This is a genomic window from Streptomyces sp. NPDC027962 (assembly GCF_055566095.1).
This window is the reverse complement of the sequence record NZ_JBVHTA010000003.1, coordinates 1-110,919: the sequence shown is the minus strand read 5'-3', so window position 1 is coordinate 110,919 and position 110,919 is coordinate 1. Positions and strand designations below refer to the sequence as shown.

The following is a 110,919-nucleotide window of genomic DNA, read 5'->3' as shown; positions in this document are numbered from 1 at the left end:
TGCCCATGGCCGCTGTCCAGCGCCTCCCGCCGCGGGCGGCTACGGCGAGCGCGCTGTCCCAGTCGGCGAGCGAGACCTCGTCGTCGGGCGTGTACGGCCCGTTCCAGATCTCCACTGCATCGGCGTCCCCGAAGCCGAACTTCCAGTTGCAGCCGATGCAGGTGGCGTGCGGATGCGCCGGTACGACAAGGCCGCCGGCGCGCCGGATCTGGCGGGCGTAGTGCCCGAAGCGGTTGTCGCGCGCCCGGTAGCGCCAGTCGACGAACGTCCCCGGGTCGGTACCCAGCGCCACCACATGCCCATTGCGGGTGGTGACCTCCTCGCCGAGCAGAATCAGCAGATCACCGCCCGCCTGATCGGCCCAATGGGCGTGCGCGGAGTGGGTGTTGTGCTCGGACGAGTTGATGAAGTCGAGCCCGGCGGTCCGCGCGAGGGCGGCGATCTCCGCGGGGGTGCGCCTGCCGTCCGAGTGCCAGGAGTGGATGTGGCAGTCGCCCCGGTACCAGGCGCGCCCGCGCCCCTTTGCGCGTTCCGCGGGATAAACCGGCTGCCGGCCCTCCGGCGTGCGCCCGTACTCGAGCGTGACGGTGACCTCGTAGGCGAGGCCCTGCGGCGCGACGGTGTACGGCCCGAGGGCGATGTACCAGGTGCCGGGGCGGACCGGGCCGGGGATGTACCCGGGAGTGGCGTCGTCCGCCCGGACGAAGAACTCGGACCGAGCCCCGCCCGACCACCCCCGGAAGCCTTCGCCTCCCGGCTTGGTGCCGCGCTCGTCGAAGAGGCCGATGTCGAGGGCGTTGCCGGCCGTGCCGGCGGGGACGGCCGGCTTCTCGTACGTGTACGAGACACGGATCTCCCGTACGCCGCGCGGCACTTCGACCGGCAGGTAGACGTAGTCGGGCGAGCCGGGCGGCAGCGTGCCGCGCACGACCTCGGTCTGCGTGCCGCCGTCGCGCGGCGCCGCGCCTGCGCCTGCGCTGGGGCTCGCGCTCGCGAAGCTCATGGGCGTCAGCGTAAGGGCGGCCGCGGCCCCCGTCGCGAGCAGTCCGCGCCGAGCCATCGCGTGTCCTGCGTGGCCGGTGTGTCCTGCGTGTTCTTCCTCGTTGCACATGCCGTCGGCTCCCCAGGGTGTCGAGAGGGACAGGAGTGATGCAGCCTGCAGTCGAACCCTGGTATTGAGCCGTTAACGTGCGGCCAAGGGAAGGGATTTGACGAACGGCGCCGTCATGACCGGCGACGAGCGATCCCCCTGAGGCATACGTTGGGCGTATGCGGATCTCGACCACCATCTTCCTGACCGACGAGACGATCAGCCCGGTGCGGCTGGCCCGGGAGCTGGAGCAGCGGGGCTTCGCCGGCCTGTACGTCCCGGAACACACCCACATTCCGGTGGAGCGCACCACCGGCTACCCGGCGGGCGGCGAACTGCCGAGCGAGTACGGCCGCACCCTCGACCCGTTCGTGGCCCTGGCGCAGGCGGCGGCCGTGACGTCGAGGCTGACTCTCGGCACCGGCATCACCCTGGTCGCCCAGCACGACCCGATCGACCTGGCGAAGCAGATCGCCACGCTGGACCACGTCTCCGGCGGCCGTTTCACGCTGGGCGTCGGCTTCGGCTGGAACAAGGAGGAGGCGGCGGACCACGGGGTCGAGTGGCCGACGCGCCGTGAGCTCGTGCTGGACCGGATGCGGCTGATGCGAGCCCTGTGGGCGCCGGAACCCACCGCGTACAAGGGGGAGTTCGGATCGGTCCGCCCGTCCTCGGCCTTCCCCAAGCCGGCCGGGGGAGCCCCCCGCATCCTGGTCGGCGGCGCGGCGGGCCCGAAGCTGTTCTCCCACATCACGGAGTACGCGGACGGCTGGCTTCCGATCGGCGGCCGGGGCCTCACGGAGACGGTGCCCCAGCTGCGTGCCGCGTGGGAGTCGGCGGGCCGCGACCCGAAGACCCTCCAGATCGTCCCGTACGCGGTCCTCCCGTCGCCGGGCAAGCTGGCGCACTACGCGGAGTTGGACGTGGAGGAGGTCGTCCTGCAACTGCCCCCGGAGGGCGAGCCGGAGGTCCTGCGAGTGCTGGACGAGTACGCGCAGTATCTGTGACACCGCCGGAATCGGGGGGCTCGGTCAGTGCACTCTGCCCACGTGCAGGACGACAACCGTCACGACGTGGTCGCTGATCTCGTACAGCACCCGGTATCGGCCGACGTGCAGACGCATGAGATCGGGGGAGCCGTACTCGACGGCGCCCGCCGGTCGCGGTTCGTCCGCGAGTAGGTCGACCGAGGCGAACAGTTGCCGAAGGCCCTCGGGGTCGTCCTTGAGGAAGCCTGCTGCGGCATCGGTGGCCTGAAGCCGCCAGATGATCTGATAGCTCACTCGGAATCCAGGCCGAGTCGGGCTCGAACCTCTTCGTGCGGGACGCCTTCGAAAGTCCCGGCCACCTTCTCGACCCGGTATTCCGCGACGGCCAGAGCATCTTCGAGCTCGGCCAGCTCCTTGGGATTGATCAGTACCGCGGCGGGCTGACCATGATCGGTGATCGTGATGCGTTCCCGGGCGTACGAAGCGCGGCGGACGAGCGCGCCGAACTGGGCGCGGGCTTCGGTGATCGGCAACATCTCACTCATGGGCAAAACTGTACACTTTTGTAGCTCGGCGAGCAGGGCTTCCGCATTCATTGAGCTTTCCTCTTTCTTGTTCCGGGCCGATGGCGAGGCGCGTCGTTGTTCGAGATCAAGCGGCGGTCGTGGAGGTGGGCGCCCCCTCACAGCCACCGCACAGTCCAGGCTCCGGCGCGCGGAACGCGAGGTCGCACGCGTCGCAGGTCTGGAACGGGTCCGGGCGCGGCGCGGCCGGAGCTGCGGCCGGGAGCGGAGGTGGCAGCAGCTCCGTCAGCCGGTACCGGAGCAACGCAGCCGGGTGGTGCAGCTGCCCGGCGGGCAGCGCGGCCGTCAGCGTCCGCCGCACGGCGTCGGGCGCGACGCCGCGCGCCAGCCAGGCGTCGACGGCCGGCGCGAGGTGGGCGACGTCCCGCTGGGAGAGGATCAGCCGGGGATCGTGACGGCGCAGGCCCGCGAGGAGCACGGCGGGGACGGGAGCGGCCTGTGCCGTGGGCGTGGGCTTCGGCGCCTCGGGTTCGGGATCGGGATCGGGGCATCGTGGGGGCGGCGGCACGGGCTGTGCCGTCGGCCCGGGTGGTGGAGCCTCCGGCACGGGCCGGACCGTCGCCTCCTGCCGCACACGGTCGCGCAGCGCGGGCGGGTTGTTGAACGATTCCGTCGTCGTGATCAGCTGCCCCGAGGGCAGCCGCACCCGCGTACGCCGCAGATACCCGTGCTTTTCAAGCTCGTTGAGCGCGTCCGTGATGCGGTCCTCGCCCTCGGGAAACCGCTCGGCGAGCTTCTTGATCGAGATCCTGGTGCCCGCGCGGAGCGACTGGATGTGGACGGACAGCCCGATCGCCGTCAGCGACAGGCCGCTGTGCTGGGCGAGATGGTTGCCGACCACGACGAAGCGGTCGTTGTGCGGCAGGTTGATGTGCCGGATACCGACCGCGGGAACGGGCGGCGACGCGCACACGGGCGCGTTAAGCTGCGCTACAGCCATGGGGAAGGCCTATCTCTTCCTTGTTGGTGAGGCCCTCGATCGGGATGCCAGTCCCGGCCGGGGGCCGCCGCATTTCTGCGGTTGCTGTGGCTGAGCTTGCACGGCGTAGCGGCATATGCGCCAGTTGAGTTGGGGTGGATCACCCGTCCGAGTGAGTGGGGGTGAGGTGGGGTTGGGAGGGTTCCTTCCCTGGTTCTTCAAGCTTTTTGAAGCGGGGGCTTCGAGGTCCGGGCGAACCGGGACCGGGGAATCCCCGATCCGGCCTTAACGAGATAAATCGCCCTGGCGTGAGCGTGTGGGGCGGGCCACCTGTGGGTGCTAGCGGACGCGTGCGGCGCGCGCGTCCGCGACGAAGTCACCCCAGGCGGCGGCCGCTTAGGGCCGCGACGGCGAGCCGGGGCCCGGCCAGGTCCTTGGAGTCGCGGACGTGCACGGTCGCCGGTTCCGTCGCGACCTCGACGCAGGAGCCTCCCTCGCCGCCAGTGACTGCTCTTGAACCAGTGGAGCCGCTGCTCGGTGTTCATCGCTCCCCCGGCATCTTCTCGACCAGGGCCAGGGACTCCCGGGCGGTTCAGGGCTTGAGACCGAAGAATGCCGTAGCGAGCGGTGATGAGACGGACCTGCTCCGCATCGGTGATCAGCCGTGGATAGCCCTGTACCTCCGTGTAGGCCGGCTGTTGGCGAGCCTCAGCCGTGAGCAGGGTGAACACCCCGTCCACGACGTTGGGATGTTCCTCCCGATCCGTCGGCAGCATGATCTGGAGCTCCACGGTCCGCATACGCCCCACGCGCAGGAGCTGACGCAGCTGATCCTCGTGTACGGCTCGGCCGCCGATCGGCCGCTGCAGCGCAGCCTCCTCCACGATGAAGCTGCACGTAGGCGCCGGTCATCGCTGTCCGGCGCCCTGCGCATCGAGATCTCCGACACCCGTGCCGAACACCTACCGTCCCCCGCCCGCGTCGACTGCCACCGATGCCGAATCCGGCCGCGGCCTGCACCTGGTGGACGCGCCGTCCGACTGTTGTCCGCAGAGCGGACCGGGCACACGCCCAAGAGCGGACCGGGCACCCGCCCACGGGTGGTCCGCCGGAGCGGGAACCTCAGTCGACGAGGTACTTGACCGCGTCGACCAGGTGCGGGCCGTAGCCGAAGGATGTGCCGAGGCGTTCGCACCGCTCGTACACCGCCGGGGACAGCCTCACGGAGTAGGTGCTGGCGGCGCAGATCATGAACCGGAAGGCCAGTTCGGCGCAGACCGTCTCGGCGCACCGCTCCAATGCGTCCTGTGTGGCGCCGAGCGGTGTGTCCCGCCTCCGTTCCGGGCCGAGCAGCCCGATCAGGGCCACCACCTCCGGCGTCCGCCGGAGGTGGTCGACCGCCGCCGGTGTCGTGCCGTGAGGTACGCACGCCGGATACGACGTGCAGGACTCGGCCGCCGCTCCGCGCGACCGCGCGAGCGGGACGACCAGCGACAGTACGTGGTCGACTGAGGCGCGCTCCTCGCCGCCGATCCCCGGGACACCCAGTGCCACGTCCGTGGCCAGCCACAGCAGGTCGAGCTCCGGGCCGTCGAGGCCGGAGTCCCGGAGGCGCAGCAGGTCCTCGATCAGCAGGAGGACAGGGCCCGGATCGCCCTCCCTTCCGTACCACTGGACGATGTGATCCGCCGCCGTTGCGGCGTCGAGAGGCCAGTCGTTGTGGAAGGATCCGCCAAGCGCGGTCACGCCGAAGTCGAAGTGGAGATCGTCCCGCTGCGCCACCGGATCGTGCATTCTTCTGCTCCTCTTACAGCGGGTAGGCGGTCAGCACGTAGAAGCCGCCGGGCTTGTGGCCCTTTTTGGCGGCCAGGATCACGACGTACTCGTTGCTTGTGGTCGGACTGTGTTTGCCGAGGTGGTCCATGCTGTCACCGAGCGAGCCGGTGCCGTACTTGCCCTTGAGCGTGAGCTGCTGCGGCTTGCCCTGCTTGCCCGCGTCCTGCACGAACTTTGTGATGCGGTCCTTGTTCCGGTCGACCAGCTGGTTGACCGCCTTCTGGGCGAGATCGGCGCTCGACCAGCGCGAGTTGGGTGTCGGGATGTCCCGGTTCTTCTTCGTCTTCTTCTTGGCCAGGGCCTCCATCTGCTGCAGGGTGACGTTGACGTGCTCGTCCAGCGTGTGGGCCACGCCCGGGAACATCCGCTCGGCACGCGCCAGGTCGGTGCAGTTGTGGACCAGGACGTCCTGGGCGCCGACCCGCACGTAGTAGCTGTCGATGCCGCTGACGTCGAGGTCGTAGGTGGCCTGCCGGACGGCGGACCGTTCGGTCGCGGTGACAGTGGCCTCGGTGCCCTCGGCGGTGTGCAGGCGGTCGCCCGCGCGCAGCTCGCCCGCCGGGACCCACGCCTGCCGGTCCGCCAGCCAGTAGCGGTGCTGCTCGGTCGACGTGAGGCCGGAGATGTCACCGTCCGCGTCGGCGACCGACAGTCGGACGAACGTCTTGTCGGTGTACTCGGAGGTGTACGGCGTCGACATCACCGGGCGCGGCCGGGTCAGCTCGGCGAACTCGCCGCCCGGGTCGGTCGCGAGGACCTCGTCGCCCGGCCGGATGTCCTCGATCCGCTTGTGCGTGCCATTCGCGAGGAGCACGGGGGTGCCGGCCGGGAAACTGTTGCACTCGAAGACAACATCGGTCTTGCGGGCCTTGGTGATGTCGTCCGGGATGAGCTTGCCACCCAGCTTCAGCCACCGCAGCACGGCGAGGGAACCCAGGGCCCGGTCGAAGCCGTCGACGTGCTCGCCGGTCATCATGTCCTTGCCGGTGATCGCCTCCACGATGCCCTTGCCGTCACCGATGCCCGGCATCAGGCCGAGGATGACGGACATCCGGCGCTGCTGCTCCTCACTGTCCAGGCCGGAGGAGCCGTCGCTCCAGGTCTTGCCGACGTTCGAGAAATCGAACTCGAAGGCCGGGACCTCGCGGAGCTTCTCCGCGGCCTTCTTGATACCGGGGACAACCTTGTTCATGTCGTCGACGGCCTTGTTCGCCTGGCCGACGCCCTCGTTGAGGGTGTCCATGCCCTTGTTGGCCTTGCTGACGGCCTGGTTCAGCTCGCCCAGCGAGGTGTTGATGTCGTCGACGGCATCGTTCATGTCGCCCAGGGCGCGGTTCATCTTCGCGAACCCCGCGTTCATCTGGTCGAGCGCCTTCCCGATCCCGTCGAGACTGTCCTTGACGCCATTGACCGCAGCCTGGAACTTCGGGTCACCGACCAACTGCGCGAGTCCGATGGTCAGCCGGATCAGCAACAGCGTCATCTCGATGATCACGAGGATCGTCTCGATGGTCTCGAGGACGTCCTTGATCAGCTTGTCGATGTCCTTCTGCGCGCCGGCGGCGGCCGCGCGGATCCGCTCCTCGACCTGCTTGCGGTACTCCGGGTCCGCGATCTTGGTCGGGTCCTCCTTGAAGGCCTCCCTCAGTTTCTGGAGGCCCGCGGCTTCCTTCTTCACCGTGCCGAAGTGCTCGACGGTGTCCTTGTGGAGGTAGTGGACGCCGTACGCGAACATGCCCACGCCGGCGCCTACTTTGAGGGCTTTCTGCGCGAAGTCGCGATAGCAGGCCGGCTTCTCCAGCAACGACAGCTTGTCGCAGCCGGAGATTTTGGCGGTGCCCTTGACGATGGCGGCCAGGCGGTCGGTGTCGAGTCTCGCCTCGGCGGCCTCGAGCTGCGCCTCGGCGCGGGTCAGCTTGACGCTCTGTGCGGCGAGCGCGCCGTCCTGCCCCATGCCCAGCGTCAAGAAGACGGCCAGGACGGTGAGCAGGGTGATCGTTCTGAGTGTGAAACGTTGGTACATGTGACGTCCCGTGCCGGAGGCACGGCGTGTGACCGGATGGTCCGTCCGGTGTCGCCGACCTCGATTCCCCCAGGGATCCGAGCAGTGGCGGCCCCTGATTACTGATCAGTAGTCTATGGGGCGAGATGCCGGGCGGAGCGGGCCAGGTCCCCCCGCGAGGCGCCCGCTGGAGGAAGAGCCAGGTCGGATCCGAGGCGACGTCAGTACCACGGCATGGCACGGCCTTACGATGCCTGCACTCCCTCGCCGGCCAGCGGCTGGCCGGCCAGGGGCCGGGACACCAGCTCTTCGACCAGCCGATCACCCACCGCCTTCGACGGGCTCGGGCTCAGCCGGCTCGTCGGCCTCGGTCACGTCTCACTGGTCATCGGTGCATCGTGGTTGAGCGAAAATCGCACCGAGCGATCAACGGTTCCGCGCCCCGGAACGCAGGGTATTCGGCGAGAATGTCGGCAAGCTGGCGCATCTGCCGCCACCGGTGCGGGCTTTGCCGCCCCGTCACCGCCCCGGCCTCGGCCCCAGTGCCGGCGCGTCGATGCCCGCCGTGACGTCGCTCGTCAGCGTCGAGTCCGTCGTCTCCCGCGACGGGTCGTAGGTGCACTCGGCGTGCGCGCCGCCATGGAAGCGGCCGCCGTCCTCGTACCAGTCGAAGACCATGCGGCCTTCGCCTTCGCGCTGCGTGCGCAGCGTCCAGCTGTCGCCGGAGTTGGAGGGGTCGAAGGACACGATCTCCCAGCCCTTGGACTTCAGGTGGTCGCGCAGGCCGCGCAGCGCCGGGAGGGCGTCCGCCTTCGGGACGTCGACGAGTTGCCACTCGTGGTTCAGGCTGTACGCGCCCTCCATCGCGGTGTCGGCCACGCTTTCCAGGCCGTCCGGGTAGCAGGCCGACGCCGAGATCGAGTTGAACTCGCCCGGTTCCACAGTTGCGTCGAAGCCTAGGGCGTCGTAGGCGTCCTGGGAGTTGAACGATTCCGTCGTCGTGATCAGCTGCCCCGAGGGCAGCCGCACCCGCGTACGCCGCAGATACCCGTGCTGTTCAAGCTTGTTGAGCGCGTCCGTGATGCGGTCCTCGCCCTCGGGAAACCGCTCGGCGAGCTTCTTGATCGAGATCCTGGTGCCCGCGCGGAGCGACTGGATGTGGACGGACAGCCCGATCGCCGTCAGCGACAGGCCGCTGTGGTGGGCGAGATGGTTGCCGATCACGACGAAGCGGTCGTTGTGCGGCAGGTTGATGTGCCGGATACCGACCGCGGGAACGGGCGGCGACGCGCACACGGGCGCGTTAAGCTGCGCTACAGCCATGGGGAAGGCCTATCTCTTCCTTGTTGGTGAGGCCCTCGATCGGGATGCCCGTCCCGGCCGGGGGCCGCCGCATTTCTGCGGTTGCTGTGGCTGAGCTTGCACCGCGTCATGGCATATGCGCCAGTTGGGTTGGGGTGCGTCACCCGTCCGAGTGAGCGGAGGGTGGGTGGGGTTGGGCTGTTTCTTTCCCTGGTTCTCAAAGCCTTTTGAAGCGGGGAACTCGGGGACTGGGAAACCCCGATCCGGCCCAACTGTGACAAATCGCTACCATGCGGGCACGCTTGCCCGCCCTGTGAGACCACGTGTGCGCCTCAGCGAGTGGACACGGCCCGCGCGTACGCGACGAAGTCGCCCCAGGCGCCGGACGCGACGGCGAGCCGGGGCCCCGCCAGGTCCTTGGAGTCGCGAACGTGCACGGTCGCCGGTTCCGTCGCGACCTCGACGCAGTCGCCACCCTCGCCGCTGCTGTAGCTGGACTTGAACCAGTGGAGCTGCTCGGCGTTCATCCTTCTCCCAGCATCTTCTCGATCAGGGCAAGGGACTCCCGTGGGGTGAGAGCCCGCGCTCGGATAATCCCATAGCGTTCGGAAAACACCCTGACCTCCTGCGGGTCGGTGATCAGTCGCGGATAGCCGTAGCTCTCGAGATAGGCCACCTGCTGACGTCGCTTCGGGTTGATCAGGTTGAACGAGCCGTCCAGGCTCGGGTGTTCCTCGATCCTGGTCGGTAGCACTTGGAGCTCTACGTTCCGCAGCTCCGCGACGTCGAGCACCCGTCGCAGTTGCTGCCGGAAGACGGCGAGACCTCCGATCGGGCGCTTGAGGACGGCCTCCTCCAACACGTAGCTGAATGTCGGCGCCGGCCAGCGCTCGAAGATCTGCTGTCGGTCGAGCCGGTCCGTCACTCGCTTCTCGATGGTCGTCGTCTCCAGCAATGGCCAGCGTTGCGAGAACAGTGCCCGTGCGTAGTCCTCGGTCTGGAGGAGGCCGTGGATCGCCTCCGTGCTGTACACATGGATCGAGTCCGCCTCGGCTTCGACAGCGGCGTAGTCGCGGAACCAATCCGGATGCCGAGTGCGAGCCTTCGCCTGTGCCTCCCGTACGTCCGGCACCGCCGCCCTCAGCACGCCCCGCGCGTCCAGCAGCTCGTCCGCGCGCTCGAGGAACTCGGGCTGCGGCGTGCGGACGCCGCGTTCCATCGCCGAAATCAGCGCCTCGCCGCAGTGCGTAGCCGCTCCCAGCTCCTTCTGGCTCAGCCCGGCAGCCTCGCGCAGCACCTTGATCTGCTTGCCGAGCGCGCGGAACAGGTGTGTGGTCCCGTCCACCTCGGCCGGCCGCTCCGGCCGCTCGTCGCGTTCCGCGTCCGCCATGCCCCGACCTGCCTCTCGCTCACCGCCCGCACGGGTCACGCCGACGACCCGCACACCGCGACACGCGCACTCGCACAACTACGCTCCGTCGGCCGACAACCCCTGGTCAGGGTAGGCAGAGCCGGACACGCTCGGTGATGTGAATACGGAAACGACCACCTGCAAGGCTGAGTTCGCCCAGCGCTTCACCGCCACCCGTCGCGGCGCACGCCTCGCCCGCCGCCTGGCGGTTCATCAACTCGACGCCTGGGGCTACGGCTACGCCACGGAGACGTCCGAGTCGATGGCCCACATCGTCGCGGAACTGGTGACGAACGCGATCACCCACGGCCGCGTACCGGGCCGCGATTTCGAACTGCGCCTGCTGCTGTGGGAATCGGGCACTTTGCGCATCGAGGTCTCCGACACGCGCGCCGAACGCCTCCCGCCCCTGCCCGAGCCGACCCCCGACACGGAGTCGGGGCGCGGCCTGTTCCTGGTCGCGGCGCTGGCGGACGCATGGGGTGTCACGCCCCGGCAGGTCGGCAAGACTGTCTGGGCGGAGCTGATCCCCTGAATGGGGAATGATGGTGGTGCCGAGTCCGAGGCCGCTGCAAGGTCAGCTGACGCTCATCCCACGATCGGGCCATTGCGCTGTCTCGTCGTAGATGGCGTTGATCTTGCGAGATGCTTTCAGGAACGCATGGTTGATCTTTCCGTCTACGGGTCGCGATCGACGACTCTTCGTGTCCATGGAAAGCCTGTGAGGCACCTCCGTCGTATCGGGGTCAAATGTGTACACGATTGAATCTCTAGATTCGGCCACCTTTGAAAGTGGGCAAAGGAGACCACTTCCTATCCCCTGACTATGGCTTCTTCTCGCCCTCTCCTGGTTCGGGAAGTTCCCCGGTTCTGGCGAGTTCTTGATGCCAGGACTGAAATTCATTCCGGCCGTGCAAATATTCCCCCGGAGCTGTCATCAGGTCACATCCGGCCAAACGGTCCAACGCTCGCCAAATATCGAGCGCTTGAAGCTCGGGGTTGTCTCCTTCCATGGCGAGCAGCGCCCATTCCGACACGTCCTCGCGGGCTTCGTTTCCCTGGCTCAGCGCAAGCATTTTTTGCTCAATTTCACGACGAAGTGTCATAGTTAAAACTTTCCAGTGTAATTTCCGGACTCGTCGAACATGTAGTGGACCTTCTTTCCGCCTGTTACGGATACGTCTGGCCTGACAATCCGCACATTCCCATGCGCGTCCAAGGTTTCATGCCATATTCGCGTCGAATCGGTAGCCGGGTCCCATTCGCGGACAAGACGACGTCCGATCATTTCCCCGGGATTGCGGGCGTGCGATATCTCGCCGTAGAAGCGTATCCTCCCGTCCTCGAGCTCACGATATCCGTCCTTACCGTACTTCTGTAGTTGCTCGTAGAAGCGCTTCTGGCGAGCGTGATCCGCAGCGTTCCCTGCTCCGTGATCTCCTGTTTGCGGGCATCCCTCCAAAGGTGCCAGTCCAAGTGGATCTGTCCAAGCGTAAGGGTTTTCGACGTAGGTGACGGGATTAGGGGCGGGAGTTATGCCAAGTAAGTCAACTGTGAGATAGCGGCCCGTTTCCGGGTCGTAGTGGCGAAAGAAATTATAGTGGAGGCCAGTTTCTGGATCGTGGTATTGCCCGGGGAAACGAAGCGGCACGTGTGCCCGGCTGGTCCTGGCCCAAGTGGTGGTGCCCCAGAGGGTGGTACGGGTGCGCCAGGCAAGGCTCCCAGATTCGTCTATCAATTCGCTTGGGGTTCCTACCAGGTCGGTGACGATGGCGAAGAAGCGCTCGTCGATCGCCGTCTGAGGAATCTCCGCTGCGAGAATCCGTTCGGTCTGGGCCAATGCTCGCCAGTCTTGGTGGTCCCACGTGAGAGCGACGTGGTTCGGCAGTGCCGCCGACGTCGTCAACTGCTCACAGAGAACGGCGCCATCCCATGTGAAGCGGGTCTCCTCTGCGGCGTCACCATCCTTGGCTAGGCGTTGTTTCGAAGTTCGGCGGCCGAGAGCGTCGTATTCGTAGCGCCAGACCGTTCCGTCGGGGGTGGTGACGGAGCGCAGGCGGTTTTCGGTGTCCCATTCGTAGCGCCAGGTGTCGGGTTTGCGGGAGAGGCGGGTTTTCTGGCGGAGGGTGATGCGGCCCAGCGCGTCGTGTTCGTAGCGGATGTTGCCGGCGCGGGTGATGGTGGTGCCGGTGTATTCGCGGGTGCCGACGGCTTCTTGACCGGGGTGGCTCTTGGGCCAGGAGGCTTCGGTCTGGTTGCCTGCTTCGTCGTAGGCGTAGCGCTCGGTCCAGCCTGCGGCGTGTACGGCGGTGACGCGTCCGGCCGGGTCGAGGTCGAAGGTGCGGGTGCCGGTGAGCTGGTCGGTGAGGGCGATCAGGTTGCCGTCGGCGCGGTAGGTGTAGTCGCGGCGCTGGATGCTGCGACCCGCTGTGCCCGTGACGTGTTGGCTGGTGAGGCGGCCGAGTGGGTCGTACTGGTTGGTGAAGGAGACGGTGTCGCCGATGTGGCGGGCGATCTCCTGGCCGGCCGCGTCGTGCTCGAAGGCGATCGTGCGGCCCGAGGTGGTGAGAGAGGTGCGCCGGCCCGCCGCGTCGTAGGTCCAGGAGCTGACGGCGCCGGTGGGGGTGGTGCGGCCGGTGCGGCGGCCGAGGGCGTCGTATGTGTACGACATGGTGCGGCCGTTGACCGTCTCGGAGACGAGGCGGCCGTACCGGTCGCGGAGATAGGTGATGGTGGCGTCCGCGTTGACCGCTTCGGCGAGTTGGTCGGAGAAGTCGTAGGCGAAGGTCGTGATCGCTCCGGCCGCGTCCTTGCGGGTGATGCGGTCCAGTTCGTCCCGCTCGTAGCGGATGGTCTGGCCGAGAGCGTCGGTGCGGGCGACGAGGCGGCCTGCGGCGTCCCGTTCGTAGGCGAGTGGGCGGTTGTCGAAGTCGGTCTCGGATATGAGGTGTCCGGCCGGATCGTACGCGTAGTCCCAGGTCAGGCCCTGCGGGTTGAGTACCTGGGTGAGGCGTAGTTCGTGGTCGTGGGTGAATTCGTAGCGCACGCCGTCCGGGCCGGTGCGGGCGCTGAGCAGGTCGAAGTGGGTGTACTCGAAGTGGGAGACCTGCCCGAGAGCGTCGGTGTGGGTAGTGCAGTTGCCTTCGCCGTCATAGGTCCAGGACTGCTGTGTGCCGTCGGCCTCGGTACGGCGGGCGAGCTTGCCCTCCGGGGTCCATACGAGCCGGGTGGTTGCCCCGAGGGGGTCGGTGAGGGTGACGGGGCGGCCGAACGGGTCGCGTTCGATGCGTGTCACCGCGCCGAGCGGATCGGCGATTTCGACGGGAAGACCCACCGTATTGCTGCGGATACGGCTGGTGTTTCCGAGTGCGTCGGTGACCGAGGTGACGTGGCCGGCTTCGTCGTAGGTGTAGCGGGTGACGGCCCCGGAGGGCGCGGTCACCGAGATCCGGTTGCCCCGCTCGTCGTAGTCCTGGCGGACCGTCGTGCGGTCCGCATTGGTCACGCGGACGGCCAGTCCGAGCTCGTTGTACTGCGCCGACATCTCGCGCCCGTCGGGGCGGACGATCACGGTGGGACGCCCGGCCTCGTCGTACGCGAAGCGCGTGGTGCGGCCGAGCGGGTCGGTACGGCTCAGGAGCCGGTTGTAGCGGTCGCGTTCGTAGCGCGTGACCGCCCCGAGCGGGTCGATTTCCTTGACGACCTGGTGGGCGTCGTTGATGACGAACCGGCTCACGGCACCCGCGGCGGTGGTGGTCGTCGTGACGCGCAGGCCGGTCTCCTCGTCGACACCGTCGTAGTCGAGGCGCAGGGCCATGTGGCCGTCGGCGCCGGATTCGGCGATGCACCGGTCCTGATCGTCGTAGACGTAGTCGTAGCGACTGCCGTTGGTGTCCGTCCAGGAAGTGATGCGGGCGCGCTCGTCGTAGCCGAAACGCAGCGGCAGCCCTGAGGAGTTGGTGACGGTGGTGAGGTTCCCGTCGGTGTAGCCGTAGCGGAGGATCTCCTGGTCGCCGCCGTCCACAGCTCCGCCGGCCAGGGACAAGGCCCTGACCCGCCCCTCGTCCGTGGCGAGCTTCAGGTGGTAGCCACCGCTGTGCACGATCGACGTCGGAGCACCGGCGTCGTCGTACTCGAAAGTGATCCAGTTGCCGTTGCGGTCGTCGATCTGGACGAGCAGCGCCAGGTCGTCGTGACGGGTTGCGAAGTGCCGGACGCGGCCGGTGTCCGGCTCGGTGATCGTGTAGTCGCCGTCGGGGGCGCGGTCGAGCGGCCATCGCGGTCCATGGGTCGGCATGACGGGCACACCCGGAGCCGGGTGGGGATAGGACAGCAGCAGGCCGTCCTCACACACGAACACGACACCCTCGGAGTCGATCTCGAGGCGCTGATCGGCGGTGGAGGCCCAGGAAGGGCCGAACCATCGTCCTGCCCGGTAGCCGGAAGCAACCCGGCGGCGGAAGACGAGCGGCAGTGTGCCGGGCAGGACGATGTCCGTCTGGGGCAGGTACATCGACCCCGTGGCAAGGTCCACCGGGTCGGTGCCCTTGTGCTCCACGGCATCCGGCGTCCGGGCGGGCTTCGCCGCATCCTCCACGCCTTCTCGTGCAGCCGTCTTCGCCCCGGCGGTGACGGCGTCGTTGGCCCCGGCGCGCAGGACGGTCCTCAACGCGCCCGTACCCTTGGTGCCGAGGATTTCGGGGACGAGTCGGCCGAGGAATTCGGAGGGGTCGCCCTTGGCGGCTTCCCAGGCGTTCTTCAGTGCGCGGTCGGGGTTGGCGGCGGTGGAGGCCAGGCCGGCGAGCGTCGTGTTGACGCCCTTCCAGTACTCGGCCGGGTGCGTCAGGTTGTACATGTCGATCGGGGCGATGGAGCGGACGAAGTTGACGATGCCGGCGGTGCCCTTGACGATGCCGCCGCCGAAGTGCGCCAGCTCGATGCCCTGCCCCACGCCCCAGTCCGCGAGTTCCAGCACGGCCTTCTCCCGGCCGGTGGGCTCCTTCGGGGCGTGAGCCAGTGCGGCGTGGACGGCGGTTTTCGCGCTCTCGCCCGCCTCATTACGGGCCGCACGGGCATCGGCGAGGATCTCCTGGGCGCGCTGCCGCTTGGCCGTGCCCGGGTCGGAGAACTCACCGGGATGCGGTAGCGGATTGTCGCCGGTGCGCGCGGCGTTGTAGGCGTCGACCTTCTTGTTGAACGCGTCAACGGCCGTCTTCGAGTCCTTGTTGCCCTCCTTGTACAGGGCGATCGCCTCTTCGGCTTTGCCCTGCGCGCTCACCACCGCCTTGGAAAAGGTCTCCAGCGCCTTCGCTGCGTCCTCGAACGCGTCCGCCGCCCGCAGCCAGTCCGTGGGCAGGGTCTCGAACTTCTCCCTAAACGCCTCGGCGGCCTCGCCCTTCCAGTCACCGGAGTCCAGCCGCTTCATCCCGGCACCGACAAGGCCGAACGCCTTCTGGAAATCGCGCAGGTTCTTCACCGTCGCGGCGATTTCCGCCGGGCGGCCGTGGATCAGCTCGTTGGCCTCCTCACTCTGCCCGAGCTGCTGCTCACCGACCTCGGCCCCGAGCGAGGACGCGGTCTCGTCCCCCCAGTCCTCGACCACCTCAGCCAGTCCGTCATGACCGTAGTGCCGCAAGCCTTCCCCGGCCTTGTCGGTCACATAGTCGACACCCTCACCGACAAGCTCCTTGCCCTTGTCGACGCCGTCGCTGAACTTGTCGACTGCCTTGTCGGCCAACCCTCCCCAGTCCACCATCAGCGACTCTCCCCCCACCGCGGCTCTTCAGCCTGCGCGACGATCTCCTCGGACGGATCGAACAAGTCCCGGTACTGCTCGTCCATCCGCTCCCGCATCGCAGGGTCCAGCAGACCCGAGCGCTCCATCGAATCCATCTGCGCGTCCATCACGTCATAACCGGTGTCCTTCCACGTCTGCTTGACCTCGGCATGCGCCTGGGAAAACGACTCCTTGCTCCAGTCCGCGTTGTCCCACGCATGCTGGTCACGGATCGTGTCCCACCGCATCTGCTTGACCTCGTCCTCCGACAGATGCGGATTCCCGTTCACCGAGTTCACGCCGATCTTGATCGTGTCCTTGATGTACTGCTCCTGCTCCGCGAACGACCCCGCCGACAGGCCCACCCCCTGCGCGAAAGCGTTCCCGCGCAGCGTCAGCGCCCGCACCCCCCACTCCCAGCGGTTGCAGAACGTCTCGAACTCCGCCGTCAAACCGCCATGCCCCAACTCCAGCCCCGACAAGGCGAGATCCGAAAACCCCCGCCCTACGGACGCCTCACCGATCATGCCGAGCTCCTTCAGCTCCGCATGCGCAAGGTTGATCCCCGCCGCGATCGCCGCCAACGCCACCGGCGGCGCCGCCAGATCAGCATCCTCCCCGCTCACTGCATCCCCCCGAGATCAACCGCCACCGCATCCGGCACCACACCCACAACCGGCGGAAACACCATGCCCTCGTCACTGCCCGCATCCAGCGCCACACCCGCCGGAGAAGGCAGCATCGGCACCATCACGTCCAACAACCGCGCACCCAAAACAGTGCGGTACTCCCACTCCCGCCCCGCATCCCCCTGCGCCCGCGCGAACCGGGCCAACGCCTCCTCGTCAGAGAACGCACAGATCCACCGCACCCCGTTGAAATCCGCCGTCCACAGACTCCCCAGCGCATCGAACGGCACCAGCACCGCCGCACGCCGGAATTCCCCCAGCAACACCGCAAACCGACGCCGCGCAACAGCAACCTCATCCACCGGCCCAGCACTGGAAGCAGCAGGCGCAGACGCAGCCGGCTCTGCCGGAGGCTGCTCCGTCGCGGGCCAATCGGCCAACTCCGCAAGCCTCGTGAGGCGTTCAGGCCTCGATATGTCGTCCCCGTTGTCACTCACCCGGAGATGCTTTCACGATCACTTTCTCGCCAGCAACGATCAAATCTGGGCAAGTTGGCGCATCTGTCGCCACCGGTGCGGGCTTTGCCGCCCCGTCACCGCCCCGACCTCGGCCCCAGCGTCGGCGCGTCGATGCCCGCCGTGACGTCGCTCGTCAGCGTCGAGTCCGTCGTCTCCCGCGACGGGTCGTAGGTGCACTCGGCGTGCGCGCCGCCATAGAAGCGGCCGCCGTCCTCGTACCAGTCGAAGACCATGCGGCCTTCGCCTTCGCGCTGCGTGCGCAGCGTCCAGCTGTCGCCGGAAGGGGAGGGGTCGAAGGACACGATCTCCCAGCCCTTGGACTTCAGGTGGTCGCGCAGGCCGCGCAGCGCCGGGAGGGCGTCCGCCTTCGGGACGTCGACGAGTTGCCACTCGTGGTTCAGGCTGTACGCGCCCTCCACCGCGGTGTCGGCCACGCTTTCCAGGCCGTCCGGGTAGCAGGCCGACGCCGAGATCGAGTTGAACTCGCCCGGTTCCACAGTTGCGTCGAAGCCTAGGGCGTCGTAGGCGTCCTGGGAGTGGGCGGTGGTGCGGGCCGCCATCTCTTCCGGGGAGACGTGCGGGTAGTCCTCCGGCGTCGCTCGCTGGACGCCGTACGTCACCATCAGGCCGAGCACGAACAGCACAGGGATCCCGATCAGCGCGGCAACGGTCAGGCCGAGGGCTTTGGCCACGGAGGCACCGGTGCCGCCGCCGGGCGGGGTCAGGGTCGGGGACTGCTTGAGATCGTCGGTCACGGAGGTGACGTTACGAGGGCGGCAGGTCCGCCACATCGGGTGCCGGGCTCAGGGACGGTAGGCGCACGTACTCAGCCGCGGGCCGGCCGAAGCCCGTCCGCGGGTGAGCCGGTCCCGGCCACCGCCCCGGCCCGGTTGTCCGCGGGCGCTCGTATGCTCGACGCATGACCGATCACCAGGGCGGACAGCACGCAGCACGGCCCACCGAGAACGCCATGCGGCGCGCGCTCAAGCGGGCGAGGGACGGGGTCGCCCTCGACGTGGCCGAAGCCGCCGTGTTGTTGCAGGCCAGGGGCGGCGACCTGGAGGACCTGGCCGCGTCCGCCGGCCGCGTGCGGGACGCGGGGCTCGAGGCCGCCGGGCGGGCCGGGATCATCACGTACTCGAAGAGCGTCTTCATTCCGCTCACCCGCCTGTGCCGCGACAAGTGCCACTACTGCACCTTCGCCACCGTGCCCGGCAAGCTGCGCCGTGCGCGGGCTACGGAGGGGGCACCTCCCGCCTCGAAGAGTGCGGGGGCGTTCATGTCGCCGGACGAGGTCCTGGAGATCGCGCGGCGCGGCGCGGAAAGGGGCTGCAAGGAAGCGCTGATCACGCTCGGGGACAAGCCGGAGGACCGCTGGCCGGAGGCCCGGGAGTGGCTCGACGCCCACGGGTACGACGACACGATCGCGTACGTGCGGGCCATGGCGATCCGGATCCTGGAGGAGACCGGGCTGCTGCCCCACCTCAATCCCGGGGTCATGTCGTGGACCGACTTCCAGCGGCTCAAGCCCGTCGCGCCGTCCATGGGCATGATGCTGGAGACGACGGCGACCCGGCTGTGGAGCGAGCCGGGCGGGCCGCACCACGGTTCGCCCGACAAGGAGCCGGCCGTCCGGCTGCGGGTGCTGGAGGACGCCGGGCGGACGAACGTGCCGTTCACCAGCGGGCTGCTGATCGGGATCGGGGAGACGTACGAGGAGCGGGCCGAGTCGCTGTTCGCGCTGCGCCGCATCTCCCGTGCGTACCACGGCATCCAGGAGCTGATCCTGCAGAACTTCCGCGCCAAGCCGGACACGGCCATGCGCGGAATGCCGGACGCCGAGCTGGACGAGCTCGTCGCGACCGTTGCCGTCGCCCGGCACATCATGGGGCCCGCCGCCTGTCTCCAGGCCCCGCCGAACCTGGTGGACGCCGAGTACGCGCGGCTCATCCGCGCCGGTATCGACGACTGGGGCGGGGTGTCCCCCCTGACGCCCGACCACGTCAACCCCGAGCGGCCCTGGCCGCAGATCGACGAGCTTGCGGAGAAGTCGGCGGCGGAGGGCTTCGAGCTGCGTGAACGGCTCTGCGTGTACCCGGAGTTCGTGCAGCGCGGTGAGCCGTGGCTCGACCCGCGGCTGCTGCCGCACGTACGGGCGCTGGCCGACCCGGAGACCGGCCTCGCCGACACGGACGCGCTCCCCGCGGGGTTGCCGTGGCAGGAGCCCGACGAGGGGTTTACCGCCACCGGGCGGACCGACCTGCACCGGACCATCGACACCGAGGGCCGCACGCACGACCGCCGTGACGACTTCGACGCCGTCTACGGCGACTGGGACGCGCTGCGCGAGGCCGCAGCGCCCGGCATGGTGCCGCAGCGCATCGACACGGACGTGCGGCAGGCGCTCGGGCAGGCCGCCGACGACCCGACGAAGCTCACCGACGACGAGGCCCTCGCCCTCCTGCACGCCGACGGTCCCGCCCTCGACGCCCTCACCCGCATCGCCGACGAGCTCCGCCGGTCGGTCGTCGGTGACGATGTCACGTACATCGTCACGCGGAACATCAACTTCACCAACGTCTGCTATACCGGCTGCCGGTTCTGCGCCTTCGCCCAGCGGCGCACGGACGCCGACGCGTACACGCTGTCGCTGAGCCAGGTCGCGGACCGTGCCGAGCAGGCGTGGGACGTCGGTGCCGTCGAGGTGTGCATGCAGGGCGGCATCCACCCCGACCTGCCCGGCACCGCGTACTTCGACATCGCCCGGGCCGTCAAGGAACGCGTCCCCGGCATGCACGTGCACGCCTTCTCGCCGATGGAGGTCGTCAACGGGGCCAGCCGCACCGGCATGTCGATCCGGGAGTGGCTGACGGCGGCGAAGGAGGCGGGACTCGACTCGATCCCCGGCACCGCCGCCGAGATCCTCGACGACGAGGTCCGCTGGGTCCTCACCAAGGGCAAGCTGCCCACGGCGACGTGGATCGAGGTCGTGAAGACGGCGCACGAGCTCGGCATCCGCTCGTCGTCCACGATGATGTACGGGCATGTGGACCAGCCCCGGCACTGGCTCGGCCACTTCCGCACGCTCGCCCGGATCCAGCAGGAGACCGGTGGTTTCACCGAGTTCGTGACACTGCCGTTCATCCACACCAACGCACCGGTGTATCTGGCGGGGATCGCCCGGCCCGGGCCGACGACCCGCGACAACAGGGCCGTCACGGCGATGGCCCGCGTCCTGCTCCATCCGCACATCGCCAATATCCAGACAAGCTGGGTCAAGCTGGGCGCGGAGGGTGCGGCGGAGATGCTCCGCTCCGGGGCCAACGACCTCGGCGGCACGCTGATGGAGGAGACCATTTCACGTATGGCGGGCTCGAGTTACGGCTCGTACCGCTCCGTGCGCGATCTGACCGCCATCGCGGAGGCCGCCGGCCGTCCGTCCAGGCCGCGCACGACCCTGTACGGGGAGGTCCCGGCGGAACGGCAACAGACGGCGAGCGCTTCCGACGGACATCTGCCGGAGTTGCTCCCGCTGCTGCCGGACTGAGCGGTGGGAGGGGCCGGTCGGTAGGTGTCAGCTTTCGGAGTCGGCTGCGCTGATGTCCGAAGTCGCCTGCTCACGATCATGAGTTGATTGAGCAGTCATTTCGGCATGGCGTCCTTGCCGTCCTGGGCGCAGGGCTTCCAGGAGCCGGCCGGGAGGCGGCATCCGAGGGTTCCTGCTCGCTGAGGCGTTCGATGGTGACGGCGATCGCGACGCGTGCACCCGTCGGCGGCAGCTCAGTCGGCCCGGGATGAGCGACACCGTCGTGATCGAGGACACCTACTGGCGCGCCAGTCCGTGGCGGTCGGCCCAGGCGTTGATCGCCGCGGCCAGCTCCTCGGGGCGGTCCTCCGGGGAGTGGTGGCCGGCCAGGCCGTGGCGGGAGACCTCCAGGCCCGTGATGTTCTCCTCGCACCAGGCCACGGCCCTTCGGTCGGTCATCGCGCCCGGGCCCGGCTCGAACGCAACGAGCAGCTTGGGGACTTCGGGGCTGGCGTCCAGCCAGGCGTCGTAGCGCTCGACGCGGGCGACGACGTCGGCGGGCTCGCCGTCCAGGGGCATCATGCGCGCCCATGCCAGGATCGGGCGGCGGCTCTCGGGGGTCGGGTAGGGGTGGCGGTAGGTGTCGAGGTCGGCGGGGTCGATCGCAGTGGCGACGGTGGCCGGGAACCCCTCGATGAAGAACGACTTCTCAAGGATCAGCTCCTCTCCCAGCCCAGGCGTCTTCAGCTGGGTGAACAGCTCCCGCCCCGCCGCCGGGAACTCGTCCCCGACGAGCGGCTTGACGATCGTCTCCGTGAAGGCCAGCCCGAGGACGCGGCCCGGGAGGCGGGCGGCACGGTCGAAGGCGAGCGCGCCGCCCCAGTCGTGGCCGATGAGGACGGCCTCGTCGAGGCCGAGGGCGTCGAACCAGGCATCGAGGTAGCGGGCGTGGTCGTCGAAGGAGTAGACGAGGTCGGGCTTGCCGGAGTCGCCCATGCCGATGAGGTCGGGGGCCAGCAGGCGGCGGCCGGGCGCGGCGATGCCAGGGAGGACGTTCCGCCACAGGTGGGAGGAGGTGGGGTTGCCGTGGAGGAAGACGAACGGCAGCCCGTCGGGGTCGCCGGACTCGCGGTAGTGAAGGGTGGACTTCAGGACGGGGAGGGTGGGCATCGCGGTGTCACTTCGCTTTCAGTACGGGGGGATTCAGAGGTTGAGGTTCAGGACGCGGTCGACGGCGATCTCGACGACGACCAGGTCCGGCAGGGCGGGCGGGGCCGCGCGGTAGCGGACGGTGTAGCGGCGGACCGCCTCGGCCAGGCGCGATGGGTCGTCGGTGACGGCGGCCCTGCCTTCGAGGGTGACCCAGCGGAAGCCGTCCGCCTGGCAGAGCGCGACGCGGGCCGCCGGGCCGCCCGCCGCCACGTTCCGGGCCTTGCGGGCTCCCGCCCGGGTAGTCACACGGGCCAGGCCGGTGGTCGCGTCGAAGGTGAAGCGGACGGGGGTGACGTGCGGGGTGCCGTCGGGGCGAAGGGTGGTGAAGGCAGCCGTGTGGGGGCGAGTGAAGAACGCCTGGGTGGTAGCCGGGAGTCCGGCGGTCGCCCGGCTCACTTCTTCTTCACGCCCTCGTTCCAGATCAGCTTGGCGATGTTCGGTTTCACGGCCGTGGTGATGACGCCCATGGCCGTACGGACGTACCGCCGCTCCTCCAATTCGCGCAACATGCTCGCGGCGAGGTCCACGCGGGCGGTGAAGACGCCGTCGGCGCTGGTCTCGGCGGTGTGGTAATCCGTGACGACGGGGTGGTCGAAGAGGCCCGAGGGCCGGACGAGGGTCCAGTCAAGGCCCGTCTGACGGATCACGGCCTCCATGCGGCGCATGTCCTCGTGGAGGGTGCGGCCGAGGCGCCGGTTCACCAGCGGGTCGAGCACATGGTTGAAGAAGTGCGCGCCGGTGGGGCGCCAGTTGGGGTCGGCGATGCTGGAGCTGACGGCGAGCAGCCGCGTGATGCCGTGGCGGGCCATGGCTCCGGTGATGACGGTGGCGCTCGCCGAGTACGTGGTGATGGTCTCGTTGCTGAAACGCGCGCCCAGCGCGGACAGGACGGCGTCACTCCCGCCGATCGCCGCGTCGACGGCCGCCGGGTCGGTGGCGTCGGCGACGGCCACGGTGAGGCCGGGCCGTGCGAGGAGGGAGCCGGGGCGGCGGGTCACGGCGACGACCTCGTGGCCGGTTGCGAGGGCTTGTCCGGTGAGGTGGCGGCCGGTCGGTCCATTGGCGCCGAAGACTGCGATACGCATGGTGTCGGGGCATCCCTTCGTGTGGTTCCGGGAACGCCCTTGACTGTGCCGATCACGAAACGCAGGCTCAACGCTGATGAATAACGCCGTCCCTGCCCCTGTGCGCACCCGAGGCCGCCCCCGCGGCAACCCGCCGACCCGCGAGTCGATTGTCTCGGCGGCCCGTGCGCTGTTCCTGGAGCGCGGCTACCGGCGCACCACCCTGCGCGCGGTGGCCGGGGCCGCCGGGGTCGACCCGGCGCTGATCGCGTACCACTTCGGCTCGAAGAAGGGCCTGTTCGCAGACGTGATGCAGTTCCAGTGCGCCAATGCACTGGCGGTGGACGACGTCCTCGGCGGCGACCCGGCCACCCTCCCCGACCGCCTGATCGACGCGGTGACGGACCTGTGGGAGGACGCCGACTTCCTCCAGCTCACCACCCAGGGCGAACAGGCCGCCAAGGTGATCCGCGAATACCTGGAACATGAGCTGCTGGCCCGGCTTGCTGAATTTCTCGGCGGCCGGGACGCGACCGCCCGCGCCACGGCCGTGGTGACGATCCTCGGCGGCCTCATCTACACCCGCTACCTCAACCCCCTCCCCACCCCCGCCGCCCTCACCCCGTCCGAGACCCGCCACATCCTCACCCCGGCGCTGCGCGCGGCGCTGACCTCGAGGCCGCGCACCGCGGCAACCGCCACAGCAGGCCGTCGGGGCTCGCCGACCTCCGGCGAGCACTGCGGAACGCCAACCGGAAACTGAACGAGGACAACGAACGGCTCGCAACGAACTCGCCATGGCCTCGGACAGCTCCGCGACCTCCGCCGAGACATCCCCGCCTCACGCGGCCAGGTACTGTCCGGCCGATCATGACGGCCCGACCGCCAGACGGCCTGACGGGCATAGGGGATCATGCCCTGCGCCGCTCCCCTACGGCTCGTCCTGGCGGTTCCCGGATTCGAAGGCCGTGATCGACCGGACATCCCCCAGTGTCCGGCCTCGGGGCGCGGCCCGACGTCGGCGAACCGGCGGATCCGGTCCTGTTCGTTGGTCTCGTCGGAGGCGTCGAGGTGTCCAGCGGCCTTTCCGCGAACCTCAGCGGCACCCCGGGTCGGTGTGCCGGCCGACCATGATCAATCTCGGCGGCACTTTCTGTACCGCAACCACTCACACCGGGTACGGGCGGCCCCGTGGGGTCGGTCGTGCGGCCAAAAGCGGCGTCCGGCGGCTTTGGCCACATACCGCGCGAACCCTACGTGCCCCCTGAACCGGCCGCTCCCGTTCGATTACAGTGCTGCGCCGGGCAGGGTTCGTTCGACGACGTCGGGGGAGGAGCGCGGTGAGCGCAGCAGCCACGGCCGTGTGGGGCCGTGCCGAGCAGCAGGACTTCCGTGCCAGGGTGCGCGGTGCCCTGCTCGGCGGCGCCATCGGTGACGCGCTCGGCGCCGGTGTCGGAGGGCTCACCCTCGAGGAGATCCGTACCGTCCACGGTCCCGACGGGCTGATGGACCTCACGCCCGTCAACGGTCGCCGCGGAGCCGTCACGGCCGCCACCCAGCTGACGCTCTTCACCGTCGACGGACTGATACGGGCCCAGGTGCGCCGCGACACCGGCGCCTGGCATCCGCCGACCGACGTGCACCGCGCCTATCTGAGGTGGGCGGCCACCCAGCGCGACTGGGGCCCCGACGAGCGCCGCAAGGACAACGGCTGGCTCGCCCGCGAGGAGTGGCTCTACAGCCGCCGCAACCCGCCCCGCGACACTGTCACCGGTCTCGGTGACGAGAGCATGGGCACCGTTCAGGCTCCTAAGAACCCCACGGCCCGCGACGCGGGTGCGCTCGTCCGGTCGGCACCGTTCGGGCTGCTCGTCGGCTGGGAGCCGCAGCTGGTGTGCCAGCTCGCCGTCGAGTGCGCGGCGCTGACCCACGGGCACCCGACCGCCTATCTCTCGGCGGGCGCGTTCGCGGTCATCGTGCACGGCCTGGCCCGCGGCGAGACGCTGGACGGCTCGGTGCAGCGCGCCCTCGCGCAACTGGCGTCCCGGCCCGGCCACCAGCCCGTCACCGACGCGCTCAAGCAGGCGCTGGGGACCGTTCGCCAGGGGATCCCGAGCGCCGCGCGGGTCGCCGCCATCGGAGAGGCCCACCTCGCGGAGGACGCTCTCGCGATCGCCGTCTACTGCGCGCTCGTCGGTGAGGACATCCGGCACGGGCTGCGTCTCGCCGTCAACCACGACGGCCCCTCCGAGGTGACCGGCGCCGTCTGCGGCGCGCTGCTGGGTGCGCTCCACGGGGAGACGGCGCTGCCGCCGGCCTGGCTGTGCGAGCTGGAGGGACGCCCGACGCTGCTGGAGATCGCGGACGACTTCGCCATGGAGATGACCCAGGGCCCGGCGTTGCACAGCCCGACGGCGACCGCGCCGGGCTGGGTGCAGCGCTACCCGCGGGCGGCGGCCGAACTGACCTGACGGCCGCGCGCGCGGCCGGAGCGCTCGGCGGGTGCGCCCGACCGGCCCGGCCGGTGAGCTCGCCCGCCACGCCGACGCGCCCGGCGGGCCCGCGCTGCGGGACGGTCGGGCGCATCCCATGGTCATCGTGTGCGAGAAGAAGCCGACGACGACCGGGCCGAGCAGGCCGTGCGGCAGCAGCTGCTCCGCCATCAGCGCACAGCTGCCGCAGGGCTTGTCGGTCTCGATGAGCAGCGGCGCGCCCACATGGGGAAGAAACAGCACCGCCGGCCGGACCCGCCACAGCGGCCGGATCGCGGAAGCCGGCGTGTGGCAGTCGACTCGCGGCGGCCGACTCGCGGGAAGCGGCGACCGCTAGCGCATCAACTCGCCCGCATTGACGAGCAGCGACTGACCCGTGATCGACCTGGCCCGGTCGGAGGCGAGGAAGGCGGCCGCCAGCGCGACGTCCTGATCCGTCGCCAGCTCGGGCAGCGCCATCCGCTCGGTGAGCCGCTCGAGCACCTCGCTCTCCGGCGCCCCTTCGGCGTGTGCCGTGAACTGGACGTACGCCTGCACCGGCGGGCCCCACATCCAGCCGGGCAGGACCGTGTTCACCCGGATCCGGTGCGGGCCCAACTCCCGTGCCAGCGAGTACATCGCGGACGTGAGCGCCCCCTTGGACGCCGCGTACGCCGCCTGCCGCACCTGTGACGGCGCGGCCACCGCCGACTGCGTGCCGATGATCACGACTGAGCCGCCCCGCTCCTTGAGCCCCGGCAGGCACGCCCGGGTCATCCGGAGCGTGCCGAGCAGATTCACATCCAGAACGCCCTGCCAGGTCGTGAAGTCCGCGTCCTCGAGGCCGCCGAAACAGCTGTCCCACGCGGCGACGTGCACGACCGCGTCGATCCGCCCGAAGCGCTTCACTGCGAGGGCCGCCAGCGCCTCGCACTGCGCCTCGTCGGTGATGTCGGTGACCTGGTGCGCGGTCCGTGTGCCAAAGGGGTCGATCTCGCCGGCGGTCTTGGCGAGGTTCGCCTCCGTGCGCGCGCCCAGGACTGCGTTGCCCCCGTCCTCGACGACGGCCGCCGCGACCTGGTGCCCCAGTCCGGCGCCGACGCCGGACACGATGACGGTCTTGTCCCGAAGCAGCATCCCGGCGCCTCCCGAGGCTGGCGGATTATCTGACGGGGCGTCAGAGTAGGTCCGTCCGCCGGAGGAGGGAAGGGGAACGCCATGAGCGAGGACACACGCGGCGAGGACACGCGCAGCGAGGTGTACGCCGAGCTGGCCGCCGTCGGCCCGTACGGGGTCCGCCCTGGCCACGCGCTGATCACCATGGTCGAACCGCATCCCGGCCACGAGTACGCGTACAACCGCTGGTACGAGGACGACCACTACTACGCGGGCGCGACGGCGATGCCCTGGATCTTCGCCGGCCGCCGCTGGGTGGCGACCAGGGATCTCCAACTGCTGCGCTACCCCGAGAAGTCAGCCGTGGCGCAGCCCGTGACCGCCGGGTGCTACGTCTCGACGTACTGGATCACCGACGGCCGCTACGCCGACCACATGAAGTGGACCGTCGCCATCAACAAGCGCCTCAACCGCGACGGGCGCGTGCATCAGCAGCGTACGCACGTCTTCACGGCCTTCCAGGACCACGAGGCCACGGTCTACCGCGACGGAGCCGCCGGCCCGCGCGACCGGCACGCCCTGGACCACCCTTACGCCGGTCTTGTGGTGCAGGTCGTCGACGCGGAGGGGCCCGGGCAACGGGCGGAGCTGCTGGAGTGGCTCCGCGCGAAGCACCTGCCGAGGAGGCTCGCGGGCTCGTGCGCCGCGATGGTGACCGTCTTCAGGCCGACCCCGCTGCCGGGTGACCGGATGACATACGTGAAGCAGGTGGAGGGCGTGGACTGTCGGCTGACGCTGCTCTGGTTCCTCGAGGCGGACCCTCGCGAGCGATGGGACGCGGAGTTCACCGGGCTCGACGTGGCGGTCGCCGAGTCGGGGCTGGGGAGGGTCGAGCTGGTGGCGCCGTTCGTACCGACCGTTCCCGGGACCGACCGCTACGTCGACCGGCTGCGCTGAACCGGGCCGGCGCCAAGCCCCGCGGTGGGGAAACGTCCCGGCATGGCCGAGCCCCCTCGGCCGGGACGGCGAACCAGTCGAGAGGGCCCTCGGTGCTGACTGTTGCTCGTTGTGCTCGTCGGTTGTTGCCGGCTGGTTGCTGGTTGCTGCGTGTCGTTGCTGCGTGTCGTTCGTGTGCAGCGGGTCCCGACGCGCTCAGCCGAGCCCGAACGCGCCCTCGCCCACTTCGTTCACGAACGCATTCCACGACTCGGGCACGAAGGTGATCGTCGGGCCTGCGGTGACTTTCGAGTCCCGCACGGAAATCTCCTGCACGACAGGGGATTTGACCTCTACGCATGCGCCGTTTCCGGTGGAGTACGAGGACTTCGTCCAGGTCTCCGTGGCGCCCTGAAGGATTGCCATGTTCGCTCCGCTTCCGGCAAGTGGGGTGATCTGAGCCAACGTTCTTGCTGGCGTGATCGACGCTACTCGCCGAGCCGGGTGCGTGAGACGGGCGTTCACTCGACCGGATGGCATATTCCATGCGGCTCTTCCGTCGCACGGGAGCTCTGGTGTACCGTGCCGCCCCTCGCTCAGGCAGGGTCACCCTGGGCGTACATCTTGGCGATGTCGGCGATGAACTGCCGCGTCTGTTCCACGTTGAGGGCCTGCGCACGCAGATGCTCGTACATGACGCTGTACTTCTGCACGTCGTTGGCCTTCTCCAGATACAGGTCGCTGGTCACACCCTCGATGTAGACCACGCTCGAGTCCGAGGCGTCCGGGAACTCGAGGATCGCGTACTGACCGTTGATGCCCGGATGCGCGCCCATCTCGAACGGCAACACCTGCACCGTGACGTGCGGCTCCTGTGACAGCTCCACCAGATGCTCGAGCTGCTCACGCATCAGCTGCTTGCCACCGACCTGCCGGCGCAGCGCCGCCTCGTCGATCACCACCCACAGACGCAGGGGGTGCTCGGTGTCCCTGATGCGCTCCTGTCGGCGCAGACGGACGCTGACGCGCTTCTCGACATCGGTCGTTCCGCTCTCGGGCAGCGCTCCGGCGATGAGCGCCTCCGCGTACTGCCGCGTCTGCAGCAGGCCGGGGACGACCTGCGGCTCGTACACGCGCAGACTGGCCGCGTCGGTCTCCAGACCGATGTACACGCTGTACGGGATGTCGCCGAAGGCGTGCCACCAGCCCTGCTGGCGGGAGTCCTTGGCCATCTGCATCAACGAGTCGACGATCCGGTGGTCCTCGACCTCGTACACCCCGCACAGGTCGCGGACGTCGCGCTGGCTGATCGAGCGGCGGCCGTTCTCGAGACGGCTGATCTTCGACTGGGAGACCAGCAGACGCTCCGCCACCTCCTCGGCCGTCATACCCTTCAACTCGCGGAGCCGGCGCAGCTCCTGCCCCAATCGGCGTCTCCTGACGGTGGGATTGACGTTGGACGCCACGGAAACTGCACCTCCGGCTTGCGTAGCTGTGCGTATCTACTGCTGAGCAGATTGCCACCAATGGTGGTCGCTGCGCTGCCAAATGGCTACACACGTGAACGCTGCCGCTGCACATGCGAACGCGCGGGGCAGCGGCGTGGCTGCCCCGCGCGTTCGACCTGCGGCTCCCGAACCGGCCTTGGGGACGACGGTGCGGTGGTCGTGCGATGGGGTGTTCTGTCGTGCGGTGCTGCTGTGGTGCGGTGACGCGCTCAGTGCGCGACGACGCGCGCGGCCATGCTGCCGCGGCGTGGTTGCATGGGTACGGGCCCTGGCTGGCGGCCCCCGGGGGCCGCCGCCTGGTTGCGGCGAGGTTGTGCGGCCACACCGTTCTGAACGTCCATCACCGCGTGCGCGACGAGGCCGCCCATGGGGTCGTGCCTGATGAGGTCCCGCAGACGGGACCGCGAGGAACGCCCTTCGTTACCCGGGTACAGGTGCTTGCCGAGACCGACCGCGTGGGCCAGGGCGGCGAGCGCCGCGGTCCGCGGGTCCGGCGGTACGCCGGTGCGGATCGCATTGTCCAGCCGGGCCCTGATGTCCCGGCTGATGGCCGTGTCCGTCGCCTGGTAGCGAGTCGTCGGCAGCACTCCGCACATCTGGCCCGCCACGGCATGCACCATGCCGCACCGCTCCAGATGCGAGAGGTAAATCTGGCGCAGCCCCAGCCGGGGCCCGCCGATCCAGTGGACCGCGCGCACCGGGCTGCCGCGTCTGCGCAGCAGTTCCAGTGCGGAGTCCAGAGTCGGATCTCCTGTCGGCCGTGGCATCACCACGGCGATACGATCCCCGTCTGGGGCTATCCGTCCTGCCAGAGCCAGCTCTACTAGCTGTGCCCCGGCCAGGCCGAGGTCGAGCGACTGCGGCTGCGCTGTGGTACCCGTTGCCGGGTCCAGAGCGAGCAGCAGAAGCTCCTCCGGAAGTGTTCTGCGGCTCCTGCCCATCCATGCCTCCCCGCGTGGATGAATGACAGGGTGACCCCTCTCACATTGGTCTGTCGAGAGCGCCGGGGTGCTTTGTTAGGGAACCGATAGGTATGTCGTTCTCGTCTAGCACGGGAGCCAAGCGCTCACACAGGACACTGGTAGATGGTTCGGACACCTCGAGCCGGCGGCGGACCGCCGGCTCCGGGTGCCTGTGAAGACATACGCATGGCGCATGGCACATGACTCATGGAGGAGGCACGGTGGCGGGCGAGTCCCCCGACAAGTCGGAGCAGCGGAAGTCGTCGGGGGAGACGACTCAGGAGGAGTGCGACCCGCGCATCGCCGTGTTCCGTCAGGCCTCCCCGGAGCGCGGCGCCGCGTCCGCGCAGGGAAGTGCGCCGCAAGGAGACGCAGCCGCGCAGGGGAGTGGCGCCATGCAGGAGAGTGGCTCCGGCCATGACGCCTCCCTGACGGAAGATTCCGCGGAGCGCCCGGCGCCCGTGGACCAGCCGACGGCGGTCTTCAGGTCCCCGGCGGTGGATGACGCGGGTGAGCGGGACGCCGCCCCCGAGGGCAATGACGCACGCCTGCGGGCGGCGGTTGCGGCGTGGGTGGCGACGGCCGATGAGCCGGACGCCGCACACAAGACGCGGGACGCGGCCGGAGAGGCGGCGGAGGAGGCTCCACAGGCCCCGGCAGAGGCCGAGGGGCCGGAGGCGGGCCGGGCACCGGTCGGGACGGCCAGGGAGGCCGGTGAGGAGGCTCCCACGGCATCGGGCGCCGCTCCCGAGGCCGACGGCGTGACCGACGCCCCGACCGGCGAGCCGACCGACGGCGCGGACGGGGGGACCGCGCCGGAGGGCGCGGCTTCGACCGAGGCGGAGACGCCCGCCGACCGCGCGCCCGAGGCTGCGGATGCCGAGGCGGCGTCAAATGCCCCTATTGCGGATGAATCTGACGAATTTGACGAGTCGCCGGCGTCGGCTGAGGCGGCCGAGTCCGACGAGCGCGCGCCCGGGGTGCCGGGCGGCACGGTGCCCGCCGAGGCGGCTCGCGAAGCCGAGGTCGCCTCCTCCTCCAGTGACGCCCCCAGTGACGCCTCCGGCGACGCCCCGTCCGACGATGCCCCGTCTGACGATGCCCCGTCCGACGATGCCCCGTCCGGAGATGCCGCCGGTGACGTGTCCGGCGGCGAGGACGCGAGCGTGCAGAAAGCCTCCCCGGTCCCCGCCTCCACCTCCTCGGGCAGTGCGGAAGCAAAGAGTGAAGGCAGTGCTCCGGCCGAGTCTGCGGACGGCGCCGTCGATCAGCCGACCACGGTGTTCAAGGCGCTGCGTCGTCCTCCCGTCGACCAGCCCACCACCGCGCTGAAGGTGCCCCCGCTTCCCGAGCCCGAGCCCGAGCCCGAGCCCAAGCCCGAGCCGGCGGCCGAGCCCAAGGCGCAGCCCGAGCCCGCGCCCGCAGCGGACCCCGAGCCGGAGACCGACGCCGAGCGCACCAGCACCTTCGTGCCGCTGCGCCGCGACGACGTGCGGCCGGCGGCGCCCGCCCGGCCCGCACTGCCCACGCCCCCCGCGGCCTCCACGAGCCGCAAGCCCAAGGCGCCGGCCGCGGCCGCCGCCCAGGCGCTTCCCTCCGCGCAGCCCCCCGCCTCTCTCGGCGAGACCGAGCGGACCAGGCAGCAGCCCATGCCTCCGCTGCCGCCGCTCGATCTGCTGGCGGAGCTGACGAACACCCCGCCGCCGCCGGAGACCCCGGTCCGCACGGTCGTGCGGCGCGTCAAGATCTGGACGCCACTGGTCCTGCTGCTCCTGATCGTCTTTGCAGTCGTGCAGCTGGTGCGCCCGCTTCCGGAGCCGTCGTTGACCCTTTCGGCGAAGGAGACGTACACCTTCGAGGGCGGCCCGCTCGAGCTGCCGTGGCCCGCCGAGGGCCAGGGGGCCGCAGAGGTCGTCGGCGTCGGCAGCCTCGGTCAGTACGGCGCCCAGAAGCCCGCCCCCATCGCGAGCGTCGCGAAGACCATGACGGCGTACGTGATCCTCAGGGACCACCCGATCAAGGGCGAGGAGGTCGGCCCGAAGATCACCGTCGACAAGAAGGCCGAGGAGGAGTCGAAGGCGAAGAGCGAGTCGACGGCTCCGATCAAGGAGGGTCAGCAGTTCACGGAGAAGCAGATGCTCCAGCTGCTGATGATCCCGTCGGGGAACAACGCGGCCCGTCTGCTCGCCCGCTGGGACGCCGGTTCCGAGGAGGCGTTCGTCAAGAAGATGAACGACGCCGCCAAGGACCTCGGGATGACGAACAGCACCTACACCGACCCGAGCGGTCTCAAGTCCAGCACCGTCTCCACCCCGCTGGACCAGCTCAAACTGGGCGCGGCGGTCATGGAGAACGACGTGTTCCGCAAGATCGTCAACATGACGCAGGCCGAGATCCCGGGCATCGACGGAAAGATCCGCAACAACAACGACCGCGCCCTCCTCATGGACGGCGTCGGCGGCATCAAGACCGGATCCTCCACTCCGGCCGGCGGCAATCTGCTCTGGTCCGCCAACGCCGTCGTCGACGGCGAGGTCCGCCTCATCATCGGGATAGTGATGGGTGCGCAGGACGCTCCTCTGCTGTGGCAGAAGCTGGAGAAGGCGATCGACTACAGCGTCGCGCTGATCCCGCCGGCCCAGGAGGCCGTCACCTCCGCCACGGTCGTCAAGAAGGGCGATGTCGTCGGCCACGTCGACGACGGTCTCGGCGGCCGTACGCCGGTCGTCGCCACCAAGGACCTCAAGGCCGTCGGTTGGGCAGGTCTGGACGTGAAGATCGAGATCGCCGACAGGGGCAGCTCGATCCCGCACGCGGCGAAGGCGGGGACGACCATCGGCCAGGTCTCCGTCGGCGAGGGCGCCGGCAAGGTCAGCGCCCCGGTTGCCCTCCAGGAGGACCTCGAGGAGCCCGGCTTCGGCGCCAAGCTGACCCGTCTCGGCTGACCGGGTCGGGTCGGCGAACGAGAACGCGTAGCGCCACGTAGAGGAGGGGGAGCCCGATCAGGGCTCCCCCTCCGCCAGTGCTGGTGCAGGCCGGGCCCGTCCGACCGCCGCCGGTGCTCATCTCGGCCCGCGCCGGAGGCCCTTGTGCGTCGCCCAGTAATGTGGTTGGCCTCCATCGCACCCGCAGAAACGCCGCTCCACTCGGCGAGCACGCCCCCGATCCGCCCGCAGACACGCCCCTTCACAGGAGTCCGTCATCACCACCACGCTGAACGCCTCTCCGGCCGTTGCCGCGGAACGTGCTGGGTGGACGAGCCGGACCGCCACCGCCCTGATTCCCCTGACGGTGGCGCTCGTCCTCGGGCTGTGGGGCATCCGTCGCGACGGTGGCGTCTGGCGGGACGAGGTCGTCACGTACGACATGGCGCACCGGACCCTGCCCGAGTTGTTCCAGACGCTGCAGAACGCCGACGCCGTCCATGGGCTGTACTACGTCCTGATGCACGGGCTGTTCGCCGTGTTCGGAGGGGACCTCGTCACTCTCCGGCTGCCGTCCGTGCTGGCGACGGCCGCGGCCGCCGCGGGAATCGGGCTGCTCGGCCGTCGCCTCGCCGGACCGAGGGCGGGCCTCTTCGCCGGGCTGGTCTTTCCGGTGATCCCCGCTGTGCAGGAGTACGCGCAGGAGGGCCGTTCCTACGCGGTCGTGTGCGCGCTGGTCGCCTGGGCCACCTACCTCCTGGTGAGCGCCATGTCCCGGCCCACGAAAGGCCGGTGGGCCGCCTACGCGGTCGTGGCTCTGGTCGCCTGTCTGCTGCACGAGTTCGCCGTGCTGATGCTGACGGCGCACGGCGCGACGGTCCTGCTCTCGGGTGTGCCGCGTCCGGTCAAGCGGGCCTGGAGCCGGGCGGCCGCCGGCGTCGTCGTGGGTCTCGCCCCGCTCGCGGTGTTCAGCATGAGCCAGTCGGAGCAGGTCGGCTGGATCCTCTGGCCCGACCCCGTGCAACTGCTGACCTTCGCGGCCATGGCGGTTGTGGGCCTGCGGTGTGCCCGTACGCCCGTGCGGGCGCGAGGACCGGTCCGGCTGCGCACGCTCGCGGTCCCGCTGCTGACGCTGCCCACCATCGCCCTGTTGCTGGTCTCCCAGTTGAAGCCAATGTACGTCGACCGCTATGTCCTCTATTACGTCATAGGGTTCGCGCTGCTGCTGGGGGCCGCGCTCGACCGGGCGTTCGTGCCGCACGACGGGCCGGGCCGGATGCCGCGGCGGAAGTGGATCGTGTCCCTCGCGGTGGCGGCGGTGCTCGCGGCCTTGGTGCCCGTGGCCGTGCATCTACGCAGCCCGGAGAGCCGGGTGGACGACGCGACGGCCGTGGCCTCGGCGGTGGCGGAGGCCGCGGAGCCCGGCGACGGCGTCGTGTTCTCCCCGGCCAGGCGGCGGGTCTGGACCCTGGCCCGTCCGGAGGAGTTCCGGGGGCTTCGCGACGTTGCCCTGGCGCAGAAGGTGACCTCGTCCGACTCCCTGTACGGCGAGGAGATATCGCCCGAGCGGACGCGCGCGGGCATGCTCGCCATGGACCGCATCGTCGTGTTGGGCGACCCCGAGGGGAGCCCCCTCGATGTGGACGAGCAGGAGATCGCCAAGCGGACGACGCTCCGTGACCACTTCGAGCAGTGCAGCAGCAAGGAAGTCACCGGCGCGCGGATCATGGTCTACGCGCGCCCGGGGCACTGTGCCACGCGCTGACGCCGCTGTCCGCCGGTGGGCGTCCCACCTGACGTCGCCGACGCGCCAATTCGCTTCATTCTTACCCGCGTTAACACTTATGCGCCTGCTGCCGCTGATGCATAGTGGTCGCGCATTGACATACCCATCAGTCGGTCTACGGGTTCGGGTGCGACATGGCGTGTGAGCGATGCGGCGGCGACGACGACGTCCGCGGCACGGGGATGCTGCCGGGTGAATGCGGCAGATCCGAAGGATTCTGCGGGTGCGCCCGCCCGCTTCTCGGATCCGTAAGGGCTCTGCTGACAGCGGCGCTTGCGCTGACGGTGCTCCTGCCCGCGCTCGTCGCCTGCGACCCGTCGGGAAGCGGCTCGCAACGGGCCGGCGGGCCGGCGCCCGGAGCCGCGGGCGACCCGGGCGACCTCGGGGGTGCACCTGAGCGGATCGCCCCCACGGAGGCGCCGGAAACCACGCCACCGCCTGCCCGCGCCAGGCCCAAGCCCCCGTCGACGCCAAAGGAGCCGAACGAGCGGTCCGGCCCTTCGTACTCGGCCTGGGCAGGGCCCGGTTGCACCGGAGGCGGCCGCTACCGTGAGGAGGGCCGCTTCAGCGACGGCGACGACGGTTGGTACACCGTCAGCTCCGGCGGTCACCGCGGTGACGGCTGCGACGGCAGCTTCACGGCGCTCCCGATGTCCGGCAGCCGCACCCAGGACGGCGGAGGTTCCGCGACGTGGTCCTGGTACGTCGGCAGCGGCTACCCCACCTGCTCGATCGCCGTCGTCGTACCGGACAGCGGCCGCGACCGCGACGCCGCGGGGGAGCCGACCACGTACAACGTGCTGAAGGACCCCGAGGACTCGGGCAGCACCGTGAAGACGTTCGAGATCGACCAGACGAAGCTGCGCGGCCGAGGACTGGTGATCGAGAAGGTCCCGGTCCACGACCAGCAGCTGACGGTCCAACTGGTCGACCGCGGCCAGGACCGGGGCGACGACGGCCTTGACGGGGCCCACCACGGAGCGGCGCAAATGCGGGCGGAATGCCGCGCTTGAACCCGATTCCGCAACGTTGCCACCCCGCGCCTCCCAGGGCGTATGGCGGTGCTGCATAGTGTCCGACATGGTTTGCGAGGGATGCAGACGCACGGGACGCACGTGCGAGGAGTGCACGGTGCCCACCACCCACATACCGGGCCGTCACCGTGCCCCGGCACGCCCCAAAGCGCTGCTCGGCATTTGTGCAGCCCTCGCGGCGGGCGCACTGCTCACGGGTGCCGTGCTGCTGATCGGCGGCGGCAACGGCGAAGCCGTGAGCGATCCGGTCGCCCCAGTGGCCGACATCGAGGTCGGCGGCCGGCCCAACCTGATCACGCCGACGGACGCCCTCCCCGCGCCGAGTGCCACGCCCTCGACCTCTGAGCCCGCAGCCCCCGTCGCCACCACCACCCGAACGGCACCGACCGCGTCTCCTTCGACTCCGGGCCCCCGCCCCTCACCCCCACCGCCCGCATCCCAGAGTCCTACGGCCCCCAGTCCCATCACGACTCCGTCCGAGGACTGGTCGGACCGAGACAACTGCCGCGAGGACTGGGACGACGACTGGGACCACGACCACCGGGGCGGCAACGGCCGCCGGGGCCACGACGGCTGCTGGTGACCCCGTCGTGTCCGGCTGGGCCGGAGATCTCGTGTCGTCACCGGCCCGGGGACGGCCGGCCCAGCGCCAACCGTGCCACGCGCGGCCAGTTTGCCGCCCCGCCGCTGACACGCGGTGCGTGGGGACGACGGCGTGGCACGCGGACCCGGAGTGCCCCGGGCGTGCTGCGGCACACCACGGGAGAGGGCAGAACGACGTGTTCTCCGTCGATGCCGACCGGAAGCGTGTCCGTGTCGGCTTCGACGACGACTTCCTCGGCGCTCAGCCGGATGAGTCCCCCGGAGCGCGGACCGCGCACCATGCGTGCCGCCTGCGCGGTGTTGCCGACCCGCACGCACACCACGCCGAGGAGTCCCGAGTCCAGCCGCTCCCTGCGCCCCGGACGGGCGGCGTCGACGGCACGTCCGTAGGGGTTGTTGCTGACGAGCAGCGCCTGAAGGCCGTCGATGTGCGTCCGGTCGGTCCGCGCCCTCAGCCTGGGTGCGTCCTCGCCGGTGAGGAGGCCGGGGAGGGTTCGCAGGGTCGTGCGGGCTTTGGCATCCCGGTACGAGGGGTCGACGACGACGGACGCGTACGTTCCGAATGAGGCGTTGTTGACGAAGACCCGGTCCGCGGCGTACCCGAGGTCGATGCGGAGTTCGACGCCGTGTGTCAGGGCTGCCAGGGCCGCCACCGGGTCGTCGCGGTCCAGGCCGAGATCGAGGGCGAAGTGATTGCGGGTACCGGCGGGAATCACCACGAACGGCAGGTCGTGGCGCGCCGCGATGTCGGCCACCAGCGCCTGGGTGCCGTCGCCGCCCGCCACCGCCAGCAGATCGGCCCCCTCGGTGACGGCCTGCCGGGCCAGCTCTGCGATGTCCTGGCCCGCGTCGAGCAGCTGCACCCGGCAGCCCGCGGCCCGGGCCTTCTCCACGAGATGGAAACGGCCCACCTTGCCGCCGCCGGAGCGCGGATTCATGAGCACCCACGGGGCGTGGGGCGCTTGGGCGAGAGCCTGCTCGGGTGCGGGGTGACCAGCCGTCAGGGCCGTACGCGCCGCCGTTACGGCCAGGAGCCACAGGGCCAGGGACAGCAAGGCCGGCCCCAGCATGCCGAACGTGGCGTACACGGCGAGGACCGCGACCGGCGCGGTCACCGACAAGGCCGTCCCAAGGACACGCAGCGCGCCGGTGTGCGCCAGGGCCCACCACAGCCCGACGGCGGCGAGCGCCAGTCCGGCGACGCCGATCAGCGCCCACAACACGCTCCGCAGACCGGCGGCGACGAGCGGCACCAGGACGCTCCCCAGCAGGGCGAGCACGGCGAGGCGAGCCCGTCCGGGACTGCCCTCGCGTATCGGTGCGGCCCCTGCCTCACCCGAAGTCCTCGTATGCCCGCCGTGTCGTGGCACCTGTCAGGTCCTTCTCCTCGCGATCCCTCGTCCGCCCCCGCCTTGCCCTCCGGGCCGTCCGCTCGGTGCCGGTGCAGGCTCACATGCTGCGTGGTGAGCGCTCCCCGGACAGATCGAAGAGGTCGCCGTCGCTCTGGAGCACGCACAGGGCCCAGATGATGAAGCCCGAAATCGTGATCATCACGATCGACCACACCGGGTAGTACGGCATGGAGAGGAAGTTGGCGATGATGACGAGTCCGGCGATGGCCACGCCGGTGATGCGCGCCCATACCGCAGTCCGGAGCAGCCCGATGCTGACGGTCACGGCGATCGCGCCCAGCACGAGGTGGATCCAGCCCCAGCCGGTCAGGTTGAGCTCGAACACGTAGTTGGGCGTCGTGACGAAGATGTCGTCCTCGGCGATGGCCATGATGCCCCGGAAGATGTCGAGCAGGCCGACGAGGAAGAGCATCACGGCCGCGAAGGCGGTCAGGCCGTTTGCCCATTCCTGCCTCGTCGTTTGTGCCGGGGGGGTGCGGTTCGCGGTCATCCTGCGCCTCGATTCGTGTTGTCCGGATGCTCAGCGACCGGTGGTGCCGGGGGTCGTGTCGGTCTGCTCCGCCGGGCCGTGGCCGGTCAGGACCAGTTCCTTGGCCCTGCGGAACTCCTCGTCCGTGATGTCGCCGCGGGCGCGGATCTCGGACAGCTTGGCGAGTTCGTCGGCGCTGCTGGGCCGGCCCTTCGCGCCTGCCGCCTCCCTGATGTGGGCGTCGAAGGCTTCTTGCTGTGCTCGAGCCTGCGCCATCTCCCGGCGGCCCATGTTCTTGCCGCGGGCGATCACGTAGACGAAGACCCCGAGGAAGGGCAGCAGGATGGTGAACACCAGCCAGCCGGCCTTCGCCCACCCGCTCAGCGCATCGTCACGGAAGATGTCGGTGATGATGCGGAAGAGCAGGATGAACCACATGATCCACAAGAAGAACAGGAGCATGCTCCAGAAGACGCTCAGCAGGGGATAGTCGTACGCCAGGTATGTCTGCGCGCTCATATCTCTTCTCCGTCCACGGGCTCTCGTCCGGCCGTCGTTGCGTGCTGTCTTCAGCGTGGGCACGACCAGGACCGGGTGACCTCACCCGGCGCGGGTGAGCTTGCGGGCGGCCGACGACAGGCGGGACAGCAGCCGGGCCGTGGTCCCCGACCACGGGCCCGCCGCGACGCGCGCGGGCCTGTGCCAGTGGGACGCGCGCCCGAGGCCGGGTTTCCGGCTGTGACTCACGGGGCCCCCGGTCGCCAGGTCCGGCGGCCTCTGGGACCGCCAGGACGATCAGGACGGCCACGGCCATGGCTGCTCCTTTCCGTGGGTGCGCCGCCCCGGTCGCGACGGTTGCCGCTCGGAATGACGGAGGGAAGGGCGACAGCACCGGCCCGGTGTGTCCGCACCCGCCCCGCCGGAGCGGCGGGGCGGGTGCGGTGTCAGGCGGGTTTGGCGGGGGCGTGCGGCCCCGTGGTGTGCGTCTTTCGGAGCGCGCTCCGCCACGCGAGGGCGACCACCGCCTCGGCCAGGCCGAGCAGGACGAGCCACAGGCCGAGCAGCCGGGTCAGGGCGCGGGCCGACTCCGCCGGCAGGGCGAGCACCACGATGCCCGCGACGATGCCGAGCACCGCGGCGCCCAGGACGACACCGCGGTGCGGCAGGTCCTTGGCGGCGAGGGCCGTGTAGAGGGTGAGGATGCCGGACACGAGCCAGACGACGCCGACGATCAGCGAGAGTGCGGCGATGGTCTGCAACGGGTTCCGCAGGCACAGCACCCCGGCCAGGACGTACAGCACGGCCAGGAGCAGTTCTGGGAGCCGTTCACCGTGCTCCTTCCGGCCGAAGACGGCCACGAACCGGAACGCGCCGGTCACCAGCAGGTACAGGCCGATGAGGACTGCCAGGACGTGCAGGGTTCCCTCTGGCCACACGAGTACCAGGACGCCGGGCACCAGCGTGGTGACCGCCGAGCCCAGGAGCCAGGTCCATGAACGGCCGAGCCGCGCGAGCACGTAGGCGGTGTCACCCGTCGGAACGGGGGCCGCCTCATCAGGTTCCTGCCCGGCGCGCGATGCCGGATCAGGCGACATGGCCATGACTCCTCCTCGCATGATCGAGTCCCGCTTCGGGACCGCCGGCGGGGCGGTGTGTGAGGGGACGTGCGATGCACCTCGACCACTCCAGGGTCACGCCTGTCACCCCGTCCCGAGGTCACCCACCACGGGTGATCCGTCGATGCCGCCAAGGCGGTGAGGTGGGGTCTCCAGCCGCCCGTCCCATCGGTCTTCCAGCCGGATGGAACGAAGAGACACGAGATGAGCGACCGAGCGCGGCCCGGACCGACCGCACCGGGTCCGGGCCGGACGTGCGCAGCCGGCCTCGTCGGCGGACGGGGAAGCCGTGCGCCGTACCGCCGAGGCGAGGGCGCGGGCCCGCACGCGTACTCAGCTCCGGGCCTTCGCGAAGCTCACCCGCGTCACGGCCGAGGGCCGCCGCATCGCGCCGAGGCGCTGGAAGCCGCCCGCCGCTCCGGCCGGAGCGGGGCGGAGCGGCTCTGAGCAGAGGTACGGCCTCCGGAGGGCGATCTGCTGTGCGGCTCTTCAGAGGCCGATCCGGTGTCGGACACCGCCCGGTCCCGTCACTCCGGCAGCTGCCGCATCTCCACGACACGCAGCCCCAGTGACTGGCAGCGCGCCAGCAGCCCGTACAGGTGCGCCTCGTCCACGACGGGACCGAACAGGACGGTCTGGCCGGAGATCACCACATGGCCCAGCTCCGGGAAGGCTTTGGCCAGCGTTTCCGACAGGTGTCCCTCGATTCGGATCTCGTAGTGCACGAGCTTGTCCTCCCACGGACTGCCTGGGACAGGTGGACGCGCCGTTCCCTGCCATCCTCCGCCTCCGTGCTCCTTCGGGCCTCACTCGGAACAGGTGACCGGCCGACGGCGACGCACGCCATGGATCAATGCGTCAGAACGAATTTGAAGGAGATGATCAACAGGCCGAGCAACAGGTTGACCGTTGCGGTGGTGACCACAAGCCGCCACGAAGCTCCGGCGCGGCGTGCCGCGGCCACGGACCAGCCCACCTGGCCGGCCACGGCGACGGCGAGAGCCAGCCAGAAGGCACCGTTCATCTCCAGGCCCAGGAGCGGGCTGACGGCCACGGCGGCGGCCGGCGGGACGGCGGCCTTGACGATCGGCCATTCGGCACGGCACACGTGCAGCACGACCCGGCGGTCGAGAGCCTGTTGAGCCAGGCGTGCCCCGAACAGCTGGGCATGTACATGGGCGATCCAGAACACCATGCCGGTGAGCAACAGGAGCAGCACCATCTCGAGGTGCGGGAAGGAGCCCAGCGCGCCGGCGCCGATCACCACGGAGGCCGCGAGCATGGATCCGTAGACGCCGCCGGTGTAGTCCGCCTGTGCCCGGCGCTCGGCACGGCGCATCCGGCGCGCCGTGGCCGGGTCGTTTCTGGTCCTGGTCACCGGTGGCTCCCTCCGGACTCAGCACGTCGATTCGGTTCCTCCGGCCGGAGTGTCGGGGTCCGGCCGCCGCGGACGGCTCTCCCGGGCGGTTGGCAGGTGTGGTGTGACGAGGAAACTGGCCAGAGCGATGCCGCCGGTGGCCAGGATCGCCGCCTTCAGGCCGTCCAGCTGCGCGGAGGCGTAGGAGTCCGCGACGGCGCCGACCTCGGACGGCGGCAACCCGGCACGCTCGGCCGCCGAGCGCACCTGATCGGTGGAGACGAAGGTGACCCCGGCCTGGAGTGCCACACCGACCTGCTCGCGGGTCTCTTCGGACAGCCGAGGGTTGTCCGCCACCTGTGTGGTGAAGGCGTGGGCCAGCGCACCGATGAGGATCGACCCGATGAGAGCGGTGCCCAGCGCCGAGCCCAGATTCTGTGCCGTGAACTGGAGCCCTCCGGCCTCACTGCGTTCCTCCTCGCCGACGCCGGACTGGACGACGTTGCCCAGTTGCGAGGCGAGCAGGCCGACGCCCACGCCCAGCAGGGCCATGGCTCCGGCGAACTGCGCGTCGTCGATGACGGGGTCGATGGTGGCCAGTAGCCACACAATGGCCGCCGCCAGGATTGTCAGGGCCAGCCGGACCACCCGGCGCGGCCCCATCATCCGCCCCAGCGAGGACCCGCACAGGGAGGTCACCAGCATGGTGACGGACACCGGGAGCAGACGCAGCCCCGTCTGGAAGGCGTCGAAGCCCTGAACCACCTGCAAGTACAGCGGGATGGTGAAGAACAGCCCCAGCAGGATCAGGTTCTGGCTCAGCAGCGTCATCAGGCCGGACCGCAGCACGGGCCTGCCCAGCAGGGACAAGTGGACGAGGGGGTCGGCGCCCGCGTCGTCCCGCCGCCGCTCCCAGTACCGGAAGACGGCCAGGAGGGCCACCCCGGCGCCGACGACGAACAGCGTCGGCGCGAAGCCAAGGACCGTGAAGGGCGGATTGCGGGGCTGTACCCATCCCCAGGTGCTGCTCTGCAGCACCCCGAGCACGCCCAGCCCCAGTCCGGCCGCCGAGAGCACCGCACCGACCCCGTCCAGTCGGGGGCGCCGGCCGGCCGGGGCGGGCGTTGCGATCACCCGGTGGCAAAGCAGCATCGCCACGACGATCACGACCTCGCCGGCGAAGACGAGCCGCCAGCTCAGGTACGTCGTCACCCAGCCGCCCAGCAGCGGGCCGACCGCGATCCCGGCGCCGGCGAGCCCGCCGATGACCGCGTAGGCGATGGCCCGGTCCGGCCCGCGGTACGACTCCGCGACGAGTGCCGCCATGGCCGGCAGCACCATGGCGGCTCCGAGCCCCTCGATGACGGACCAGCCCAGTGTGAGGACCCACAGCGTGGGGGCCGCGGCGGTCAGGGCCGACCCCACGCCATAGACGACCAGCCCCAGAAGGAACATGCGGCGACGCCCCAGAATGTCCCCGAACCTGCCGCCGATGATCATGAAAGCGGCCATGACCAGCGCATACAGAGTGATGACGGCCTGAATGGCGGTGACCTCTGTGTCGAAGTCCTCGACCAGCCGGCTGATGGACACGTTCATGACGGAGGTGTCCAGAACCATCAGGAACTGGGCCGTACCGAGGACGATCAGAGCCCGCCAGTGCTTCAAGCTGTCCACCTCGCCGAGTCGACCCGATGCGGCGGCGGAGTCAGCCGGGCCGGGCAGTGGGTCCGAGCACGCCTCGCCGCACCTCCCATCGCATCCGAGGAACGCGTCCCGTGCCTCACCCGCCACGGGGGAAGCCCGTGTCTCGCCCTGCCATGAGGGAAAGGCTGCGCCCTGTGATGTCCGGCGGGCGGGGAGGGCGGGCGCCGCCCCTTTTCACCGGCGCGCGTTCACACGCGTTCACAGCAGCCGAAGTTCGCGCGCGCGGCGCACCGCCTCGTTGCGCCGGCTCACCGCCAGCTTCCGGTAGACGCTCTTGAGGTGGGTCTTCACCGTGTTCACCGACACGTAGAGGTCGGCGGCGATCTCCTCGGTCGACATCATCCGGGCCAGCCGCTCCAGGACGTCGTGCTCGCGCCCGGTCAGCTCCGCCGCGACGAGCGGTGCGGGCAGCGACTCCCGCCGGAGCAGCTCGCCGCGTCGGGACGGATCGGGGGTCAGCCAGCCCGCTGCCAGCTCCTGGAGAGGCGCCGCGGCAAGGAAAGGCCGGATCCAGGCTCCGGCATCAAGGAACGGTCGCCGCAGCCGCTCCCGCCGGGCGTCGAGGAGCGCCTGCGCCACGAGCTTGCGGGCGGTGGCGGTGTCTCCCGTCCCCGCAGCGACCTGAGCCCTCACCAGCGCTGCCCTCACGGTCACCCCCGGACCGTTACGGCCCTCGGCGCGGATGTTGTCGAGCAGGTCGACGGCCGCCCCGGGACGCCCTGCGGCGAGCTGGATCGCGGCGGCCTCCACGGCACACACCGGCTGGTCGCCGGACACCGCCCGGAGCACCTCGGCGGCTCTGTCCGGCTGTCCTTCGGCCAGGTGGGCGGCGGAGGTGACGAGCACTTCATGGCTCGCCGCCCAGGGTGAGGCCACGGCCGCGGAGACGGCCGGGCCCGCCGCCTCGACGGCGGCTCGTGCCCTGCCTTTGGCCAGCAGGAGGCGAGCTGTGGCGAGGGCGCGCCCCGCCGCCATCACCGGATCACGCGTTGCCGAGGGCAGCTGGGCCGTCTCGTCGAGGAGGGCTTGGGCCCGGCCCAGTTCATCGCGGTCGACAGCAACGGCGGCCAGGACCAGCCATCCGATGCCGGAGCCGGACGGCTGGGGCAGGCCGGCCCGCTCCGCCTCGGACACCGCTGCCAGTGCCTTGCGCTCCGCCCGGCCGAGCCAGCCGTTCAGATGGTCGAGCAGGGCCAGGTGCCCCATCGACTCCTCCCGGGGCAGCGCGGTGGGAGCTCCGCCGGGAGCACCGGCCACGGTGGTCAGGACAGTGCGTGCGTCCTCGAAACGCCCGGCCCACAGGCGTGCCGAGCCCAGGTGGGTCAGCAGGAGAGCGGTGAGTTCGGGATGTTTGGCCAGCAGGTGCGCCGGGACTTCCTGCCGCAGTTCATCGGCTGCTTCTGCGGCCCTTTCGGCCCGTACGGGACACCCGCTCAGCCGAGCCGCCAGTGCCTCGAGCAGTGCACAGCTCAGCTGGGCGGCCGCCAGGCCGGGGGCATCGCCGGCCAGCCGCTCCTCGGCGTGGCGCAGGTGTGCCAGACCACGATCGAGGTCGTACCGGGACAGGTCGTGTGCCGCGCGCACGAGATCCGTTGCGGGACTCCTGGCGTCGGGCCCCATGCGGGAGAACAACTGGGCCAGGTCGTCCGAGCGCAGGCCGGTGAAGAGCTGGCCGATCGCCAAGTCGTCCACGAGGGCACCGGCGGCGAGATCCCAGTCGCCCGCGACGGCGCTGTGGGTGAGCGTCTCCGACAGGAATCCGGAACGACGCAGCCACCGCGCGGCCCGTTGGTGGAGTTCCGGCTCCAGCCCGGGCAGGCGCACGCGCAGATGGGCCCGGAGTATCTCCCCGAACAGCGGGTGGAGCTCGTACCACGAGTGCCCGAGACTCTCGACGAACGCGTTCTCGCGGTGCAGCGCGGCGAGAACGGGCTCGGCACCGGTCCGGAGGGTCAGTGCGTCGGCCAGATCGGGACAGAAACGCTCCAGGACGCTGACGTGCAGCAGGAGGTCCTGTGCCTCCTGCGTCTGCCTCTTGAGAACCTCGGCCAGCAGGAAGTCCGCGACCGTACTGCGGTCCGCCTCGAACTCCTTCAGGTAGAGCTCGGGGTCGGCGCTTCCCCGAGCGGCCAGCGCGGACAGGCCCAGGCCGGCGGCCCAGCCCCGGGTGCGGTCCACCAGGGCCCGCGCGGCGTGGACCGGAAGGCTCAGACCGTGCAGTTCCAGCAGTACGACGGCCTCCTCGGCGGTGAAGGCCAGTTCGGCGGCGCGGATCTCCGTCAGTTCGTCGGCCGCCCGGTAACGATGCAACGGAAGCAGTGGTTCGGTGCGGGTGACGAGGACGAGGTGCAGGCCCCGCCCGGCGTGGTGCAGGACGAACGCCAGTTGCTCCGCGATCTCCGGCGCGGGCACGCGATCGTACTCGTCGAGCACGAGGACCACGGGCCTGTCGCGGTCGTTCAGCTCGGCGGCGAGCGCTGCCAGCAGCCTCCGGTCCACTCTGGAAGCATCCGCCGGGGCCCCGACCGCGTCGGGTACCGGTGCACCGCAGCCGCGCAGGGTCTGAAGGACGTACGCCCAGAACACCCCGGGACGCCGGTCCCCCACTTCGACGGTGAGCCAGGCGACCGGCGTCCGCAGTCCGGCGGCCCAGTCGGCGGCCAGCAGGGTCTTGCCGGCTCCGGCCGCACCGTTGATCAGCGTCAACGGCGTCCCGAGAGCCTGGTCGAGGTGGTCGACGAGCCGCTGCCGCCGCAGGAACGTGACGGGCCTCGCGGGGACGGCGAACCGGGAGCGCAGAAACGGGTCTCCCAGCGGATCGGCGCACGGAACGTCCGGAGCGACGGGAACGGTCGCTCCTGGAGCGCTTTCGTGGGTCTCCGGCACGGCGCTCACCATCCCAGTCCGTCAGGGTCACGTCATAAGCACTCCCTCCCACCATCCCAGTCTTCCTGCTCAGGCGCGCGACGCACCGAGCCATCGGGCCGTTCACCAGCCTCTGTACGTGCTGCTCAGCTCGGGCCGCGCCGCGGAGGTCGCCGGAAGCCGTGGAGCACGTCATGGCCCGGCTGGAGGTGCCGCAACTGTTTCTCCGGGACTTCGCTCCAGGCACCGAGGAGGCCCCGGCGGCCCGCACCGCCCGGCTGGAGCCGGGTCCGACGCCTTGCTGGCCGGGTACTGCCACTGACTGCCGCACCGCCGGTTCCGGCGGGGACGTGGCGCGATGCGGCGTCGCGGACGAGGCCCCTCGGCCGGTGCCGACCGAGGGCCCTCGCTACGGCTCTCACCTGTGGGTTTCGCTGTGCCTGGCAGGATTCGAACCTGCGACACCCGCTCTAAAAGGAAGGCGGGGCAATCTGCCGGTGACCTGCAGATTCACTGGCCGAGCCAACAGGTGGGGATGCGCCCGCTGGCTACCCTGGTTGACCGCAGCTGACCCCTGCATCTGGCACGGCTGTGGCACGCGACCTCTTGGCCGTGTCCTATGGGTCGGGGAGCTCTCGCCTGGGTCGTCTTCGAGTTGCCTCCGCAACGTCAGCTCTCAGGTCCCTCAATTGAGGGCAGAAAGAAGGTGACCACAACCGCGACGGCAAGCCACGTCACCATGCCCGCCAGAAGTGCCACGAAGACGGTCGCACCGCGCCCTGCGGCCAGCAATCCGGCGAGTGTGACTCCGTTGAGCAGACCGGCTGCTGTACCGACCGCGCTCTGCCACGGCGCCCGGCGGACCACAGACTCGACGACACGCCGCAGTGCTGCGGCAATGAGGGACAGCAGTGGGCAAACGAGCACGACGGCCAATAGTGCCGTCCACCACGGCGATGGGGGCCAGAAGAGCAGAAATCCTGCCGTGAGCACCGCACACAGCATTGCCATACCGATGGGGAGTTCATCGGCGTTGCCCTCGCCCGCACCACTGTCGGGAGGAGCCCATATATACGCATCCAGTCCTACTGCTATGAAAGCCAGTGCGCACACTGCGGATATCCAGAAAGGAGACCAACTGGTCAGAACGCTGAACTGGGCGTAGACGCAGCCAGCAGCGAGTAGGCCGCTCCAGGCACTTGTCCGACCAGTCATCGGAGCCGTTCGTACGGCCGCAGCTCTGGAGGAATCCTGCTCGGTTACTGGAGCCGTTCTTCGCAAGGGTGCCGACTCCGGTGCACGAGTGGCATCGGCCGTAGGCGCCTGGGATAATTCCCATGCGTCGAGGAGAGGGCGGCCAAGTTCGTACCGCACACCGATCAGTCGATCGATTACCTCTTGGGCATCGGCCGGGCGCTGGTGCGGATCCTTTTCCAAAAGGTGCAGGATGAGTCGGTCGAGGTCATCCGGTACATCAGGGCGCAAGGCGCGGACTGGATCCGGTTGGCGGTTGATGTGTTGGGCCAGCACCGACCACCCAGCCCCCTCGAATGGAGGGGCTCCGGACAGGAGCTCATAGAGAAGGCAACCCAGCGAGTACAAGTCACTGCGCCCGTCGATGCTGCGGTCGCCACGGGCCTGCTCAGGGGACATATACGCCGGGGTGCCGATCGTTGCGCCGGTCCCTGTCAGTCCGGGCCCGGACTCCTCTACCAGCCGGGCGATACCGAAGTCACAGATTTTGACATCGAGTTCCCCTTCGCCGCATACCATGATGTTGGCTGGTTTGATGTCACGATGAACGACACCAGCACGATGGGCCGCCGCGAGACCTTCGCAGATCTGGATGCCCCACTCAACCACCGCATCGACAGCAGGCTCTCCCGTGGTTGAGAACGCGGACATAGGACGGCCTTGCACGAGCTCCATTACCAGGAACAGGAGTGGATGACCATCGGCCTCGGCCTCGCCGTGGTCGTGGACTGTCACGATGCGTGAGTGGGCCAGGCGAGCCGCACTACGGGCCTCCTTGCGGAAGCGCGCGGCTAACTGTCCATCCTCGTGAGGACCTTGGGCGATGACCTTGACAGCCACCTCTCGGTCGAGCCGCGTATCGACTCCCCTCCAGACCTCCCCCATCCCGCCCGCCCCGAGACGCTGCACCAGCCGATAGCGGCCTTCCAGTACCGCTCCGCGCACCCTGAACCTCCATCCCCGTTTCGGTACCACCCGTGATGCGTGTGGGCACAGTTCTGCCCGGACCCGCCGTCGAATGGCAGCCTACGGATCCCTCGCCTCCTCCGGCCTGGCCGCTTCACCATGATTCCCCGCTGCTCCCCGCCTTGTCTGGTGCGCTTGTGGTGCGGCCCGCCCGGCACACGGCTCTGACGGACTGACCGTACGTGCAAACGCGTTGGCAGGCGCATCAGAGATGCAGCTTGGACGCTCTGACCAGTCGACTGATGTCGTCGCGGTTCTTCACCCTGCGCTGGTCCAGTTCGGTCCTGCTGTCCGTTTTGGGCAGGGCTGTGACGTCCGCAAGTGCAGCTTCTGCCGCCTCGCTCAAGGCGTCGTCATCGGTGAGCATCTGCACCCGGAAGAGGGCTTCTTGGGCGTTGGAACGCAGGTCGTATGCGCGGACTCGCACCACGCCGGGGTCCTCGTGTGGTGGCTGTTCGTGTTCGCAGAACCAGAGATGTACCAGGCAGCGGCGGTAGTTGATGAGTGCGCCGGCGTAGGCGGAGTAAGCATCGAGCCGCTCCTGCCGGAGCCTCTCATGGCGGGTGAACTGATGCCCCTTGTCGGTGGTGCGCTGCTGAAACGCCAGGGTGAGCCCCGAGCCGAGCAGGGTTCCCAGAACGGCTATGGCACTGGCGATGATGGTCTCCACGCCCCAAGCTGATCACGTATCGCTGACCGGGCGCAGTAGACGCCCTGCTCTGAGGCCAACACGATTTCCAACTGTGTTGGTGGGGTAATGGGTACGTTCGCGGTGGAGCATACGAACACTCCGGGGACGACGCTCGTGGTCATCACCGATCAGCCGCATCCGAGCAACTGGGTCGGCCGTGAGGCTGAGCCTGTACTGCCGTCCGGTGTCGCCGCGGCTGTTCGGCTTGCCTTGCGTGAGGGTTGGACTCCGACGGCTCCGGGCTCCTCGTTCCACCTCGACCAGTCCACTGGCTTCACGTCCTTGTCCTGTGCGGTGTAGAGCGTGAGCGCTGCTTCAGGAGTTCGATCCCGGCCCGAAGTGCTTGCGGCCCCCTATGCGCACGGGCGCCGCATGTGGTTGTCGGCAGCCACCGCGGTCCGTGGTCGTTGATGTCAACGTTGGATGTCAGCGGAGCAGTTCCGGCACCGGGCAGACTTGCTGTGGCTCTCCCGGTCGGTCGGCCCAGCGTCACCGGACATGCCGACCGGCACACATCCACAGCGAGCGACAGGTCGGCGAAGGTGCGCCGGCGACAGTCTGCTTGGATGCCGGAGATGACAACGAGTTCTCCTGTTCCCCGCGCAGACGACGCCGATTCCGACCGCCTGAAGGCCCTGCTGGAACGCGCCGCCACGGGCCGGGACAGTCAGGCCTGGAGCGCCCTCTGGACGGAGCTCTACCACAACGGCTCTCTGGATGTCGCCCAGCCGCTCGTGCTGCACACACTGGCCGACATGGCGGATGCCGACAAAGCGGGCGTGGCAGTTTCGGCCCTCCACCTGGCTGGTGCCCTTCTCGTCCAGTCCGACCAGCGGTACGAGACCCGAAACCTGCGGCACCAGTACGCGCCGGAAGTCGCACGCCTACTGGGTGCCGCAAACCGGTGGCGGCAGGTCACCGCCGACCGGAACGACTACTGCTGTCTGGTTGAGGCGGTCCTGAACCTGGAGGGCGAGATCCACTGGGCAGAAGGTTTGGTCTGGGGCGTCGTCAGCGAGGAGTACGAACTCGAGTGCCCCGATGCCGGCGGGTGTGCGTCGCTGTGGGTGATTCTCGGAGAGCGAGGCTTCTTCAGCGTCGCGGAGGACTACGCCCTCTCCGACGATGTCGAGACCTTTCCTCTCCATCCGGCCGATCCTCGCGCCCTGGAAGGTCTCGGCCGACGCCTCCACGGCCTTGCCCTGGCCGACGGCCATGAGGAAGTCGCGCGCGCCCTGACTTATGCGTTCGGTGAGGCGACCTGCCCGGAGTGTCAGCAGCGCTTCTCCGTCATCGGGCAGGTCGCCACCTCTTCCAGCTGAGACCGTGTCGGGGTGACGGGTTCGCACCCACGACCTCTTCGTCCCGAAGCAACTCGGGTGGGAGCTCTGCCTTGGGTCGGTGGGTCTCTCACCTGCGCTGATGGTCCGCAGACGTTCGCGCTTGTCCGCCGCTGTTCGTCGGCGCTGTCACGCAGTTAGACACTCACCGTTCAACGGCCGGCCATGCACAGGCTTGTTGTCAGTGCCGGCCTCTATGGTCTCAAGCGCGCGGTCGGCTTCCGGGGGTTCCAGCTCTGAAGAGAATGGTTGCATCCCCGGCCTGTCTGGGGCGGCCCAGAGAGTCGTCCCGGGACCCAACCGACGGTCGGGCTTCGTCGATGGCCAGGAGATGACCTGCCAGCGCTGGCCGCGCACCATCCCTTGCTTGGGCAAAAAGATAGGGGCACCCCGAAAGTCAGGCGTCGGCGTCTGTATCCCCCGATTCGCGCTCTTCCTGGCGCTGGGTGGGGCTGGGCAGGGGGAGTGAGAACCACACGGCTTTGCCCCCCTGGGTGAGCAGAGCACCCCAGGAGGAGGCCAGTTGGTCGAGGAGGTTCAGGCCGCGGCCCGACTCCTCATCGGGGCGCGCGGTCCGGGCGTGCGGCAGAAGGGGGCTGCCGTCGCTGACTTCTATGTGGAGTTCGTCTCTGGTTCGGCGTAGCCGTAGCCGCAGTGGGTCGCAGGCGTGGCGTACCGAGTTGGACAGGAGCTCGGAGGCCAGTAGACACGCGGTGTCGGTGACGTTTTCGCAGTCCCAGTCCTGCAGGGTGCGGCGTAGAAAGCGGCGCCCGTCGCCCACGCTCTTGGGTTGAGCCGGCAGGCGCGCGGTGGCGGCGGTCACCGGAGCGGGAGGGACGCGGGCGAGCAGCAGTGTCACATCGTCGGCGTAGTCCTGGAGGCCGGGCAGCAGATTGGTGAGTACGGAGTCTGCGGCCCGATCCAGGCAAGGGAGGTCGGCGGTGGCCTTTTCCAGGGCGATGGTGAGGGCGTCTATCTGCTCTTCGATGTCGCTGGTCGGGGTCTCCACCAGGCCGTCGGTGTACAGGGCCAGTACCGAGGCCGGTGGCACGGTCAGGCGGGTTTCCTGGTGAGGCACCTCGCCGACGCCCAGGGGCACGCTGACTGGGACCGGGAGTCTTCGGACCTGCCCGGTGGGATCCACCATCAGCACCGGCAGGTGCCCGGCGGAGCACACCGTCAGTGTGCTGTCGTCGGGGTCCAGGATCAGGTAGCAGCAGGTGACGAGCTGGTCAGGCAGTTCGCTGACGACCGCGTCCAGGGCGTGCATCAGCTGCCAGGGCGGCATGCCGGTCTTGGCCAGGGCGTGGGAAGCCGAGCGCAGTTGACCCATGACGGCAGCGGCTTCCAGACCTCGGCCCATGACGTCACCGATCAGTACGCCCACACGGCCACTGCCCAGTGCGATCAGGTCGAACCAGTCCCCGCCCACACCTGGGCCCTGCCGGGCGGGAAAGTAGCGGCTGGAGGTGTCCATGCCGGGGAGAGGGGCGGGTGAGCCCATCAGACTGCGCTGCAGGGTCAGGGCGACGTGGCGTTGCTGTTCGTAGAGTTCGGCGAGCTGGGCCTCGGCCGCCTTCCGCTCGCTCACGTCCCGGATGGCCGCGGAGACCAGGGTGCCTTCCGGGGTCTCCAGGGGGCTGAGGCTGATCTCGACCGGGAACTCGGCTCCGTCTTTGCGCAGCCCGTACAGGTCCAGGCCGGCGCCCATGGGGCGCACGCGGCGGTTGCTGACGTAGCCGTGGCGATGTGAGGGGTGATGGTGATGGAACCTCTGTGGGACCAGGACTTCCACCCGGCGTTCCAGGAGCTCTTCGCGCCGATACCCGAACAGGACTTCGGTCTGCGCGTTGACCAGCTGGATGATGCCCGCGTCGTCCACGATGACGATGGCGTCCGGAGCGGCTTCCAGCAGGGCTCGGAAGCGTGCATCGGCGGCCTTTCGCTCGCTGACGTCGCGCACCGCGGCAGAGATCAGGAGACCGTCGGGAGTCTCCAGGGGGCTGAGGCTGATCTCGACTGGGAACTCGGCCCCGTCCCGGCGCAGTCCGTACAGTTCGAGATTGGCGCCCATCGGCCGGACCTGCTGGTTGCCGGAGTAGCCCAGGCGGTGACCCGGGTGCTGGTCCTGAAAGCGCTGCGGCACCAGAATCTCGACGGGACGGCCGAGCAGTTCGTGTCGTGGGTACCCGAACAACGCCTCGGTCTGGGCGTTGACCAGACGGATCATCCCGCCGTCGTCCACGATGATCATCGCGTCGGGAGCCGCCTCCAGCAGCGCGCGAAAGGGTTCCTCAGTTACTGGGAACATACGCGGACCCATCCTGTGCTCGTCCTGTGCCATGGCATATGTCAGCATCAACCGGGTCCGGCGTGGGCGGCTTGTCACCAAGCGCCTGTTTGTGACGTCTCCTTGCCTGAATAGGGCCAGATCGTGCCCGTCATCACTCGCGCAGCCATCCTGCTCGCCACCGCCACCGCCACCGCCACCGCAGGTGAAGGCGCCCACCGCAGGCGGCGCCGAAGGCCGTTGCTGCTTCGGGGACCGCCCCGTCGGCACTACGGAAAGATGTACGGGCGGGCTCTGATATGTTCCGCTGACGCCGAGTCAGGGACTGAAGACTTCGACGGGGTAAACGGGGTAAACGGGGTAAGTGGCTGTGCCGTTGCGGACGATCCGCGAGTTGTAGGTGAGCCACCGCCCCCGGCTGGGCGAGCCAGGCTGTGAACTCATGTGTTCCGCCTCCGGAGTCGGCACGAATCAGCGTCTGGCGTCCACGCCGGTACTTCTTCGGCAGCTGGGCCAGGGAGAGTTGGACCGTCGTGATGTGGTCGGCGGCGGTGCTGCTGCCTGCGTTGCCCGGCCTGATCAGGCCGGCCACCGGCTCCCCTGGGCCGTGGATGCACAACGGGCCGGCGAACACTCCCGCTGATCGCGCCGGGCCATGCGGTAGGCCGACCAACGGCCCTGATGCGCTGGGCAGAGGGCGGTGCCGACACGCCTTGCCTCTGACGCCGAGCACCTGTCCTGTCCTGTCCTGCGCGGTCACACTCGCCCGGCCTGCGGTGTGAGGGCGGCGCAACTGAAGTTCCCACGGGGTCTAACAGGTCGGAAACCGGCCGCCAAGGCGGTCGCGCTAGCTTCGTGACCATGAGGGTGTGGACGCCATCTCGGCCGTCGCTCGGCAGGCTCGGCGCAATCGGCAAGGGCATTCTCGGCAGGGGCGGTGCAGGGCGCAGCCACGGTGGCCAAACGGCTCCCGGCCGCCGGCCGATGCCTGGCTGGCGCAGCATCAGAGGTCGTGTGGCGGTGGTCATCACGGTTCCGATCTGCTTGCTGCTGGTGGTGGCCGGTCTGGCCGTGTACGGCCGCGCCGAGGCCCTCGGCGACGCCCGGACGACCCGTGCCGAGGTCGGCCTCAGCCTGCGGGTCCAGGCGCTGGTACACCAGCTGCAACGCGAACGCGGCCTGACAAACGGCCTGTTGGGCGGCGAGGAGGGGTTCCGCACACCGCTCGCAGCTACTCGCAAGCGCGTTGACACGGCGCTGCGCGCAATGCGCCCCGAAAGCGCCGTAGAGGATGTCATCCAGCGGCACTTGCGGCGCCTCGCCGCCATCCGCGCCGCCGCTGACAAGGACACCGCTGCCGACAAGGACACCGCCGACCGGACCGCCACCCTCGCCTTCTACACCACCGCCGTCAACGCTCTCAACGCCGTCGACCCGGTGGCGGAGACCGCGACGCGCGCCGATCGTCAACTGAGCGACAGCCTGGCGGCGTTGCGGGAACTGGCTGCGGCCAAGGAGTCTGTAGCTCTCGAACGCGGTCTCCTCAACGGCGTGTTCGCCGAGGGTGCCTTCCACGGCCGCGAGTACCTCGCCTTCACCGAGGTGCGCGCCACGCGCGTCGCCGCCCTCGCCCGCTTCCGGCAGGTCGCCACCGCACCCCAGCGCGCTGCCCTGGAGAACGCCTTCGGCACCGAGGACGCCGAACGCGCCACCGCCTACGAGAATCAAGCGGAAGGCGCCGCCGACGGCTCCGCCCTGCGCGCCGACGCCGGCACCTGGTGGGAGGCGATGACCGTACTCGTCGACGATCTGTACGCCGTCCAGCGGTCGGTCGGCGACGACGTACGGGACCGGGCCGACCGGCTCAGCCGCGACGCCGAGCTGGGCCTCGCCGCCTATCTCGTCGCGGGAACGCTCATGGCCGCCCTCGTCGCCGGCCTCGCCGCCTTCGCCTCACGTTCCCTCACGCGCCCGCTCGGCGCACTCGCCGAGGCCGCCCACGACGTGGCGCGGCACCGGCTGCCCGCAACCGTCGCCCGTATCCAGCAGTCCCCGCAGGACCACGTCGAGCTTCTCCCGTCGGCGGACGCGCGGGAGAACCCAGGTTCACGGCTGCTGGGCGGTGCGGCGGAGATCGCGGAGGTCGCCGCGTCCCTGCAGCAGGTGGAACACACCGCCCTCCATCTGGCCGCCCAGCAGGCCGGCCTGCGCCGCAACACCACCGAATCGCTCGCCAATCTCGGCCGCCGCAACCAGAACCTCGTGCGTCGTCAGCTCAGCCTCATCACCCGCCTGGAACGGCAGGAACTCGACCCGGACGCCCTCGCCGAGCTCTTCGAGCTCGACCACCTCGCCACCCGTATGCGGCGCAATGCCGAAAGCCTGCTGGTCCTTGCCGGGCAGAACCCGCCGCGGCCCACGGCAGCACCTTCCGACAGCCTGGAGGTCGTCCAGGCCGCCGTCGCCGAGGTGGAGCAGTACCGTCGGGTCCTGATCGCGACCGTGGAGCCGGTGCGGGTGCGCGGGCACGCCGTCGCCGATGTCGCCCACCTCCTCGCCGAACTCATCGAGAACGGGTTGATCTTCTCGCCACCGACCGAACCGGTCGAGGTGCACGGCTGGTACGACGCTGAGGACGACACGTACAGCTTCGCCGTCGTCGACCACGGCGTCGGCATGTCCGAAGCCGACAAGGAACGCGCCAACACCCGCCTCTCCGACTCCGGTGAGGAGGCTTTCCTCGCCGCACCCACCCGGTTCCTCGGTCACCTCGTCGTCGGCCGACTCGCCCACCGCCTCGGTGAAGGAGCGCAAGTCCACCTCTTCGACACCACCGGCGGCGGCCTGTCCGCACTCCTTGTCCTTCCCGGCCGGCTGCTCGCCCCCGCACAGGACCTCTCCACCACACCCCCGCCCGCCAAGCCCGCTGTCTCCACCCTCCTCAACGGCTTCCGAGCAGGTGTCGCCCGTGCCGAGGCTCGAAGCACACAAGGAGTGTCATCGTGACCACCGCCGTCCAGAGTTTCGGCTGGCTCATCTCGGAGTTCGCACGTACCACCGACGGCGTCACCGACGCTGTCGCCGTCTCCTCCGACGGCCTGCTCATGGCCGCCTCGGACAGCCTCGGCCGAGATCGGGCCGACCACCTGGCCGCCGTCGTCTCCGGCATCACCAGCCTCGCCCAGAACGCGGCGACGACATACGGCTTCCACGGCATGAAGCTCGTCATGATCGAAATGCTCGGAGGCTTCCTCCTGGTCGGTCGCATCCGCGACGGCAGCTGTCTCGGCGTTCTCGCCGCCGAGGGATGCGACGTCGGCCTGGTCGGCTACGAAATGGCCGTCCTCGCCGACCGCGCCGGCGAACTGCTCACCCCGCAGTTGATACGCGAACTCAATTCTGCGCCCCTGGCCGCGGGATAGTTGCGCCGCGCTTCGGCGACCTGCGTCTCAGGACCGCGCATCCGCGACAGATCTCCAACGTCCGCGCGCACCGATGTGTGCCACGAGCGCAAAAGCCCTCCCGTCCGCCGAACGGAAGAGCCTTTGACCAGGTGTTCCTCTGTGCCCTCGGCAGGATTCGAACCTGCGACACCCGCTTCAGGAGGGGGATCGGATCCTTGCCGGGTGATGCCCGGCGTTGCCGCCAGGTGCTGTTTTCCCACGGGGCCGGCGGTCTCCTGGCGAAGTGCCGCCAGGTCACGCTTTCACGAGTTCTTTCCTGATCAGGCTCTCAGCGGTTGCGAGGATGGCGGCCTCGGGACTAATGCGGGGCTGCCATCCCAGTACGCGGTGGGCTTTTGCGCTGGTCATCTTCCTGGCGAAGCCGAGGTCGGGCACGACCGTACGGAGCTTCTTGTTGAAGAGGGAAACAATGCGTACCACGGCATTGGGGATGGACCGGGCCGGCACGTGCTTGGCTGCGTCTCCGAGGTTGGTTCTGAGGATGGCGCCGATCTGTTTCATCGAGATCGCTGGTCCGCCGGCGGTGAGGAAGCGCTGACCAGCAGCTTCAGGGGTGGTCATGGCCAGCAGGTGCGCGCTTGCCACATCGCGTACGTCGACGATCGGGATCCACAGATCGGGATAGCCAGGTATCGCCCCGTCGAGGATTCGCTGGATGAGGTGGTTCGATCCGGAGATTGCCTTGCCCATCACGGGTCCCATGACTGCGACGGGAAGGATCGTGGCGAGCTCCGTCGAACCGTCCTCGGTGTCGATGAAATCCCACGCGGCACGCTCGGAGAGCGTCTTGCTCTTGGTGTACGCGGTGGCACCCGGCCCATCGAGGACGCTCCAGTCCTCCTCGGTGAACCGATCGTCGGTGCGCGGGTACCCGTAGGCGACCGCATGGAACGCAGAGGTGAGGACAACCCGTTTGACACCGGCATCGCGTGCCGCACGCAGCACGCGCAGAGTGCCTTCACGCGCCGCAACGATGACATCGTCCTCATCCTCGACATGCTCCACGTGCACGGGAGAGGCCACATGCAGGACAAAGTCGCACCCGGCGACGGCATCAGCCCACCCTGCGTCACTCGTGAGGTCCGCTGCCACGAAGCTCAACGCGCCGCCGTTCACCATCCCGGCGTCGCTGAGCTGCGTCCGGACCTCGCACTCGCGTCCGAGGGTGCGCACGGTCGTGCGCACCCGGTATCCCTGCTCCAGCAGTTGGAGAATGCAGTGTCCGGCGATGAAGCCGGACCCGCCGGTGACGAGGACGCGAGGCTGCAGCGCGCTCATGACTGCACCCCCTGGGGGCGGGTTGGTGATCATCTGTCTTCCTTCCTTGCTCACCCAGCTCGCTGGGCCATTGACAACTGTTCGGGCCATCAAGCGGCCCCCCGTTGGAGGGCCGGGCGGCTCCGGGCCTTACCGCGCTGACACGCCCTCCGGTTCGGTGCTGCGGACGTGCTGGGTGAGGAAGAGGGCTGCGCGCTCCAGTGCCTCGTCGGCCTCGTCGAGAACGCCGGCGAAGGACTGGAACACGTGGGGCACGCCGGCGGTGATGTCGAGGACCACACTCACGCCGGCGGTGCGGGCGCGGGCGGCCATGCGGGTCGAGTCGTCCAGGAGGACCTCGTTCGTGCCCGCTTGGAGGAGCATCGGAGGCAGGCCGGTCGGGTCGGCGGACAGGGCCGGGCTCACCATCGGCTGGCGTGGGTCCTGACCCGCGAGGTACAGGGGCGCGATGGTTTCCTTGAGGTACTCGCGGGTGAAGATCGGGTCGATACCCGCCTTGGTGTCCATGCTCTCGCCCGACCCGGTGGCGTCCAGGGAGGGCGAGAAGGCCACGATCGCGCCGGGCAGCGGGAGCCCTGCGTCGCGGGCGGCGAGACAGGTGGTGACGGTGAGGGCGCCGCCGGCGGAGTCCCCGGCGAACGCGATGGCCGAAGGATCCTGCCCGCTGTCGAGGAGGGCGCGGTAGGCGCGCAGCGCGTCGTCGATCGCGGCCGGGAACGGGTGCTCGGGGGCAAGCCGATAGTCCAGCGAGTACGACGTGAACCCGGTTTTGGCCACGAGGTGTCCCGTCATCGACAGCGCGGTATCCGGGGAGCCGGCCACCCAGCCGCCGCCGTGGAAGTACAGGATCGTCCCGCGGCACGGGTTGTTGTCCGGCGCGACGTGCAGTGCGGGTCGGTCGCCGAGCGTCGTCCGCGTGGTGCGGATGCCGCCCGGCACGATTATCTGGGCCATCGTCGACTTGAATCGGTCTCTAAACGCCTCGACCGACTGCGGGCCCCCGGGTCGGGGCTGCCTCAGCAGCGCGTCGACCCGGACGCGCTGTTCCCTGCTCATGCGGATCGGCCCTTTCGGCCGCCGGTCGTGGTGGCCCTGGTGCGGCTCTCGCGGAGCCAGGTCATTTCGTCCCGGTACTGGGCCTGGAGCCCTGGTCGCCCGGTCCGAACCAGCCCACTGCGGGGGCGGCGGATGTTCCTGTCGCTGTCATGCCTCCACGATGGGCACAGAACACAGGAACAGGCAGTAGACCCGCCTTCATAGGACTGCCAGTACCAGGCGCGCTTTGTGGCACGTAAGCCAGACTGTCCGGTATGGCAACGACAGAACTCGGCGCAGCCCTGCGGCGCTGGCGTGACCAGGTCTCACCCGAGACGGCGGGCCTTCCCGCAGGCGGCCGCCGGCGCGCCGCGGGGCTGCGGCGCGAGGAGCTCGCCCAGCTGGCCGGTATCTCCGTCGACTACGTCACCCGCCTCGAACAGGGCCGGGCCACCAGCCCCTCCGCGCAGGTCGTCGAAGCCCTCGCCCGTGCCCTGCGGCTCACCAGCGGCCGGCGCGCCCATCTCTTCCAACTCGCCGGTCTCGTTCCCCCGGGCCCGGAAACGGTCCCGGCGTACATCACGCCCAACGTCCAGCGGATGCTGGACCGGCTCATCGGCACACCCGTCGTGGTCTTCGACGCCGCATGGACCCAGCTGCTCGCCAACCCCCTGTACACGGCGCTGATGGGGGAATGGCACGGCAACGACCTCAACGCCGTGTGGCGCAACTTCCTCGGCACCGGCACCCGCGTACGTCACACCCCCGAATCCCGGGGCGCACTACGTGCCGCGCAGGTCGCCGACCTGCGCCGAACAACAGGCCGCTACCCGGCCGATCAGCGACTGCAACACCTCATCTCCCAACTGCGCCTCAAAAACGCCGAGTTCGACGACCTCTGGGAATCCGGTGCCGTCGGCCAGCACCAGTCCGCCCGCAAGACCATCGACCACCCCCACGTCGGCGCTCTCACGCTGGACTGCGACGTACTCGTCGTCGCCGGCAACGACCTGCGCATCATGATCTACACAGCCGAACCCGGCAGCCAGGACGCCGAACGCCTCGCACTCCTCGCCGTCATAGGGACCCAGGCACTCACCGGATAGCCGACAATCCGTCGGCCAGCTCGCTGGAGGCCACCTGCGACGACCTGGTCCGGAGTCTGCTCCCCGCACAGCCGTCGGACGATGTCGCACTGCTCATCGCGCGCACCCGGGCCCTCGACGCGGGCCAGGTGGCCACCTGGGATCTGCCGTCCGACCCGGCAGCCGTGGCCGACGCCCGTGACAAGATCTCCCGTCGCCTCGCGGACTGGGGACTGAACGAGGTGGTCTTCACCACCGAGCTTGTGGTGAGCGAACTGGTCACCAACGCGATCCGGTACGGCACCCCTCCCGTTCAGCTACGCCTGATCCGCGACACCGTGCTCATCTGCGAGGTCTCGGACGGCAGCAGCACCGCCCCGCACATGCGGCGGGCGCGCATGTTCGACGAGGGCGGGCGCGGCCTGCTGCTCGTCGCTCAGTTCGCCGAGCGTTGGGGCACGCGCCACCGCGCTGGAGGGAAGTCGATCTGGGCGGAGATCGGCCTCCAGGACGAGCGCTCATGAGGCACCCGGCGGTCCGAGGCACCCGGCCGCCTGCGGCAGCTGCCACCCATGATTCGGCGCGTGACGGCTGGTGTTCGTCCGTCCGCTCACGCGGCGCTCACACATCCGTCGCTTGATCGCACGTACTGTTCCCGAACCCCACAAACCACTGCTGAGCGCCAGGCCGCCGAACGCACCAATCGTGGTCAGATTCGATGGTTCCGGCATGAACGGATCGGGCCAGCACGCCGTATTCTTACCCGATCGAGGAGCGCATTCGGCCGATTCCCTCGGTCTTCATGGGGTTTGTGCATACGGCCGCGAGTACCGCGGCCACGGGGGATGAGAGGCAACCAATGGCGGCTACGAGCAACACGATGCGCAGCGTCACCGTGCTTCCGGTGGATGCGGCGCGCTGGGCGATGGGGACGTTCGTCATCGTCAACGTGGTGATCGTCGAAGTGCTGTTCCTCAGCGCCGGCTCGGGCAAGAACGGGGTGCTCACGGTCGCGAGGTTCTTCGGACTGCACGCGGCCCTGCTGATGCTGTTCCAACTGCTGCTGGTAGCCCGGCTGCCGTGGCTGGACCGCCGCATCGGGATGGACCGGCTCACGGTGTGGCACCGCTGGGTCGGCTTCTCCCTGCTGTGGACCGTCCTCACCCACGCCACGCTGGTGGTGCTCGGCTACGCGACACTCGACGACACGTCCATGGGGAAGACGTTCGTAGCCCTGAGCGGGGTGCCGGCCTCCCTGCTGGGGATGCTTGCCGCGGCCCTCATCCTCGTGATCGCCGCGATCTCCACCCGATCCCTTCGGCGGCGGCTGCGGTACGAGGTCTGGCACGGCCTGCATTTGCTGCTCTACGTGGCCCTGGGCCTGGCGTTCATCCACCAGTTGCAGGAGACCACGACCTTCACGTCCTCCGCGTTCGCCACGGCCTACTGGTGGATCCTGTGGCTGTTCGCCTTCGGCGCCCTGCTGGCCGGGCGTGTCGCAGCGCCGCTGTGGCGCAACGCCCACCACCAATTCCGCGTGGCGGCCGTGGTGCCGGAGTCGGACAACGTGGTCTCCGTGTACGTCACCGGCCGACACCTCGACAAACTCCCCGCCCGCGCGGGCCAGTTCTGCATCTGGCGGTTCCCCGGCCACAACCACTGGTGGCTGGCCAACCCCTTCTCCCTGTCGGCGGCGCCCGACGGACGGGGGCTGCGGCTCACGGCGAAGGCAGCCGGCAGCACCAGCGCCGGCCTGCGTAACGTCCCGGTCGGCAGCCGCGCCTTCGTCGAGGGGCCGTACGGGGCGTTCACCTCGCTGCACCGGACCCGGACAGGTGTCCTGCTGATCGCCGGCGGGGTGGGCATAACGCCCGTGCGGGCGATGCTGGAGGAGCAGACGACCGGTGACGTCGTCGTGCTGTACCGGGTTCGCAGCGAGGCCGACGCCGTGCTCCTGAACGAGGTGCGCCACTTGGTCGCGCTCCGGGGCGGACGGCTGCACCTGCTCACCGGCAGGACCGCCGAGGACGGCGCCCCGCCGTTCGGCCCGGACAGCCTGTACCGACTCGTCCCCGACATCACCGAACGCGACGTGTACGTCTGCGGCCCGCCCGCCATGACCACGGCCGTGCTCTTTGGCCTGCGAGACCTGCGCGTCCCCGCGCGACAGGTGCACGCCGAGAGGTTCGGCCTGGCCTGACCGGGAAAGGGACCCAACATCCAGCCCTGGGCGTCGAGGCCCGCTACGGCTCTCCGCAAGACCGTCGACCTTTCGTCGGCACCTACTGAAAGACCCCCGGCCGTGATGACGGACGAAACAAACGAAGCGGAGCCCGCGGTCCCCGACTCGATGGTCATCGACCTGACCGAGGTACGGGACGCCGAGGAACTCCAACGGCTCCTTCAGTGGGAGCTGGTGTTCCCTGACTTCTACGGCCGGAACTGGAGCGCCTTCTGGGATGCGATCACCGGCCTCGTCGACCTGCCGCACGAGTTGACCTTCACGGGATGGGCCGCCTTCTCGGCGGCGCTCCCGGCGGAGGCCCGGAAACTGCGTGGACTCCTCGACGACTACGCCGGCGAATACGGCCAGGAAAGGGCCAGCCTGGGAGAAATCCCCTCCTGAGCCGACCCTTCCCTCTGTGCCCCGGCAGGATTCGAACCTGCGACACCCGCTTCAGGAGTGGGATCGTATCCTTGCCGGGGGGTGCCCGGCGTTGCCGCCCGGTGCTGTTTTCCCTGGTCAGGGCCGCATGGTGAGCCGCTTGATCCGGCTCATGCCGCCTTGTGTCGGGTTGTCCGCTCACGCATCGCTCGCGCGCCGTCGGCCGCTGAGCGGTGTGGGGGTCAGATCTGGCCGAGGTCGATCTCCACCGGGAAGGGGGCCGCCACCTTGAGGACGCCGGTGAACACGTCTCCGTCCCGGTAGGTCTTCGTCGCGGGGTCGAGAACGTAGGTGTACACGAGAGGAACGCCTGTCGCGGCCTGCTCGATCCGCCAGTAGAAGCCGATGCCTGCCTTGGCGTACTGGTCGACCTTCACGATCCGGTCGGTGGTCTCCGAGCCCGGCGACACCACCTCCGCGACCAGCAGCACGTGCTCAGGGCGGGTGGGGGTGATGTCGATCGTGTCTGCGCGGTACACGACGACGTCCGGGCGGCGATTGGTGAGCGGGACGTCCTGAAGCCGGACGTCGAAATCCGTGTCGGCGTTCCACTCCGGGCCCGCGGCGGCATCCAGGGCGTTCGCCGCCAGAATCCGGGCCAGCCGGTTGTGCCGCTTGGACGCGCTCGGACTCACGACGACCATCCCGTCCACGATCTCGATGCCGGCGCACTGCTCCTCGGACCAGGACTCGTACTCCTCCGCCGTGATCTGCTCATGCATCCACGCCGGGGCCACCATCTCGGCCGTCATGAAGCACCTCCCGGACACTGTGCTGCGGGCCCGATCCCGCTGGATTCAGCGTACTGTCTGGCATCCGTCCAGCACGCTGCTCCCGCTCACGCCCCTCCCCGACGGCCGGCATCCGACCAGCGAGCCCACGCGATGACGGTGCCCTTCTTTCCGGTGACGGCGGGCCAGGTGGGTGCCGGCGGCGCGCATGGCGGTCATGGTGTCGTCCAGCGAGGTGTCGATCTCGACCTGGATGACCGGGTGCAGCGCGCTGAGTGGGAAGGGCCGGGTGCGCTCGGCGGCACCCAGGGCGTCCTTGATCTGGAGATAGCCCAGCACATCGTCGGCGGGGCCGGTGACCGGCAGGCGGGAGAACCCTGAGGCCGCGGCGGCGCGTTCCAGTTGCTGCGGGGTGGTCTCGTGGCCCACGGTGACCGTCTTGTTCAGCGGCACCATCACCTCGCCGACCGGGCGGGTGCCCAGTTCCAGGGCGTCCTCCTGGAGGCGTTCGACATCAGCGGGGTCCAGCAGCCCGGCTCCGCGCTCACCGGACCGGACAGCGCGCTCCAGCTCACCCCGCTCGATCGTGGTCAGGGAGAACTCGCCCGCGACGAACACCGCACACGCGAGCGTCAACGCCAGTGCGAGAAGGAGCAGCAGGACTTCGGTCACCGTGCCACCTCCACGCCACTGCTCTGCGGGCTGGGTATGACACGGCTGGGACTGGAAGGTTCACCCATCGCGGGTCTGCTGCTCCTTCTTGGCTCATCGGATCGGGCGGATCCGGGACAGTTCGGTGAGGCGACAGCGCCCCGACTCATGGCAAAGGATCAGCGAAGTCCCTTTGTGGGGAGATTTCCGTCGGCTGTCCGGGTGCTTTTCGGACGTTCCCCGGCAAGCCGTCGCGATGGCGTCCCTGCGGAGCGCCTCGCATCTATGCTTCTACATGCGTGTAGAAAACGCGAGGGGCGGGCCGGACGTTCCCGGCTGCCCTGCGGGCGGCGAGCAGGGCTGGGAGGACGCACCAGTTTGAGCAGGGCATTATCGGCCGGCGCGGCCACCGCAGCAGCGCGTCGCCCGGATCACGATTCTCAATTTCCCCTGGGAGGGCTGTCGTGGCTTCGATCGACCTGGACAAGGTGCTCGACAAGGCATGGTCGGACAAGAGCCTGCCGGAGGTCCTCGCTGCGCCGGTCTCCGCGCTGAAGGGGGTCTCGGACCGGGACGGCGAACTCCTCCAGGAGGCGTTCGGCGTCAAGACGGTGGCCGATCTGGCCGAGCTGAAGTACGCGCGCTGGGCGCAGGCCCTGGCCGCACTCGACACCTCCGTCAAGTAATGCCCCGTCGGCTGGTGGGCTCCGCCCCCTTCGGAGTCCGCCGGCCGGCGGTGAGAAGACCACACGTACACATGAAGGAGTGAACGCCACGATGGTGTTCAAGCGGCTGCTCGGCTCGCTCGGCGTGGGCGGGCCCACGGTGGACACGGTCCTTGACCCGGGTGCGGTGCTGCCCGGCGGAACCTTGAGCGGTCAGGTCCGTCTGAAGGGCGGCGACACCGACTTCACGATCGAGCACATCACCCTGGAGCTGGTGGCCCGCGTCGAAGCGGAGCATGACGGCGGGGAGTCCGAAGGCGCGGTCGTCTTCGACCGGTTCACCGTCGGCGGCAACTTCCGCCTCGTTGCCGGCGCGCTGCACAGCGTGCCCTTCAGCGTGATGCTGCCGTGGGAGACCCCGGTCACCGAACTGCACGGCCAGAGACTCGGGGTCGTACTCGGGGTGCGCACCGAGCTGGCGGTGGCAGGCGCGAAGGACAAGGGCGACCTCGACCCGCTGGCCGTGCGCTCGCTGCCCGCCCAGGAAGCGATCCTGGAGGCGCTCGGACAGCTCGGCTTCGGCTTCAAGTCCGCGGACCTGGAATATGGGCGCATCGGCGGCAGCGGCCAGCAGCTGCCCTTCTACCAGGAGATCGAGCTCGCCCCGGCTCCGCAGTACGCGCACCAGATGAACGAGATCGAGGTGACGTTCCTCGCGGACCCGGCTGGGACGGAGGTGGTCCTGGAGGCCGACAAGCGCGGCGGCTCCTTCTCCGAGGGCCACGACGCGGTGACCCGGTTCACCGTCAGCCACCACGGCATCGAGCAGATCAACTGGAACGCGGAAGTCGATGGCTGGATCCGCAAGCTGGTCGAGCACCGCGCTTCTTACGGCGCCCACGGCTCGTACGGGCACGGCGGCCACCACGGACACGGTGATCCCTACGCCGCCCACAGCAGTCACGCATACAAGGACGAGCACGGCCACGGCGGTGGCCATCACGGCGACAGTCACGGGCACCGTTCCGGGCCGGGCATGGGCACCGCGATCGCGGCAGGTGCCGCGGGCCTCGCCGTCGGCGTGGTCGGCGGCATGGTGGCGGCCGAAGTCATCGACGAGGTCGGTGACTTCTTCGAAGGTGACGACGAAGAGGGTGACGAGGGCTGAGGAGCCTGTGCGCTCTTGCCTCCCCTGCTAGCTTCTACGTCAATGTAGAGGGAGTGGTTGTCCGGGCCTCCTCTCAGCCGGCCCGGACTGCCCCTGACACGTACGGAGTTTTCATGGCCCTGTGGGACCGCATCAAGGAGTCCGCATCGACGATGCAGACCCAGCTCAACGCCAAGAAGAACGATCTTAAGAGCGGTGCCTTCCGTGACGCCAGCATGGCGATGTGCGCGCTGGTCGCCGCCGCGGACGGCACCATCGACCCGTCCGAGCGGCGGAAGGTCGCCCAGCTCATCGCCACCAATGAGGTGCTGCAGAACTTCCCCGCAGAGGACCTGCAGCGCCGGTTCGACGGCAACTGCGACAAGCTGACCGCGGACTTCGACTTCGGCAAGGTCAGCGTTCTGCAGGAAGTCGCCAAGGCGAAGAAGAAGCCTGCCGAGGCCCGTGCCGTGATCCAGATCGGCATCGTGATCGGTGGCGCGGACGGCGACTTCGACAAGGACGAGCAGGGCGTGGTCCGCGAGGCCTGCTACGCGCTTGACCTGCCCCCGCACGAGTTCGACCTCTAGCCGGCACGCCCGGCGACAAGAGGCTGCATGGAGTGGACCGGATTTCGCCGGGCGCCAGAGCAGCGAACGACCTCGAGGAAGGAACGGCATGCAGATCTCCGGGATCATCACCGCGATCGTCATCGGCGCCATCATCGGCGTGCTGGGCCGGCTCGTTCTGCCGGGACGCCAGCACACCGGAGTGCTGCTGACCATCGGGGCCGGCATCCTCGCCGCCCTCGTCGGAACTGCCATCGCCGCGGGCCTGGGCGTCGCCGACACCAAGGGCATCGACTGGATAGAACTGGCCGTCCAAATCGCGCTGGCCGCCGCAGGCGTCGCCGCCGTCGAGCGCCTCAAGGCCCGCTGAAGACACCCCTGTGTTTCCCACGGCCGTCCGGCATCCCGCCGGACGGCCCATGCGTGCCTCCCACGGGCCGACGCCGCACATCCCTCACTCTCCGTCGGCAAAAGAGAGTGCCGCGGCGGCTGCCGCTCCCCGGCCGGCCCTCAATGGCGGGACTGCATTTGACCGACACCCGCAGACGTCGCCGCGTTCAGCACGAAGACGGCCGAGTTCGCCGACCACAGCACCGCCGTGGCCATCTGTGCTGCCAGCCCGCCGCGGGGAACACCGACGGTCATGTGCGCACCGGCGAAGCAGGGATCAACAGCACCGCCACCCGCCGACCGACCGCCGCCCAGGCCGCCTCCCTATCCGACCAGTCGTCAGGCGGATTACCCGGCAGTTGCGCGGCGCCTGCCAGCATCAACAGCCCCAGGCACACCGTGCTGCACACAGGCCGGGGCCGTCAACAGCAGCACCGTGGCGGTGCGCCCTGTGACAGGCAGCCATAAGCTCCCGCAACCCGCAGAGATGCAACGGCGGTTCGCTCCGCGCGCCGTGCACCGCCGTATTCGGCCTCCGTGACCTGGCCGAGCACCGCCGTGCCCTCCACGAGCCGACGGGTTGCTCGGGGCAGCTTCGTGGTGCGCTGCAGTGTCGTCCGCGCGCACCGCATGAGCGTGACCGTGCGAATGGGGCTGCACCGAAGGTGCGACATGGCCTGTCGGAGAGGTGCTCATCAGGACCGCCTGTGGCTGGCAGCCGTGCGGGTGGCGGACAGGGCGGACAGCGTGCGGCGAGGCGAGGGACGGGTATTCATGACCCAAAGTGCATCTGGGTACAAATGAGGAGGTAAGCCGTGCATGTTCCCCTTTCAGTGCGCCGAGGTGTGCTGGTATTGCCGCTGTGCAGCGCCCTGTTGGTCACCGTAGCGGGATGCGGAAGCAACCACGGAAGCCGGTCAGCGGCCCCGTCGGCCAGCACCACTTCTGCAGGGCAGCACATGCATGCCAAGACGCAGTTCGTGGCGAACGCGGGCCTGGCCGCGGGAGCCACGTACCAGTGGATCGTGAAGCCCTATCGAGAGGGCAAGCTCAAGGACGGTGCGAAAGGCCGCACTACAGCCCTCGTCAAGGCAGGGCTGGCTGGAGCGTTTACTTACAACCGGCTGAAGGCTGCCACGGTGAACGCCAAGGGGGATCCGCTGCTTTCGAAGGCTGTGGCCCCGCTGGCCGTGCGCGTCGACGAGCTGAAGAAGCTCGGTTCCAAGCTCCGCACAGGTCAGGTACGGGAAGCAGACATCGGCTCGTTCGAGAAGGCCGTGACGGGTTTCAAGAGCGCAGGCAAGAGCGCAGGAGCCGAAGTCACGGAGAAGATCCCCTCGACTTCACAGCTGGCCGGCAGCCAGCCGGACAAGAGCGGCCGGTAGGCCAACTCCTTGGCCGCAGGGCGCCCGGGCACGCCCAGCGGGATAGCACAGCCCATGGCGTGGACTGCATGGTGATCGTGCATCGGTGTCGTAGACGCCGGCCTTCATAATGGGCACAGCCGCACACCGGGTTCGGTCCTGCCACGGCACGCTCCGCTCCGCGCGCCCGCCCTTTGCTGCCTGCTTGAACCCGTCGCACGGCCCGGCCACGTAGCCACTCGCCAGGATCTGCCATGCCGTTTTCGCGCTTGCCGCACCAGCGACGATTGCGGCAAGTCCACCGGCTCACGGCCAATGACAGCGAGGGTGCGGGCCAAGCCCCGAGCGGGCCAGCCGTCTGGACAACGCGAAACGGGTCCCCACCAGGACTTTCGTCACTGGTGGGGACCCGCGTCGTCGGTTTCTCCGGATGGTGTCGAGGCTCGAGGCCGCGTCTACACGTTGACGCCGTACTCCTTCGCGATCCCGGCGAGACCCGTGGCGTAGCCCTGGCCGATGGCGCGGAACTGCCATTCCCCTTCACGCCGGTACAGCTGTCCGAAGAGCATGGCGGACTGGTCATGCGCGTCTTCGGTCAGTTCGAATCGGCACATTTCCAGTCCTGTTGCCTGGTGGACCACCCGGATGTACGCGTCGCGCACCCTGCCGAAGGTGCTGGTTGCGGCGTGGCCTTCGGCGTGGATCGACACGACGAAGACGACTGACTCCGCTTGGGCGGGCAGCAGGTTGAAGTCGACGGCGATCTGCTCGTCGTCGCCGTCCCCCTGGCCGGTCTTGTTGTCGCCGGTGTGCCGGACGGATTTTTCCGGCGTCGTTCGGTTGTTGAAGAAGACGAAGTGCTGTTCCGACAGCACACGGCCGTCGACTCCCAGTACGAGTGCGCTTGCGTCGAGGTCGATGTCGCCGGGACCGCTGTGCACTGTCCAGCCCAGGCCGACGACCACGCTGGCGATGCCGGGCTCGGAGCGTGTGAGGGAGAAGTTGCTTCCTTTGGACAGATTCACGGACATGGGGTGCCTCCTTGATCGGTTCAGGGCATGGGTGAGCGCGCAGCTTCGGGTGTGCTGTGGGCCGGCGTCGTTACAGGTGGGTGGCGAGGGCGGGGATGAGGTCCTGGAAGGTGCGGCCGTTGGCGGGTTCTCCGATGGCGGACATGTGCCAGGTGCTGCCTGTGCGTTGGACCTTGGTCATGATTTGGGCGGTGTGGGGGCCGCCGCCGGAGAGGGTGTAGCGGGCCAGTTCCTGGCCGGTGCGTTCGTCGACGAGGCGGCAGAACGCGTCCTGGATTTCGGCAAAGGTGTGGCCGGCAAAGGAGTTGACGGTGAAGACGATCTGGTCGACGTGTGCGGCCAGCCGGGCGAGGTCCACGATGATCGCTTCGTCGTCGGCGCCCTGGCCGGTACCGCCCGAGAGGTTGTCGCCCGTGTGGCGCACGGCGCCGTCCTCGCTGACCAGATGCTGGAAGTAGACGACGTCCACGGGTTGGTTGCCGGCGAAGAGTACCGCGGAGGCATCGAGGTCGATCTTGCGGGTGGTGAGCCTGGCCAGGAATCCCTTGCGCTGCGCGGCCTGCCAGCCCAGTCCCATGCGTACGACGTTGAGGGTGCCGTTGCCGGTCTTCTCCAGGCTGATCTGCTGTCCTTTGGTCAGCATGACGCCCATGAGGCTTCTCCTTGTGCTTTTTACGGTGTGAAGCGGTCTGGCGGCGGGATCGGCGCCCAGGGGCGGGAGGCAGTGCTCCATTCCCGCCCGCCGGGGCATGTCAGAGCTGCACGCCGAAGTCCAGTGCGATACCTGCGAGGCCGGAGGCATAGCCCTGGCCGACGGCGCGGAACTTCCACTCGGCGCCGTGCCGGTAGAGCTCGCCGAAGACCATCGCGGTTTCGGTCGCTGCGTCTTCGGACAGGTCGTAGCGGGCCAGTTCGGCGCCGCCTGCCTGGTTGACGACGCGGATGAAGGCGTTGCGGACTTGCCCGAAGCCGTGACCGCGGCTGTCAGCGTCGTGAATGGAGACCGGGAAGATGATCCTCGTGATGTCCTCGGGTACGGCGCCGAGGTTCACCTTGATGACCTCGTCGTCGCCTGCACCCTCGCCGGTGAGGTTGTCGCCGGTGTGCTCGACCGAGCCGTCCGGGCTGATGAGGTTGCTGTAGTAGACGAAATGCTTGTCCGAGGGCACCTTGCCGGACTCGTTGACCAGCAGGGCGCTGGCGTCCAGGTCGTAATCGGTGCCGGTGGTCGTACGGACGTCCCAGCCCAGGCCGACCAATACGGCGGTCAGACCCGGTGCTTCCTTGGTCAGCGAGACATTGCCGCCTTTGGCGAGGCTCACACCCATATGCGTTTCTCTCCTATCGCGGTCGAGGGCTGGGCATGACGGCCCGGCCCGCCGACTGAACGGGACCTTATATCTACATAAGCGTAGAAGTGCCGGAATCCGGCGCAGAAGAGGATGGTCGGCGCGTCGGGCAGTCAGCTCGTGCAGATCCCGGAGTGGCCAGGAAGCGCGCCCACCGTTGCCGACGCCCGCGGCCTCATAAGCTCCCGGTGTCGTCTCAGGCAGGCGCCGGCGCGCTGGACACAGACCAGGATGATCACGAATCGCTCGAAGGCGATGCGGGCCCGTCCGAGCAGGCCGGCCGCTGGTTCGAGGGAACAGAGGGCGACGCCGTCCCCTCTGGCGTGCGGCGGCCCGGCTACATCGGGGTGGCTGCATGCAGGATGAGGAACAGCGTGACGGCCGAGTTCGCCGAGGACAGCGCCGAGACGGTGGTGCCCGCCGCGGCTCCCCACGCGGCCAGGCCCACCGTGGTGAAGACCGGCGGCCAGATCCGCCCGGCAGGAGCCGGCCCGAGCAGGGCAGCGACCCGGCGCGGCACCGGGCCTGCCTCCGCGAAGTGCGCGAGCGTCGCGATCGGCGCGCCCCGGGAGATCAGCGCGGACTTGCCGATCGCCCGTGCCACGGTGCGCCGGCTGCCGACAGCGGCAGCCGCCTCCTCGTCCGCCCACCGTTCGGCGGTGTAGGTGACGGCGGTACGCAGCGGCCGAAGGAACGGGTTGGCCCGCGCCGCGAGCTGCACGGTGAGCAGGAACCGGTGGTGACGGCGAGTCAGATGGACGCGCTCATGGGCGAACAGGGCCCGCCGTTCAGGTCCGGTCAGCCCGGCCAGCATCCCCGTGGTGACAACGATCCGGTCCCGCCTGCCAGGCAGCGCGTACGCGTACGGTGCCTCATCAGGCAGCACTGCCACGGGCGTTGCGGGCAGGCCGCCGAGGGCCCGTTCGGCGCGGCGCCGTACCCGGTGGTGGCGCCAGGCCGTGCGCGTGCACGCGGCAAGGACGGCGATCAGGGCGGGGATGGCGGCCTTGCCGGCGACCTCGTCGTAAGGGACGGCCTGGCGGACCTCGGGATCGGACCAGCCATCGGGCAGCGGGTTGCCGGGCAACTGTGCGGTGCCGACCACCATCAGCAATGCCAAGCACAGGGTGCTGCACACCGCGAGCACGGCGGCGACCGCCGACAGCAGCCAGGTCACCGCCCGCGGGTGCAGATGCTGCTCGGCGAGGCGGGCGATCGGCAATGCCGTTAAGGGCAGCACCAGAGGCAGGAAGACGAAAACCCCCATAGCGGCTAGTCTTCCCCCTCCGCGGGCGCATGGGCCAGCAGGTCGCGCAGCAGCTGCTCGTCCCTCGGTGACAGCGCGGTCACGAAGCTCGCCAGGACCGCCTCCCGATCGGTCTCGGAGTCCAGCATCTTCCGCATCCGCAGCGCCGCGAGCCCGGCCTCGTCGGCGACCGCCGTCCACTCGAACGAGCGGCCCACCCGCTCGCGGACCACCGCGCCCTTGGTGTGCAGCCGGGTCAGGATGGTCATCACCGTGGTGTAGGCGAGATCGCCGCCGAGCTGTTCCTGGACCCAGGCTGCGGTGACCGCTCCGGGGGCCTGGCGCAGCGCGGCGAGCACCTGGCCCTCCAGCTCGCGGTGGCCGCGCCGTCGCGGCGTGTGCTCGATACCGCCCCTGTTCCGGTCCGTCATGCCGTCGACCTCCCGTCTCCTTGCCCCGCCTGCCGCTGCGGGCGGGGTTCATCGTACTGAGTTGTCACTCACCCGCCCCCTTCCGTTTCTCCTAGCGTCTGCGACCCAGTCCTTGGTCCCGCCGCCCCGGGCAAGGCGACGTCCGGACCCGGCTGCCACGCCCGGCGCGGTGGCCCTCACCGTCGGGACCGACTACCCCGGACTGCGCGGCTGACCGGCCGGGATCACCACACTCCCGATCAGGTGTGCTGCGGACCGGCAATCCCCATCAGCTTCTACACTGCTGTAGATTTCAGGTCTCGGTGGGCCGGGCTCCTACGCCCGGCCCTCGGACACGGGAAGGGATGCGACATGGGTGTGAGCCTCGCCAAGGGCGGCAATGTCTCGCTGAGCAAGGAGGCGCCGGGCCTGACCGCCGTCCTGGTCGGCCTCGGGTGGGACGTCCGCACGACCACGGGCACCGACTACGACCTCGACGCCAGCGCCCTGCTGGTCAACGAGTCCGGCAAGGTGCCCTCCGACCAGCACTTCGTCTTCTTCAACAACCTGAAGAGCCCCGACGGCTCGGTCGAGCACACCGGCGACAACCTCACCGGCGAAGGCGAGGGCGACGACGAGGTCATCAAGGTCAACCTGACCACCGTCCCCGCCGACGTCGCCCGGATCGTCTTCCCCGTCTCCATTCACGACGCCGAGAACCGCGGCCACAGCTTCGGCCAGGTCCGCAACGCCTTCATCCGCGTCGTCAACCAGGCAGGCGGCGCCGAACTGGCCCGCTACGACCTGTCCGAAGACGCAGCGACCGAAACCGCGATGGTCTTCGGCGAGCTCTACCGGCACGGCGCCGAGTGGAAGTTCCGCGCCGTCGGCCAGGGCTACGCGAGCGGCCTGGCGGGCATCGCCGCCGACTTCGGCGTACGGGTCTGACCGACCGCAACGCTTCGGGGCGGGCGGGACTGCTCTTCCGGCCCGCCCACAGCGGGCGTACCCGCTGCACCTGCCTGCTTCATGCCGCTCCGCCGCAACGGCGGTGTCGAGCGCGCCATGTGACCGGGAGATCTTCATGGACTACGAGCCGGCCCGCCTTGAGGCCGCCGACAGAGCCGAATTCGAGCACGCCCTGCGCGAGGCGCTCACTGCCCCCGACATCCGCCAGGCGCTTGCGCAGCCGTCCACACCCGTCACCGCCGACCATCTGCGCGCCCGGGCGCTGGCCGCGGCCGACACCATCGCCGCCGAAGCCGCGGCCGAGTACACCACCCTGTGCCAACTCCGGTTCGCAGGTGCGCAGGCGTCCCGCGCCATGCCCAGACGGGCCCGCCCCACCACCGTCGGGTACGGGCTGCTGACGGCACTGGCGGTCCTCACACCAGTACTGTCCGCCGCAGCTGCGGTCATCTTCCTTCTCATCGGTTACGTCCTCCATCTGACCGACACCCAGCAGTCCCCCGCCGAATCGCTCATCGAGACCGGCTGGGCGGCCCTCGCCGTGGCAGCGATCGCGGGGGTGGCCGCCGTCGCCGGACTGTTCATCACCGCCTCCCGGCATCGCACCCCCTCCAGCGGGCCGGATTCCGTCACCCTCACCCAGGCTCACACGGCATGGCGTAAGGCCTTGCTGAAGCGGGGCCTGCTTCCGTTTCTGCGCCGCCAGCTGAAGCTGCCACCCCCGCCCACGCACACGCCCCTCCGCACTCCGCCTCCGGCGCAACGGAGACCCCGTCTGGGATACAGCAGCCCGGACTTCATCGGCCCGACCTCGCCCTCCCAGGACTGAACGCGGGGCGATCACCGCGCCAGCCTGCCTGGTGGTGTTCGCGATCAGCCTGCCGGGCGCGTCAGCCGGATGCGCGCGCGCTCAGGTGTCGTCGGCGGCGAAACGGGCGACGCGGCCAACTCGACGACGAGCGGGCGGAACGGCCTTCACGGGATTCCCGCAGGGCGACCGGCGCTGTGCGGGGCTTGGGCCGCCACCCGGCTGAGCGGTTGCATCAGTGCCCGTCCGCGCCCCGGACGACCGTCACCGGGCAGTGCGCGTGATGCAGGAGAGCCTGGCTGGTCGAGCCCAGCATCAGGCCAGTGAACCCTCCGCGTCCCCGCGCGCCGACAACCAGGAGCTCGGCGCGCCTGCTGGCTTCGATGAGGCACTCACGGGCGCCGCCCCGGACCACCACGTACTCGACCGACACGCCTGGGTACTTCTCCCGGTGTCCCGCAGTCGCCCCGGCGACCACACGCTCCTCCAAGTCCGCGAGCATCCCCGCTTCGTACGCGTAGGGCATCCCCGGGTCTTGAGGCGGAGGGGCCTGTGCGGTCCCGGGCGTCCCTGCGTGCAGGGCGGTGAGTTCAGTGCTGCGGAGAGCGGCTTCCGCGAAGGCGAACTCGACGGCCGCCTCACCCGCAGGCGAGCCGTCCACTCCCAGAACGATCCGCTCGGCAGGATGGGGCCGCTCTCGTACCACCATGACCGGGCAGCGGGCATGCGCGGCGAGGTGTACGGCCGTCGACCCGAGCAGCAGTCCGGTGAAGCCGCCCAGGCCACGGCTGCCGATCACGATCAGGGCCGCCATGCGGGACTGGACCTCCAGTGCGCTCAGCGGCTCACCGGAGACGACGGTATTGGTCACCTCGACCTCGGGAGCCGTGGCGTGCGCACGCTCGACGGCCTCGGCCAGGAGCTGCTTGACCATGCTGTGCAGGCCGCCGCCTACCGGCCCCATTGGCGACGGCCCCGGCGGATGCATGCCAGGCCACAGAAACGCGTGCACGACCTTCAGGCCGCACCTGCGAAGCCGCGCCTCGCGGGCTGCGGCCTCGACCGCCTCCAGGCTCGACGGCGAGCCGTCGACACCGACTACGACCGGCGTGCTCACCACCGGCCTCCCGTCCCCCACGGCATCACGCCGCACCAGTCGGAGCCTGTCACAGGCCGAACCGGGGAACTGCACGGGTCCAGAGTCGTCATGGGCTCACCGTCCTCACCACCACACTGCTCCACCTTGCCCGTCACGCCAACGGGAAGGACCGCCCTTGAACCGCATCCCCCAGGACACCCCGGACCGGCATCACCGCCCGTCGTCCAGGTCCCGGGTGCACCCTGCCCAGCACTTCTACAGTGCTGTAGATTCCTGCGGGAAATGTCGACGCGTCACTGAGTCGACACGCCTCGGCTCTGAGGAGGGAGCACAGTGGGAGTCACGCTGACCAAGGGCCAGCAGATCGGCCTGGACAAGAGCGACGGCGGGAAGCTGAGCGTCGTACGCATGGGGCTGGGCTGGCAGGCCACACCCCGCAAGGGCATCCTTGCCAGGTTCACCGCCAAGGAGATCGACCTCGACGCCTCCGCGGTGCTCTTCGCCGGCCGCGAGCCGGTCGACGTCGTCTTCTTTCAGCACTTGGTCAGCGACGACGGTTCGGTCCGCCACACCGGCGACAACCTCGTCGGCGGCGCAGGACAGGGCGGTGACGACGAGTCGATTCTCGTGGACCTGCTGCGCCTGCCCGCCCACGTCGACCAGATCGTCTTCACGGTCAACTCCTTCACCGGGCAGAGCTTCACCGAGGTGGAGAACGCCTTCTGCCGCCTCATCGACGAGAACACCGGGCAGGAGCTGGCCCGCTACACCCTCTCCGGTGGCGGGTCGTACACCGCTCAGATCATGGTCAAGGTCCACCGTGTGGGCGGCGGATGGGGCATGTCCGCCATCGGGGAACCGGCCAACGGCCGTACCTTCCAGGACCTGATGCCGGCCATCGCCACTCATCTCTAGCCATCCTGCCGCCCGCTACCGGGGAGAAGACGGACACCCATGTTCGGTATCAGCGAACTCGCGATTCTGCTCATCGTCGTCATATTGATCTTCGGCGCCAAGAAGCTCCCCGAACTCGCCCGCTCCATGGGCAAGTCGGCCCGCATCCTCAAGAGCGAGGCCAAGGCGATGAAGTCCGACCCGGCACCGCCGGCCACGACCGACACGCCCTCCACCGGGCCCGCCATCTCGCGCGTCGTCCAGGCCGCCCCCGACGACGTCAGCCGCCCCACGCCCCAGGCGGGCGATGGCACCCCACGGACCTGAACCGACCGCATCCGCCGCCCGGCACGCGCCCAGGAGATCCGCCGACGCACCGACGCACCGACGCAGTCGGGCATCTTCCCCGACTGCGGCGCAGCCCTCCGTCTGGTCACCGCCGTCCTCGCGGGCAGAGCCACGAATGGACCGAACAGCGCCGCTACATCGGCCCCGACATCCTCGTCGACTGCGTCTCCGGCAGGTCAGCCGAGCCCGGCACCGCCCGAGCCAGGGGCCAGCCACCCACCCTCAGCCATTGAGCCATGTAGAGGGATCACCTCAGACGACCCACACATCCTCAGCCGTACGCCACATCCGTGGCCGTGACATCGCCTGCGGACTGGAGCAACTGGACAACTCCACATTGCGATGACAAAGGAGTAGATAGGGGATGCGATTCGTTCCCAGGATGCTCCCATCCGGACACATAAAGGCCCTCCGCGATCTCCACGGAGGGCCTTCGCAGCCCCCTGACCTGCTGCTTCTCTGCGCCCCCGGCAGGATTCGAACCTGCGACACCCGCTTTAGGGGCATGATCATTAGCTCATTCGTCTTGCCTGATCTGGCTTGATACTTCGCCATTTTCGCAGGCCAGTGGACTGATGGGGGAAGGCGGGGGAGCGATCTTTCACGATCCTTCGCGGGCCTTCTTTGTCTTGCTGTTCCCATCAGGTTCCCAGCCGAGGGCGCGGGGACGGTCTTCGAGAGTCGGCGGAGGTATCTACGCAGGTTCGTCGCCCAGCCGCCCTCCGTGATCTTCACGGAGGGCCCTTTTTACGCCAGCACAGCATCTGACCTGGTGTTTCTCTGTGCCCCGGCAGGGCGGCAGACTGAGAATGGGCGTGCGCTGCGGCTCCCCGGGACGCAGGTAACGGTGGAGGCGATGTTCCCCGTACAGGCGCGGTGGCTGTGACCGGGTCAGTCGCCGTGGTAGAGGCGAACCGGATCGATCAGCTGGATGGCGGGGTCGTTCTCGGCGAGGTGGCGCAGTTCGTCGGTGAAGCCGGTGCCGCTGTAGCACTGCAGCCGGGTGACGTCGGTGGCGGTGCCGCGCGCGGTGAGGAGAGCACGGATGTGCTGGAGACGTTCGAGATGGCCCTTTCCCATGACGTCGTTCCATTTGGCTTCGCCGATGGCGAGTAGTGTTTCGCGGCCGCTGTCGGTCTCGCCATGGACCGCGACGTCGACTTCGTGGCTGGTCTTCGCGGCAGGATCGTTGACGGTCCCGCTGGCGACCCGTGTGACCTGCCCGCCGTGGGTTGCGGGGGACGCGTGCCAGCGGGCCCATTCGCGGCAGACCTGTTCGAAGTGCGGGCCGACGACCTTGCTGCGGAAGGTGGACTGGGCGCGGCGCCAGACGGCGGGGGCGCGTCCGGGGCGTTCCAGATCGCCCCAGGCGGGGCGCATGACCGCGTGGTAGAAGGCGATGAGAGGTTCGGCGATGCGGTAGGCGGAGCGGTTGCGGCGGAAGGCGTCGGCCTCGTGGGTGATCATGCCGACGTCCTGGAGGACGCTGAGCGGGTGGGCGAGATCGGTGGACTTGCGGCCGAGGTAGTCGGCGATGCCGCCGCGTGCGGCGTTTCCGGCGGCGATGGCGGCCAGGACGGAGTGGTAGAGCGCGGTGTCGTGGAGTTCGGGTTCCTCTGCGAGTAGGTAGCGGGCCTCGCGGAAGAGCGGACGGGCGGGATTGAGGACGGCGCGGGTCACCCAGGCGTCGAAGTCGTGGGGCCCGGCGGGAGCGTCGCCCTGGGTGAACTCGCGGCGGTAGGCGGGGGTGCCGCCGACGATGGCGTGGGTGAGCAGTGCGGTGCGCGGGTCGGTGATCTCCCAGAATTCGGCGGCGAGGCGGAAGTCCAGGGTGGGGACGACGAGTTCCAGGCCGGCGCGGCCGCGCAGCGGGGCGTTGCCGGCGAGGAGTCCGCCCATGAAGGACAGGGCGGAGCCGCACAGCAGGAGCCGTACGGGGGTGTTGGTGTGCTGGGCGGCGGGGTCGAGGGCGCGCTGGATGATCGAGGGGAGGGCGGGGGAGGCCTTGGCGAGGAAGGGGAACTCGTCGATGACCGCGACGGTGGGGCCGCCCCCGTCGGCGATGCGCATGAGTTCCGTGACGGCCTCGTCCCAATGAGTGAAGCGGAACGGGGTGGGTTGGTCGCGGTGGCGGGCGAGGGCTTCGCCGAACTGGCGCAGGGCGTCGGTTTCGGTGGTCTCGGTGGCGGTGAACATGAAGCCGCCGCTTGCCCGAGTGACGGCGTCCAGGAGGAAGGTCTTGCCCTGGCGGCGGCGGCCGGAGACCACGCCGAGGGTGGCACGCGGGCCGGGTAGGGAGGCGAAGCGGGTCAGCTCGGCCCACTCGAAGTCGCGGTCGAACATCTCGGCGGGTTTGTCCACGGCACACCTCTGTATGGATAGGTGGGCTTATTATATCTGGACTTATTCAAACCCATCGTGCCGTTCCCATCGGGTTCCCATCCGGGATAAAAACGACCCTCCGTGGCGTCCATGGAGGGTCGATATTTCCTAGTATCTGATACCTTCTCGTGCCCCCGGGCAGGATTCGAACCTGCGACACCCGCTTTAGGTGTTCGATTCCGAGCCAAGCGAGCGCCAATATTGAGGTTTGTGGGCTCTTTGCAGTTGAGGGTGTAGCGCCGAGAACATAGAGCTGTTGGACGGTTGGATGTGAGTCCTCAGGAGGTGCGAGCGTCGTGGTTCTCGCGGTGTGCAAGGACCTCGGCCATGTGTGTCTGCGCCCAGTTTCTGAGCCCGCGCGTCATGTGGTGGAGCGAGAGGCCGAGGTCGGTCAGCTCGTAGGAGACGGTGACAGGGACGGTTGGCGTCACGGTACGGGTGAGCAGACCATCGTGCTCCAGCGCCCGTAGCGTCTGGGTCAGCATCTTCTGGCTGACCCCGGCCAGAAGCCGAGAGAGCTCGGAGTAACGCATCGCCTTCGGAGCGTCTGCGTCTGCTGCACCGGGCTGGCCAGGGCTGTTGTCGCCGCCCAGCGCACACAGGATCAGGACGACCCACTTGTCCGAGATTCGGTCGAGCAGCTGCCGGCTGGGGCACCCTGCCAGGAACGCGTTGTACTCCACCTTGGCCTGAGCCCTTTTCTGGGCCGCCTTCATCGTCGTCACTGATCGCACCTCTCACCGATGGGTGGGTTACGCACTCCAAAGTGCCTACTTCCCGACAGGAAGTTTCTCTCCAATGCTGATGCAGGGAGGCAGCAGGCGCCACCCCCCAAGTGCACGACGAAAGGCAACAGGATGAGCACACCCTCCCTCTCTCTTCCCGGCGGCACCTGGACTCTGGGTGACCTGACCGTCACCCGGTTCGGCTACGGCGCCATGCAACTGGCCGGCCCGTGGGTCATGGGGCCGCCCACCGATCGCGAGGGTGCCCTGGCCGTTCTGCGTGAAGCGGTCGACGTCGGTATCACCCACATCGACACCAGCGACGCCTACGGGCCGCGCGTCACCAACGAGTTGATCCGCGAGGCTCTGCACCCCTATCCCGAGTCGCTGCACATCGTGACCAAGGTGGGCGCGACCCGCGACGAGCAGGGTGGCTGGCCCACGGCCCGGCGACCCGAAGATCTGCGCCGCCAGGTCCACGACAACCTCAAGTCCCTCCGGCTCGACGTACTCGACCTGGTCAACCTCCGACTCGGCAACGCCGAAGGTCCCCAGCCCGGCTCCCTCGCCGAGGCGTTCGAGACGCTCGTGGAACTCCAGCAGCAGGGCCTGATCCGCCACGTCGGAGTCAGCAACGCCACCGAGGAGCAGGTCACCGAGGCACAGAGCATCGCGCCGATCGTGTGCGTGCAGAACATGTACAACCTCGCCCACCGCCACGACGACAAGCTCATCGACCGGCTCGCCACCGACGGCGTCGCGTACGTGCCCTTCTTCCCCCTCGGGGGCTTTACCCCGCTTCAGTCCTCGGCGCTCTCGGCGGTCGCCGCTCGATTGAAGGCAACACAGATGTCCGTCGCACTGACCTGGCTGCTGCAGCGATCACCGAACATCCTGCTCATCCCCGGCACGTCATCGACAGCGCACCTGCGCGAGAACATCGCCGGCGCGGGACTCTCCCTCTCCCATGAGGACTTGACCGAGCTGGACGACATCGGCCGCTGAATGCCCCGTAGCTGAACGGCTCACAAGCCACGACCGAAGTCACCGTTCAAGTTTCGGCCCCGGTCACCTTCGCGCGACCGGGGCCGAAGCAGGACGATTCGCCCTCACCTGGTTGACTTCAGATCAACCGTCAGGAACCTGTGTCCACCGGCGCAGCTCACCCCGCGGCTGTGGCCGGGTAGGCGTCGAGGTCTTCCGAGGAAGGGGGTTCCTACACCAAGCCCATCCGGAAGACCTTGACGTTGCACGACGCTACCCCTGAGGCGGGCTTCGCCCGCGCTGACATGACTACGTTCTGCCGCCTTGACGGGCTCGGGCTCGAAGTCACCGGTCAGCGACTCGCCCCGGATCGTGCGGTTCTCGCGTGCCGGGTCGTCGAGTCCGACCAGTGGTGCCGCCGCTGGGTTGCGAAGACACACCGCGTGACACCGTGACCCGGCGGCCGGCGCACGAGCCACTCGGCTGGCGGCCCACGATCCTTCACGTCACGATCCGCCGCTACCGCTGCATCGACTGTGGGCACGTGTGGCGGCAAGACACCACCAAGGCGGCTGAGCCGCGGGCGAAGCTCTCGCGCCGCGGGCTGCGGTGGGCGCTTGAGGCCATCGTCTGCCAGCACCTCACCATCGCTCGTGTCGCCGAAGGGCTCGGGGTCGCCTGGAGTCCGCGCGCATCCGCCCCAGCACCTCGACCGGGAGGCCCTGCAGGAGGTAGGCCATGCGCGGGGCGTCATAGCCGGCGTCGAAGACCACCAGGACGTCCGGGTCACCCGTCTCCCACCGGCCGCCGTCGATCAGGTCGGCGACGACTCGGCGGACCTGGGCGGCGGTGACCTCGGCGACATCGTCGTCCGGGCCGAGCCGGACAGCGTCCAGCAGCTGGCACCACGAGGTGCGGCCGGTCTCCAGCGCAGCGACGAACGAGTACGGCCAGCCGGGAACGAACTGATCGCTGGAGCGTCCCGATCGTCCGTGTACGTGACAGAACAGCCGCTCCGGGCTGCACGAGCGTCCGGCCGCAGCCAGCGGGTCACGTCGACCGCCAGGACGAGCCGGTTGTCGGCGGCCTTGGGCTGCGGCAGGATCGCCAGCGCGTGGCGCAGGCCGGTCACATCGATGCGGCCGCAGTTCAGCGCGTCGTACGACGCACCGTGCCCACGCCGGTGCTCGGCCACCAGCGTGAGGTCCACCGGCGAGGTCACCGGCCCGTTCTCGCAGAGCAACGCGTCCGTGAGCTCGAACAGGGTGTCACCGCGCCGGGTCAGGCAGGCATAGAAGTCCTCCCGGAAGTGTGACGTGAAGTCGACGCCTCACGCCGGGCATCGTGGTCCAGCACACTCAAGGGCTACGGGGTGTTCGGCGTGCTCATTTACCTGCCCCACCGTGGGCGGCGAAAGCCGACCTGGGTTGCTGACCTGCGAATATGCTGCTTCCGGTGCAGCTTCGAGGGCTGTTTTACACGGCTGTTTACCGTGATTGTCCGGTCTTGTCGGCACGCTCTGGGCACGAGCCCACGCCTGAATGCCGTGCAGGGCTCGGCTCGTCCGCTGCGGCGCTGCTTCACCGGGTGCGGGTATGTCGCCTACGCGCAGCCTTACACATGCAAACTCGGAGCCTCTGTTCGGTCATCCGCCCGGAATTCACGGCGACGTGCGGGAAGGCCAGCGCCCTCCTCCGTGCCACGGGAGCTTGGACAGTCAGGCCCCGGCGCCGCTGGGTCTCACCAGGTTCTCGCGGCGGCCAGCAGGTGCTCGCGGACGAGTGTCACGTGTGGGTTGGTGGAGCTGCCCGGGCGCTGGACGAGGTAGGAGGTGTTGATCGGCGGGTCCTCCGGCTGGTGCAGCAGACGGAGGACGCCGGAGGCGAGTTCGGTGCGGCACAGATAGCTGGGCAGGACGCTCCAGCCGGCGCCGACGGTGACGGCGGTGAGGACGCTGCGCAGGTCGGGGACTGTGATGGCGGCCTGGGCATGCAGGCGGCGGTCGAAGACGTGGCGCCAGTAGCGGCGGGCGATGGGCAGATCCTCGGCGTAGGCGATCAGCGGAAGGCTCTCCAGGGCAGTGGGCAGCTCCTGCCCCTTGAGCCGGTCTGCCCATACCGGTGCGGCAACCAGGACGAACTCCTCGTCGCCGAGGAGTTCGGCGTGCAGCATCCGGCCACGGGGCCGGCGGGTGGCGACGACGAGGTCGTGGCGCCCGGCCCGCAGTTCTTCGAGAAGTGATTCGGTCAGCCCGGTGGCCACCCGCAGCCGGACGCCCTGCCCGACCAGCTGGGCCAGCACCGTGAGGCCGAGAGTGCCCAGGAACTCCGCGGGTCCCGCCAAATGGACCGGCCCCACGGTGCTGCTCGGTTCCTCGCCGGTGATGACGGCCAACTGGTCGAGGGGTGCCGACAGCCGGGCGGCGAGTTCGTCGGCATGGGGCAGCGGAGTGACGCCTTGCGCCCGGCGTTCGAACAGCTCGCGGCCCAGGCGCCTCTCCAGTGCCCGGATGTGTGTGGTGACGGTGGACTGCGACAGGCTCAGCTGACGCGCTGCGGCGGTGAAGGAGCCCAGGCGGTGCACCGCGAGGAAGGTGCGCAGCAGATTCAGGTCCAGCGGACCGGACCCATGAATGTCGTGATCGCTCACGGCTTCGAGCCTACGAGGTAGGCATGCCGGCCAGGTGCCGTACGTCCCCGGAACAGGCATCGGTTCTTCGATACCCGGTATCGGGCTCTTCATTGGCGCCGATACATCAACAGCTTTAGCTTCGAAACCACGGGCCGCCCAGGAGACGAGGGAAAAGTGAGACAGAAAAAGATTCTTGCGGTCGTGACCAATCAGGCCACCTATGGGGCGAGCAAGCACCAGACCGGACTGTGGCTGGGTGAGCTCGTCCATTTCTACGACAAGGCGGTGAAGGCCGGTCACACGGTGGACGTGGTGAGCCCGGCGGGCGGAGTAGTGCCGCTCGACCCCCGTAGCCTCGGTCGCTTGTTCGTTGACCGGACGGTTCGCGGGTATCTCGACGACCAAGCCTTCATGGACGCCCTGAAAGCCACCCCTTCCGTTGCCGGCACAGATCCGGACGATTACTCCGCGATCTTCTTCACGGGTGGTCACGGCACCATGTGGGACTTCCCCGACAGTGCCGACCTGCAGCGAACGGCCCAGGCCATCTATGCCGACGGCGGCATCGTCTCCTCGGTATGCCACGGCGCCTGCGCCCTCATCAACCTCCGCGACACCGACGGAAACCCCCTGGTAAGGAACCGCACCGTCACCGGCTTCGCGACGGTCGAGGAACGGCTGGCCGGCGTGAAGAGCAGGGTGCCGTTCCTCCTGGAGGACGAACTGCGCGCGAAGGGCGCCAAGTACGTGCGCTCCACCATCCCGATGACGCCGCACGCCGTGCGCGACGGCCGCCTGATCACGGGACAGAACCCGGTGTCCACCAAGGCCGTCAGCGACCTGATCCTCGCTGCCTTGGCCGGCACCGAATGACGACCCAGCTAAACCCGACTCGAGGAGACCGCACCATGTCGAAGATCCTGTTCGTGATGACCGGCGCCGACCACTGGACGCTCGCCGACGGCACCAAGCACCCGACCGGCTTCTGGGCCGAGGAGCTCGTTGCCCCGTACGAGGCGTTCACCGCCGCCGGCCACGAGATCGTCGTCGCCACGCCCGGCGGCGTCGTGCCGCCCCTGGACCAGGGCAGCCTGGCGCCGCAGTTCAACGGCGGCGAGGAGGGTGCAAAGAAGATCGCGGACGCCCTCGCCTCGATCACCGAGATCCAGCGCCCCATCAAGCTGGAGGACGTCGACCTCGACGACTACGCCGCCGTTTTCTACCCCGGTGGCCACGGCCCGATGGAGGACCTGGCCGTCGACGCCACCTCCGGCAAGCTCCTCATCGACACCCTCGCCTCGGGCAAGCCGCTCGGCGTGGTCTGCCACGCCCCGGCCGCCCTGCTGGCAGCCACCGAGGCCGACGGCGGCAACGCCTTCGCCGGCTACCGGCTCACCGGCTTCAGCAACGCCGAGGAGATCCAGAGCGGTCTGGCGGAAGGCGCCAAGTGGCTGCTCCAGGACCGCTTGATCGAGATCGGTGCGGACTACCAGGAGGGCGAGCCGTGGGCCCCGAACGTGGTCGTCGACCGCAACCTGGTCACCGGTCAGAACCCCGCCTCCGCCGGACCTGCCGCAGCCGAAATGCTCAAGAAGCTGGCCTGACCCACGGCTTCGGGATGACCATCCCCGGCGCGTCCTGACTGGGCGGCGCGCCGAACATGCGGGGGTCTTGAAGGGTTTTCCTCGCCATAGGTAGCCGTATCTCAACCGATCATGGAACGTGTGGGTCGAACAGGATTCCTGATGGGGTGATCTTCCGGCTGTACGCGCATGAGGGCAGGGCCTCTTGGTAGCTCGGGGATGCGAATCTGACCGAGCAGTTCCAGGAGGCCCTGTTGTCACATGTGTACGCGGTTGCGCCTGTCGACTTCAACTCGTCCGCCCGGTCGTGCGATTGTCTCGTGCATGCGTACGGGAATGCGGCTGATCATCCGGTCCGGGTACGGCGGTATCCGTCGGACCTGACGGACGCGGAGTGGGCGGTGGTGCGGCCGCTGTTGCCCACGCCGTCCTGGCTGGAGGGCCGGGGCGGGCAGCCCGAGGGCTACTGCCACCGTCAGATGCTGGAAGCGATCCGTCACCTGGTCGCGGGCGGGATTTCCTGGCGGGCGATGCCCGCGGATTTCCCCGACTGGGCCCGGGTCTATGCCTTCTTCCGTCGCTGCCGCGAGAACGGGCTGGTCGCGGAGTTGCATGACCGGCTGCGCGGCCGGCTGCGCGGCCGGGTGCGGGAGCGCGAGGGGCGGGAGGCGGAGCCGACGGCGGGGAGAGCACGGCGGGCAGTCGGTGAAAGCCGCCGCGAACGTTCCCGCCGCCTCACGCGGCTTCGACGGCGGGAAGCTGGTCAACGGGCGGAAGCGGCACATCGTGACTGACTGACTGACTGACTGCCTGGGCCTGCTGCTGGTCGTGGCCGTGACCGCCGCGAACGTCGGGGACCGCGAGGCGGCCGTCGGCCTGCTGAACCCGGCTGCGGGCCCTGCACCGGGACATCTGCCTCGTATGGGCCGACGGCGGCTACACCGGCTCCCTCATCGACTGGGCTGAACGCGCCCGACGCCTCCTGCAGCAACTACCCCCGCTCGGCCAGGCGTTTCGCCTTCGACCGCACTCCCTCGACCTTCGCCGCCACCGTCGCCTCGATCCCCAGGGCCGCCGCGATGTCCTTGGCCCGCACCGGCTCGTGGCCCGGCCGGTCCTGAAGCACGTTCAGGATCCGCTGGTTGTCCAGCGAGAGCACCGACATCGACAGCCCCTCCCGCCAGGGCGGCACGATCGCTCCCGGAACCGACTCGGAGCCAGGCCCGGGAACGGGAGTGGGCGCCGCTTCTCCCGCGTCCTCGGCTTCCGCCGCGGCAGTGGTCGCTTCGGCGGATACGGCCAGGGCGTCGACGAGCTCATCGCGTGCGATCACCCGCCGGTCCAGCTCGATCTCACCGGCCTCCAAGGCCGCAGCCGCACGGGCCGCCTCCTCCCGCAGCACCTCCACCCGCTCACGGGCAGACGCTTCCCGCGCCTCCAGCAACCCCAGCATCGACGCCATCGCGCACCCCTCGACGAACAAGCGGAAGCAGAACGCCGGATGCCATCCGGTGTGATCGCTGGTCCTGCTTCTGGTGGCTCGCGCTCCACCGTCCGCTCATGCATCGCTCACGCGTGGAGAGAAGAGCGTGCAGACGTAGGGGCGGTGTCTCACCTTGTGTGATTGAGGGACGGGAAAAGAGCGCGGGCAAGGTCCGGATCCGGTACGACGAAGATGCCGTCCGTTTCCACCTGGAGGGTGGAGGGGGTCTCTTCTGGGCAATGGTGCCCGTCACCAAGATCTTGCGGCCGTCGGTTTCCGTGACTCGAGCGCTCGCCCGCAAGGGGGTCTCCAGGGGCACCGGCCCGTGGTAGCGCATCCGGAGTGAGATGGTCATGCCCGGGTTGCCGGCCGCGGTGCATGCCTACCCCATCAGTTCGTCGAGGAGCATGGCGCTGACGCCGCTGTGGCCGTAGCCGGGTGGTCGTTCGTGCGCGATGCCCGGATCGCACCGCCCCGCGAAGCCGCCGTCAGCCGGAGTCGCCCGCATCGGCGGCGCGAGCGGGCTGCCGGCGCCGGTGACGGGACCGTACATCTGCACTCCGCCCGGGAACTCGTTCGCCTCGGGTATCTCCGCCGGTTGGCGGCGGTGGCCGGTGCGGCCCGTCGAAACGGGAGGCTGGGGCATTGCCCCATCGTGCCGAGAGGCGCGGCACGTGGTCCACCCACGCCATGTCGGCCGTCGTGACGAGCGACTGGCCGGCCACGGTTGCGGGGGTCACACCGGTGAACGCCACGACGTCCCGGTGCAGATGCGACTGGTCGGCGTAGCCGCAGTCGGCCGCGACCCCGGCCGCCTCCTGGCCCCCGGCCAGGCGGGTGGCGGCCCAGTCGAAGCGGACGAGCTTCACGGCGCGCTTGGGTGGCAGGCCGAGCTGCGCGTGGAAGCGGGACCACAGGCGCTTGCGGCTCCAGCCCAGCTCGTCGGCCAGCTCCTCGACCCGCACCTGGCCGTGCTCGGCGACGATACGGTCCCAGGCCCAGGCCAGCTCCGGCTCGATGGCGGGCCCCGCGGCGGTCAGTCGGGCGAGGAACGCTTCGACGAGCGCGAAACGTTCCTCCCACGAGGCGGCCTGGGCCAGCTGCTCGCGCAGCCGGGCTGCCCGCCGCTCTCCCCACAGATCGTCCACGGCCACCACGGAGCTCTCCAGCTCAGCAGGGCCCACGCTCAGCACGGCGCGCGCGATGGCGGGGGACAGGCGCACCTGCATCCACTCGACGTTCGCGGCCCGCACACGCGCCGCACCGCCGACGCCGAAACCGAGCCCGGTGACAATGCTGCCGCGGTGCTGCCGCCCCGTCGACTCGTCGATGCCGAGCGCTCCCTCGCCGCAGGCCAGCGCCAGCGTCAGCACGGGGTGCGGGTCGAGCCGGTGGTCGACCGGAGCCGGGCCGCGGTCGCGCAGCCCCGCCAGGGCTACGCCGGGTACGCGACCGGGCCGGGCCGGGCGCGTGACCTGCCACACGGGGGCAGCGACGCGCTGGTGCACGGCAGTTGACATGCCTCAATGCTACGGGCCCGCCCGGACGGAACATTTCTTCAATCCAGCGGGCCGCAGACGCGGCGAAGGTGAGCGCATGACTTCCACCGGAACCACCTCGCCACCACCGGGCGTGGCCCGTCTGTTGCGCCCGTACGCGGGCGGCTTCGCCGTCGTCGTCGTCCTGCAGGTCATCGGCGCTGTCGCCGGCCTGGCGCCGCTCCTCGCGGTCGTCGAGCTCGGCCGTACGCTGCTGGCGCCGGGGCCGGCCGACGACGGGCACGTGCGCAACGTCGTGCTCGCGGGCGCGGCAGGGCTGCTCGTACGGCTGCTGTTCACGGCCGCCTCGTCCGGCGTCGGACACCTCCTCGACACCCGGGTGCAACTGTCGCTGCGCCGGCAACTCGCCGCGCGGCTCGGGCGGGTGCCGATCGGCTGGCTGGCGCGGCGGCGCAACGGGGAGCTGGCGAAGCTGGTGGGTGAGGACGTCAGCGCCGTGCACCCGCTCATCGCGCACACGCCGGGTGAGCTGGTCTCCGCCTTCGTGGTGCCGCTGGTCTCGCTCGGCTACCTCCTCACCGTGGACTGGCGGCTGACGCTGATCACGCTGATCCCCGTGCTGCTGGCGGTCGCGCTGGTGCCGCTGATGATGACCCCTACGCGGCTGCGCGAGCAGAAGGAGTTCGACGCCGCGATGGGGCGGATCTCGGCGTCGGTGGTCGAGTTCGTGCAGGGCATCGCGGTGGTGAAGGCGTTCGGCGGGTCGGAGCGGGCGCACGGCAAGTTCCGTACCGCGGTGGGCGACTTCACCCGGAGCTTCTACCGGATGGTGCGCGGTCTTTCCGGGGTCGCCGCCGGGATGCAGGTGGCGCTGTCGCCGCCGTTCGTGCTGCTGGCGGTGCTGGTCGGCGGCGCGTACCGGATCACCGGGGGCGGGCTCGCCCCGGCGGACCTGCTGCCTTTCCTGCTTCTCGGCCTCGGGCTGACCGCGCCCGTGGCCACGCTCGGGCACGGCTTCGACGACCTGCAGGCCGCGCGGCGCGCCGTCGGCCGCATCCGGGACGTACTCGCCGAGCCGTCGTTGCCCGAGCCAGTACGACCGGTGGCGCCCGAGGGACACCGGGTGGAGCTGCGGGACGTCCGCTTCGGGTACGAGGGTGCCGCGGCCGGGCGCGAGGTGCTGCGCGGTATCGACCTGGTGCTGGAGCCCGGGACGATCACGGCCGTGGTCGGGCCGTCCGGCAGCGGCAAGTCCACGCTGGTGCAGCTGCTGCCGCGGTTCTACGACCCGACGCACGGCTCCGTGCTCCTCGGCGGCGTCGACCTGCGTGAGGTGGGCAGCCAGGAGCTGTACCGGCGGGTGTCCTTCGTCTTCCAGGACGTCCGGCTGCTGCGCGCCTCGGTCGCGGACAACATCGCCCTCGCCGTCCCGCACGCCGACCGTGACGCCGTCGTCCGCGCCGCCCGCCGGGCGAGCATCCACGACCGCGTTCTCGAACTGCCCCGCGGCTACGACTCGGTGATCGGCGAGGACGCCCGCCTCTCCGGCGGCGAGGCGCAGCGCGTCTCGATCGCCCGCGCCCTGCTCGCAGACGCCCCCGTCCTGGTCCTCGACGAGGCCACCGCCTTCGCCGACCCGCAGACCGAGCAGGCGGTGCGCGAGGCGCTGGCGCAGACCCGGGAGAAGCGGACGACGCTGGTCATCGCCCACCGCTTGGAGACGATCGCCGACGCCGACACCGTCGTGATGCTGCGCGACGGCGAGATCGTGGAGCGGGGCTCGGTCGCGGAACTCCTCGCGCGCAACGGCGCATTCGCCGAATTCTGGAAGATCCACGCCGGTGCCATGGAAGGGGAAGAGGCCCGATGATCAGCACACTGCTGCGTGTGCTCGGCCACGAGTACGCCGGGCCGGTGCGCCGCACCGTCGCCCTGATGACGGTGACCGCCCTCGCCGAGGGACTGTCGTACGCCCTGCTGGTGCCCGTGCTGCGTGCGCTCTTCGGCAGCACACCCGAGGACGCCCGGCCCTGGCTGGCCGCCTTCGGCGCGGCGGTCGCGGTCTATTCGGTGCTGCGGTACGTCAGCGACCGCTCCGGTTTCCGCGTGGGCACGACGATGCTGCACGGCATGTACGAGCGCCTCGGCGAACACCTCGCCCGGTTGCCCATCGGCTGGTATCAACCCGGCCGCACCGGCGAGGTGTCCGTCCTCGCCGGCCAGGGCGTGTTGCAGGCGATGAGCGTGATCGCGCACCTGCTGGCGCCGTTCATCTCCGCCTGTGTGACGCCGCTGACGATCCTCGCCGTGATGCTCGCCTTCAAATGGCAGCTGGGGCTTGCCGGCCTGGCCGCTGTGCCGTTGGCAGTCGCGGTCCAGCAGCGCACGGCCCGCGCGACGACGGCTACCGACACGGAGCGCGTGGAACGCGAGCGCGCGGCCACCGGCCGAGTCATCGAGTACCTCCAGGCCCAGCCGGTGCTGCGCGCCGGCGGCCGCACCGGTGAGCGATTCGGTTTGCTGGACGACTCCCTGAAGGAACTGAGCCGCGCCTCGCGTCGCTCCACCATTTCGGCGCTGCCAGGTGTGCTGGGTCTTGCGGTCACCGTGCAGGCGGTGTTCACCGCGCTGCTCGCACTCGGTGCGTACCTCGCCCTCGGCGGGGACATCGGCGCGGCCGAGGTGCTTGCAGTCCTGGTGCTCGCCGCCCGCTGCGCCGACCCGTTGCTGTCCCTCGCCGAGATGAGTGGTGGCATCCGCGCCGCCCGCGCCGAACTCACCCGCCTCGACGACGTCCTCAACACCAAGCCGCTGCCGGAGCCTCGCGCGCCGCGCGAACCGGCCGGTCACGACGTCGTGTTCGACGCGGTCACCTTCCGGCACGGCGACCGCGCGGTCGCCGACGGGGTGACGCTGTCCGTACCCGAGGGCCAGCGGCTCGCCGTCGTCGGGCCGTCGGGCGCGGGCAAGACGACGCTGCTGCAGCTGATCGCCCGCTTCTACGACGTCGACGCGGGCGCGGTGCGGATCGGCGGAGTGGACGTACGGGAGATGGACACCGCGGCGCTGATGGCACGGATCGCCATCGTCTTCCAGGAGGTCTACCTCTTCGACGGCACGATCGAGGAGAACGTGCGCCTCGGCCGCCCGGACGCCACGGACGCCGAGGTACGGGCCGCGGCCGCCGCGTCCCGTCTCGACGAGGTGATCGAGCGGGTGCCCGGCGGCTGGTCTGCGGACGTGGGCGAGGGCGGGGCGCTGCTGTCGGGCGGCGAGCGGCAGCGTGTATCCATCGCCCGCGCGCTGCTGAAGGACGCGCCGATCGTGCTGCTCGACGAGGTCACTTCGGCCCTGGACCCGGTGAACGAGGCGGCCGTGCACGCCGGCATCGAGGAGCTGATGGCGGGCCGGACCGTGGTGCTGGTGGCGCACCGCATGGGGACCGTGCGCCGGGCCGACCGCGTCGCCTTCCTGGACGCCGGGCGGGTGGTCGAACAGGGCAGCCACGAGGAGTTGCTGCGACGCGCCGGCCGGTACGCCGCGTACTGGGACCTGTCCCGGGCCGGGGCGGCACGGGACTGAGACGGCCGTGCAGGCTGTCGTCCCCGGCCGCGCAGGGCCTCGGTGGAGAAGACGACGGAACGGCCGACGAGGAAGTCCTCGGGATCCTTCAGCGGAGATCGGGCCACGGAGATCGCCGGGCAGCGGAGTCACCGTCTTCGACCGGGGCGCCGCAGCGGCGACGCCGTTCCTTCCAGGTGTGCGGTACGGCCGGACCGTGCCGGCCCCGGCGCGCCGGCGGCTGGAAGCGTTCGAACTGCCCGGCCATGCCCGCCCTCCGGCCGAGTGGGACGCCCGCTCAGCGACTGGCGTGCCCAGCGGGGGCTGCCGCGTCGTGTCTACCTCGTAGAGGACGACCGGCGCCTCTTCTTCGACCTCGACGAGGCCGGCCACCGTGCGCTCCTGCGCCGGTACCTCGACCGTTCGCGCCTGGCCGTGCTCGCCGAGGCCCCGGAGGCGTACGGCTGGTGCGCACCGCTCACGCAAACGGCCCCGGACGATGAGTCCGAGGCCGAAGAGGACCCCTCCCTGGGGAAGAAACCCCAGGTCAGAGCGGTAACGCGTTGTGCCCCCGGCAGGATTCGAACCTGCGAAACCCGCTTTAGGAGTTTTCCTTGGGCGGGGCTGTGACCTGCGGAAACGCCGACATTACGGTGCCTGGCCTGGGGAAATGCCCCTCCGTGGTTCTCACGTGTTCACGGAGGTTCCCGGCCTCATGTGTGCTGAATCCGTTCTGCCAGGCCCTCGTCCGACGACGAGTCGACGGCAACCTTGTAGCGCCGGGTCCGGTCCCCGACCGCCGACCAGAGCTCGTCGTCGACGGTGACGCCGTCGTCGGCGTACCTCGAACAGCCGTGCTCTGGACCGATGTGTGTGGTCCGACACCACATCACGGGCACCGATGGCTGCGGCAGCGCCTCTCTAGGCCGGGACGCGGGGCTGCCTGAGCGGTGCTCCGGCCTGATGGAGGCTGGTGAGGGCCTGCCGATAGGAGGCGATCAGCCCGGTCTCCACGTAGTCCACACCCAGGTCCTCGCAGTGGCGCCGGACAATGGTCCGGGCCTTGCGCAGGTTGGGGCTGGGCATGCTGGGGAACAGGTGATGCTCGATCTGGTGGTTCAGCCCGCCCAGTGCGATGTCCGTGAACCAGCGACCGCGCACGTTGCGTGAGGTGAGCACTTGGCGGCGGAGGAAGTCCGGGCGGTCTTCGCCGGTCAGGATCGGCATGCCCTTGTGGTTGGGCGCGAAGAGGGAGCCGAGATAGACGCCGAACAGGCCCTGGTGGACGGCGAGGAAGGCGAACGCCATGCCGGGCGGCAGCAGCCAGAACAGGACGCTCAGATAGACGACGAAGTGCCCGAACAGCAGCGCCCCGTCGAGCCCTCGGTGCTTGAGCGAGCGATTGGCCAGCGCCTTCGCACTCGACACGTGCAGGTTGAAGCCCTCCAGCGTGAGGAGCGGAAAGAACAGGAACGCCTGCCAGCGGCCGATCAGGCGGGGGAGACCCTTGGCGGCCCGGGCCTGATCCTGGGACCAGACCAGCAGGTCGGGGTCGAGGTCGGGGTCGAGTTCCTCATGGTTGGGGTTGGCGTGATGGCGGGTGTGCCTGTCCTGCCACCACCCGTAGCCCATCCCAACACCGGCACCGGCGATCCGGCCGGACACCTCGCTGGCCCGGCGCCGGCGGAAGATCTGGCGGTGGGCGGCGTCATGGGCGAGCAGGGCGACCTGGCCGAAGACGACGGCCAGGAAGGCGGCGACGGTCAGGGTCCACCGGCTGTCACCGATGAGCGCGACGGCGGCCCACCCACCGACGTAGAGCCCGGCGACCACGGTGATCCGCAGTGCGTAATAGCCGGGACGGCGCCCCTGCAGGCCGGCATCAGCGATCTTCCTCGACAGCCGGGCGAAGTCACTGCCGGACGTCTCCGAGGGTGGGGGGCGGACCGTGGTGTTTGTGGTCATGTTGCTGAAACTCTCTCCGAAGGAGGCAGATGGTCAGACGCCGCCTCGGGAGTTGCTGAGACCGGCCCACAGGCAAGGGATGCGCTTCCGCCGTTGCGGATGCACATCGCGCGACCGCGGAGCAAGGACGACGTCTGCTTCGTCTGTCGGCGGCAGCGCGGGCCCTTCGTCTGCATGCGGGTTCCCTGCCAGGCAGGTCTCACACCGTGGCAGGACAGGGCTGGCGGAGCGGTCCGCGCACTTTCAGAGAAGAACCGGGGATCGGCCGGTGAAGGGGGGCTGGCTGATCACTGAGGGGCACTCATCACGGTGACCGGCGAGGTCCGTCGCCAGGCCGCGGTTTCCGTGATGAGGACGGCGACGGTGACTGGGCCCGGGGTGCCAGTGGTGGCTGCCTCGGCCACCGCCTCCCGGACGGCGCGGGCGACTTGCAATGGATGGTGTCCGGGGCCGACCGCGAGGTGAACCTCGATGTGTCGGCCGGGTGGATCATCATGGTCCTCCACCCTGACCGGGCGGCTGCCCAGCACGGCGGTGAGGTGGGCGACGCCCGGCACACCCGCTGCGACGTCCGCCAGCTCCCCGACGAGTCCCCGCATGGACCCTGTTCCGGTCACCGGGGGCGAGCTCCGCGCGGCCGCAGCTTCCGGCGTGGGCCTCATGGCCGTCGCCGCGGTCCGAGACGTCACGCCTGCCTCCGGGGCCTCACGGAGATCCGTTACGCGCATGTCAGCCGTCACCGTGGCCAGCCCGAGCCGTTCAGTGGCCGCGCCCAGCAGTGTGCTCCTCAAATCGTCGGCGGTCTCCGGCAGCGGCCGCACGAGGGATGCGGTGAAGGCGGCCTCGATGGTGAGCGGGCCAGGCGGTAGCGCGCTGGCCGGCGGACGGACGGCCGGTTCGGACACGGGTTGGAGCGGTGCCGACCCGATGCGCAGGGACTCCAGTCGGACACCGGGGACCTCGGCGGCAGTGCGCCCGAGGGCCTGGACGGCCGCTTGCTCGGTGATCCACGTCCCGTCGTCGGGCCCGCCGAGCGGGAGCAGCCGGCCCAGGCCAAGCTGGCTTCGTACTGCCTGCGTCCACGCCTCGGTCACTGGCCTCTCACCCTTCTTCTCCACGGCCGCGGTTCTCTTCCCGCGGTGCTCTGCCCGGAGTGTCCGCGAGAGCTCGAGGCAGGGGCCTCAGGCCACTCGTCGGACCACCCCGTCTCACGCTCTATAGCCGGGCAAAAGGTACTAAAAAGACTATAATCCGAGTGATTGGTGCTCTGTGGCCTCGCGAGGGAGGAATATCCCGATGACTGAGAACACCGGCGTCAGGCTCGGCGCTGCGCCCGGTTCTCGCGGCCGGACGACCATCGCCGATGTGGTGGTGGAGAAGATCGCGGGAGTGGCGGCACGGGACGTACGCGGCGTCTATGCCCTGGGCAGCGGATTCGCACGCTCGATGGGATCCGTGCGGGAGCGGATGCCCGGCGCCGGCAGCGGCAAATCCGCCACACGCGGGGTCAGTGTCGAGGTCGGAGAGCTGCAGGCGGCCATCGATCTGGAGCTCGTCGTCGACTACGGCGTCTCGATCACGGACGTGGCCGCCGCGGTGCGGGAGAACGTGATCTCCGCGGTGGAGCGGATGGCGGGTCGGGAAGTCGTGGAAGTCAACATCATGGTCAGCGACGTGAAGCTGCCCGACGAGGAGGACGAAGGGGAGGAGCGGCAGCGGATCCAGTAGCCGGGGCGGCAGCCCGCGTGAGTGAAGGAGCGCGAAATGAGCAGGGCCGTGGTGGGCTTGATGGCCGGAATGGCGCTGGGTTTCGCCGCGTATTTCGGCAACTTCTGGGCTTTCCTGCTGGTGCTGGGGTTGGGCCTCGTCGGTCTCGTCATCGGGCGGTTCACGGAGGGTGATCTCGAACCGGGCGACTTCGTCCGCCGCCGGGACCGGCAGGAGCGGATCCGCGACGACAGGCGACAGGCTCGGGGAGACTGGCGGCGGTGAGCGGGGAAGCCGATGAGCGTCCGGGCGTCCCCCGCGGGGAGCGCGGGGCGACCGCCGTCACCGACCGGGTCGTCGCGAAGATCGCGGCTCGGGTGGCGCGCGAGGCGCTGAGCCGGTTCGCCGAGTCGGCCGGCCACGTACCACCCGGCCGCCGGACGCCACACGTGAGCACATCCGTACGTCGGGCGCCGGAACGGACCAGCGCAGGACGGGACTCCGAGGCCGCCGCCGGGCGGCAGGCGGTGCTCGGCGAGGCACGGCTGCACATCACCGTCGAGCTCGGCTATCCGTCCGACATCGGGGCGCAGTGCGCCGCGGTGCGCCGGGAGGTCACCGAGCGGATCAGGGCATGGGCCGGCATGGAGGTGTCCGACCTCGCGGTCTCGGTCGAGCAACTGCACTCGGCGCATACGCGGCACACGGACCGGGAGAGGGTGCGATGAGCGCGAACACCTCGCGGCAGCCGACCGGTGACAGCGACCTCTCCTCCGGTCCGGGACAGGCGGCTCCGTCCGCCGACGGCACCCCGGGGGCGGCCGAGGGTGCTACGAATACGAAGGTGATCGACGGATCAGGCCGGTCGGCGCACCGTTTCTGGTCGTCGCGGCGGATTCCCGCGGCCTTGGCAGCCCTGCTGTGCGCCGCGGTCGTCGGATTTCTCCTGTACGACGTGGTCGCGGTGCGGGCAGGCCGGAACGCGATGCGTTGGCGGTGGCGGCTCGCCGAGGAACTGGCCACACGGCCCCTGGACGACGTCTGGATGATCGTCGGGGCCGCGGTGGCGATGGCACTCGGCCTGTGGCTTTTCCTGCTGGCGGTGACGCCGGGACTGCGCCGGCTGCTGCCCATGGGGCGGCGGCCCACCGGTATCCCTGGGACAGAGGACGTCCGAGCCGGGCTTGACCGCCGCGCGGCCGCCCTGGTTCTGCGCGACCGGGCCATGCGGGTGCCCGGTGTCCAGTCGGTACAGGTCGATGTCGGCCGCCGGAAGGTAAAGGCCCGGGCACGGGCACATTTCCGCGATCTTGAGGAGGTCCGCGCGGACCTGGACACCGAGCTGGGCGAAGCCGTGACGTCCCTGGGCCTGGCCCGGCAACCCACACTGGCCGTGCGCGTCCGGCGCCCCAAGAAGGGCTGAGGTGATCCTGATGCTCAAGACGGTGAACCGGGTGCTGCTCGGGCTTCTCGGCCTCGGACTGTTCGCCCTGGGCGGCGGCGTGCTGCTGGGCGCACTGGACCTGCAGCGCCACTGGGACTTCGACGTGCCGGGCTGGTGGCCCTTCCGTGGGCCGGACGACGTGGTGCTGGGCACCGAGGGACGCACCCGGTGGCGGGAAGAGGACTGGTGGTGGCCGACCGTGATCGCGGTGCTCGCCGTGCTGCTTGCCCTGCTGCTGTGGTGGCTCCTCGCGCAACGCAGACACCGCTTGGACCGGGTCCTCGTCGACAGCGAAGACGGCGCGGCAGCCCGACTCAACGGCCGCACACTGGAGAACGTCATCAAGGAAGAGGCACAAGCCCTGGACGGGGTCTCACGGGCTCACGTCCGGCTGACGGGCCGACGTACCGCTCCGACCGCACGCGTGCGGCTGCTGCTGGAGCCTCACGCCGATCCAGCGCGGGCTCTTGGGCGGCTGAGCCGCGAAACACTCGCACACGCACGGGACGCGGCCGGCCTGGACCGCCTCCCCTCGAAGGTCCGACTCCGGGAAGCCCGCCACCGCGCCAAACGCACCGCCTGAGATCTCCAAGGCCGAAGCCCCGTTGGGGTACCGGCTGCGAGGCGCCCAGGATTCCTGGAACCCGAGCGTTCGGGCACGCGGAGGATCAAACGAACAGCACACTGCCTGGCGCACTCGCTTTCCTGACGGCGTGCTCGAAGACACCGGCCGGTTGTCGTCGGCATCGTCCTGAGAACCCTGGGGTCGGTGGGGCCGCGGTCGGCGGACGCCGCCTCCACCCTGGTGGCGACCTCGTGCGCCGGAGCCGCCACGTACCCCTCCTCGGCCGACGCGACATCGAGCACAGGCACAGCGTTCCTGCCGTAGCCGAGAGAACACGCAGATCTCGCACGGTTCCTTCCCAGGAGGCATCCCGTCATGGTCCCCTTCCTGATCCTGCTCATCGCCGGAATCGCTCTGGTCGCCATCGGCGCGGCCGTCGACGGCATGCTCTACCTGATGTCCATCGGCGTACTGCTTCTGATCGTCGATCTGCTCTACCTGGCGGCCCGCTCCATCTGGCGCTCCACCCGGCGCCCGGCCCGCTGACCGGCTCCCGAAAGCCCGGACCAGTCCGGGCCTGACAGCACAACAGCCAGGCGCAACCGTTGGTGCACGGTGCACCCGGCGCGGTTCAGCGGCCCTGAGCGCACGAAGCCCTTGGAGGGACCTTGGGTTCTAGGAGCTGTCGCAACACCCCGGTTCAAGGGGTGTGATGTTCGAGATCCGCAAGACCCGGACGGTGGCTCAGGGCCGCAGGAAGCTGACCCGTGAGCGGGACGAATACTTCCGGCTCGTGCAGCAGCGCAGGACGGTGGAGTCGCGGGGCAGGGGATGGGAGAGAACTTCGCATCAAGTCCATCAGCGACGAGAAGCTCGTCGCTGACATGCTCGTCGGCGACCGTCAACGGGCTGAACCCTAAGTCCTCGACAGGGCGGTCGAGCACCCGCTCCAGAGCCGCGCACGTACGCCCGATGGGGCGGCGGGAGGTCCCGTTCAGCAGGTTGCGGACCGTGCGGGCGGAGACATCGCCGGGCCGACCGGTGATCCCTGCGAGCGCGGTGTTCATCCGACCAGCCAATTCCTCCTGGGTGAGCCCGAGTTCCTTCATCCGGCTCTTGAGGACGGCGTTCGCTCCCATGGCACTGACGGTAGACCTGCGGTCACCGACCGAACCAGGCCCGAGGTCACGGGAACGCAAAGTCTTCCGGTTCGGGACGGCCGGCGGAAGCGCGACCCTTCCTGTTCCTCCCGGGGCTCAGGTCGTTGACTCGGTACCACCCCGTCGAGAGCACTCTGGTTCCCCCTTCCTCTCGGCGGCATGAGGAGAGCCCGCCCCGTCGTCACCCGTCGCGCGGGGCGGGCGTCCCACCCCCGGAGGGATGTTCTCGTGACCATGACCGAAGCCAGACCTACCGCGACCGGCGCCCCCGGCTACACCGAGACGATGCCGTGCGAGCCGGAATCCGCTCGCCGAGCGCGCCTGCTCGTCTCCGCCGCTCTGAGCGCCTGGGGCATAGGCGAGTTGGCCGGGGTCGGGGTGCAGACCGTTGCCGAGCTCGTCAACAACGCCATCGACCACACCCGGTGCCGTGTGGTCCGTGTCCTGGTCACGCGGCCGGCTGCGGGCGTGGTGCGCATCGGTGTCGCCGACAGCTGCAGGGACGTCCCCGAGATGGGTGGCCCCGACGACGACTCCGAGGACGGGCGTGGCCTGTTCTTGGTGGATGCCCTGAGCTGGAGATGGGGGTACGACCGGAAGCGCTGGGGCAAGGTCGTGTGGGCCGAGCTCGAAGTGCCGCCCTCGTGCTGAGGCACCACGTGTCCTTACGGCTGGTGCACGCCGACGAGTTGGTGGACGACCCCAGCCCAGAGGCGTGCGTGGAAACAAGCGGCGCGCCAAGCAGTTGGCCAAGGCGAAGGCCAAGGGGAGAAGGCCGAGAGGAAGGCTCGCGAGGCTGCCGAGACAGTGGCCGCCCTGGAGGAAAACGCCGCGTGATGTGTGCGTAACCCGTGCCGGGCAGTCGTGATCGAAGGGGCCATCCCACCGCGCTGAGGCGGTGGGGTGGCCCCTTGTGCCTGTCCCTTGGATCAGGTCAGTCGCGGTCGGCGGCCTTCCTCCCGGGCCCGGTAAATCGCAGCAGCGGCCGCATCCCCGGCCAGCTGCTCGATCTCCTCGGGCGCCTCCCGCTCGTCGAGGACGAAGAGCCTCCCGCCGACGAGGTGCGTGGTTGTCTTCCAGCCGAGACGCCATCCCGCCCCCCTCGCGGCACGCCGGACGTCCTTGAGCTCGCCCATCTCCGCAAGATCGTCCGCGCCGAGGATCAGCTGACCGTGGTAGCCCTCGTACTCCGGCTTCAGGGCGGCCCGCATCAGCGACTCAAGCCGTTCGACCAGCTTCTCGTACCGGCGCCGGGCCAGCTCGTCGTTAGCGGGCATCCCGCACAGCTCCCCACCTCTGCCCGCAGCCGCATGTGTGCCATATGTGTGCTGCGAGTACGAAGGCCCTCCCGTCCGATGGACGGAAGGGCCTCTGACCAGGTGTTTCTCTGTGCCCCCGGCAGGATTCGAACCTGCGACACCCGCTTTAGGAGTTCGATCAACGCGGCCTCGCGAGCTTCCGATGCCTCGGAAGCAAGGCTGTCATGGAACGCCCGTAGCTGCTGCTGTCTGCCGTCGTTGATGTCAGGTGTGGATGTCAGGCTGGCTGAGGCACGATGCTCACCGCCCGATAGTCGTACCCGTCCTGCTTGAAGCCAGGGGCCTCCCACTGGAGGTCTACTCGCTGTCCCGGCGACAGCGAGCAGAACCCTTCCATCTGGATGTTGGAGTAGTGGCCCCAACAACCGCCGGGTGTCTCCGAGGAATCGAGCACGCCCCACCCTTCCTCGTCGCGCCACTCACGGACAGTCGCAGTCGCCATGTGGGCGACCTTACGGGGTCCATCTGCGCTGGCGTATCGGGAACCCGCATGCGGCCATCTGGCCGCGTCCTTATCGGTGATTTAAGTCAGGTTACGTGAGCTATCCGCCTATAGCAGAAATGCATGGGCTGAGTAGGGAGCGAAGGGATAGCACATGCCTCGACCGATGAAGCGGGACCGCGCGCCTGGGAAGCGCCTGGGGGATGAGCCAGCCGAAGAGGCCATTGAGGTCTCTTCGACCGATACCGTGGCGCACGTTGCTGCCAGAATTGGTCAGCGGCGGTGGGTCGTCGTCTTGGGCGAGGACGGCAAGCCCGTAGCCGCTGTCCGTTTCGACGATCTGCCGCGGGAACGGCCGCAGGTCCAGCTGGCGTCGATACTTCCGAAGCTGCCGTCGATGGTGGTGGTTTCCGCCGAGATGCCCGTCAACCTGATCAAGCCCTGGGCGGCCAGGGAGGTGGAATCCGACGCCCATCTGATCGTCGCCTATCCGGATCAGTTTCGGGTTCTGAGCGGGCCCGATCTAAACCGAGTACGCGCTCGGGCGCGAATCCATGCCCGCCCCCGAGCAGTACGTGCCTCATCCGAAGGTATTACTACGCTTAGTGCGGCAATTCTACTGCCTGGCGTTGGTAGTCACGTAGAATTCGTGAGGACATGCAAGCATAGGTGGCGGGGGCGCCGCTGTACGTGTCGGCGAAGATTTTTTGTTAAACCCATGAAGATGCCTAAGTGTCAGGACCCTGAGCGCCTAGGCGACCACCTGTTTGAGTGGTGAGGTAATTGTTCGGATCGCTTCTGGACAAGGCCACTGGATGGCTTTCCTCTGAGTTCATTACAACGATCCTGTTTCCGGTTCTGACCTTTGGCGCTGGGATCGGCGCCCTCGCTGCCACAGATGCTGGCTGGGCCGCAGTTGACGATTGGTGGAAGGATCTTGCAGGCCTTCGGCAGGCGCTGTTCGTCGGCGGCCTAGTTGCTGCACTACTGGTCGCTTGCTGGCTTGTGGAGATCGCGCTTCCGGGCTTCATCAGGGCTTACGAAGGATACTGGTGGTGGGGTTGGCTCGTTAAGAAAAGGAAGGGCAGTCATACAAAGAGGAAAACCAAACTTAACGAAAAGCTGAGCGCGTTCCAGGGGCAACCCAACGAAGACGTCGATCAACGCGATCGGTTGTCCACGGAGTGGTACATGGAATTCCCGCCGGACGGATCTCTTCTGCCGACCCGGATTGGCAATATCCTGCGTGCGGCCGAGCGATACCCCAATGACCGATACGGAATCGACGGCGTCTTCTTCTGGCCTCGACTTTATGGACTGATCCCAGACGCCCTTCAAGGCGCTACTGGAGCAGCTCGCGCCAACCTGGAGCGGATGATTGTCGTCTCTTCTCTGTCGGCCGTCTTCGCGCTAGTGTCAGTGGCCTTTGCGTTCCTTGGTGTCCCCACGAGAGTGTGGCTCCCCTGCTTCCTGGGAGCTGGCTTGCTCAGTTTTCTGGCATGGCGGGCAGCGATTTCGGCAGCTATGGGATATGCCGAACTAATTCGCGCTGCTTACGACACTGCTCGGCGTGAACTTTGGGAGGCAGTGGGATGGGAATCTCAGGAGGAGCTCGCATCGCAACAGGACAGGTGGAGACCCGTGAGCCAGGTCCTATTTCGAGGAGAAGCGGGGGAGGACCCCGATGGCGGGCAGGGGCATCTGCCGGGCGATGACGTTGCTGCTGGTTGGCCATGGCGTCGTTGGGTAGCTAGGGCTGGCCTGCTTGTCGGCGCCCTTCTGTGGGCACGGGCAGTAAGGCGAGACTTGCAGGCCCATGAGGACTTACAGCGGCAACCCAGCGAGGTGGACCGCACGTGAGCCCGTGAGGTGGACCGCACGTGAGCCCGCCACGAGCAGTGCCTGATGCCTGCCCCACGAGGTCGGTGGAGCGGCTTTGGGCGGGAGCTGCCATGGGGCGAGAGATCGTGGCCCCGTAAGCTTCCGGCGAGTCGGGCAGTCTGTGGACCTGCCCGGTAAAGCACGACGTTGGGGCCATGATCTTCGAGGCTCGCCCCATGGTGGCTGCCTAAAGCCGTGGAGCCGACCGGGCCCAGCCACAGCGGGCTACCGTCCACTGCATCTGGTGTGCTCGCTCCAGCCGCGCGGCCGGCGGAGCCGGGGCCCGGAGCGGGGCGGAGACAGGAGCGTCGGGGCCCGGCGCTGGAGCCGGGGCCGCGCGCGGCGAGCGGAGCGAGCCGCCTTGAACCCGTAGAGAAGATTTCTACTCACCGCATCCGCGGCGGCCCTGGAGCCCGTGATCGTCACCTGTTGGCGGTCAGCCCCGGCGGCTACGCTGGTCCGCGCCAGCTGATGACATCAGGGAGTGGGCTCAAAGGATGGGACCGAAGTCGGAGCGGGTCTACCGCACGATTCGCGAGTGGGTGGCCTCGGGCAGGCTCAAGCCCGGCGAGAAGCTGCCCTCTGAGCGCACCCTTGAGAAGGAACTCGAGATCGGCCGCACGCAGCTGCGCACCGTGCTGGCGAAGCTCGTCGCGGAGAACGTCATCGAGTCGAATGCCCGTAGCTCCTACCGGGTGCCGTCCCGTGAGGTGAGCATCGAGCGCCCGGCCGGCATGGAGTCATGGCAGATTCACGGCGAGCGGACCGTCTACGACAACCGTTGGGTCAAGCTGGCGCTTGTCGACGTCGAGCCGCCCGGTGTCGAGCGCTTCGAGCATCACGTCGTCCGCCTTCATCACGTCTCGATCGCTGCCGTCGTGGATGACCAGGACCGGGTGCTCATGCTCTGGCGTTACCGCTTCGTCCCGGACAAGTGGGGCTGGGAGCTACCCGGCGGCATCGTCGACCAGGGCGAAGACCCGCACGCCACCGCGCTTCGCGAAGTCGAGGAAGAAACAGGTTGGCGACCCGATTCCCTCGACCACGTCGTCACCTACCAGCCCATGGTGGGCATGGTCGATTCACCGCACGAAATCTTCGTCGGCAAGGGTGCTCAACACGTCGGCGACCCCACCGACATCGAGGAAGCGGGACACGTCGCTTGGGTGCCGCTGTCGGACATCCCCGGCCTGATGGCCAGGGATGAACTCATGGGCTCCGGCACTCTTGTAGCTCTGCTCCACCTCTTGGCCTCCCGTGGGCAGGCGGCTCCTACAGCCTCTGCGTGAGCTGCTCGATGCGGCGCAAGTGGCGAACTGACCCAGTTCGCTTCGCCAGCAACCGGGCCTGCTGTAGGTGCTCCTGCGCCTGGTCATGCTCGTCGCGCGCAAGGTGAGCTTGGGCAAGGTTGCATCGCAGCCCTGAGGTGGCCCGGATGAAAGTCGGGTCGGCTTCATCAAGGGCGGTGTACAGACTGCTGAGCGCGTCGTCCTCGCCCAGCAGTGCGAGGGAACTTCCGCGCCACCGGGCCAAGTGTCCGCCGTTCAGGAAGATGCTCAACATGTCCGGGTCGCGGGCCTCCGCCCCGTCGGGCAGGGCTGCGTCGGCCTTTTCGAGTGCCCGCCGGCAGTCATCAACCATGCCCGCGTTGGCGCAGAGTTCCGCTTCGGCCGCGTACAGCCATGCCTGCAACCGTGGCGACACCTGGCTCCCGCCCAGCCGATGGGCTTCGCGTACAAGAGCGACCGCGGTCTCTGGGCGGCCTGCGTCGTTGAGCACGTACGCCTGCTCGGCCGTGGCGTGGGCGAGATACATCGGCTCGCCTGCCTCCTGCGCTGCCCGCTTGCCCAACTCGTAGTGGCGCCAAGCTCTCTCGACGCCTCCCGCATCGAGGGCCTGCCAGGCTGCGAGGGTGGCGGCACCGGCCAGGGCTAGAGCTACCGGTCGGCGGGTCTCGGGCAGGACGGCAAACGTCAAGGCGTCTTCGAGGGTCGCCAGATGCCCGGTCATCTGATCAACGAGCGTCGCCGCGCCCATCTGGCGGTCGACCGTGCGCAGCAACTCGGTCTGGTCCATGAAGGTCTTCACCATGGTGAGACTGACGTTGCGGGCCGAGTCGATACGGCTGATCAGCTCGTCATAGCCGCCAACTGCCGGGGGCGGCGCGGTCGGACTGTGCCGGCCGAACAGCTCCTCATCGGTGACGCCCAAGACGGGCCGCAGAATCTGCGCGTAGCGCTCGCTGATGGGGCGCTTGCCGTTCTCCCACTCCGAGACGTAGACGCGCAGGCTGGCGGTCGAGCCGATGTCGAGCGCATGGCGTCTCGCGTACTGCTCGATCTCGTGGATGAGACGCGCTTGGGACCACTCGCGCCCGTTCCTCACCTCTCGCAGCCGGTTGAGCACCTGTACCGCCCTCGCATGTGGTCTGACAGCTCTACAGCAGCATGCCTCACATCCGCGCAGGTCGGCAGGGGTTAACAGGCCGGGTTAACGGGTCGGCAGTGAACCTCTGTTGGCTACCGGGCGGTTGAGCGGCGCGCTTCTCTAGCAGTGTCGCAAGAAGGCGAGTTGAGAAACCGGACGGCGACAACACTTGACAGCTGGTGCGCACCAGATGCAATCTACTGGTGCGCACCAGTTGGAACGCGAACGTCCTGCGGTGCTGTCGCAGGACTCCCACAAGCCAACGCAGAAGCGGCGCCCTACCGCCAAGCAAGCCGCCGCTTCCGCCCCTATCAGGGAGCTTCCATCATGTCATCGTTCAAGATCGACACTTCGACCGCTGTCGTGTTCGTCGCCGTGGAGCCGAAGGCGAAGGTCATCAACAAGCAGACCGGTGAGATCGCGGTCGATCGGGAGACCGGCGCGAAGATGATGACGGTCGGCCTGACCATCGCGGATGAGGGTGAGGCGAACCTCTACACCGTCTCGATCCCGGAGACTGGTGTCCCGGAGGGGATCACGCTGGGTATGCCGGTCAAGGTCGTCGGCCTCAAGGCGCGGGACTGGGAGAACACCTTCAACGGTGAGAAGCGGTTTGGCATCGCCTTCCGCGCGGTCGCGCTCGTCGTCCCGTCTGCCAAGGGCTGAGCGGCATGTCGACCACGACGCTCCTCGTCTTAAGTCTGGTGGTGGTCGCCGCGGCCCTGGTGCTGCGGCGGCTGCGCCCGGCCTGGTACTGGCTGAGCATCGGCGTCACCCTCGCCACGCTCCGCGTGGTGGCCCGGTACGCCTCGGTCATGGACGCGTGCGGGCTGACCGTTCCGCCGTCCCGGCTGCGGCTCACCCTCGCCCGGCTCACCCGCCGTCCGGCACCCGAGTCCCGGCCGCCGCGCATCCTCAGCTTCCGCCCGACCCGCACCGGCCTGGTGCTCAGGGTGAAGCTTCGGCCCGGTCAGGACGCGTTCGACTTCGCCGCGTCCACGGACCGGCTGCGGCACTCGTTCGCCATGCACAGCGTCACGTCCCGTGAGGTCAGGTCGGGTGTGGTCGAGCTGCGGATGACCGGCTACGACGTGCTGGCACGGGTGCAGATGCCCGCCCACGTCGAGCGGGAAGGGCTCTGTGTCCCGGTTGCGCTGCGGGAGGACGGAGCAGTCCACTACCGCGACTACCGGGAGGTGCCGCACTCGCTGAACCTCGGCGCGACAAAGTCGGGCAAGTCCGTCTACCAACGCCACCTGGTGAAAGAACTCGCCTCCCGGCATGTCGCGCTGGTCGGCATCGACTGCAAGCAAGGGGTGGAACTCGCCCCGCTGGCCCGCCGGTTCTCCGCGCTGGCCGACAACCCGGACGATGCCGCCGACCTGCTGGAAGCACTCGTTGCCCGCATGGCCGACACGTATCAGGTGATCCGGCGCGAGCAGCGCATCAGCGCAGACACCCCGGATGAGGAGATCACCGCCGACCTGTGGGGCCTGCCGGAAGAGTTGCGGCCGGTGCCGGTCGTCCTCCTGGTGGACGAGGTCGCCGAACTGGCGCTGTTCTCCAACACGGCGGAGAAGAAGCGCCGCGAGCGGATCATCACCGCCCTGGTCCGTCTCGTCCAGCTCGGCCGCGCTGCCGGCATCTACGTGGAGATCTGCGGTCAGCGCTTCGGCGCCGAACTCGGGGACGGCATCACCATGCTCCGTTCCCAGCTCACCGGCCGCCTCTCGCACCGGGTCAACGATGAAGCCTCCGCCAAGATGGCCTTCGGCGACATCTCCCCCGATGCGGTGCTGGCGACCACACAGATTCCGGTCGAGCGGCCCGGCCTGGCGGTGGCCGGTGACTCCACGGGCGGCTGGGTCCGCATCCGTACACCGTTCACGACGATGCGCCAGGCCGTGAACGCCTGCACCGCCAACGCTCACCGCACCCCGGTCCTCGACGGCCTGGAGTCCTTCCGCCCGGTCCTGCCGGACCTGGCCCCGGTCGAGATCCCGGCCCCGGCGTCGGCGGCCAAGCCTCTCACCGCCTGACTTCTGCTCCCTCTCGGTTGGCGTGACCGCTTCGCGCCATGTCCCTACCCCCGCCATGCCCGAAACGGCTGCCGGGGCCCGGCGACCGGCCCATCACGCCTCGCCCGGCCCCGGCCCAACCCTCAAGGAGGTGAAGACTCATGTTCCGCTCGATCCGCCTGGACGCCGTCCTCGTGCAAGCCGTGATCGCCGGTGCCCTGTCCTTCGCCCACCTGCACGACCTCGCCGCCGCTGCCGGACAGGACGGCTGGAAAGCCTGGGCCTACCCCGTCTCCGTCGACCTGCTGCTCGTCGCCGCCTGGCGACGCCTACGGACCCTGCGCGCCCAGGGCGAACCGGCCCGCGCCGCGTGGACCTGGTTCGCCGTCGCCCTGGCGGCCTCGCTCGGCGCGAACGTTGCCACCGCGGGCCTGCTCGACCTGAACGACGTGCCCGACTGGCTGCGCATCCTCGTCGCCGGATGGCCCGCCCTGGCCTTCCTCGGCGGCACTCTCCTGGTCCACTCACCCACCGCCCCGACTGCTGCCGACGCTGCGCCGGTCGACCGGGAGCCGTTGCCGGTGGTCGAGCCGGTGACTGTGCCGGCCGAACCGGACCCCGCCCCCGTGACGGATGCGGTCGAGCCCGCCCCGGAGCCGGTTCCGGCCCTGCCCGCCGCACCGGCCCCGGCTGATGTGCCGCCCGCGCTCGTGGACCACGCCCGCAAGCTCGCCGACGCTCACCGCGCTACGACCGGCAACCCGATCGATGCCGCCACCCTGCGCGACCGCCTGGGCCTGCCCGGCCCCATGGCAGACCAGCTCGCCGCCCACCTCGCCTGAAAGGACAGCCCTCATGCCCGGACACGAACCGACCCGAGACGAATACCTGTCAGCAGCACGCGAAATGGCCGGTGCCGGTCGCACGACCCTGGCCCGGCTGCTCGCCGAAGAAGCTGCCGACCGTGCCACCGACCCGGCCGACGCCGCCCGCATCCTCGCCGAGTTCCCCGGCCCGAGCCTGCGAGCGGAGGACTGACCGCCATGCCCGCCCGTGACTTCTTCCACTCCGTCATGCGGATCGGCCCCGTGCAGATCGGCACCCACCGTGACCGGCACGGCCGCACCAAGCACGCCGCCGTCTGCTCCCGCGACAACTGCGGCTGGTCCGCCGACTACTCCACCCAGTCGGCCGCCCAGCTCGCCGCCCGCACCCACCGCTGCCGCGCCAACTAACCCGAGAGGCCCCGTCGTGAACGTCGAACTTCCGCTGATCATCCTCGTCGCCATCTTCGGCTACTTCGGCATCAAGCTCATGCGCCCGCCGACCTGGCTGATCGTCGTGCTTCTCCTCGGCGGTTTCCTCCTCGCCGACACCTTCCTCGCCCCCGTCATCGAATCCGGCACCCGCACCGGCGTCGACGCCGTCAACGGCACCACCAAGTAACCAGCCCAGACCCGCCAGAAGGGAGATCCACCATGCTTCGCCCGCGTATCCCGACCATGCCGACCCCGACCGGCATCGTCTCCCCGCTCATCCACCCGACCCCCGCCTCGGCCCCGATCGAGCAGCACCAGACCGCCACCGAGTGCGCCTGCCAGCACACCACCCCGGCCCCGGCCGTCGTCCCGGCCTCAGCACCTGCGGTCCGGCTCACCCCGACCGGCCTCCTGGTCGCTGTCGGCGGTGGCGCCGCTGTGGTGCTCGTGGTCGGAGCGGTCCTGGTCTCGATGTTCCTCGCGGTCGCCATCACGGCCACCTCGGTCGCCGTCTGCACCGTCGTCCTGCGCTCCATGGCCAACGGCACCGCGCGCCGTCGCTGACCGGCCCTCCGGGCGGCCCTGAAACCGCCAAGTCTCCGCCGCCCGGACGGCCAGCCCCTACCCGATCTCATCAACCGGAAGGACCACCCATCATGCAGCACCGCCCTGCCTCGGCCCGTATCTGCCCGTCCTGCGACGGCTTCGCCTCCGCCTCGATCACCCTCGGCGGACGCGACCGAAACGGCCAGCGCCGCACGATCACCGCCCACTGCCGCACTTGCCACGGCACCGGCACCGTCCCGCCCCTGCGCCAGCTGCTCAACAACGCCGCCGACGCCGCGTTCACCCGCTGACCGCCATGGCGGACCTCGCCCCCACCGTCGACCAGCCTGGCGTGCACGTCGCGAAACCCGCCCGGGACTTCCCCGCCACCGGCTCCTACGCCTGCTGCTGCGGTGCCACCGGCCGCGCCAGGGGTGACGACAACGTCCGGGACCTGGTCGCCGAGTGGATCGACCACCGCAACACCTGCCCCCATCGCTAACCCCCGCCGGGGCACCGACCGCACTTCTGCCGGCCGGTGCCCCGCCCCTCTGCTCCCTCTGGAAGGAGGACCATCCGCGTGACCACCACCACGACCGCACCGCCGCCGCCGCTGCGGGATCTCGCGTTCCTCGCCTCGCTCGGCACCATGCCCGGCCTCATGCGCCAGCTGCGCTGCCTGGGCGGCTGCACCACACCGATCCGCCTCGACGGCCACCGCACCGACGTCCACACCACCACCGGCGAGATCCTGCACCACCTCACCGCGGCCGACCTGCCCGCCGGGAACCTCCTCGTGCGCTGCAACAACCGCCGCGCGACCCGCTGCCCGGCCTGCGCCGAGACCTACCGCCGCGACACCTACCAGCTCATCACCGCCGGACTGCGCGGCGGCAAAGGCACCCCCGAACGCGTCGCCACGCACCCCCGGGTGTTCGCCACCTTCACCGCGCCCAGCTTCGGCCCCGTCCACAACCGCCCCGCCAAAGGACGCTGCCGCTGCGGCACCACCCACGCCGAGGACGCACCGGAGCTCGGCACGCCGCTCGACCCTGAACGCTACGACTACGAAGCGGCCGTGCTCTGGAACGCTCACGCCTCCAAGATCTGGGCCCGCTTCTCCATCTACCTGCGCCGCGAAGTCGCCAAGCGTGCGGGGCTCTCTCAGCGTGCCTTCAAGGAGTACGCCCGCGTCTCCTTCGCCAAGGTCGCCGAGTACCAGCGCCGCGGCGCGATCCACTTCCATGCCGTGATCCGCCTCGACGGCCCCGACGGCGGCGACACCCCGCCCCCGGCCTGGGCCACCGCCGAACTCCTCGCCGACGCCATCCGCGCCGCCGCTGCTGCTGACGTGCCCGGCCCGGTCATCGACGGCCGCGCCCACACCTTCGCCTTCGGTACCCAGCTCGACATCCGCCCCATCCGCTCCGCCGACTTCGACGGCCCCGCCGAACTGACCGAACGCGCCGTCGCCGCCTACATCGCCAAGTACGCCACCAAAGGAGCAGAGACAGCGACCGGCACCCTCGACCGCCCCATCAAGTTCCTCGCCGAACTCGGCCGCAAGTCCATCCCCGAACACGCCCGCCGACTCATCCGCACCGCCTGGACCCTCGGCGCCCGCAAAGACCTCGAAGACCTCCGCCTCCGTGCCTGGGCCCACATGCTCGGCTTCCGCGGCCACTTCTCCACCAAGACCCGCCGCTACTCCACCACCCTCGGCGCACTCCGCCAGGCACGCGCCGAATGGCGCCGCCTCCAAGCCGCCATCGCCCGCGGCGACCAGGCCGTGCCGGCCGAACCCGCCGCCGATGACACCACCCTCGTCCTCGCGCACTGGACCTTCGCCGGAACCGGCCTCGGCCGCGCCGAGGAATGGCTCGCCGCCTCACTCACACCCGACACCACCGACATGGAAGGAGCCGCAGCATGACCACCGCCACCGCCGAACTGCTGACCGTGCCCGAGGTCATGGCGCGGCTGAAGCTCGGACGCTCCACGGTCTACGACCTGATCCGCTCGCGCCGCCTGACCTCGATCACCATCGGACGTGCCCGCCGTGTACCGGCCGACGCCGTACGGGACTTCATCGTCCGTGAGATCGAGGAGGCTGCCTGATGGCCTCCCAGCGGAAGCGCAACCCGAACGGCGCGGGCACGATCACCAAGCGCAAGGACGGCCGCTATCAGGCCGCCGTGTACGTCCTCCAGCCTGACGGCACGCGCGCCCGCAAGTTCGCCTACGGCAAGACCTGGGCCGAGTGCGACGCCAAACGCCGCGAACTCCTCGACAAGGCCGACCAGGGCGTGCCCGTGCCGACCCGTTCGGCCAGGCTTTCCGAGTGGCTGCCGTACTGGCTGGACAACGTCATCAAGCCGCGTCGCAAGCTCAGTACCTACGACAAGTACGAAGCTCACGTCCGGCTGTACCTCGTGCCCATGATCGGGTCGAAACGGCTCGAATCCCTAGGCACTGCCGACGTCCGGCGCTTCCTCGTCCAACTGGAGAACAAGACCACCGCGGCTACTGCCAAGGAATCCCACCGGGTGCTCCGCACCGCCCTGACGGCTGCCTGCCGCGAGGAGCTGGTGACCCGCAACGTGGCGAGCCTCGTTGAGCCGCCCCGGGCAAAGTCCAGGGAGCTGAGCCCCTGGTCCCTCGACGAGACGCTGGACTTCCTCGCTGCTGCCCGTAAGGACCCGCTGTACGCCGCCTTCGTCCTCGCCATCGCCATGGGCCTCCGGCGGGGTGAGATCGTCGGTCTCCGCTGGGTCGACGTCGACCTGGACAAGCGCGTGATCTACGTACGCCAGCAGACCCAGCGTCGGCGCGGCGTCCTCTACAACGACGACCCCAAGGGCCGCCGTCGCCGGGCCGTACCGCTCCCCGCGATGTGCATCGCGCCGCTTCGCTGGCACCGGATGCGCCAGACCGCCGCCAAGCTGCGCGCGGGGGAGTCGTGGGATGAAGGCGGCTACGTCTTCGCCACCCGCAACGGTCGCCCGGTCGAGCCGCGCAACGTGTACCGGTCCTTCACCCGGGTCGCAGAGTCTGCCGGCCTTCGCGTCATCCGGTTGCACGATGCCCGGCACGGCTGCGCCACCCTGCTCACTGCTGCCGGGGTCGCTCCTCGCGTCGTGATGGAGATCCTCGGGCACAGCCAGATCAGCATCACCATGGACGTCTACACGCACGTCGTCCAGGACACACAGCGCGAGGCCATCAGCCACATGGATCGGCTGCTCAAGAGGCGGCCCGGCCGTGAGTGACCGCCCCCGTTGATGTCAAAAGCTGATGTCAAAGGCCCCAGACCATGATCGGTCCGGGGCCTTTGTGCTGGTGCCCCCGGCAGGATTCGAACCTGCGACACCCGCTTTAGGAGAGCGGTGCTCTATCCCCTGAGCTACGAAGGCTGGGATCTGTCGATATACGTGTCCAAAACGACGTCGCGTACACGATCGTTCTTTGACATGTTTTGGACAGGTTAGTGATCAGCCGGTGAGGGCTGTTCGTCGCCGCCAGTGTAGCGGGTGGCGTGCTGGACGTACGGGGGGACGCTGCTTGCCGGGGATCCTGTCCAGGGTGCTGAGGGCCTTTCAATCGGCGGCCGGCCGGGGTGCCGGGTGGCGCCTGCCGGGTGTGGTGCGTCTTCCGGTCGACGGTGATGTGGCGCTCGCACACCCCGGACTCGGTGACGCAGAGGTCGTGGGCCCCGGAACTCTGCTCGTGATCCGGCCCCGCACGTGGTTCCGCGTGGACTCCGTGCTCATTGTGGACGGCCCGGACGGCCCGGACCGCCGCTGGACCCGTCACCAGGTCGTCAGCGACGCCGGCACCCGGCTCGTCGTCACGGCGGATGCCGCCTGCCGCATCCGCTGAGCCTCGATCCACCGCGTGATCTCTGATCACGCGATGTGATTGTTTTTGGGGTGGGTTTTCGGTTTCGGGCAGGGCGGGTTTCCGGTTGGCCGCTGC

At 69.3% G+C, this 110,919-nt stretch carries 106 protein-coding genes, 2 tRNA genes and 9 pseudogenes (1 of these 117 only partly in view); 56 read left to right on the top strand and 61 right to left on the bottom strand.

Annotated elements, in window-relative coordinates; genetic code table 11:
- Positions 1-1,111, bottom strand: partial view of a CehA/McbA family metallohydrolase gene (locus tag ACZ4SA_RS03840; protein WP_468269473.1) — the 5' portion only. The gene continues 452 nt to the left of window position 1, outside the view; only the first 1,111 of its 1,563 coding nucleotides appear in the window; the start codon lies at positions 1,109-1,111; its stop codon lies beyond the left edge, outside the window.
- A 158-nt stretch (positions 1,112-1,269) separates the two neighbouring features.
- Between ACZ4SA_RS03840 and ACZ4SA_RS03835 the strand changes: the two genes are divergently transcribed.
- On the top strand, positions 1,270-2,097 hold the full coding sequence (locus ACZ4SA_RS03835) for an LLM class F420-dependent oxidoreductase (protein ID WP_468269471.1): 828 nt from the start codon (positions 1,270-1,272) through the stop codon (positions 2,095-2,097).
- A gap of 24 nt (positions 2,098-2,121) precedes the next feature.
- Here the strand turns inward: ACZ4SA_RS03835 and ACZ4SA_RS03830 are convergent, their stop codons facing one another.
- From ACZ4SA_RS03830 to ACZ4SA_RS03785, 10 genes and pseudogenes are all read right to left on the bottom strand, one after another.
- Positions 2,122-2,373, bottom strand: coding sequence for a type II toxin-antitoxin system RelE family toxin (locus tag ACZ4SA_RS03830; RefSeq protein ID WP_468269469.1), 252 nt, complete (start codon positions 2,371-2,373; stop codon positions 2,122-2,124).
- Positions 2,370-2,624, bottom strand: coding sequence for a type II toxin-antitoxin system Phd/YefM family antitoxin (locus ACZ4SA_RS03825; RefSeq protein WP_468269826.1), 255 nt, complete (start codon positions 2,622-2,624; stop codon positions 2,370-2,372). The genes ACZ4SA_RS03830 and ACZ4SA_RS03825 overlap by 4 nt, the downstream gene beginning before the upstream one ends.
- 106 nt (positions 2,625-2,730) lie before the next feature.
- A complete protein-coding gene (locus ACZ4SA_RS03820; protein WP_468269467.1) occupies positions 2,731-3,603 on the bottom strand; it encodes a helix-turn-helix domain-containing protein in 873 nt (290 codons plus the stop codon).
- Positions 3,604-3,958: 355 nt separating this feature from the next.
- On the bottom strand, positions 3,959-4,036 hold the full coding sequence (locus ACZ4SA_RS03815; protein WP_468269824.1) for a hypothetical protein: 78 nt from the start codon (positions 4,034-4,036) through the stop codon (positions 3,959-3,961).
- A gap of 196 nt (positions 4,037-4,232) precedes the next feature.
- Positions 4,233-4,466: pseudogene (locus ACZ4SA_RS03810) on the bottom strand (Scr1 family TA system antitoxin-like transcriptional regulator); the annotation flags it as partial.
- 238 nt (positions 4,467-4,704) lie between these two features.
- Positions 4,705-5,376: a hypothetical protein gene (locus ACZ4SA_RS03805; RefSeq protein WP_468269465.1), complete on the bottom strand. Its 672-nt coding sequence runs from the start codon at positions 5,374-5,376 to the stop codon at positions 4,705-4,707.
- A gap of 13 nt (positions 5,377-5,389) precedes the next feature.
- Positions 5,390-7,441, bottom strand: a complete 2,052-nt coding sequence (locus tag ACZ4SA_RS03800) for a pre-toxin TG domain-containing protein (RefSeq protein WP_468269463.1) — start codon at positions 7,439-7,441, stop codon at positions 5,390-5,392.
- A 498-nt stretch (positions 7,442-7,939) separates the two neighbouring features.
- Positions 7,940-8,743, bottom strand: a complete 804-nt coding sequence (locus ACZ4SA_RS03795; protein WP_468269461.1) for a hypothetical protein — start codon at positions 8,741-8,743, stop codon at positions 7,940-7,942.
- 311 nt (positions 8,744-9,054) lie between these two features.
- On the bottom strand, positions 9,055-9,249 hold the full coding sequence (locus tag ACZ4SA_RS03790) for a DUF397 domain-containing protein (RefSeq protein ID WP_468269459.1): 195 nt from the start codon (positions 9,247-9,249) through the stop codon (positions 9,055-9,057).
- A complete protein-coding gene (locus tag ACZ4SA_RS03785) occupies positions 9,246-10,112 on the bottom strand; it encodes a helix-turn-helix domain-containing protein (RefSeq protein WP_468269457.1) in 867 nt (288 codons plus the stop codon). The genes ACZ4SA_RS03790 and ACZ4SA_RS03785 overlap by 4 nt, the downstream gene beginning before the upstream one ends.
- A 139-nt stretch (positions 10,113-10,251) precedes the next feature.
- Between ACZ4SA_RS03785 and ACZ4SA_RS03780 the strand changes: the two genes are divergently transcribed.
- A complete protein-coding gene (locus ACZ4SA_RS03780; RefSeq protein ID WP_468269455.1) occupies positions 10,252-10,668 on the top strand; it encodes an ATP-binding protein in 417 nt (138 codons plus the stop codon).
- Positions 10,669-10,957: 289 nt separating this feature from the next.
- On the opposite strand, the gene ACZ4SA_RS03775 is transcribed toward ACZ4SA_RS03780, so the two are convergent.
- The 5 genes from ACZ4SA_RS03775 to ACZ4SA_RS03755 all read right to left on the bottom strand — a co-directional run bounded on the left by ACZ4SA_RS03775 (position 10,958) and on the right by ACZ4SA_RS03755 (position 17,811).
- Positions 10,958-11,239 (bottom strand): DNA-binding protein, encoded by a 282-nt coding sequence (locus ACZ4SA_RS03775; RefSeq protein ID WP_468269453.1) that lies wholly within the window; start codon positions 11,237-11,239, stop codon positions 10,958-10,960.
- A gap of 2 nt (positions 11,240-11,241) precedes the next feature.
- Positions 11,242-15,888 (bottom strand): putative T7SS-secreted protein, encoded by a 4,647-nt coding sequence (locus tag ACZ4SA_RS03770; protein ID WP_468269451.1) that lies wholly within the window; start codon positions 15,886-15,888, stop codon positions 11,242-11,244.
- Entirely contained in the window at positions 15,888-16,535 is a 648-nt protein-coding gene (locus tag ACZ4SA_RS03765; RefSeq protein ID WP_468269449.1) for a hypothetical protein, read from the bottom strand. The genes ACZ4SA_RS03770 and ACZ4SA_RS03765 overlap by 1 nt, the downstream gene beginning before the upstream one ends.
- A complete protein-coding gene (locus tag ACZ4SA_RS03760) occupies positions 16,532-17,035 on the bottom strand; it encodes an SseB family protein (protein WP_468269447.1) in 504 nt (167 codons plus the stop codon). Before ACZ4SA_RS03760 ends, ACZ4SA_RS03765 begins: the two co-directional genes overlap by 4 nt.
- A gap of 95 nt (positions 17,036-17,130) precedes the next feature.
- On the bottom strand, positions 17,131-17,811 hold the full coding sequence (locus tag ACZ4SA_RS03755; protein ID WP_468269445.1) for a hypothetical protein: 681 nt from the start codon (positions 17,809-17,811) through the stop codon (positions 17,131-17,133).
- A 164-nt stretch (positions 17,812-17,975) separates the two neighbouring features.
- Between ACZ4SA_RS03755 and ACZ4SA_RS03750 the strand changes: the two genes are divergently transcribed.
- A complete protein-coding gene (locus ACZ4SA_RS03750) occupies positions 17,976-20,603 on the top strand; it encodes a bifunctional FO biosynthesis protein CofGH (protein ID WP_468269443.1) in 2,628 nt (875 codons plus the stop codon).
- 276 nt (positions 20,604-20,879) lie between these two features.
- Here ACZ4SA_RS03750 and ACZ4SA_RS03745 read toward each other — a convergent pair whose 3' ends face one another.
- From ACZ4SA_RS03745 to ACZ4SA_RS03735, 3 genes are read right to left on the bottom strand one after another with little or no spacing between them, the layout of a single operon-like run.
- Positions 20,880-21,752, bottom strand: coding sequence for a haloalkane dehalogenase (locus ACZ4SA_RS03745; RefSeq protein ID WP_468269441.1), 873 nt, complete (start codon positions 21,750-21,752; stop codon positions 20,880-20,882).
- Positions 21,753-21,785: 33 nt separating this feature from the next.
- Positions 21,786-22,190 (bottom strand): pyridoxamine 5'-phosphate oxidase family protein, encoded by a 405-nt coding sequence (locus ACZ4SA_RS03740; RefSeq protein ID WP_468269439.1) that lies wholly within the window; start codon positions 22,188-22,190, stop codon positions 21,786-21,788.
- The gene (locus ACZ4SA_RS03735) at positions 22,187-22,879 is read right to left on the bottom strand and encodes an NAD(P)-dependent oxidoreductase (RefSeq protein ID WP_468269437.1); all 693 of its coding nucleotides are present in this window, start codon (positions 22,877-22,879) and stop codon (positions 22,187-22,189) included. Before ACZ4SA_RS03735 ends, ACZ4SA_RS03740 begins: the two co-directional genes overlap by 4 nt.
- Positions 22,880-22,955: 76 nt before the next feature.
- Between ACZ4SA_RS03735 and ACZ4SA_RS03730 the strand changes: the two genes are divergently transcribed.
- Both ACZ4SA_RS03730 and ACZ4SA_RS03725 read left to right on the top strand, forming a co-directional pair.
- Positions 22,956-23,621 carry a TetR/AcrR family transcriptional regulator gene (locus ACZ4SA_RS03730; RefSeq protein ID WP_468269435.1) on the top strand — a complete coding sequence of 222 codons (666 nt, stop codon included), beginning with the start codon at positions 22,956-22,958 and terminating at the stop codon, positions 23,619-23,621.
- A gap of 577 nt (positions 23,622-24,198) precedes the next feature.
- Positions 24,199-25,329: an ADP-ribosylglycohydrolase family protein gene (locus tag ACZ4SA_RS03725; protein WP_468269433.1), complete on the top strand. Its 1,131-nt coding sequence runs from the start codon at positions 24,199-24,201 to the stop codon at positions 25,327-25,329.
- A gap of 117 nt (positions 25,330-25,446) precedes the next feature.
- Here ACZ4SA_RS03725 and ACZ4SA_RS03720 read toward each other — a convergent pair.
- Both ACZ4SA_RS03720 and ACZ4SA_RS03715 read right to left on the bottom strand, forming a co-directional pair.
- Positions 25,447-25,614: pseudogene (locus ACZ4SA_RS03720) on the bottom strand (Na+:solute symporter); the annotation flags it as partial.
- Between the two features lie 69 nt (positions 25,615-25,683).
- Complete coding sequence (locus tag ACZ4SA_RS03715) at positions 25,684-26,466, bottom strand: SDR family oxidoreductase (RefSeq protein WP_468269431.1); 783 nt, start codon at positions 26,464-26,466, stop codon at positions 25,684-25,686.
- Between the two features lie 81 nt (positions 26,467-26,547).
- Between ACZ4SA_RS03715 and ACZ4SA_RS03710 the strand changes: the two genes are divergently transcribed.
- Positions 26,548-27,402, top strand: a complete 855-nt coding sequence (locus ACZ4SA_RS03710; protein WP_468269429.1) for a hypothetical protein — start codon at positions 26,548-26,550, stop codon at positions 27,400-27,402.
- 195 nt (positions 27,403-27,597) lie between these two features.
- On the opposite strand, the gene ACZ4SA_RS03705 is transcribed toward ACZ4SA_RS03710, so the two are convergent.
- From ACZ4SA_RS03705 to ACZ4SA_RS03695, 3 genes are all read right to left on the bottom strand, one after another.
- A complete protein-coding gene (locus ACZ4SA_RS03705) occupies positions 27,598-27,807 on the bottom strand; it encodes a DUF397 domain-containing protein (RefSeq protein ID WP_468269427.1) in 210 nt (69 codons plus the stop codon).
- A 170-nt stretch (positions 27,808-27,977) separates the two neighbouring features.
- Entirely contained in the window at positions 27,978-28,847 is an 870-nt protein-coding gene (locus ACZ4SA_RS03700; protein ID WP_468269425.1) for a helix-turn-helix domain-containing protein, read from the bottom strand.
- 251 nt (positions 28,848-29,098) lie between these two features.
- Positions 29,099-29,830 (bottom strand): GOLPH3/VPS74 family protein, encoded by a 732-nt coding sequence (locus tag ACZ4SA_RS03695; protein ID WP_468269423.1) that lies wholly within the window; start codon positions 29,828-29,830, stop codon positions 29,099-29,101.
- Between the two features lie 221 nt (positions 29,831-30,051).
- Between ACZ4SA_RS03695 and ACZ4SA_RS03690 the strand changes: the two genes are divergently transcribed.
- The 4 genes from ACZ4SA_RS03690 (at position 30,052) to ACZ4SA_RS03675 (ending at position 36,178) form a co-directional block, all read left to right on the top strand.
- A complete protein-coding gene (locus tag ACZ4SA_RS03690) occupies positions 30,052-32,796 on the top strand; it encodes a D-alanyl-D-alanine carboxypeptidase (protein WP_468269421.1) in 2,745 nt (914 codons plus the stop codon).
- 346 nt (positions 32,797-33,142) lie between these two features.
- Positions 33,143-34,540: a glycosyltransferase family 39 protein gene (locus ACZ4SA_RS03685; RefSeq protein ID WP_468269419.1), complete on the top strand. Its 1,398-nt coding sequence runs from the start codon at positions 33,143-33,145 to the stop codon at positions 34,538-34,540.
- Positions 34,541-34,695: 155 nt separating this feature from the next.
- Positions 34,696-35,574 carry an adhesin gene (locus ACZ4SA_RS03680; RefSeq protein ID WP_468269417.1) on the top strand — a complete coding sequence of 293 codons (879 nt, stop codon included), beginning with the start codon at positions 34,696-34,698 and terminating at the stop codon, positions 35,572-35,574.
- Between the two features lie 118 nt (positions 35,575-35,692).
- Positions 35,693-36,178, top strand: a complete 486-nt coding sequence (locus tag ACZ4SA_RS03675; protein WP_468269415.1) for a hypothetical protein — start codon at positions 35,693-35,695, stop codon at positions 36,176-36,178.
- Positions 36,179-36,215: 37 nt separating this feature from the next.
- Here the strand turns inward: ACZ4SA_RS03675 and ACZ4SA_RS03670 are convergent, their stop codons facing one another.
- The 10 genes from ACZ4SA_RS03670 to ACZ4SA_RS03625 form a co-directional block, all read right to left on the bottom strand.
- Positions 36,216-37,568: a diacylglycerol/lipid kinase family protein gene (locus ACZ4SA_RS03670; protein ID WP_468269413.1), complete on the bottom strand. Its 1,353-nt coding sequence runs from the start codon at positions 37,566-37,568 to the stop codon at positions 36,216-36,218.
- 79 nt (positions 37,569-37,647) lie between these two features.
- Entirely contained in the window at positions 37,648-38,100 is a 453-nt protein-coding gene (locus ACZ4SA_RS03665; RefSeq protein ID WP_468269411.1) for a DUF7144 family membrane protein, read from the bottom strand.
- Positions 38,101-38,130: 30 nt separating this feature from the next.
- On the bottom strand, positions 38,131-38,598 hold the full coding sequence (locus ACZ4SA_RS03660) for an SHOCT domain-containing protein (protein WP_468269409.1): 468 nt from the start codon (positions 38,596-38,598) through the stop codon (positions 38,131-38,133).
- A gap of 425 nt (positions 38,599-39,023) precedes the next feature.
- Positions 39,024-39,680, bottom strand: coding sequence for an HdeD family acid-resistance protein (locus ACZ4SA_RS03655; RefSeq protein WP_468269407.1), 657 nt, complete (start codon positions 39,678-39,680; stop codon positions 39,024-39,026).
- A 542-nt stretch (positions 39,681-40,222) separates the two neighbouring features.
- Positions 40,223-40,420, bottom strand: a complete 198-nt coding sequence (locus ACZ4SA_RS03650; RefSeq protein WP_468269405.1) for a hypothetical protein — start codon at positions 40,418-40,420, stop codon at positions 40,223-40,225.
- A gap of 125 nt (positions 40,421-40,545) precedes the next feature.
- The gene (locus ACZ4SA_RS03645; RefSeq protein ID WP_468269822.1) at positions 40,546-41,034 is read right to left on the bottom strand and encodes a hypothetical protein; all 489 of its coding nucleotides are present in this window, start codon (positions 41,032-41,034) and stop codon (positions 40,546-40,548) included.
- Positions 41,035-41,091: 57 nt separating this feature from the next.
- Positions 41,092-42,720 carry an MFS transporter gene (locus ACZ4SA_RS03640; protein ID WP_468269820.1) on the bottom strand — a complete coding sequence of 543 codons (1,629 nt, stop codon included), beginning with the start codon at positions 42,718-42,720 and terminating at the stop codon, positions 41,092-41,094.
- A 237-nt stretch (positions 42,721-42,957) separates the two neighbouring features.
- A complete protein-coding gene (locus tag ACZ4SA_RS03635) occupies positions 42,958-45,657 on the bottom strand; it encodes a winged helix-turn-helix domain-containing protein (protein ID WP_468269403.1) in 2,700 nt (899 codons plus the stop codon).
- A 636-nt stretch (positions 45,658-46,293) separates the two neighbouring features.
- The gene (locus ACZ4SA_RS03630; RefSeq protein ID WP_468269401.1) at positions 46,294-47,823 is read right to left on the bottom strand and encodes a serine/threonine-protein kinase; all 1,530 of its coding nucleotides are present in this window, start codon (positions 47,821-47,823) and stop codon (positions 46,294-46,296) included.
- 226 nt (positions 47,824-48,049) lie between these two features.
- Positions 48,050-48,514 carry a hypothetical protein gene (locus ACZ4SA_RS03625; RefSeq protein ID WP_468269399.1) on the bottom strand — a complete coding sequence of 155 codons (465 nt, stop codon included), beginning with the start codon at positions 48,512-48,514 and terminating at the stop codon, positions 48,050-48,052.
- A 587-nt stretch (positions 48,515-49,101) separates the two neighbouring features.
- On the opposite strand from ACZ4SA_RS03625, the gene ACZ4SA_RS03620 reads away from it, so the two are divergent.
- Positions 49,102-49,857: a hypothetical protein gene (locus tag ACZ4SA_RS03620; protein ID WP_468269397.1), complete on the top strand. Its 756-nt coding sequence runs from the start codon at positions 49,102-49,104 to the stop codon at positions 49,855-49,857.
- A 415-nt stretch (positions 49,858-50,272) separates the two neighbouring features.
- Here the strand turns inward: ACZ4SA_RS03620 and ACZ4SA_RS03615 are convergent, their stop codons facing one another.
- Complete coding sequence (locus ACZ4SA_RS03615; RefSeq protein ID WP_468269395.1) at positions 50,273-52,186, bottom strand: PAS domain S-box protein; 1,914 nt, start codon at positions 52,184-52,186, stop codon at positions 50,273-50,275.
- A gap of 397 nt (positions 52,187-52,583) precedes the next feature.
- Positions 52,584-52,775 (bottom strand): annotated as a pseudogene (locus tag ACZ4SA_RS03610) (IS1380 family transposase); the annotation flags it as partial.
- A gap of 410 nt (positions 52,776-53,185) precedes the next feature.
- Here ACZ4SA_RS03610 and ACZ4SA_RS03605 point away from each other — a divergent pair.
- Entirely contained in the window at positions 53,186-55,171 is a 1,986-nt protein-coding gene (locus ACZ4SA_RS03605) for a nitrate- and nitrite sensing domain-containing protein (RefSeq protein WP_468269393.1), read from the top strand.
- On the top strand, positions 55,168-55,587 hold the full coding sequence (locus ACZ4SA_RS03600) for a roadblock/LC7 domain-containing protein (RefSeq protein WP_468269391.1): 420 nt from the start codon (positions 55,168-55,170) through the stop codon (positions 55,585-55,587). Before ACZ4SA_RS03605 ends, ACZ4SA_RS03600 begins: the two co-directional genes overlap by 4 nt.
- A 276-nt stretch (positions 55,588-55,863) precedes the next feature.
- Here ACZ4SA_RS03600 and ACZ4SA_RS03595 read toward each other — a convergent pair whose 3' ends face one another.
- Positions 55,864-56,940, bottom strand: coding sequence for an SDR family oxidoreductase (locus tag ACZ4SA_RS03595; RefSeq protein WP_468269389.1), 1,077 nt, complete (start codon positions 56,938-56,940; stop codon positions 55,864-55,866).
- A gap of 96 nt (positions 56,941-57,036) precedes the next feature.
- Positions 57,037-57,963: an alpha/beta hydrolase gene (locus ACZ4SA_RS03590; RefSeq protein WP_468269387.1), complete on the bottom strand. Its 927-nt coding sequence runs from the start codon at positions 57,961-57,963 to the stop codon at positions 57,037-57,039.
- 254 nt (positions 57,964-58,217) lie between these two features.
- On the opposite strand from ACZ4SA_RS03590, the gene ACZ4SA_RS03585 reads away from it, so the two are divergent.
- From ACZ4SA_RS03585 to ACZ4SA_RS03570, 4 genes and pseudogenes are all read left to right on the top strand, one after another.
- Positions 58,218-59,048 carry a helix-turn-helix transcriptional regulator gene (locus ACZ4SA_RS03585; RefSeq protein ID WP_468269385.1) on the top strand — a complete coding sequence of 277 codons (831 nt, stop codon included), beginning with the start codon at positions 58,218-58,220 and terminating at the stop codon, positions 59,046-59,048.
- Positions 59,049-59,062: 14 nt separating this feature from the next.
- A pseudogene (locus tag ACZ4SA_RS03580) lies at positions 59,063-59,551 on the top strand (ATP-binding protein); the annotation flags it as partial.
- 356 nt (positions 59,552-59,907) lie between these two features.
- Entirely contained in the window at positions 59,908-61,227 is a 1,320-nt protein-coding gene (locus ACZ4SA_RS03575; RefSeq protein ID WP_468269818.1) for a ferredoxin reductase family protein, read from the top strand.
- Positions 61,228-61,332: 105 nt separating this feature from the next.
- Complete coding sequence (locus tag ACZ4SA_RS03570) at positions 61,333-61,653, top strand: barstar family protein (RefSeq protein ID WP_468269383.1); 321 nt, start codon at positions 61,333-61,335, stop codon at positions 61,651-61,653.
- 221 nt (positions 61,654-61,874) lie between these two features.
- Here the strand turns inward: ACZ4SA_RS03570 and ACZ4SA_RS03565 are convergent, their stop codons facing one another.
- Together ACZ4SA_RS03565 and ACZ4SA_RS03560 are read right to left on the bottom strand one after the other, a co-directional pair.
- A complete protein-coding gene (locus tag ACZ4SA_RS03565; protein ID WP_468269381.1) occupies positions 61,875-62,444 on the bottom strand; it encodes a Uma2 family endonuclease in 570 nt (189 codons plus the stop codon).
- A gap of 86 nt (positions 62,445-62,530) precedes the next feature.
- Positions 62,531-62,996 (bottom strand): annotated as a pseudogene (locus ACZ4SA_RS03560) (hypothetical protein); the annotation flags it as partial.
- A 542-nt stretch (positions 62,997-63,538) separates the two neighbouring features.
- On the opposite strand from ACZ4SA_RS03560, the gene ACZ4SA_RS03555 reads away from it, so the two are divergent.
- From ACZ4SA_RS03555 to ACZ4SA_RS03540, 4 genes are all read left to right on the top strand, one after another.
- Positions 63,539-63,760 carry a hypothetical protein gene (locus ACZ4SA_RS03555; RefSeq protein WP_468269379.1) on the top strand — a complete coding sequence of 74 codons (222 nt, stop codon included), beginning with the start codon at positions 63,539-63,541 and terminating at the stop codon, positions 63,758-63,760.
- Positions 63,761-63,851: 91 nt separating this feature from the next.
- Positions 63,852-64,907, top strand: coding sequence for a sporulation protein (locus ACZ4SA_RS03550; RefSeq protein ID WP_468269816.1), 1,056 nt, complete (start codon positions 63,852-63,854; stop codon positions 64,905-64,907).
- 113 nt (positions 64,908-65,020) lie between these two features.
- Entirely contained in the window at positions 65,021-65,476 is a 456-nt protein-coding gene (locus ACZ4SA_RS03545; protein WP_468269377.1) for a tellurite resistance TerB family protein, read from the top strand.
- Positions 65,477-65,564: 88 nt separating this feature from the next.
- Positions 65,565-65,825, top strand: a complete 261-nt coding sequence (locus tag ACZ4SA_RS03540) for a GlsB/YeaQ/YmgE family stress response membrane protein (protein ID WP_468269375.1) — start codon at positions 65,565-65,567, stop codon at positions 65,823-65,825.
- A gap of 140 nt (positions 65,826-65,965) precedes the next feature.
- On the opposite strand, the gene ACZ4SA_RS03535 is transcribed toward ACZ4SA_RS03540, so the two are convergent.
- Positions 65,966-66,100 carry a hypothetical protein gene (locus ACZ4SA_RS03535; RefSeq protein ID WP_468269373.1) on the bottom strand — a complete coding sequence of 45 codons (135 nt, stop codon included), beginning with the start codon at positions 66,098-66,100 and terminating at the stop codon, positions 65,966-65,968.
- A gap of 560 nt (positions 66,101-66,660) precedes the next feature.
- Here ACZ4SA_RS03535 and ACZ4SA_RS03530 point away from each other — a divergent pair.
- Positions 66,661-67,230: a hypothetical protein gene (locus tag ACZ4SA_RS03530; protein ID WP_468269371.1), complete on the top strand. Its 570-nt coding sequence runs from the start codon at positions 66,661-66,663 to the stop codon at positions 67,228-67,230.
- Between the two features lie 434 nt (positions 67,231-67,664).
- Here the strand turns inward: ACZ4SA_RS03530 and ACZ4SA_RS03525 are convergent, their stop codons facing one another.
- The 5 genes from ACZ4SA_RS03525 to ACZ4SA_RS03505 form a co-directional block, all read right to left on the bottom strand.
- Positions 67,665-68,240, bottom strand: a complete 576-nt coding sequence (locus ACZ4SA_RS03525; protein ID WP_468269369.1) for a TerD family protein — start codon at positions 68,238-68,240, stop codon at positions 67,665-67,667.
- 70 nt (positions 68,241-68,310) lie between these two features.
- Complete coding sequence (locus ACZ4SA_RS03520; protein ID WP_468269367.1) at positions 68,311-68,892, bottom strand: TerD family protein; 582 nt, start codon at positions 68,890-68,892, stop codon at positions 68,311-68,313.
- 100 nt (positions 68,893-68,992) lie between these two features.
- Positions 68,993-69,568: a TerD family protein gene (locus tag ACZ4SA_RS03515; RefSeq protein ID WP_468269365.1), complete on the bottom strand. Its 576-nt coding sequence runs from the start codon at positions 69,566-69,568 to the stop codon at positions 68,993-68,995.
- A gap of 358 nt (positions 69,569-69,926) precedes the next feature.
- On the bottom strand, positions 69,927-70,856 hold the full coding sequence (locus tag ACZ4SA_RS03510) for a M56 family metallopeptidase (RefSeq protein ID WP_468269363.1): 930 nt from the start codon (positions 70,854-70,856) through the stop codon (positions 69,927-69,929).
- Positions 70,857-70,861: 5 nt separating this feature from the next.
- The gene (locus tag ACZ4SA_RS03505; protein ID WP_468269361.1) at positions 70,862-71,266 is read right to left on the bottom strand and encodes a BlaI/MecI/CopY family transcriptional regulator; all 405 of its coding nucleotides are present in this window, start codon (positions 71,264-71,266) and stop codon (positions 70,862-70,864) included.
- 351 nt (positions 71,267-71,617) lie between these two features.
- Between ACZ4SA_RS03505 and ACZ4SA_RS03500 the strand changes: the two genes are divergently transcribed.
- Together ACZ4SA_RS03500 and ACZ4SA_RS03495 are read left to right on the top strand one after the other, a co-directional pair.
- Entirely contained in the window at positions 71,618-72,193 is a 576-nt protein-coding gene (locus tag ACZ4SA_RS03500) for a TerD family protein (RefSeq protein WP_468269359.1), read from the top strand.
- Positions 72,194-72,329: 136 nt separating this feature from the next.
- On the top strand, positions 72,330-73,043 hold the full coding sequence (locus tag ACZ4SA_RS03495; protein ID WP_468269357.1) for a hypothetical protein: 714 nt from the start codon (positions 72,330-72,332) through the stop codon (positions 73,041-73,043).
- A 214-nt stretch (positions 73,044-73,257) separates the two neighbouring features.
- Here ACZ4SA_RS03495 and ACZ4SA_RS03490 read toward each other — a convergent pair whose 3' ends face one another.
- Positions 73,258-74,139, bottom strand: coding sequence for a universal stress protein (locus tag ACZ4SA_RS03490; protein WP_468269355.1), 882 nt, complete (start codon positions 74,137-74,139; stop codon positions 73,258-73,260).
- Positions 74,140-74,454: 315 nt separating this feature from the next.
- Here ACZ4SA_RS03490 and ACZ4SA_RS03485 point away from each other — a divergent pair, with 315 nt between their 5' ends.
- Together ACZ4SA_RS03485 and tatA are read left to right on the top strand one after the other, a co-directional pair.
- Complete coding sequence (locus tag ACZ4SA_RS03485) at positions 74,455-75,036, top strand: TerD family protein (protein ID WP_468269353.1); 582 nt, start codon at positions 74,455-74,457, stop codon at positions 75,034-75,036.
- Between the two features lie 39 nt (positions 75,037-75,075).
- Positions 75,076-75,342, top strand: coding sequence for a Sec-independent protein translocase subunit TatA (tatA, locus tag ACZ4SA_RS03480; RefSeq protein ID WP_468269351.1), 267 nt, complete (start codon positions 75,076-75,078; stop codon positions 75,340-75,342).
- Between the two features lie 483 nt (positions 75,343-75,825).
- Here the strand turns inward: tatA and ACZ4SA_RS03475 are convergent.
- The 3 genes from ACZ4SA_RS03475 to ACZ4SA_RS03465 all read right to left on the bottom strand — a co-directional run bounded on the left by ACZ4SA_RS03475 (position 75,826) and on the right by ACZ4SA_RS03465 (position 78,461).
- A tRNA-Phe gene (locus ACZ4SA_RS03475) sits at positions 75,826-75,903 on the bottom strand.
- 351 nt (positions 75,904-76,254) lie between these two features.
- Entirely contained in the window at positions 76,255-77,706 is a 1,452-nt protein-coding gene (locus tag ACZ4SA_RS03470) for an AAA family ATPase (protein ID WP_468269814.1), read from the bottom strand.
- A 317-nt stretch (positions 77,707-78,023) separates the two neighbouring features.
- Complete coding sequence (locus tag ACZ4SA_RS03465; protein ID WP_468269812.1) at positions 78,024-78,461, bottom strand: winged helix-turn-helix transcriptional regulator; 438 nt, start codon at positions 78,459-78,461, stop codon at positions 78,024-78,026.
- Positions 78,462-78,602: 141 nt separating this feature from the next.
- On the opposite strand from ACZ4SA_RS03465, the gene ACZ4SA_RS03460 reads away from it, so the two are divergent.
- Entirely contained in the window at positions 78,603-79,475 is an 873-nt protein-coding gene (locus ACZ4SA_RS03460; RefSeq protein WP_468269349.1) for an aldo/keto reductase family oxidoreductase, read from the top strand.
- A gap of 284 nt (positions 79,476-79,759) precedes the next feature.
- Positions 79,760-80,136 (top strand): annotated as a pseudogene (locus tag ACZ4SA_RS03455) (ISL3 family transposase); the annotation flags it as partial.
- On the opposite strand, the pseudogene ACZ4SA_RS03450 reads toward ACZ4SA_RS03455, so the two are convergent.
- Together ACZ4SA_RS03450 and ACZ4SA_RS03445 are read right to left on the bottom strand one after the other, a co-directional pair.
- Positions 80,126-80,739: pseudogene (locus ACZ4SA_RS03450) on the bottom strand (transposase); the annotation flags it as partial. The pseudogenes ACZ4SA_RS03455 and ACZ4SA_RS03450 overlap by 11 nt on opposite strands.
- A gap of 455 nt (positions 80,740-81,194) precedes the next feature.
- Entirely contained in the window at positions 81,195-82,103 is a 909-nt protein-coding gene (locus ACZ4SA_RS03445; RefSeq protein ID WP_468269347.1) for a LysR family transcriptional regulator, read from the bottom strand.
- A gap of 183 nt (positions 82,104-82,286) precedes the next feature.
- On the opposite strand from ACZ4SA_RS03445, the gene ACZ4SA_RS03440 reads away from it, so the two are divergent.
- From ACZ4SA_RS03440 to ACZ4SA_RS03430, 3 genes are all read left to right on the top strand, one after another.
- Positions 82,287-82,958: a type 1 glutamine amidotransferase domain-containing protein gene (locus ACZ4SA_RS03440; RefSeq protein WP_468269345.1), complete on the top strand. Its 672-nt coding sequence runs from the start codon at positions 82,287-82,289 to the stop codon at positions 82,956-82,958.
- Between the two features lie 35 nt (positions 82,959-82,993).
- Complete coding sequence (locus ACZ4SA_RS03435) at positions 82,994-83,689, top strand: type 1 glutamine amidotransferase domain-containing protein (RefSeq protein WP_468269343.1); 696 nt, start codon at positions 82,994-82,996, stop codon at positions 83,687-83,689.
- Between the two features lie 380 nt (positions 83,690-84,069).
- Positions 84,070-84,462, top strand: coding sequence for a transposase (locus ACZ4SA_RS03430; RefSeq protein WP_468269341.1), 393 nt, complete (start codon positions 84,070-84,072; stop codon positions 84,460-84,462).
- 197 nt (positions 84,463-84,659) lie between these two features.
- On the opposite strand, the gene ACZ4SA_RS03425 is transcribed toward ACZ4SA_RS03430, so the two are convergent.
- A complete protein-coding gene (locus tag ACZ4SA_RS03425) occupies positions 84,660-85,130 on the bottom strand; it encodes a hypothetical protein (protein ID WP_468269339.1) in 471 nt (156 codons plus the stop codon).
- A 509-nt stretch (positions 85,131-85,639) separates the two neighbouring features.
- On the bottom strand, positions 85,640-86,671 hold the full coding sequence (locus tag ACZ4SA_RS03420) for a helix-turn-helix domain-containing protein (protein ID WP_468269337.1): 1,032 nt from the start codon (positions 86,669-86,671) through the stop codon (positions 85,640-85,642).
- A 76-nt stretch (positions 86,672-86,747) separates the two neighbouring features.
- Between ACZ4SA_RS03420 and ACZ4SA_RS03415 the strand changes: the two genes are divergently transcribed.
- Both ACZ4SA_RS03415 and ACZ4SA_RS03410 read left to right on the top strand, forming a co-directional pair.
- Positions 86,748-88,520, top strand: a complete 1,773-nt coding sequence (locus tag ACZ4SA_RS03415; protein ID WP_468269335.1) for an ABC transporter ATP-binding protein — start codon at positions 86,748-86,750, stop codon at positions 88,518-88,520.
- Positions 88,517-90,232, top strand: a complete 1,716-nt coding sequence (locus ACZ4SA_RS03410) for an ABC transporter ATP-binding protein (protein ID WP_468269333.1) — start codon at positions 88,517-88,519, stop codon at positions 90,230-90,232. Before ACZ4SA_RS03415 ends, ACZ4SA_RS03410 begins: the two co-directional genes overlap by 4 nt.
- Position 90,233: 1 nt before the next feature.
- On the opposite strand, the pseudogene ACZ4SA_RS03405 reads toward ACZ4SA_RS03410, so the two are convergent.
- Positions 90,234-90,360: pseudogene (locus ACZ4SA_RS03405) on the bottom strand (adenosylhomocysteinase); the annotation flags it as partial.
- On the opposite strand from ACZ4SA_RS03405, the pseudogene ACZ4SA_RS03400 reads away from it, so the two are divergent.
- Positions 90,342-90,682 (top strand): annotated as a pseudogene (locus ACZ4SA_RS03400) (lantibiotic dehydratase); the annotation flags it as partial. The pseudogenes ACZ4SA_RS03405 and ACZ4SA_RS03400 overlap by 19 nt on opposite strands.
- A 450-nt stretch (positions 90,683-91,132) precedes the next feature.
- Here ACZ4SA_RS03400 and ACZ4SA_RS03395 read toward each other — a convergent pair.
- A complete protein-coding gene (locus ACZ4SA_RS03395; RefSeq protein WP_468269331.1) occupies positions 91,133-92,176 on the bottom strand; it encodes a fatty acid desaturase family protein in 1,044 nt (347 codons plus the stop codon).
- 287 nt (positions 92,177-92,463) lie between these two features.
- Entirely contained in the window at positions 92,464-93,270 is an 807-nt protein-coding gene (locus ACZ4SA_RS03390; RefSeq protein WP_468269329.1) for a hypothetical protein, read from the bottom strand.
- 202 nt (positions 93,271-93,472) lie between these two features.
- Between ACZ4SA_RS03390 and ACZ4SA_RS03385 the strand changes: the two genes are divergently transcribed.
- From ACZ4SA_RS03385 to ACZ4SA_RS03355, 7 genes are all read left to right on the top strand, one after another.
- Positions 93,473-93,904: an Asp23/Gls24 family envelope stress response protein gene (locus ACZ4SA_RS03385; RefSeq protein WP_468269327.1), complete on the top strand. Its 432-nt coding sequence runs from the start codon at positions 93,473-93,475 to the stop codon at positions 93,902-93,904.
- Positions 93,905-93,940: 36 nt separating this feature from the next.
- Positions 93,941-94,168, top strand: coding sequence for a hypothetical protein (locus tag ACZ4SA_RS03380; protein WP_030967540.1), 228 nt, complete (start codon positions 93,941-93,943; stop codon positions 94,166-94,168).
- On the top strand, positions 94,165-94,611 hold the full coding sequence (locus ACZ4SA_RS03375; protein WP_093866468.1) for a hypothetical protein: 447 nt from the start codon (positions 94,165-94,167) through the stop codon (positions 94,609-94,611). The genes ACZ4SA_RS03380 and ACZ4SA_RS03375 overlap by 4 nt, the downstream gene beginning before the upstream one ends.
- Entirely contained in the window at positions 94,608-95,306 is a 699-nt protein-coding gene (locus ACZ4SA_RS03370; protein WP_468269325.1) for a DUF6286 domain-containing protein, read from the top strand. The genes ACZ4SA_RS03375 and ACZ4SA_RS03370 overlap by 4 nt, the downstream gene beginning before the upstream one ends.
- 10 nt (positions 95,307-95,316) lie before the next feature.
- On the top strand, positions 95,317-95,910 hold the full coding sequence (gene amaP / locus ACZ4SA_RS03365) for an alkaline shock response membrane anchor protein AmaP (protein WP_468269323.1): 594 nt from the start codon (positions 95,317-95,319) through the stop codon (positions 95,908-95,910).
- 357 nt (positions 95,911-96,267) lie between these two features.
- A complete protein-coding gene (locus ACZ4SA_RS03360; protein WP_199835623.1) occupies positions 96,268-96,438 on the top strand; it encodes a hypothetical protein in 171 nt (56 codons plus the stop codon).
- Between the two features lie 848 nt (positions 96,439-97,286).
- The gene (locus ACZ4SA_RS03355) at positions 97,287-97,703 is read left to right on the top strand and encodes an ATP-binding protein (protein ID WP_468269810.1); all 417 of its coding nucleotides are present in this window, start codon (positions 97,287-97,289) and stop codon (positions 97,701-97,703) included.
- Positions 97,704-97,981: 278 nt separating this feature from the next.
- On the opposite strand, the gene ACZ4SA_RS03350 is transcribed toward ACZ4SA_RS03355, so the two are convergent.
- Complete coding sequence (locus tag ACZ4SA_RS03350) at positions 97,982-98,329, bottom strand: hypothetical protein (protein ID WP_468269321.1); 348 nt, start codon at positions 98,327-98,329, stop codon at positions 97,982-97,984.
- A gap of 259 nt (positions 98,330-98,588) precedes the next feature.
- Positions 98,589-98,813 carry a cold-shock protein gene (locus ACZ4SA_RS03345; RefSeq protein ID WP_468269319.1) on the bottom strand — a complete coding sequence of 75 codons (225 nt, stop codon included), beginning with the start codon at positions 98,811-98,813 and terminating at the stop codon, positions 98,589-98,591.
- A gap of 783 nt (positions 98,814-99,596) precedes the next feature.
- Between ACZ4SA_RS03345 and ACZ4SA_RS03340 the strand changes: the two genes are divergently transcribed.
- Both ACZ4SA_RS03340 and ACZ4SA_RS03335 read left to right on the top strand, forming a co-directional pair.
- Positions 99,597-100,673 (top strand): hypothetical protein, encoded by a 1,077-nt coding sequence (locus ACZ4SA_RS03340; protein ID WP_468269317.1) that lies wholly within the window; start codon positions 99,597-99,599, stop codon positions 100,671-100,673.
- Positions 100,674-101,191: 518 nt separating this feature from the next.
- The gene (locus tag ACZ4SA_RS03335) at positions 101,192-101,983 is read left to right on the top strand and encodes an NUDIX domain-containing protein (RefSeq protein WP_468269315.1); all 792 of its coding nucleotides are present in this window, start codon (positions 101,192-101,194) and stop codon (positions 101,981-101,983) included.
- On the opposite strand, the gene ACZ4SA_RS03330 is transcribed toward ACZ4SA_RS03335, so the two are convergent.
- Positions 101,967-103,100 carry a helix-turn-helix transcriptional regulator gene (locus ACZ4SA_RS03330; protein WP_468269313.1) on the bottom strand — a complete coding sequence of 378 codons (1,134 nt, stop codon included), beginning with the start codon at positions 103,098-103,100 and terminating at the stop codon, positions 101,967-101,969. The two genes, ACZ4SA_RS03335 and ACZ4SA_RS03330, sit on opposite strands and share 17 nt — an antisense overlap.
- A gap of 348 nt (positions 103,101-103,448) precedes the next feature.
- Here ACZ4SA_RS03330 and ACZ4SA_RS03325 point away from each other — a divergent pair, with 348 nt between their 5' ends.
- From ACZ4SA_RS03325 to ACZ4SA_RS03270, 12 genes are all read left to right on the top strand, one after another.
- The gene (locus ACZ4SA_RS03325) at positions 103,449-103,787 is read left to right on the top strand and encodes an SCO3933 family regulatory protein (RefSeq protein WP_264244424.1); all 339 of its coding nucleotides are present in this window, start codon (positions 103,449-103,451) and stop codon (positions 103,785-103,787) included.
- 5 nt (positions 103,788-103,792) lie between these two features.
- Positions 103,793-105,160, top strand: coding sequence for an FtsK/SpoIIIE domain-containing protein (locus ACZ4SA_RS03320; protein WP_468269311.1), 1,368 nt, complete (start codon positions 103,793-103,795; stop codon positions 105,158-105,160).
- A gap of 140 nt (positions 105,161-105,300) precedes the next feature.
- Positions 105,301-105,981: a DUF2637 domain-containing protein gene (locus tag ACZ4SA_RS03315; protein WP_468269309.1), complete on the top strand. Its 681-nt coding sequence runs from the start codon at positions 105,301-105,303 to the stop codon at positions 105,979-105,981.
- A 13-nt stretch (positions 105,982-105,994) separates the two neighbouring features.
- Positions 105,995-106,177, top strand: coding sequence for a hypothetical protein (locus tag ACZ4SA_RS03310; RefSeq protein WP_468269307.1), 183 nt, complete (start codon positions 105,995-105,997; stop codon positions 106,175-106,177).
- Between the two features lie 5 nt (positions 106,178-106,182).
- Positions 106,183-106,374 (top strand): mobile element transfer protein, encoded by a 192-nt coding sequence (locus ACZ4SA_RS03305; RefSeq protein WP_264244415.1) that lies wholly within the window; start codon positions 106,183-106,185, stop codon positions 106,372-106,374.
- A gap of 16 nt (positions 106,375-106,390) precedes the next feature.
- Entirely contained in the window at positions 106,391-106,585 is a 195-nt protein-coding gene (locus ACZ4SA_RS03300; RefSeq protein WP_468269305.1) for a hypothetical protein, read from the top strand.
- 32 nt (positions 106,586-106,617) lie between these two features.
- Positions 106,618-106,962, top strand: a complete 345-nt coding sequence (locus ACZ4SA_RS03295) for a SpdD-like protein (RefSeq protein ID WP_468269303.1) — start codon at positions 106,618-106,620, stop codon at positions 106,960-106,962.
- A gap of 92 nt (positions 106,963-107,054) precedes the next feature.
- Positions 107,055-107,255: a hypothetical protein gene (locus ACZ4SA_RS03290; RefSeq protein WP_468269301.1), complete on the top strand. Its 201-nt coding sequence runs from the start codon at positions 107,055-107,057 to the stop codon at positions 107,253-107,255.
- Positions 107,256-107,260: 5 nt separating this feature from the next.
- Positions 107,261-107,446: a hypothetical protein gene (locus ACZ4SA_RS03285; protein ID WP_468269299.1), complete on the top strand. Its 186-nt coding sequence runs from the start codon at positions 107,261-107,263 to the stop codon at positions 107,444-107,446.
- 147 nt (positions 107,447-107,593) lie between these two features.
- The gene (locus ACZ4SA_RS03280) at positions 107,594-108,877 is read left to right on the top strand and encodes a replication initiator (RefSeq protein WP_468269808.1); all 1,284 of its coding nucleotides are present in this window, start codon (positions 107,594-107,596) and stop codon (positions 108,875-108,877) included.
- Positions 108,874-109,062 (top strand): helix-turn-helix domain-containing protein, encoded by a 189-nt coding sequence (locus ACZ4SA_RS03275; RefSeq protein ID WP_215187357.1) that lies wholly within the window; start codon positions 108,874-108,876, stop codon positions 109,060-109,062. Before ACZ4SA_RS03280 ends, ACZ4SA_RS03275 begins: the two co-directional genes overlap by 4 nt.
- Positions 109,062-110,213: a tyrosine-type recombinase/integrase gene (locus tag ACZ4SA_RS03270; protein ID WP_468269297.1), complete on the top strand. Its 1,152-nt coding sequence runs from the start codon at positions 109,062-109,064 to the stop codon at positions 110,211-110,213. The genes ACZ4SA_RS03275 and ACZ4SA_RS03270 overlap by 1 nt, the downstream gene beginning before the upstream one ends.
- A gap of 68 nt (positions 110,214-110,281) precedes the next feature.
- Here the strand turns inward: ACZ4SA_RS03270 and ACZ4SA_RS03265 are convergent.
- Positions 110,282-110,357 (bottom strand) — tRNA-Arg (locus ACZ4SA_RS03265).
- A 226-nt stretch (positions 110,358-110,583) separates the two neighbouring features.
- Here ACZ4SA_RS03265 and ACZ4SA_RS03260 point away from each other — a divergent pair.
- Complete coding sequence (locus ACZ4SA_RS03260; RefSeq protein WP_468269295.1) at positions 110,584-110,823, top strand: hypothetical protein; 240 nt, start codon at positions 110,584-110,586, stop codon at positions 110,821-110,823.
- Positions 110,824-110,919 lie beyond the last annotated feature (96 nt).

Bases quoted from the DNA above. Each gene is read 5' to 3' on its own strand.
- ACZ4SA_RS03835 (WP_468269471.1), top strand. From the start codon at position 1,270: ATGCGGATCTCGACCACCATCTTCCTGACCGACGAGACGATCAGCCCG.
- ACZ4SA_RS03825 (WP_468269826.1), bottom strand. From the start codon at position 2,624: ATGAGTGAGATGTTGCCGATCACCGAAGCCCGCGCCCAGTTCGGCGCG.
- ACZ4SA_RS03820 (WP_468269467.1), bottom strand. From the start codon at position 3,603: ATGGCTGTAGCGCAGCTTAACGCGCCCGTGTGCGCGTCGCCGCCCGTT.
- ACZ4SA_RS03805 (WP_468269465.1), bottom strand. From the start codon at position 5,376: ATGCACGATCCGGTGGCGCAGCGGGACGATCTCCACTTCGACTTCGGC.
- ACZ4SA_RS03800 (WP_468269463.1), bottom strand. From the start codon at position 7,441: ATGTACCAACGTTTCACACTCAGAACGATCACCCTGCTCACCGTCCTG.
- ACZ4SA_RS03795 (WP_468269461.1), bottom strand. From the start codon at position 8,743: ATGGCTGTAGCGCAGCTTAACGCGCCCGTGTGCGCGTCGCCGCCCGTT.
- ACZ4SA_RS03790 (WP_468269459.1), bottom strand. From the start codon at position 9,249: ATGAACGCCGAGCAGCTCCACTGGTTCAAGTCCAGCTACAGCAGCGGC.
- ACZ4SA_RS03785 (WP_468269457.1), bottom strand. From the start codon at position 10,112: ATGGCGGACGCGGAACGCGACGAGCGGCCGGAGCGGCCGGCCGAGGTG.
- ACZ4SA_RS03775 (WP_468269453.1), bottom strand. From the start codon at position 11,239: ATGACACTTCGTCGTGAAATTGAGCAAAAAATGCTTGCGCTGAGCCAG.
- ACZ4SA_RS03770 (WP_468269451.1), bottom strand. From the start codon at position 15,888: ATGGTGGACTGGGGAGGGTTGGCCGACAAGGCAGTCGACAAGTTCAGC.
- ACZ4SA_RS03750 (WP_468269443.1), top strand. From the start codon at position 17,976: ATGACCGATCACCAGGGCGGACAGCACGCAGCACGGCCCACCGAGAAC.
- ACZ4SA_RS03745 (WP_468269441.1), bottom strand. From the start codon at position 21,752: ATGCCCACCCTCCCCGTCCTGAAGTCCACCCTTCACTACCGCGAGTCC.
- ACZ4SA_RS03735 (WP_468269437.1), bottom strand. From the start codon at position 22,879: ATGCGTATCGCAGTCTTCGGCGCCAATGGACCGACCGGCCGCCACCTC.
- ACZ4SA_RS03730 (WP_468269435.1), top strand. From the start codon at position 22,956: ATGAATAACGCCGTCCCTGCCCCTGTGCGCACCCGAGGCCGCCCCCGC.
- ACZ4SA_RS03715 (WP_468269431.1), bottom strand. From the start codon at position 26,466: ATGCTGCTTCGGGACAAGACCGTCATCGTGTCCGGCGTCGGCGCCGGA.
- ACZ4SA_RS03710 (WP_468269429.1), top strand. From the start codon at position 26,548: ATGAGCGAGGACACACGCGGCGAGGACACGCGCAGCGAGGTGTACGCC.
- ACZ4SA_RS03705 (WP_468269427.1), bottom strand. From the start codon at position 27,807: ATGGCAATCCTTCAGGGCGCCACGGAGACCTGGACGAAGTCCTCGTAC.
- ACZ4SA_RS03695 (WP_468269423.1), bottom strand. From the start codon at position 29,830: ATGGGCAGGAGCCGCAGAACACTTCCGGAGGAGCTTCTGCTGCTCGCT.
- ACZ4SA_RS03690 (WP_468269421.1), top strand. From the start codon at position 30,052: ATGACTCATGGAGGAGGCACGGTGGCGGGCGAGTCCCCCGACAAGTCG.
- ACZ4SA_RS03680 (WP_468269417.1), top strand. From the start codon at position 34,696: ATGGCGTGTGAGCGATGCGGCGGCGACGACGACGTCCGCGGCACGGGG.
- ACZ4SA_RS03665 (WP_468269411.1), bottom strand. From the start codon at position 38,100: ATGACCGCGAACCGCACCCCCCCGGCACAAACGACGAGGCAGGAATGG.
- ACZ4SA_RS03660 (WP_468269409.1), bottom strand. From the start codon at position 38,598: ATGAGCGCGCAGACATACCTGGCGTACGACTATCCCCTGCTGAGCGTC.
- ACZ4SA_RS03655 (WP_468269407.1), bottom strand. From the start codon at position 39,680: ATGGCCATGTCGCCTGATCCGGCATCGCGCGCCGGGCAGGAACCTGAT.
- ACZ4SA_RS03645 (WP_468269822.1), bottom strand. From the start codon at position 41,034: ATGCGCCGTGCCGAGCGCCGGGCACAGGCGGACTACACCGGCGGCGTC.
- ACZ4SA_RS03635 (WP_468269403.1), bottom strand. From the start codon at position 45,657: ATGGTGAGCGCCGTGCCGGAGACCCACGAAAGCGCTCCAGGAGCGACC.
- ACZ4SA_RS03620 (WP_468269397.1), top strand. From the start codon at position 49,102: ATGCCGGAGATGACAACGAGTTCTCCTGTTCCCCGCGCAGACGACGCC.
- ACZ4SA_RS03615 (WP_468269395.1), bottom strand. From the start codon at position 52,186: ATGTTCCCAGTAACTGAGGAACCCTTTCGCGCGCTGCTGGAGGCGGCT.
- ACZ4SA_RS03595 (WP_468269389.1), bottom strand. From the start codon at position 56,940: ATGATCACCAACCCGCCCCCAGGGGGTGCAGTCATGAGCGCGCTGCAG.
- ACZ4SA_RS03590 (WP_468269387.1), bottom strand. From the start codon at position 57,963: ATGAGCAGGGAACAGCGCGTCCGGGTCGACGCGCTGCTGAGGCAGCCC.
- ACZ4SA_RS03585 (WP_468269385.1), top strand. From the start codon at position 58,218: ATGGCAACGACAGAACTCGGCGCAGCCCTGCGGCGCTGGCGTGACCAG.
- ACZ4SA_RS03575 (WP_468269818.1), top strand. From the start codon at position 59,908: ATGCGCAGCGTCACCGTGCTTCCGGTGGATGCGGCGCGCTGGGCGATG.
- ACZ4SA_RS03570 (WP_468269383.1), top strand. From the start codon at position 61,333: ATGACGGACGAAACAAACGAAGCGGAGCCCGCGGTCCCCGACTCGATG.
- ACZ4SA_RS03565 (WP_468269381.1), bottom strand. From the start codon at position 62,444: ATGACGGCCGAGATGGTGGCCCCGGCGTGGATGCATGAGCAGATCACG.
- ACZ4SA_RS03550 (WP_468269816.1), top strand. From the start codon at position 63,852: ATGGTGTTCAAGCGGCTGCTCGGCTCGCTCGGCGTGGGCGGGCCCACG.
- ACZ4SA_RS03545 (WP_468269377.1), top strand. From the start codon at position 65,021: ATGGCCCTGTGGGACCGCATCAAGGAGTCCGCATCGACGATGCAGACC.
- ACZ4SA_RS03540 (WP_468269375.1), top strand. From the start codon at position 65,565: ATGCAGATCTCCGGGATCATCACCGCGATCGTCATCGGCGCCATCATC.
- ACZ4SA_RS03535 (WP_468269373.1), bottom strand. From the start codon at position 66,100: ATGACCGTCGGTGTTCCCCGCGGCGGGCTGGCAGCACAGATGGCCACG.
- ACZ4SA_RS03525 (WP_468269369.1), bottom strand. From the start codon at position 68,240: ATGTCCGTGAATCTGTCCAAAGGAAGCAACTTCTCCCTCACACGCTCC.
- ACZ4SA_RS03520 (WP_468269367.1), bottom strand. From the start codon at position 68,892: ATGGGCGTCATGCTGACCAAAGGACAGCAGATCAGCCTGGAGAAGACC.
- ACZ4SA_RS03515 (WP_468269365.1), bottom strand. From the start codon at position 69,568: ATGGGTGTGAGCCTCGCCAAAGGCGGCAATGTCTCGCTGACCAAGGAA.
- ACZ4SA_RS03510 (WP_468269363.1), bottom strand. From the start codon at position 70,856: ATGGGGGTTTTCGTCTTCCTGCCTCTGGTGCTGCCCTTAACGGCATTG.
- ACZ4SA_RS03505 (WP_468269361.1), bottom strand. From the start codon at position 71,266: ATGACGGACCGGAACAGGGGCGGTATCGAGCACACGCCGCGACGGCGC.
- ACZ4SA_RS03500 (WP_468269359.1), top strand. From the start codon at position 71,618: ATGGGTGTGAGCCTCGCCAAGGGCGGCAATGTCTCGCTGAGCAAGGAG.
- ACZ4SA_RS03495 (WP_468269357.1), top strand. From the start codon at position 72,330: ATGGACTACGAGCCGGCCCGCCTTGAGGCCGCCGACAGAGCCGAATTC.
- tatA (WP_468269351.1), top strand. From the start codon at position 75,076: ATGTTCGGTATCAGCGAACTCGCGATTCTGCTCATCGTCGTCATATTG.
- ACZ4SA_RS03470 (WP_468269814.1), bottom strand. From the start codon at position 77,706: ATGTTCGACCGCGACTTCGAGTGGGCCGAGCTGACCCGCTTCGCCTCC.
- ACZ4SA_RS03465 (WP_468269812.1), bottom strand. From the start codon at position 78,461: ATGAAGGCGGCCCAGAAAAGGGCTCAGGCCAAGGTGGAGTACAACGCG.
- ACZ4SA_RS03460 (WP_468269349.1), top strand. From the start codon at position 78,603: ATGAGCACACCCTCCCTCTCTCTTCCCGGCGGCACCTGGACTCTGGGT.
- ACZ4SA_RS03435 (WP_468269343.1), top strand. From the start codon at position 82,994: ATGTCGAAGATCCTGTTCGTGATGACCGGCGCCGACCACTGGACGCTC.
- ACZ4SA_RS03425 (WP_468269339.1), bottom strand. From the start codon at position 85,130: ATGGCGTCGATGCTGGGGTTGCTGGAGGCGCGGGAAGCGTCTGCCCGT.
- ACZ4SA_RS03420 (WP_468269337.1), bottom strand. From the start codon at position 86,671: ATGTCAACTGCCGTGCACCAGCGCGTCGCTGCCCCCGTGTGGCAGGTC.
- ACZ4SA_RS03415 (WP_468269335.1), top strand. From the start codon at position 86,748: ATGACTTCCACCGGAACCACCTCGCCACCACCGGGCGTGGCCCGTCTG.
- ACZ4SA_RS03410 (WP_468269333.1), top strand. From the start codon at position 88,517: ATGATCAGCACACTGCTGCGTGTGCTCGGCCACGAGTACGCCGGGCCG.
- ACZ4SA_RS03395 (WP_468269331.1), bottom strand. From the start codon at position 92,176: ATGACCACAAACACCACGGTCCGCCCCCCACCCTCGGAGACGTCCGGC.
- ACZ4SA_RS03385 (WP_468269327.1), top strand. From the start codon at position 93,473: ATGACTGAGAACACCGGCGTCAGGCTCGGCGCTGCGCCCGGTTCTCGC.
- ACZ4SA_RS03380 (WP_030967540.1), top strand. From the start codon at position 93,941: ATGAGCAGGGCCGTGGTGGGCTTGATGGCCGGAATGGCGCTGGGTTTC.
- ACZ4SA_RS03370 (WP_468269325.1), top strand. From the start codon at position 94,608: ATGAGCGCGAACACCTCGCGGCAGCCGACCGGTGACAGCGACCTCTCC.
- amaP (WP_468269323.1), top strand. From the start codon at position 95,317: ATGCTCAAGACGGTGAACCGGGTGCTGCTCGGGCTTCTCGGCCTCGGA.
- ACZ4SA_RS03360 (WP_199835623.1), top strand. From the start codon at position 96,268: ATGGTCCCCTTCCTGATCCTGCTCATCGCCGGAATCGCTCTGGTCGCC.
- ACZ4SA_RS03355 (WP_468269810.1), top strand. From the start codon at position 97,287: ATGACCGAAGCCAGACCTACCGCGACCGGCGCCCCCGGCTACACCGAG.
- ACZ4SA_RS03350 (WP_468269321.1), bottom strand. From the start codon at position 98,329: ATGCCCGCTAACGACGAGCTGGCCCGGCGCCGGTACGAGAAGCTGGTC.
- ACZ4SA_RS03345 (WP_468269319.1), bottom strand. From the start codon at position 98,813: ATGGCGACTGCGACTGTCCGTGAGTGGCGCGACGAGGAAGGGTGGGGC.
- ACZ4SA_RS03335 (WP_468269315.1), top strand. From the start codon at position 101,192: ATGGGACCGAAGTCGGAGCGGGTCTACCGCACGATTCGCGAGTGGGTG.
- ACZ4SA_RS03325 (WP_264244424.1), top strand. From the start codon at position 103,449: ATGTCATCGTTCAAGATCGACACTTCGACCGCTGTCGTGTTCGTCGCC.
- ACZ4SA_RS03320 (WP_468269311.1), top strand. From the start codon at position 103,793: ATGTCGACCACGACGCTCCTCGTCTTAAGTCTGGTGGTGGTCGCCGCG.
- ACZ4SA_RS03315 (WP_468269309.1), top strand. From the start codon at position 105,301: ATGTTCCGCTCGATCCGCCTGGACGCCGTCCTCGTGCAAGCCGTGATC.
- ACZ4SA_RS03310 (WP_468269307.1), top strand. From the start codon at position 105,995: ATGCCCGGACACGAACCGACCCGAGACGAATACCTGTCAGCAGCACGC.
- ACZ4SA_RS03305 (WP_264244415.1), top strand. From the start codon at position 106,183: ATGCCCGCCCGTGACTTCTTCCACTCCGTCATGCGGATCGGCCCCGTG.
- ACZ4SA_RS03295 (WP_468269303.1), top strand. From the start codon at position 106,618: ATGCTTCGCCCGCGTATCCCGACCATGCCGACCCCGACCGGCATCGTC.
- ACZ4SA_RS03290 (WP_468269301.1), top strand. From the start codon at position 107,055: ATGCAGCACCGCCCTGCCTCGGCCCGTATCTGCCCGTCCTGCGACGGC.
- ACZ4SA_RS03285 (WP_468269299.1), top strand. From the start codon at position 107,261: ATGGCGGACCTCGCCCCCACCGTCGACCAGCCTGGCGTGCACGTCGCG.
- ACZ4SA_RS03280 (WP_468269808.1), top strand. From the start codon at position 107,594: ATGCCCGGCCTCATGCGCCAGCTGCGCTGCCTGGGCGGCTGCACCACA.
- ACZ4SA_RS03275 (WP_215187357.1), top strand. From the start codon at position 108,874: ATGACCACCGCCACCGCCGAACTGCTGACCGTGCCCGAGGTCATGGCG.
- ACZ4SA_RS03270 (WP_468269297.1), top strand. From the start codon at position 109,062: ATGGCCTCCCAGCGGAAGCGCAACCCGAACGGCGCGGGCACGATCACC.